Annotated in this window: 90 protein-coding genes and 2 riboswitches (2 of these 92 only partly in view); of the genes, 26 read left to right on the forward strand and 64 right to left on the reverse strand. The window is 64.0% G+C overall.

What is annotated here, in order from left to right:
- The 5 genes from DDZ17_RS07350 to DDZ17_RS07370 all read right to left on the reverse strand — a co-directional run.
- Positions 1-590: the 5' end (the start) of a xanthine dehydrogenase family protein molybdopterin-binding subunit gene (locus tag DDZ17_RS07350; protein ID WP_116365366.1), read on the reverse strand. The gene continues 1,654 nt to the left of window position 1, outside the view; 590 of the gene's 2,244 nt are visible here — the first part of the coding sequence; it begins with the start codon at positions 588-590; its stop codon lies off the left edge, out of view.
- A complete protein-coding gene (locus DDZ17_RS07355) occupies positions 587-1,048 on the reverse strand; it encodes a (2Fe-2S)-binding protein (RefSeq protein WP_116365368.1) in 462 nt (153 codons plus the stop codon). Before DDZ17_RS07355 ends, DDZ17_RS07350 begins: the two co-directional genes overlap by 4 nt.
- Positions 1,049-1,186: 138 nt before the next feature.
- Positions 1,187-3,553, reverse strand: coding sequence for a TonB-dependent receptor (locus DDZ17_RS07360; RefSeq protein ID WP_116365370.1), 2,367 nt, complete (start codon positions 3,551-3,553; stop codon positions 1,187-1,189).
- A gap of 129 nt (positions 3,554-3,682) precedes the next feature.
- Positions 3,683-4,456: an SDR family NAD(P)-dependent oxidoreductase gene (locus DDZ17_RS07365; protein WP_116365372.1), complete on the reverse strand. Its 774-nt coding sequence runs from the start codon at positions 4,454-4,456 to the stop codon at positions 3,683-3,685.
- A gap of 69 nt (positions 4,457-4,525) precedes the next feature.
- Positions 4,526-5,341 carry an enoyl-CoA hydratase/isomerase family protein gene (locus DDZ17_RS07370; protein ID WP_116365374.1) on the reverse strand — a complete coding sequence of 272 codons (816 nt, stop codon included), beginning with the start codon at positions 5,339-5,341 and terminating at the stop codon, positions 4,526-4,528.
- Positions 5,342-5,485: 144 nt separating this feature from the next.
- Here DDZ17_RS07370 and DDZ17_RS07375 point away from each other — a divergent pair, with 144 nt between their 5' ends.
- Entirely contained in the window at positions 5,486-6,253 is a 768-nt protein-coding gene (locus DDZ17_RS07375) for an SDR family NAD(P)-dependent oxidoreductase (RefSeq protein ID WP_116365376.1), read from the forward strand.
- Between the two features lie 162 nt (positions 6,254-6,415).
- Here DDZ17_RS07375 and DDZ17_RS07380 read toward each other — a convergent pair whose 3' ends face one another.
- The 4 genes from DDZ17_RS07380 to DDZ17_RS07395 are packed head-to-tail and all read right to left on the reverse strand — an operon-like array spanning position 6,416 to position 11,459.
- Positions 6,416-7,330 carry a dimethylarginine dimethylaminohydrolase family protein gene (locus DDZ17_RS07380; protein ID WP_116365378.1) on the reverse strand — a complete coding sequence of 305 codons (915 nt, stop codon included), beginning with the start codon at positions 7,328-7,330 and terminating at the stop codon, positions 6,416-6,418.
- A complete protein-coding gene (locus tag DDZ17_RS07385) occupies positions 7,327-8,574 on the reverse strand; it encodes a M20 family metallo-hydrolase (RefSeq protein ID WP_116365380.1) in 1,248 nt (415 codons plus the stop codon). The genes DDZ17_RS07380 and DDZ17_RS07385 overlap by 4 nt, the downstream gene beginning before the upstream one ends.
- Positions 8,571-9,803, reverse strand: coding sequence for a pyridoxal phosphate-dependent aminotransferase (locus DDZ17_RS07390; protein ID WP_241505814.1), 1,233 nt, complete (start codon positions 9,801-9,803; stop codon positions 8,571-8,573). The genes DDZ17_RS07385 and DDZ17_RS07390 overlap by 4 nt, the downstream gene beginning before the upstream one ends.
- Before the next feature lie 30 nt (positions 9,804-9,833).
- Positions 9,834-11,459 carry a 5-guanidino-2-oxopentanoate decarboxylase gene (locus DDZ17_RS07395; protein WP_277749303.1) on the reverse strand — a complete coding sequence of 542 codons (1,626 nt, stop codon included), beginning with the start codon at positions 11,457-11,459 and terminating at the stop codon, positions 9,834-9,836.
- Positions 11,460-11,575: 116 nt separating this feature from the next.
- On the opposite strand from DDZ17_RS07395, the gene DDZ17_RS07400 reads away from it, so the two are divergent.
- Complete coding sequence (locus DDZ17_RS07400; RefSeq protein ID WP_157976519.1) at positions 11,576-12,496, forward strand: LysR family transcriptional regulator; 921 nt, start codon at positions 11,576-11,578, stop codon at positions 12,494-12,496.
- Positions 12,493-13,527, forward strand: a complete 1,035-nt coding sequence (locus tag DDZ17_RS07405; protein ID WP_116365387.1) for an aspartyl/asparaginyl beta-hydroxylase domain-containing protein — start codon at positions 12,493-12,495, stop codon at positions 13,525-13,527. The genes DDZ17_RS07400 and DDZ17_RS07405 overlap by 4 nt, the downstream gene beginning before the upstream one ends.
- 22 nt (positions 13,528-13,549) lie before the next feature.
- Here the strand turns inward: DDZ17_RS07405 and DDZ17_RS07410 are convergent, their stop codons facing one another.
- Together DDZ17_RS07410 and DDZ17_RS07415 are read right to left on the reverse strand one after the other, a co-directional pair.
- Positions 13,550-13,942 (reverse strand): hypothetical protein, encoded by a 393-nt coding sequence (locus tag DDZ17_RS07410; protein ID WP_116365389.1) that lies wholly within the window; start codon positions 13,940-13,942, stop codon positions 13,550-13,552.
- Positions 13,943-14,062: 120 nt separating this feature from the next.
- The gene (locus DDZ17_RS07415; protein WP_116365391.1) at positions 14,063-14,860 is read right to left on the reverse strand and encodes a class II aldolase/adducin family protein; all 798 of its coding nucleotides are present in this window, start codon (positions 14,858-14,860) and stop codon (positions 14,063-14,065) included.
- Positions 14,861-14,894: 34 nt separating this feature from the next.
- Here DDZ17_RS07415 and DDZ17_RS07420 point away from each other — a divergent pair, with 34 nt between their 5' ends.
- Positions 14,895-15,506, forward strand: coding sequence for a Crp/Fnr family transcriptional regulator (locus tag DDZ17_RS07420; protein WP_157976520.1), 612 nt, complete (start codon positions 14,895-14,897; stop codon positions 15,504-15,506).
- 25 nt (positions 15,507-15,531) lie between these two features.
- Here DDZ17_RS07420 and DDZ17_RS07425 read toward each other — a convergent pair whose 3' ends face one another.
- A complete protein-coding gene (locus DDZ17_RS07425) occupies positions 15,532-16,068 on the reverse strand; it encodes a winged helix-turn-helix transcriptional regulator (RefSeq protein WP_116365395.1) in 537 nt (178 codons plus the stop codon).
- Positions 16,069-16,180: 112 nt separating this feature from the next.
- Between DDZ17_RS07425 and DDZ17_RS07430 the strand changes: the two genes are divergently transcribed.
- Positions 16,181-17,389 (forward strand): M24 family metallopeptidase, encoded by a 1,209-nt coding sequence (locus DDZ17_RS07430; protein ID WP_116365397.1) that lies wholly within the window; start codon positions 16,181-16,183, stop codon positions 17,387-17,389.
- 37 nt (positions 17,390-17,426) lie between these two features.
- Here the strand turns inward: DDZ17_RS07430 and DDZ17_RS07435 are convergent, their stop codons facing one another.
- From DDZ17_RS07435 to DDZ17_RS07450, 4 genes are all read right to left on the reverse strand, one after another.
- Entirely contained in the window at positions 17,427-19,175 is a 1,749-nt protein-coding gene (locus tag DDZ17_RS07435; protein WP_116365399.1) for an isocitrate/isopropylmalate family dehydrogenase, read from the reverse strand.
- Between the two features lie 169 nt (positions 19,176-19,344).
- A complete protein-coding gene (locus tag DDZ17_RS07440) occupies positions 19,345-21,777 on the reverse strand; it encodes a TonB-dependent receptor (RefSeq protein WP_116365401.1) in 2,433 nt (810 codons plus the stop codon).
- A 154-nt stretch (positions 21,778-21,931) separates the two neighbouring features.
- Entirely contained in the window at positions 21,932-23,470 is a 1,539-nt protein-coding gene (locus tag DDZ17_RS07445) for a M23/M56 family metallopeptidase (RefSeq protein ID WP_116365403.1), read from the reverse strand.
- 16 nt (positions 23,471-23,486) lie between these two features.
- On the reverse strand, positions 23,487-23,861 hold the full coding sequence (locus DDZ17_RS07450) for a BlaI/MecI/CopY family transcriptional regulator (protein ID WP_157976521.1): 375 nt from the start codon (positions 23,859-23,861) through the stop codon (positions 23,487-23,489).
- A gap of 273 nt (positions 23,862-24,134) precedes the next feature.
- On the opposite strand from DDZ17_RS07450, the gene DDZ17_RS07455 reads away from it, so the two are divergent.
- Positions 24,135-24,479 (forward strand): hypothetical protein, encoded by a 345-nt coding sequence (locus DDZ17_RS07455; protein WP_116365406.1) that lies wholly within the window; start codon positions 24,135-24,137, stop codon positions 24,477-24,479.
- Between the two features lie 78 nt (positions 24,480-24,557).
- Here the strand turns inward: DDZ17_RS07455 and DDZ17_RS07460 are convergent, their stop codons facing one another.
- On the reverse strand, positions 24,558-26,153 hold the full coding sequence (locus tag DDZ17_RS07460; RefSeq protein ID WP_116365408.1) for an isocitrate lyase: 1,596 nt from the start codon (positions 26,151-26,153) through the stop codon (positions 24,558-24,560).
- A 557-nt stretch (positions 26,154-26,710) separates the two neighbouring features.
- Between DDZ17_RS07460 and DDZ17_RS07465 the strand changes: the two genes are divergently transcribed.
- Positions 26,711-27,145 carry a bacteriohemerythrin gene (locus tag DDZ17_RS07465; RefSeq protein WP_157976522.1) on the forward strand — a complete coding sequence of 145 codons (435 nt, stop codon included), beginning with the start codon at positions 26,711-26,713 and terminating at the stop codon, positions 27,143-27,145.
- 137 nt (positions 27,146-27,282) lie between these two features.
- On the opposite strand, the gene DDZ17_RS07470 is transcribed toward DDZ17_RS07465, so the two are convergent.
- From DDZ17_RS07470 to DDZ17_RS07490, 5 genes are all read right to left on the reverse strand, one after another.
- Entirely contained in the window at positions 27,283-28,095 is an 813-nt protein-coding gene (locus tag DDZ17_RS07470) for a TonB-dependent receptor plug domain-containing protein (RefSeq protein WP_116365412.1), read from the reverse strand.
- A gap of 143 nt (positions 28,096-28,238) precedes the next feature.
- A complete protein-coding gene (locus DDZ17_RS07475; RefSeq protein WP_116365414.1) occupies positions 28,239-29,267 on the reverse strand; it encodes a hypothetical protein in 1,029 nt (342 codons plus the stop codon).
- The gene (locus DDZ17_RS07480; RefSeq protein ID WP_116365416.1) at positions 29,257-30,123 is read right to left on the reverse strand and encodes an ABC transporter ATP-binding protein; all 867 of its coding nucleotides are present in this window, start codon (positions 30,121-30,123) and stop codon (positions 29,257-29,259) included. Before DDZ17_RS07480 ends, DDZ17_RS07475 begins: the two co-directional genes overlap by 11 nt.
- The gene (locus tag DDZ17_RS07485) at positions 30,120-30,485 is read right to left on the reverse strand and encodes a GntR family transcriptional regulator (protein WP_116365418.1); all 366 of its coding nucleotides are present in this window, start codon (positions 30,483-30,485) and stop codon (positions 30,120-30,122) included. The genes DDZ17_RS07480 and DDZ17_RS07485 overlap by 4 nt, the downstream gene beginning before the upstream one ends.
- Before the next feature lie 76 nt (positions 30,486-30,561).
- A complete protein-coding gene (locus DDZ17_RS07490) occupies positions 30,562-31,488 on the reverse strand; it encodes a GIN domain-containing protein (protein WP_116365420.1) in 927 nt (308 codons plus the stop codon).
- Between the two features lie 170 nt (positions 31,489-31,658).
- Between DDZ17_RS07490 and DDZ17_RS07495 the strand changes: the two genes are divergently transcribed.
- The 5 genes from DDZ17_RS07495 (at position 31,659) to DDZ17_RS07515 (ending at position 38,754) form a co-directional block, all read left to right on the forward strand.
- Positions 31,659-32,657: a phosphotriesterase family protein gene (locus DDZ17_RS07495; RefSeq protein WP_116365422.1), complete on the forward strand. Its 999-nt coding sequence runs from the start codon at positions 31,659-31,661 to the stop codon at positions 32,655-32,657.
- A 54-nt stretch (positions 32,658-32,711) separates the two neighbouring features.
- Positions 32,712-34,448: an alkaline phosphatase D family protein gene (locus tag DDZ17_RS07500; RefSeq protein ID WP_116365423.1), complete on the forward strand. Its 1,737-nt coding sequence runs from the start codon at positions 32,712-32,714 to the stop codon at positions 34,446-34,448.
- A 131-nt stretch (positions 34,449-34,579) separates the two neighbouring features.
- Positions 34,580-36,073 carry a wax ester/triacylglycerol synthase family O-acyltransferase gene (locus DDZ17_RS07505; protein ID WP_116365425.1) on the forward strand — a complete coding sequence of 498 codons (1,494 nt, stop codon included), beginning with the start codon at positions 34,580-34,582 and terminating at the stop codon, positions 36,071-36,073.
- A 2-nt stretch (positions 36,074-36,075) separates the two neighbouring features.
- Positions 36,076-37,092 (forward strand): SDR family NAD(P)-dependent oxidoreductase, encoded by a 1,017-nt coding sequence (locus tag DDZ17_RS07510; protein WP_116365427.1) that lies wholly within the window; start codon positions 36,076-36,078, stop codon positions 37,090-37,092.
- 12 nt (positions 37,093-37,104) lie between these two features.
- On the forward strand, positions 37,105-38,754 hold the full coding sequence (locus tag DDZ17_RS07515) for a DUF3336 domain-containing protein (protein WP_116365429.1): 1,650 nt from the start codon (positions 37,105-37,107) through the stop codon (positions 38,752-38,754).
- Between the two features lie 60 nt (positions 38,755-38,814).
- On the opposite strand, the gene DDZ17_RS07520 is transcribed toward DDZ17_RS07515, so the two are convergent.
- The 14 genes from DDZ17_RS07520 to trmJ form a co-directional block, all read right to left on the reverse strand.
- On the reverse strand, positions 38,815-40,509 hold the full coding sequence (locus DDZ17_RS07520; protein WP_116365431.1) for an alkaline phosphatase: 1,695 nt from the start codon (positions 40,507-40,509) through the stop codon (positions 38,815-38,817).
- Between the two features lie 10 nt (positions 40,510-40,519).
- Entirely contained in the window at positions 40,520-42,103 is a 1,584-nt protein-coding gene (locus DDZ17_RS07525; protein WP_116365433.1) for an alkaline phosphatase, read from the reverse strand.
- Positions 42,104-42,297: 194 nt separating this feature from the next.
- The gene (locus DDZ17_RS07530; protein ID WP_116365435.1) at positions 42,298-42,711 is read right to left on the reverse strand and encodes a group III truncated hemoglobin; all 414 of its coding nucleotides are present in this window, start codon (positions 42,709-42,711) and stop codon (positions 42,298-42,300) included.
- Positions 42,712-42,713: 2 nt separating this feature from the next.
- A complete protein-coding gene (gene der, locus DDZ17_RS07535) occupies positions 42,714-44,120 on the reverse strand; it encodes a ribosome biogenesis GTPase Der (protein ID WP_116365437.1) in 1,407 nt (468 codons plus the stop codon).
- 22 nt (positions 44,121-44,142) lie between these two features.
- Entirely contained in the window at positions 44,143-45,330 is a 1,188-nt protein-coding gene (gene bamB, locus DDZ17_RS07540) for an outer membrane protein assembly factor BamB (protein ID WP_116365439.1), read from the reverse strand.
- Entirely contained in the window at positions 45,327-46,121 is a 795-nt protein-coding gene (locus DDZ17_RS07545) for a YfgM family protein (RefSeq protein ID WP_116365441.1), read from the reverse strand. The genes bamB and DDZ17_RS07545 overlap by 4 nt, the downstream gene beginning before the upstream one ends.
- 24 nt (positions 46,122-46,145) lie before the next feature.
- Entirely contained in the window at positions 46,146-47,417 is a 1,272-nt protein-coding gene (gene hisS / locus DDZ17_RS07550; protein WP_116365443.1) for a histidine--tRNA ligase, read from the reverse strand.
- Positions 47,418-47,443: 26 nt separating this feature from the next.
- Positions 47,444-48,574, reverse strand: coding sequence for a flavodoxin-dependent (E)-4-hydroxy-3-methylbut-2-enyl-diphosphate synthase (gene ispG, locus DDZ17_RS07555; RefSeq protein ID WP_116365445.1), 1,131 nt, complete (start codon positions 48,572-48,574; stop codon positions 47,444-47,446).
- Entirely contained in the window at positions 48,571-49,008 is a 438-nt protein-coding gene (locus DDZ17_RS07560; RefSeq protein ID WP_157976523.1) for a helix-turn-helix domain-containing protein, read from the reverse strand. The genes ispG and DDZ17_RS07560 overlap by 4 nt, the downstream gene beginning before the upstream one ends.
- A complete protein-coding gene (gene pilW / locus DDZ17_RS07565; protein ID WP_241505816.1) occupies positions 49,001-49,783 on the reverse strand; it encodes a type IV pilus biogenesis/stability protein PilW in 783 nt (260 codons plus the stop codon). The genes DDZ17_RS07560 and pilW overlap by 8 nt, the downstream gene beginning before the upstream one ends.
- 11 nt (positions 49,784-49,794) lie before the next feature.
- Positions 49,795-50,982 carry a dual-specificity RNA methyltransferase RlmN gene (gene rlmN / locus DDZ17_RS07570; protein WP_116365449.1) on the reverse strand — a complete coding sequence of 396 codons (1,188 nt, stop codon included), beginning with the start codon at positions 50,980-50,982 and terminating at the stop codon, positions 49,795-49,797.
- A 32-nt stretch (positions 50,983-51,014) separates the two neighbouring features.
- Entirely contained in the window at positions 51,015-51,443 is a 429-nt protein-coding gene (ndk, locus tag DDZ17_RS07575; protein ID WP_116365451.1) for a nucleoside-diphosphate kinase, read from the reverse strand.
- Between the two features lie 158 nt (positions 51,444-51,601).
- A complete protein-coding gene (locus DDZ17_RS07580; protein ID WP_116365453.1) occupies positions 51,602-52,753 on the reverse strand; it encodes an IscS subfamily cysteine desulfurase in 1,152 nt (383 codons plus the stop codon).
- The gene (trmJ, locus tag DDZ17_RS07585) at positions 52,753-53,526 is read right to left on the reverse strand and encodes a tRNA (cytosine(32)/uridine(32)-2'-O)-methyltransferase TrmJ (RefSeq protein WP_116365455.1); all 774 of its coding nucleotides are present in this window, start codon (positions 53,524-53,526) and stop codon (positions 52,753-52,755) included. Before trmJ ends, DDZ17_RS07580 begins: the two co-directional genes overlap by 1 nt.
- A 112-nt stretch (positions 53,527-53,638) precedes the next feature.
- Here trmJ and DDZ17_RS07590 point away from each other — a divergent pair, with 112 nt between their 5' ends.
- Positions 53,639-54,433, forward strand: coding sequence for an inositol monophosphatase family protein (locus DDZ17_RS07590; RefSeq protein ID WP_116365457.1), 795 nt, complete (start codon positions 53,639-53,641; stop codon positions 54,431-54,433).
- 152 nt (positions 54,434-54,585) lie between these two features.
- On the opposite strand, the gene secF is transcribed toward DDZ17_RS07590, so the two are convergent.
- The 5 genes from secF to purL form a co-directional block, all read right to left on the reverse strand.
- Positions 54,586-55,500 carry a protein translocase subunit SecF gene (secF, locus tag DDZ17_RS07595; protein WP_116365459.1) on the reverse strand — a complete coding sequence of 305 codons (915 nt, stop codon included), beginning with the start codon at positions 55,498-55,500 and terminating at the stop codon, positions 54,586-54,588.
- On the reverse strand, positions 55,497-57,380 hold the full coding sequence (gene secD / locus DDZ17_RS07600; RefSeq protein WP_116365461.1) for a protein translocase subunit SecD: 1,884 nt from the start codon (positions 57,378-57,380) through the stop codon (positions 55,497-55,499). The genes secF and secD overlap by 4 nt, the downstream gene beginning before the upstream one ends.
- Before the next feature lie 195 nt (positions 57,381-57,575).
- Positions 57,576-58,070: a DUF4112 domain-containing protein gene (locus DDZ17_RS07605; RefSeq protein ID WP_241505817.1), complete on the reverse strand. Its 495-nt coding sequence runs from the start codon at positions 58,068-58,070 to the stop codon at positions 57,576-57,578.
- Positions 58,071-58,081: 11 nt separating this feature from the next.
- Entirely contained in the window at positions 58,082-58,270 is a 189-nt protein-coding gene (locus DDZ17_RS07610; protein WP_479680795.1) for a YqaE/Pmp3 family membrane protein, read from the reverse strand.
- A 56-nt stretch (positions 58,271-58,326) separates the two neighbouring features.
- On the reverse strand, positions 58,327-62,217 hold the full coding sequence (gene purL / locus DDZ17_RS07615; RefSeq protein ID WP_116365463.1) for a phosphoribosylformylglycinamidine synthase: 3,891 nt from the start codon (positions 62,215-62,217) through the stop codon (positions 58,327-58,329).
- Positions 62,218-62,358: 141 nt separating this feature from the next.
- Here purL and mltF point away from each other — a divergent pair, with 141 nt between their 5' ends.
- The 3 genes from mltF to mdoH all read left to right on the forward strand — a co-directional run bounded on the left by mltF (position 62,359) and on the right by mdoH (position 67,807).
- Positions 62,359-63,795, forward strand: a complete 1,437-nt coding sequence (gene mltF / locus DDZ17_RS07620; protein ID WP_116365465.1) for a membrane-bound lytic murein transglycosylase MltF — start codon at positions 62,359-62,361, stop codon at positions 63,793-63,795.
- Between the two features lie 327 nt (positions 63,796-64,122).
- Positions 64,123-65,631 (forward strand): glucan biosynthesis protein G, encoded by a 1,509-nt coding sequence (locus tag DDZ17_RS07625; RefSeq protein WP_116365467.1) that lies wholly within the window; start codon positions 64,123-64,125, stop codon positions 65,629-65,631.
- Entirely contained in the window at positions 65,621-67,807 is a 2,187-nt protein-coding gene (gene mdoH, locus DDZ17_RS07630; RefSeq protein ID WP_116365469.1) for a glucans biosynthesis glucosyltransferase MdoH, read from the forward strand. Before DDZ17_RS07625 ends, mdoH begins: the two co-directional genes overlap by 11 nt.
- 197 nt (positions 67,808-68,004) lie before the next feature.
- Here the strand turns inward: mdoH and DDZ17_RS07635 are convergent, their stop codons facing one another.
- Both DDZ17_RS07635 and DDZ17_RS07640 read right to left on the reverse strand, forming a co-directional pair.
- Positions 68,005-69,909: a DUF3604 domain-containing protein gene (locus tag DDZ17_RS07635; RefSeq protein ID WP_116365471.1), complete on the reverse strand. Its 1,905-nt coding sequence runs from the start codon at positions 69,907-69,909 to the stop codon at positions 68,005-68,007.
- A 101-nt stretch (positions 69,910-70,010) separates the two neighbouring features.
- Positions 70,011-70,544 (reverse strand): VOC family protein, encoded by a 534-nt coding sequence (locus DDZ17_RS07640; RefSeq protein WP_157976524.1) that lies wholly within the window; start codon positions 70,542-70,544, stop codon positions 70,011-70,013.
- A 149-nt stretch (positions 70,545-70,693) separates the two neighbouring features.
- Here DDZ17_RS07640 and DDZ17_RS07645 point away from each other — a divergent pair, with 149 nt between their 5' ends.
- Complete coding sequence (locus DDZ17_RS07645) at positions 70,694-71,704, forward strand: AraC family transcriptional regulator (RefSeq protein WP_170150175.1); 1,011 nt, start codon at positions 70,694-70,696, stop codon at positions 71,702-71,704.
- A gap of 27 nt (positions 71,705-71,731) precedes the next feature.
- Here the strand turns inward: DDZ17_RS07645 and DDZ17_RS07650 are convergent, their stop codons facing one another.
- From DDZ17_RS07650 to DDZ17_RS07680, 7 genes are all read right to left on the reverse strand, one after another.
- Positions 71,732-72,601, reverse strand: a complete 870-nt coding sequence (locus tag DDZ17_RS07650; protein WP_116365476.1) for a phosphoenolpyruvate hydrolase family protein — start codon at positions 72,599-72,601, stop codon at positions 71,732-71,734.
- The gene (locus DDZ17_RS07655; protein ID WP_157976525.1) at positions 72,591-73,865 is read right to left on the reverse strand and encodes a Tm-1-like ATP-binding domain-containing protein; all 1,275 of its coding nucleotides are present in this window, start codon (positions 73,863-73,865) and stop codon (positions 72,591-72,593) included. Before DDZ17_RS07655 ends, DDZ17_RS07650 begins: the two co-directional genes overlap by 11 nt.
- On the reverse strand, positions 73,843-75,216 hold the full coding sequence (locus DDZ17_RS07660) for an oxidoreductase (RefSeq protein ID WP_116365480.1): 1,374 nt from the start codon (positions 75,214-75,216) through the stop codon (positions 73,843-73,845). Before DDZ17_RS07660 ends, DDZ17_RS07655 begins: the two co-directional genes overlap by 23 nt.
- Entirely contained in the window at positions 75,213-77,387 is a 2,175-nt protein-coding gene (locus DDZ17_RS07665) for a PQQ-dependent dehydrogenase, methanol/ethanol family (RefSeq protein ID WP_116365482.1), read from the reverse strand. Before DDZ17_RS07665 ends, DDZ17_RS07660 begins: the two co-directional genes overlap by 4 nt.
- Positions 77,388-77,831: 444 nt before the next feature.
- Complete coding sequence (locus tag DDZ17_RS07670; protein ID WP_116365484.1) at positions 77,832-79,259, reverse strand: aldehyde dehydrogenase family protein; 1,428 nt, start codon at positions 79,257-79,259, stop codon at positions 77,832-77,834.
- An 87-nt stretch (positions 79,260-79,346) separates the two neighbouring features.
- Complete coding sequence (gene ilvD / locus DDZ17_RS07675) at positions 79,347-80,993, reverse strand: dihydroxy-acid dehydratase (protein ID WP_116365486.1); 1,647 nt, start codon at positions 80,991-80,993, stop codon at positions 79,347-79,349.
- A gap of 22 nt (positions 80,994-81,015) precedes the next feature.
- Positions 81,016-81,780, reverse strand: coding sequence for an SDR family oxidoreductase (locus DDZ17_RS07680; RefSeq protein ID WP_116365488.1), 765 nt, complete (start codon positions 81,778-81,780; stop codon positions 81,016-81,018).
- 220 nt (positions 81,781-82,000) lie between these two features.
- Here DDZ17_RS07680 and DDZ17_RS07685 point away from each other — a divergent pair, with 220 nt between their 5' ends.
- On the forward strand, positions 82,001-82,717 hold the full coding sequence (locus tag DDZ17_RS07685) for a Crp/Fnr family transcriptional regulator (RefSeq protein WP_116365490.1): 717 nt from the start codon (positions 82,001-82,003) through the stop codon (positions 82,715-82,717).
- A gap of 449 nt (positions 82,718-83,166) precedes the next feature.
- On the opposite strand, the gene DDZ17_RS07690 is transcribed toward DDZ17_RS07685, so the two are convergent.
- Complete coding sequence (locus tag DDZ17_RS07690) at positions 83,167-84,462, reverse strand: metallophosphoesterase (RefSeq protein ID WP_116365492.1); 1,296 nt, start codon at positions 84,460-84,462, stop codon at positions 83,167-83,169.
- 24 nt (positions 84,463-84,486) lie between these two features.
- Positions 84,487-86,799: a TonB-dependent receptor gene (locus DDZ17_RS07695; protein WP_116365493.1), complete on the reverse strand. Its 2,313-nt coding sequence runs from the start codon at positions 86,797-86,799 to the stop codon at positions 84,487-84,489.
- Between the two features lie 89 nt (positions 86,800-86,888).
- Between DDZ17_RS07695 and DDZ17_RS07700 the strand changes: the two genes are divergently transcribed.
- Positions 86,889-87,512 (forward strand): TetR/AcrR family transcriptional regulator, encoded by a 624-nt coding sequence (locus DDZ17_RS07700; protein ID WP_116365495.1) that lies wholly within the window; start codon positions 86,889-86,891, stop codon positions 87,510-87,512.
- Here the strand turns inward: DDZ17_RS07700 and tadA are convergent.
- Positions 87,509-87,970, reverse strand: coding sequence for a tRNA adenosine(34) deaminase TadA (tadA, locus tag DDZ17_RS07705; RefSeq protein ID WP_116365497.1), 462 nt, complete (start codon positions 87,968-87,970; stop codon positions 87,509-87,511). The two genes, DDZ17_RS07700 and tadA, sit on opposite strands and share 4 nt — an antisense overlap.
- A 217-nt stretch (positions 87,971-88,187) precedes the next feature.
- On the opposite strand from tadA, the gene selD reads away from it, so the two are divergent.
- Both selD and mnmH read left to right on the forward strand, forming a co-directional pair.
- The gene (gene selD, locus DDZ17_RS07710) at positions 88,188-89,231 is read left to right on the forward strand and encodes a selenide, water dikinase SelD (protein ID WP_116365499.1); all 1,044 of its coding nucleotides are present in this window, start codon (positions 88,188-88,190) and stop codon (positions 89,229-89,231) included.
- Between the two features lie 37 nt (positions 89,232-89,268).
- On the forward strand, positions 89,269-90,375 hold the full coding sequence (mnmH, locus tag DDZ17_RS07715; RefSeq protein WP_116366170.1) for a tRNA 2-selenouridine(34) synthase MnmH: 1,107 nt from the start codon (positions 89,269-89,271) through the stop codon (positions 90,373-90,375).
- Here the strand turns inward: mnmH and DDZ17_RS07720 are convergent.
- Complete coding sequence (locus tag DDZ17_RS07720) at positions 90,342-92,837, reverse strand: AsmA family protein (RefSeq protein WP_116365501.1); 2,496 nt, start codon at positions 92,835-92,837, stop codon at positions 90,342-90,344. The two genes, mnmH and DDZ17_RS07720, sit on opposite strands and share 34 nt — an antisense overlap.
- 259 nt (positions 92,838-93,096) lie before the next feature.
- On the opposite strand from DDZ17_RS07720, the gene DDZ17_RS07725 reads away from it, so the two are divergent.
- The 3 genes from DDZ17_RS07725 to DDZ17_RS07735 are packed head-to-tail and all read left to right on the forward strand — an operon-like array spanning position 93,097 to position 95,868.
- On the forward strand, positions 93,097-94,227 hold the full coding sequence (locus tag DDZ17_RS07725) for a polysaccharide deacetylase family protein (RefSeq protein ID WP_116366173.1): 1,131 nt from the start codon (positions 93,097-93,099) through the stop codon (positions 94,225-94,227).
- A 19-nt stretch (positions 94,228-94,246) separates the two neighbouring features.
- Positions 94,247-95,428, forward strand: a complete 1,182-nt coding sequence (locus DDZ17_RS07730; protein ID WP_116365503.1) for a glucosaminidase domain-containing protein — start codon at positions 94,247-94,249, stop codon at positions 95,426-95,428.
- 17 nt (positions 95,429-95,445) lie between these two features.
- Positions 95,446-95,868, forward strand: a complete 423-nt coding sequence (locus DDZ17_RS07735; protein WP_116365505.1) for a nuclear transport factor 2 family protein — start codon at positions 95,446-95,448, stop codon at positions 95,866-95,868.
- Here DDZ17_RS07735 and DDZ17_RS07740 read toward each other — a convergent pair.
- From DDZ17_RS07740 to DDZ17_RS07760, 5 genes are all read right to left on the reverse strand, one after another.
- Positions 95,857-97,788: a DUF3604 domain-containing protein gene (locus DDZ17_RS07740; protein ID WP_116365507.1), complete on the reverse strand. Its 1,932-nt coding sequence runs from the start codon at positions 97,786-97,788 to the stop codon at positions 95,857-95,859. The two genes, DDZ17_RS07735 and DDZ17_RS07740, sit on opposite strands and share 12 nt — an antisense overlap.
- Before the next feature lie 130 nt (positions 97,789-97,918).
- The gene (locus tag DDZ17_RS07745) at positions 97,919-99,658 is read right to left on the reverse strand and encodes an amidohydrolase (RefSeq protein WP_157976526.1); all 1,740 of its coding nucleotides are present in this window, start codon (positions 99,656-99,658) and stop codon (positions 97,919-97,921) included.
- Between the two features lie 239 nt (positions 99,659-99,897).
- Positions 99,898-101,037 carry a class I SAM-dependent RNA methyltransferase gene (locus tag DDZ17_RS07750; protein ID WP_116365511.1) on the reverse strand — a complete coding sequence of 380 codons (1,140 nt, stop codon included), beginning with the start codon at positions 101,035-101,037 and terminating at the stop codon, positions 99,898-99,900.
- 1 nt (position 101,038) lies between these two features.
- Positions 101,039-101,440 carry a YchJ family protein gene (locus DDZ17_RS07755; protein ID WP_116365513.1) on the reverse strand — a complete coding sequence of 134 codons (402 nt, stop codon included), beginning with the start codon at positions 101,438-101,440 and terminating at the stop codon, positions 101,039-101,041.
- Between the two features lie 10 nt (positions 101,441-101,450).
- Positions 101,451-102,164 (reverse strand): YebC/PmpR family DNA-binding transcriptional regulator, encoded by a 714-nt coding sequence (locus DDZ17_RS07760; protein WP_116365515.1) that lies wholly within the window; start codon positions 102,162-102,164, stop codon positions 101,451-101,453.
- Positions 102,165-102,416: 252 nt separating this feature from the next.
- Between DDZ17_RS07760 and DDZ17_RS07770 the strand changes: the two genes are divergently transcribed.
- Positions 102,417-104,744 (forward strand): penicillin acylase family protein, encoded by a 2,328-nt coding sequence (locus DDZ17_RS07770; RefSeq protein WP_206613475.1) that lies wholly within the window; start codon positions 102,417-102,419, stop codon positions 104,742-104,744.
- Between the two features lie 194 nt (positions 104,745-104,938).
- On the opposite strand, the gene DDZ17_RS07775 is transcribed toward DDZ17_RS07770, so the two are convergent.
- The 5 genes from DDZ17_RS07775 to DDZ17_RS07795 form a co-directional block, all read right to left on the reverse strand.
- Positions 104,939-106,591 carry an alpha/beta hydrolase-fold protein gene (locus DDZ17_RS07775; protein WP_170150177.1) on the reverse strand — a complete coding sequence of 551 codons (1,653 nt, stop codon included), beginning with the start codon at positions 106,589-106,591 and terminating at the stop codon, positions 104,939-104,941.
- 166 nt (positions 106,592-106,757) lie between these two features.
- The gene (locus DDZ17_RS07780; RefSeq protein WP_116365522.1) at positions 106,758-107,084 is read right to left on the reverse strand and encodes a DUF2149 domain-containing protein; all 327 of its coding nucleotides are present in this window, start codon (positions 107,082-107,084) and stop codon (positions 106,758-106,760) included.
- The gene (locus DDZ17_RS07785) at positions 107,074-107,526 is read right to left on the reverse strand and encodes a MotA/TolQ/ExbB proton channel family protein (protein ID WP_116365524.1); all 453 of its coding nucleotides are present in this window, start codon (positions 107,524-107,526) and stop codon (positions 107,074-107,076) included. The genes DDZ17_RS07780 and DDZ17_RS07785 overlap by 11 nt, the downstream gene beginning before the upstream one ends.
- A gap of 18 nt (positions 107,527-107,544) precedes the next feature.
- On the reverse strand, positions 107,545-111,933 hold the full coding sequence (locus DDZ17_RS07790) for a cobaltochelatase subunit CobN (RefSeq protein ID WP_241505818.1): 4,389 nt from the start codon (positions 111,931-111,933) through the stop codon (positions 107,545-107,547).
- Positions 111,924-113,501 (reverse strand): PepSY-associated TM helix domain-containing protein, encoded by a 1,578-nt coding sequence (locus tag DDZ17_RS07795; RefSeq protein ID WP_116365526.1) that lies wholly within the window; start codon positions 113,499-113,501, stop codon positions 111,924-111,926. The genes DDZ17_RS07790 and DDZ17_RS07795 overlap by 10 nt, the downstream gene beginning before the upstream one ends.
- A gap of 303 nt (positions 113,502-113,804) precedes the next feature.
- A riboswitch (cobalamin riboswitch) is annotated at positions 113,805-114,001 on the reverse strand.
- A gap of 75 nt (positions 114,002-114,076) precedes the next feature.
- Positions 114,077-114,295, forward strand: a riboswitch (cobalamin riboswitch).
- Positions 114,296-114,430: 135 nt separating this feature from the next.
- Between DDZ17_RS07795 and DDZ17_RS07800 the strand changes: the two genes are divergently transcribed.
- Positions 114,431-115,343, forward strand: partial view of a TonB-dependent receptor plug domain-containing protein gene (locus DDZ17_RS07800; protein ID WP_170150178.1) — the beginning only. The gene runs 1,127 nt beyond the window's last position; the window shows 913 of its 2,040 coding nt (coding positions 1-913); the start codon lies at positions 114,431-114,433; its stop codon lies beyond the right edge, outside the window.

Genomic DNA, 115,343 nt, shown 5'->3' on the forward strand with positions numbered 1-115,343 from the left:
ATCGGCAAATCGCGGCCGATATAGCGGAACTGCGCCGGCGACTTGAGCATTAAGGCCGCGGGCTGCGGCACCTTCTGCCCGGCCGCCGCAACGGCCAGCTCGCCAAAGTCCAGGGTGCGGCCATCGCTGTGTATCACCTGGTGCTGCCGGGCGCTGCACTGATCCTGCGGCACGCCCCAGTGTTCGGCGGCCGCCGCCTCCAGCATGTGCCGGGCGGTGGCGCCCATGTGTCGCATGGTGGTGTAAAAGTTGCGAATGGAACGGGAACCGTCGGTGTTCTGGCTGCCGTAGGCCGCATCGCCAATGGCCTGCACCACCGTTACGCGGCGCCAGTCGGCTTCCATTTCGTCGGCCACCACCTGGGGCAGGCTGGTGCGAATACCGGTGCCCATTTCCGAGCGGTGGGCAATGATCTCCACCGTACCGTCTTCGCGCAGGCTCACAAACAGGTTCAGGCGCTGGCCGGTGGCGTCACCGCCGGCGCGGGCGGCGTTGGCAACGCCGGCAAAACCACCCAGCAACAGGCCCGAGGCAGACACCCCGGTCAGGGCCAGAAAGCGGCGGCGACTGAGATGAACCACACTGTTCATGAGGCGTCCTCCCCACGGCCGGCCACATCGCGAATGGCGGCGCGAATGCGCGGATAGGTGCCGCAGCGGCAGATATTGCCGCTCATGGCGCTGTCGATGTCATCGTCGGTGGGCTGGGCATTGCCCGCCAGCAGGGCACTGGCGGACATGATCTGGCCCGCCTGGCAAAAACCGCACTGGGGCACGTTATGGCGGCGCCAGGCCTCCTGCACCGGGTGCGAGCCGTCTGCCGACAGGCCCTCGATGGTGGTGACCTCTCCGTCCGCCACCGCCGACAGGGGCAGGCGGCAGGCCCGGGTGGGTACACCGTTGAAGTGCACCGTGCAGGCACCGCAAATGGCATCGCCACAGCCGTAGCGGGTGCCGGTGAGTTTCAGTTCGTCGCGCAGAATCCACAGCAGCGGGGTGTCGGCGTCGGCCTCTGTCTCGTACGAGCGGCCGTTGACCTTCAGTTTCATGGCAGCGTTTCCAAAGGTTAGGTGAGTCCCCTACCAGCATAGCAGGCGGGGGCCGACGGCATCCTACCCCTTAGGTGTTGTATCGGTGTTTTACCGACAGCGAAGACGGGCCCAGCCGCAGCCGGGCCCGCCGGGGGCTCAGAAGAACTTGCGCAGGGTCAGGCCCACAGTGCGCGGCTGGTTGGTGCGATAGGCCAGGCGGGCGCGGCCGCCGCGCTCGCGGTCGAAGGACAGATCCGCGTTCTCATCGGTGAGGTTGTTGGCATAAAGCACCGCCTCCCACGTATCCCACAACAGGCCCGCGGACAGGTTCACCTGCTCGTAGGCGTCCAGTTCCAGGTCGACACTGGTCACCTCGTTGCCGGTGGCGCCGCCAAAGGGCAGGCCGCTCACAAACTCGCCGGCGCCGTCCACCTGGTCACTGGGCTGGGTGTAGCGGTCGCCCACGTACTGCACCAGCGCCGACAGGTACAGCTCGTTGGCGCCAAAGGGCGCGGCCTCAAAGGTGTAGGTGGCGCCGGCGGAGAACTGCAGTTCCGGCACCGAGGCCAGGCGGTTGCCCTCTTCCACGCCTCCCACAATGTTGCCGTCGCTGTCGGTCACAGTGGAGTCAAACTCCGCCTCCACATAGCTGCCGGTCAGCGACAGCAGCAGGTTGTCCACGGGGTAGGCAGACAGCTCCCACTCGGCGCCCAGGGTGTGTGCCTCGGGCACGTTGAAGGAGATGCGCGAGGAGCAGGAGCCCGCATCCAGGGTAACCTGCAGGTCTTCGATATCAGTGTAGAAAATGGCGGCGTTGAAGCGCACTGCGGCAAACTGGCTCTTAAAGCCGAGTTCATAGTTCCACAGGCTCTCGTCGTCGTAGGCCTGGAAGCCGCCGAAGGTCTCCTCATCGGCGTCGTTGCACAGGGTGCGGTTCAGTGGGTCATTCACCCCGCCCAGGCGAAAGCCCTGGGAGGCCTGGGCGTTCACCGTCATGGCATCACTCACGTCGTAGCTGGCCATCACCCGGGGGTTGAAGCCATCGGACGAGGTGGCGTCGGTCTGGTCGTCGCCGTTGGAGAACAGCCCGCCGGTGGTGAAGCGGCGCTCTTCCTCAAAGTCGTACCAGCGCCCGCCCAGGGTCACCACCAAGCGCTCGGTCACGCTGTAGTTGGCCTCGCCAAACACCGCGGTCTGCTCTATGTCGTAGGGCAGGTCCGAGTTGTAGGGTGAATCCACCGGGTAGCCGTTGGACACCGCCGCCGCGGTGCCCTCCCCCAGGGTGGCATCGGTAAAGGCGTCGTAACCGGGGGTCGGCAAGCGCTGGGCGTACTTGCGCTCCACATCCGAGTAGAAAGCACCCACCACCCATTGCAGGTCGCCCTCGCCGGCGGAAGCCAGGCGAATTTCGTGGGTGATCTGTTCCAGGTCGGTGGTGTCGCGCAGGTTGGAGGGCAGGGTCACCGCCGCGTCGGGAAAGCCCAGGTCCACCGACACCGAGCCGGACAGGGCACTGGCGTCGCGGCTCACCAGGATGTCGCGCTCGGTGTAGCTGCCGGCGTAGGTGAGATCCACGCTGCCCAGCCCCCAGTCCACCACCAGGTCGGTGATCAGGGTTTCGTCCTCAAAGGCCTCGTCCAGCAGCAGGTACTGCTCGCGCTCATCCAGTTCAATGGCCGGGCGGGTGGTGGTGTAGGGGTTGGCGAACAGGCTGAACACTTCCTGGCGGTTGAAGCCGTCGGCCTCGATCTCCTGGTAGATCACCCGCGGCGTGATGGTGAGGTTGTCGGTGGGGGCAATGGCCAGGGCAACCCGGCCACCGTAGCGTCCGCCGCTGTTCACGTCGTCCTTGCGGGTGCCGCCCTCACCCAGGGCGTCGATGTAGCCGCCGTATTCCGTGCCGTAGCCCACTACCCGCAGGGCCATAATGTCACCCAGGGGAATGTTCAGGTGGCCCTTCAGGTGGCCGCCCTCCTCGCCGTCGGTGATGGTGTTGACGTTGGCCTCCACCGAGCCGCTGAAATCTTCAAAGTCCGGCTGGTTGGTAATAAAGCGAATGGTGCCCCCCACCGAGCCGGAGCCAAACAGGGTGCCCTGCGGCCCGCGCAGGGTTTCCACCCGGTTCAGGTCGTACAGGTCGATGTCCGGCGTGAACAGGGACAGGGAGATCACCGTCTCGTCCACATACACCCCCACCTGCTCCTTCACCCCGGGCTGGTCGCGCACCACCTGGCCGGCGGACACACCGCGAATGGCCACCTGGCTCTGGCCCGGGCCAAGGTTCTGGATGGACAGGCCGGCGACATTGCGCGACAGGTCCTCGAGGTTGACCGCCCCGCTGCGGCGGATGTCCTCCTCGGACATGGCGTTGATGGAGAAGGGCAAATCCTGGGCCGAGGCCTCGCGCTTGGTGGCGGTCACCACCACTTCCTCCAGTTGGGCCCGGGCGATGCCGGGTGCGAGGGTGGCTGCCAGGGCGGTGACAACAGCGGCGCTCAGCAGGTTTTTATTGGCATGGGACATTGCGGGCTTCCTCAGTTATGGTTTCTTATGCAACTGAGTCTAGCTCGCCCTGACGAGGCTGCAGCGCCGCTAAATGTAACTATTACACAAGATCGGTTTTGAGGGTTTCGCCGCGCCGCACAATAGTGTTCACGGCTTCCACGGCACGCCGTTGATGTGGCCGCCGCCATCCACAAACAGGGTGTTGCCGGTCATATAGCGGGCGCCTTCGCCGGCCAGAAACAGCACCACAGGCGCGATATCGCGCTCCGGGTCGCCGCTGTAACCCATGGGAATCAGCTGGTTGATCTGCTCGATCATCTGCGGCGCGCGCTCCTGCATGACTTTATAGGCGCTGGTGGCCGCGCCGGGGCACACGGCGTTTACCGTAATGCCGTCGCGGCCCCACTCCACCGCGGCGGTACGGGTGAGCGCGCGCACCGCCTCCTTGGCGCAGTTGTAATCGACGGTGCCCGCGTGGGCGTTCACCCCGTTCAGCGAGCACATATTGATGATGCGGCCCCACTGCTGGCGCGCCATGGCCGGGTAAACCGCCTGCATGGCCTCGTGCACCGCGGCAAAGCCCGCAGTGAGGGAGCGCTGCATGCGCTCACGAACGATGTCCTGGGTGGGCAGCAGGGGGCTGCCGGTGGGATAGGCGTTGTTCACCAGCACATCCACCCGCTCAAAGCGCGCCAGGGTCTGCGCCACCAGCGCCTGCACGCTGTCCAGTTGGGTGATGTCGGTGTGCACGAAGTGGCCCTCGCCCCCCAGCGCAGTCACCTCGCCGGCAACGCGCTCGCCGTCCTCGGTATTGATGTCGGCCACCATCACCACCCAGCCCTCGCGGGCAAAGGTGCGGGCAACGGCCTCGCCAATGCCGGCGGCGGCGCCGGTCACTATGGAAATCTTACGCTCGTGCATGGTTGTTTGCTCTCTTTGGCTTTGTATGGCTTTTCTCTATGTGGTTTGCCGTCAAGGCGGCTTGTGTTATCAGAGCGGCCGCCAGCGCGGCGCGCGCCCCTCAGTAAAGGCCTGCATGCTCTCTTCCATGCAACCCGAGAAATAGCCCAGTACCTGGGTGCGGTTTTCCAGTTCCATGGCATGGCGCAGGCTGGGGGCATCCAGGCCGGCGTGCAGGCCCTTCTTGGTCATCCACACGCCGTATTCGCTGTTCTGGGCGATGGCCCGGGCAGTATCGAGCGCGGCTGCCTGCAGTTCATCTGGCGCCACGGTGCGCGAGGTAAGCCCCAGCGACTGGGCCTCGGCGGCGTCGAACACGCGCCCGGTCAGCATCAGCTCGGTGGCCGCGGAAACGCCCACCAGCCGCGGCAACAGGTAGCTGCAGCCCACATCGCAGGCCGACAAGCCGGTCTTGATGAAGGCCGCACCGAACTTGGCGCTGCTGGCGCCAATGCGCACGTCGCAGGCCATGGCGATGGCGAGGCCGCCCCCCACCGCGGCCCCGCCCACGGCCGCAATCACCGGCTTGTCGCAGTCGTAGATGGCCAGCATCAGCTCGGCCAGGTACTCCTGGTACTTGTAGACAAAGCCCAGCTGAGACATGCCATCTGTACCGGGAACAGCACCAGGGCCGGCGCCCTGGGCCTTCAGGTCGGCCCCGGCGCAAAAGCCCTTGCCCGCGCCGGTGAGTATCACCACGCGCACACTGCGGTCGTGGTTCAACGCGCGAAAGCAGTCAGTCAGCTCGCCCACCAGCCCGGCATCCAGCGCGTTCAGCCGCTCGGGGCGGTTCATGGTCAGTGTGAGCACACCCGCTTCCGGGCTCTCCTTCAGTACAACAGACACGGCGTTCTCCTTTTTTTCGTGTGCAGGCTGTAGAGCTAAACCCTTACCCGGCGCGGTGCAAGTCGATGGGTTATATTTCGGTCCTGCGGCATAAGCAGTCGAACAATAACAGGCTATTCACAGCCATCAGCGGGAGCGCAGGCGATGCATGAGATCGATCTCAGCGGCAAGGTTGCCCTGGTCACCGGCGGCAGCCGGGGGCTGGGCAGAGCCATGGTCATGGGGCTGGCACAGGCCGGGGCAGATGTCATCATCGCCAGCCGCAGGCAGGAGAGCTGCCAGGCGGTTGCGGAGGCGGTGCAACGCGACACCGGCCGCCGGGCCCTGCCGGTGGCCGCCCACACTGGCCAGATGAATGACCTGGATCGGCTGATCGACACCAGCTACCAGGCCTTCGGACGGGTGGATGTGCTGATCAACAATGCCGGTATCAACCCCGCCATGGGCGAGCTGTCGGCCCTGCCGCCGGAACTGTTCCAGAAGATGTTTGACGTCAACACCAAGGGACCCTGGTACCTGGCCTCGCGGCTGGCGCCGCGCATGGCGCAGCACGGCGGCGGCTCCATCATCAATGTGTTGTCGGTGGGCGCGCTCAAGCCCTCGGCCCTGCAGGGCTTTTACGCCAGCACCAAGGCGGCGCTGCAGGCCCTGACCCGGGTGATGGCGGCGGAGTGGGCCGGCCAGGGCATACGGGTCAACGCCCTGGCCCCCGGCAGCTACCATTCCGACCTGTTCGACGGTTCCGCCGCGGCCATCCCCGGCTTTGAGGACGGCGCCAAGGCCGCCTCGCTGCAAAAGCGTGTTGCCGAGACCGAAGAGATTATCGGGCCAGTGCTCTACCTCGCCAGCGACCTGTCGGCCTACACCACCGGCCACACCCTGGTCAGCGACGGCGGCTATATGGTGCTGTAGCCAGCCAGGGCGTTGTAGCTAGCTTGGGCCGGTCCACCACGATGCGCGTGACCACCCGGCTGATGCCCAGTGAGGCGTTGCCGCTGAGTTCGTCGCACAGCCGGTTGAGCACGCGCTACCAGCTCTAAGCACCAGCCCCCGCCCCAGCAAAAAGGCCAGCCCTCAGGCCGCATCCCGCCTGAGCGGCTGGCACATGCAGTGCACCCCGCCACCGCCAGCGGTGAACAGGCTAACATCCGGGTCGATCACCGCCAGGCCGTAGGCCCGGCACTTGTCCTTCAGCTCCGTGTTGTCCCTGGGCAGCAGCACCCGGTCGTTGCCCAGCGCCACTACGTTACAGCCAAGTTCCAGCATGGCGCGGTAGGAAATATCGATCAGCTCAATGCCCTGGGCGCGCAGCCAGTCGAGAAATTCCGGCTCCAGGGCCTGGCCACACACCGCGGCCAGGCCCTCGCTGAGCATGGCCAGCTTGACATCCAGATGCAGGAAGTACGGGTCGAAGTGGTAGCTGTGGAAGGTCCAGCCCTCGGCCTCCACCCAGCTGCGCAGCTGGGCCAGGCCCTCGGCGCTGGTGCGCTCGCCGCTGCTGCCGCAGAGAATAACCCCGGGCTTTAGCACCATGAAGTCACCCCCTTCCAGGCTGCCGGCGGTAACGATGTCGTAGACCGGGATGCGCTTGCCCAGATAGAACTCCAGCACCGCCTTCCACTCGCCGCGCCGCCACGGGCTGTACATCTGGGTGATGATGGGCCCCCAGGGGGTCATGACCGAGGAATCCCGGGCGTAAAGCTGATAGGGCAGCGTCGGGTCCGGCGGCAACAGGTGGGTGGTAACGCCGGCGCCCATGTAAGCATCGAGCATTTCGTTGTACTGGATACGGGCCTGCTGCGGGTCGTAGTGGCGGCCAAGGCGCTGGGAGCGGCGCGACATGGCGTTGCCACTCTGCCAGCTGTAGTGATCCATGGGACCGATCAGCACGTCGCGCAGCACGCCGTACTCGGAGTCCATCCCCCAGTTTTCAAGTACCGGCGTACCGCCACCGGCCACACGATGGCCCAGATTCATGTGTTCGCTCATACGCTCAGCCCTGCGCTGTTGATGATGGCGTGCAGCAGCACGTCGGCGCCCTGCCCCGCCTGTGTCCGGGTAATGGATTCCGCCTCGTTGTGGCTGAGGCCGTCCTTGCAGGGAATGAAGATCATGCTGGTGGGCGCCACGGCGGCCACGTTACAGGCGTCGTGCCCGGCGCCGGACACCATGCGCCGGTGGCTATAGCCAAGGCCATCTACCGCCGCCTGCACGGCGGCAACACAGTCCGGGTGGAAGGTGACGCCGGGCGCTTCCCAGAAGCAGTTGAGGGTGTAATGCAGGCCAAGGGCGTCATTGACCGCCTTCGCAATGTCGCCAAGGGCCGCCACCATGGCCGCGTAACGGGAAGCATCCGGGTGACGCAGATCAACGGTGAACTCCAGCCGCCCGGGCACGGTATTGCTGGAGCCGGGCTGGGTGTCGATGTAACCCACAGTCACCCGGGCCTCCGGCGCATGCGCATCGGCCAGGGCATACAGCCGCGGCAGCATGCCCGCCAGGGCCTGTACCGGGTCTTTGCGGCCGCGCATTGGCGTGGGGCCGGCGTGGGCCTCCACGCCCTGCACCACCAGCCGGTGCCGGCTCATGTGCTGCACGCCCTCCACCACGCCGATGGCCAGGTTTTGCTGCTCCAATACCGGACCCTGCTCGATGTGCAGTTCAAAGGCGGCGTGCACCGGCTGCGCCCTGGCCGGTTCGCTGCCTTGGTAGCCGGTGGCGGTAAGGGCGTCTGCCACGCTGGTGCCCTCGCGGTCGCGCAGGGCCATGGCGTCGGCCAGGGCCATGCGGCCAGACCACACGGCCGAGCCCATCATGGCAGTGTCGAAGCGGCAGCCCTCCTCGTTGGTCCACACCACCACTTCCAGCGGGTGGCGGGTTGTGAGGCCGGCGTCGTTCAGGGTTTCGATCACCTCCAGCGCCGCCAGCACGCCGTAGATGCCATCGTAGTTGCCGCCGCTGGGCTGGGTATCCAGGTGGCTGCCACTGAGCACCACCGGCGCATCGGGCTTGCTGCCCTCGCGGCGCACGAACAGGTTGCCGACCTCATCCACCCGCACGCTGCAGTGCGCGGCGCGGGCCCACTCCAGAAAGCACTCGCGCCCCTGGCGGTCTTCCTCGGTCAGCGCCTGGCGGTTGACCCCGCCGGCCCCGGTGGCGCCAAAGGCCGACATGGCCTCCAGGCGCTGCCACAGGCGCTCGCGGTTAATGCGCAGTTCAGCGGTTGTACTCATACGTTGGCGCCTCCTTCGTGCACTCCTGCCTGTCCCCTTGCTTGAACAAAGCGCGCAATGCGATCAAAGGCCGGGCGCAGTATGTTGATCGGCTGGGCCAGCGACACCCGCACGTGGTTGCGGCAATTGTCGCCAAAACCGATGCCGGGCAGCACCGATACGCCCACCGCCTCCAGTAACTGTTCGGCAAAGGCGCTGCCGTCCGCGGCGATCTCACTGACGTCGATCATCACGAACATACCCGCCGGCGGTACTTCGCAGCGCAGGCCGGGAATGTCCGCCACCCGCTGGCACACGTAGTCCCGGCGCACCCGGTATTCCTCGCGCACGCCCTGAATGTATTCCTCGTCGTTGGTGAGGGCGAAGGCGGCGGCGTCCTGCACAAACTGGCAGCAGCCGAAGATGGTGGACGAGGTGAAGTCCAGCAGCCGGTCGGCCACCGCCTGGCTGCTCACCGTCCAGCCCAGGCGCCAGCCGGTCATGGCGTGTGATTTGGACAGGCCATCGATCAACACCACATTATCCAGCTGCCGCGCCGCCCGGCGCAGGCTGACGTGGGGTGCGTCGAAGGTGATCATGGAATAGACCTCGTCGCACAGCAGCCAGATGTTGCGCTCCAGGCAGAAAGCCGCCAGTTCCCTGAGGTCGTCCTCGCCGATCATGTTGCCCGCCGGGTTGCCGGGGGTGTTGATCATCACCACCCGGGTGCGTGGGGTGATGGCCGCCTTCACCGCCTGCAGGCGGAAGGCAAAGCCGGCGCCGGCGTCCAGGGCAAAGCCCACCTTGCTGATGTTAAGCGCGCGGAAGATGCCCTCGTAGCCGATGTACATGGGCTCGGCCACCACCACCTCATCGCCCGGGTCCACCAGGCAGGCCAGCACGGAATAGATGGCGTTGGTGGCGCCGGGGAAGATCACCACCTCGTCCGGGTCGCACAATTTGCCGGAGGCGCGGGATTCGATGCCGGCGATGGTTTCGCGCAGGCTGCGCTCGCCGCGCCCGGGAGCGTAGTGGGTGCGGCCCTTGTGCAGCGCGTCAATGCCGGCCTGTACCACTCTTGGCGGCGTGGCGAGGTCGGGGTCGCCCACCGACAGCAGGTAGACTTCCTCGCCGGCGTCGAAACGCTGGCAGGCGCGGTCGTGGACCGCCCAGACGTCTCCCCCCTCGCCGGCGAGGCGCTCGGTCAGGGCGCTGAAGCCGCCCGCGAATAACTGGCTGTGTGCATTCATTGTGCTGTCCATTGGCTGTGTCCAGGGCGCTCAGTGGGCGCCCGGGTTGGAAAGAAAATCGCCCTCACGCACTTCGATCAGTGTCGGCACGCGGCGCCCGGCGCACTCGCGCAGGTGTTGTTCCAGTTCCTGGTGATTGTGCGCCCGCACCGCCGCGCAGCCGTAGCCGCGGGCAATGGCGAGCAGGTCCGGTGTGTAGATGTCGCAGGCGATGGGCGCCATGCCGGCATCCTCGAAATTGCGCGCAATCATGTCGTAGCGGGCGTTGTTCCACACCAGCACGATCACGCCCAGCTCGGCCTCCACGGCGCTGGCCAGCTCGCTGATGCTGAACTGCAGGCCGCCATCGCCCACCAGTGCCACAACCGGGCGCTGCGGGCAGGCCAGTTTGGCCCCCAGGGCCGCCGGCAGGGCGTAGCCCAGGGTGCCGTAGCCGGTGGCCGCACTGGCAAAGCTGCGCGGCGCTGCCGGGTGCCACTGGGCGGCGGCGTAATAGGCCGGTTGGGTGGAATCCCCCAGCACAATGGCCTGTGGCAGCGCCGTCTCAAGCGATGCGAGAAAGCGCTGGTAGTCCGCGCTGTGATCGCCCGCCTCGGCCAGGGCGGCCATGACCTCGGCCACCCGCCGGGGGCCTTCCCGGTGGCCTTCCCGGTCGCCTTCCCTCGACACGGCCTGCAACTGCGGCAGCAGCGCCGCCAGGGCCAGGGCGCTGTCGGCGCGAATGGCCAGCGCCGGCTGCGCGTTGCGGCACAGCTGGGCGGCGTCGATATCGATGCGAATCAACTGACCACCCAGGGCAAAACCGCCGTCAAAGAAAAAGTCGTAGTCGGTTTCGCTGAGCTCGGTACCCACCGCCAGCACCACATCGGCGCCGCGGTACAGGGCGCGCACAGCCTCGAAGGAAGGGCTGCTGGCCACCAGCAGGGGGTGGTCCGCCGGCAGCAGGCCGCGAGCGTTGTGGGTGAGGGTCACCGGCGCGTCCAGCCGCTCAGCCAGCGCGCGGCACCACTGGCCGGCATCGGCGGCGCCGCCACCGAGGGCAATCACCGGGCGCCGGGCGGCGTTCAGCAATTCGGCTGCCTGCGCCAGTGCGCCGGGGTCGGCGGCCGGGCGCGAAGGCACCGGCCAGGGCTCGGGGCTGACGTGGTCGGCGTTCGATAGAATCACATCCAGCGGCAGGCTCAGGTGCACCGGGCCGGGGCGCTCGCTGTGGAAGATGGCAAAGGCCCGGGCCAGCACCCGGGGCAATTCATCGGCGCGCATCAGGGTGTGGCTCCACACGCTGCACTCGGCCATTGCCGCCTGCAGGTTGCGGGTTTCATGCAGGCGGCCCTCGCCAAGGCCCCGCTGGTGGCGACTGTTGTCGGCGGAAATTACCAGCATGGGCACCGAATCCTGCAGGGCCTGGCCCATGGCCGCGGCAATGTTCAGCGCGCCGGGGCCCGACACCGTCAGGCAGGCGGCGGGGCGGCCGGTTACCCGGGCGTAGCCATCGGCCATAAAGCCGGCGCCCTGTTCGTGCCGGGGGGTAATGTGGCGAATGCCGGCCTGGGGCAGGCCGCGGTAAAGCTCGATGGTATGGGTGCCGGGGATGCCAAAGGCCACCTCGATGCCGTGGGCTTTCAGCATATGCATCAGTCGTTCGCCGCAATTCACGCCCTGCTCTCCTTCATTCGCCGGCCAGTGCTTTATAGATAGTAGCCAAGGCGGGGGTGTCGCAATATCGCGTAATTCGGCATACTTCATGCGCAAAACTCATAAACTTGGATGCCATGCCCACGGCCCATCGACACCTGCCCTCCACCCAGGCCCTGCTGTGCTTTGAAGCCGTGGCCCACAGCGGCAGCGTGACCCGCGCCAGCGAACAGCTGAACATGACCCAGAGCGCGGTGAGCCGGCAGATCAACAACCTGGAAGAACTGCTCGGCGTGGCCCTGTTCGAACGCTCGCGCCAGCGCCTGTGGCTGAACCCGGCCGGTGCGTCGTATCTGGAGAGTGTTTGCGGGATTCTCGAAGAGCTGCGCTCGGCCACCCAGCGCACCCGGCGCGCTGCCAGCGGGCAGCTTTGCATTGGCATTGAACCGGCCCTGGCCAGCGCCTGGCTGGTGCCGCAGCTCAAGCACTTTTATCGCAGCCACCCCCATGTCAACGTGGAGTTGATGACCGACATGGACAAACTGCGCTCGGGCAAGGCGCGCTGGGATCTGGCGGTGGTGTACGGCGAGCCGGCACCGGGCGACGGCCAGTGCATAGCCCTGCTGCAGGAACTGCTGGTGGCGGTGGCAAGCGCTGACCTGCTGGCCGAGGGCCCGCCCATCAACGACTTTGCCGATGTGCTCAATTACCCTATCGTCCACCACACCGGGCCATTCTCCACCAGCGACTCCTGGCTGGGCCACGCGGGGCTCGTCCCCCGGGCCATACGCGAAGTGCCCGGCCCGCGCATGGAAACCTTCAGCCTGGTGCAGCAGTGCGCCGAACAGGGCCTGGGCATGGCCTTCCTGCCCACCTATTTTGTGGCCGAGGCGCTGGCCAGCGCGCGCCTGCAACAGGCCGGCACCCTGCGCCTTGCCACCGAGCAGCGCTACTATTTGACGGTGCCGTGCACCCGCCACAACCCGACCGTTGCCCTGTTCAGCGACTGGCTGCAGAGCCTGGCGGCGCCCCATGCCCACCACCAGGAGAGCCCATGAGCCAGGCCCTGCACATGCTGCGCGCCTTTCTGGCCCAGCCGCGCGACCCGCGCCTGGGCCTGTTTACCGGCGATGCCCTGTATGAGATGGGCGAACGCGAGGCCGCCGTGGCGGTGTGGTCCATGGCCGACGACTTCGACCCGCGCATTCGCCGATTGCGGCAGGCGGCCGACGCGCCGGCCGAGGCCATTGCCGCGTCGCGGCGAGCAGACGCCGCCTTTCGCGCCCACTTCAGCGAACTGCACCGCCGCGCCATCGACACCTTCCAGCAGCGCTGCGATGGCGACATCAGCCGGGTTTTGCAGGCCATCTGGCCAATGACCCACGATGCCCCCTTCACCTGGCAGCACCCCCTGCAGCAGCCGGCCATTTTTTACCTGCCCGGCCTGGCGGCACAGCCAGTGACACCCAACAGCGCACTGCCCTGGTCAGGGCCGGTCATGGCTGCCTGGGAGGCGATTGCCAGCGAATACCAGGCGGCCATGGCACAGGCCATTGAGCTGGCACCCTATGTGCCTGCCAGCGCCCGCGACCCGCGCTGGCAGACCCTGAGTGGCACCCTGGACTGGTCTGCCATCCACTTGTACCAGCAGGGCCAGCGCACCGCTCACGCAGCGCGCTTTCCGCGCACCCTTGAGGCGCTGGCGCAGGCGGATCTGGTGCGGGTCAACGGCGAGCCGATGGAGATTTTCTTTTCCCGCCTGCGACCCGGGGCCCACATTCCGCCCCACTTCGGCCTGACCAATACCCGACTCACCGTGCACCTGCCCATCACCGTGCCGACACCCTGCGCCATCCGGGTGGGGGAGGCAACCTGTCACTGGCGCGAAGGCGTCATCACGGCCTTTGACGACAGCTTTGAACACGAGGCATGGAACCGTTCAGACAGCGACCGGGTGGTGCTGATTTTTGAAGCTCACCACCCCGGGCTCAGTGCGGACGAGCGCGCGGCCATCGAGCAGGCCTACAGCGTGCGCCAGGCCTGGCTAGACGGGCGACGGGCCCTGCTGGAAGCGTTATTGCGCGGCTGAAGGCCGGACGGTGCGGCGGTGGCTATTCCCGCTCCAGGTCGATATCCACACCCTTGACGGTGTTGGAGAGCACCTCCAGATCGAAGTCGGCGCTGCCCATCTTCTTCTTGATCAGCACGTCCTCGCCGTCATCCCGCTCGACATGAAAGCCCTCCTTCGGCAGTTGCTCCTTGAGGGCATCTACCACCGCCTTGGCCACGGCATTTTCGCCAGTGCCATCGGTGATGGCGATGGTGGCATCCATCGGCATGCTCCCCTCAGGGGACAGGCGCAGCACGATGCTGCCATCGGAATCAGCGCCGCCGTCAAATTCCACCCGCCACTTGTTGGAGGGCCGGGCATCGGCGAAGGAGGAAACAGTGAGAAGCGCGCTGGAGAGCGCGAGGGCGAGGCTGGTTTTCAAGGGGTGGGCCATGACAGTCTTCCTGAGAGTGATGAATCCGAAGCACTAATCATAGTTGGATATGGCGGCTTTGCTATGCCAGCAGCTACACCAGCCTTCGGCAGCGGGCCCGCTGCCGAAGGCTGGTCACGCTCAGTTGGCGAGGTCGGGCTGCTCCGCCATGATTACGTCGAAGATGGGCTGGAACTGGAACCAGCCCGCCAACTTGCTGCCCACAATTTCGCGGGTGTGCAGCGCAAAGTCACGGGGGATGGACTTGGGTGACCCGGCAGCCTCGGCCAGAAGTTGCGCCTGGCAGCTGCGCTCCATGGTGATAAACCACCAGGCGGCCTCGTCCACGGTTTCACCTACGGTGAGCAGGCCGTGATTCTGCAAAATGGCCGCCTTGTGCTCGCCCAGGGCCGCGGCAATGCGCTCGCCTTCGCTGTTATCCAGCACCGGGCCGTTGAAGTCGTCGAACACAACGTGATCTTCAAAAAAGGCGCAGGCGTCCTGGGTCAGCGGATCCAGCAGGCGCCCAAGGGTCGACCAACTCTTGCCATACAGGGAGTGGGAGTGGGCCGCCGACACCACGTGCGGCAGGGCCATGTGAATCTGCGAGTGAATGGTAAAGGCGGCGCCGTTCAGCAGCCCTTTGCCTTCCACCACTTTGCCTTCGTGATCAACCCGCAGCAGATCCGACACACACATCTGCTTGAAGGAGCGACCCATGGGGTTCACCCAGAAGTGATCCAGGTGCTCAGGGTCGCGCACGGTGATGTGCCCGGCCACGCCCTCGTCAAAGCCAAAGCGGCCAAACACCCGCAGGGCGGCGGCCAGTTTCAGCTTGCGCTCGGCGCGTAATTCTTCGATGGAACCCTCTGTCACCGGCATACGGGCGTCGGTTTCTTCGGCGTTCATTATGATAGTGTTGGCAGCAGCTTCAGCCATGGCTTTCTCCTTAACATTGTTACCGTGTAGTGATATGACAACGCTTTCCACCCGCAGTGCGCATTTGCGCAACTGGCTGGTGCAACAGGGACTGACCGATACCGCGCCGCTGTCGGACTGGCTGGCCCAGGCCCGCGAGCGCAGCCTGGCGCGCGACGAATACCTGCTGCGGGCCGGCGAGCAGCACCACTTCCTGTGCTTTATCGACAGCGGCCTGCTGCGCCTGTTCTACGTGTCGCCCGAGGGCAAGGAGCGCAACAAAGCCTTCTACACCGACAACCACCTGGTGGGCCCGGTCAGCGCCGCCATCAGCGACGGCCCGGCGCCCTTCAGTATCCAGGCCCTGGAGGCCAGCAACGTGCTGCTGCTGCCCTACCAGCCGTTTGTCGCCGCCAGCGCAACGCACCCGGCGGTGGCCCAGCTCAACATTCGCCTGCTGTCCAACGCCTTTGTGCGCAACGAACAGCGCGAAGCCATGCTGCTCACCTGCAACGCCGAGCAGCGCTATCGCTGGCTGCTGGCCCAGGAGCCAGAACTGCCGGAACGCCTGCCGCAGCACCATATTGCCTCGTACCTGGGCGTGGACGCGGTGTCCCTGTCCCGCCTCAAACGCAAACTGCGGGCACAGGACGAGTATGGGCAGTGAAAGGAGCGCCGCGCCTTAACAAATGTTAAGGCAGGTCCTCGACGGAGCGGCGGATGATCTCGGGGATGGGGGGCAGGCTGGATTCTTCGTTTTCGATCTGCACCGCCAGGGCCCACAGGCCGGGGCCGATTTCGGTGGTCACCGATTCCGGGCGCAGGGGTTCGCCGCACTCGCTGCAGGCCAGCACCGGCTGGGTCTTCTTGCCGCAGCCGCGGTGGGTGTATTCCAGTGGCGGGCCCGCATCGCCGTCCATCCACTCATCGCCCCAGCGCGCCAGGCTCATCAGCACCGGGTACAGGGCCAGGCCGCGGCGCGTCAGGCGGTATTCGTAGCGCACCGGGCGATCCTGGTAGGGCACCTTCACCAGCACCCCCTGCTCCACCAGCTTGCCCAGGCGTTCCGACAGGCGGTGGCGGGTAATGCCCAGGTTGTGCTGGAACTGGTCGAAGCGGCGCGTGCCCAAAAAGGCGTCCCGCAGGATCAGCAGCGTCCAGCGCTCTCCCACTACCGACAGGGCCCGCGCCACCGAGCAAGCCTGCCTATCAATATCTGTCCAGCGCATGTTGTTTCCCTAATCCGTTCTGACAGGAGCAGCCTGACAGGGGCCAATTATTGCGCCTGATGCGCTAAAATCCACCCCGATTTCCAACTATCTTCCGATTCAGGGTATTCACATGAACAATGGCATTGGCGGCAGCAGCCCGGCGCAGGCACTGGCACGCCTCAACACAATGACCGCCGGCGTCCAGCCGATTGCAGACGCAGAGTTCGAGGCCCGCCTGGCGCGAGCCCGGCAACTGATGAAGGCCGAGGGGCTGGACGCCGTCTACCTCAATGCCGGCACCAACCTTTACTACTTCACCGGGACCCCTTTTGGCGCCAGCGAGCGCATGGTGGGGGCCATCATCACCCCCGAGGGCGCCCCCCACTACATTGCCCCGGCCTTTGAACTGGGTACCCTGCAGGGCTTTATCCGCATTCCCGGCGAGGTGCACTGCTGGGAGGAACACGAGAGCCCCTACCAGCTCACCGCCCGCCTGCTGGCCGAGCTTGGCATCAGCGGCGGCCGCATTGGCATTGATGAATCCGCGCCCTTCTTCATTTTTGACGGCCTGCGCCAGGCGGCGCCGCACTACGACTACGCCAGCGCCACCGCCGTGACGGCGGGCTGCCGCATGCAGAAGTCCCCCGCCGAGCTGGCCCTGATGCAGCGCGCCAAGGACATGACACTGGCGGTGCACAAGGCCGCCGCCAGCATACTGCGCGAGGGCATCACCACTGGGGAGGTGACCGACTTTATCGACCAGGCCCACCGCGCCGTAGGCGCCGCCAAGGGCAATTATTTCTGCATTGTGCTGTTTGGCGAAGACACCGCCTTCCCCCACGGCGTGGCCAAGCCCAAGGCGCTGGAAGCCGGCGACATGGTACTGATCGACACCGGCTGCGAACTGGAGGGATACCTGTCGGACATCACCCGCAGCTACGTATTCGGGGAGCCCAGCGAGCGCCAGCGGCAGATCTGGAACATCGAGAAGGCCGCCCAGGCCGCCGCCTTCGAGGCCGCCCGCATCGGCGCGCCCTGCGGCAGTGTGGACGACGCCGCTCGCGAGGTGCTGGTGGCCAACGGCCTGGGGCCGGACTATCAGCTACCGGGCACCCCTCACCGCACCGGCCACGGCATTGGCCTGGACATTCACGAATGGCCCTACCTGGTGCGCGGCACCGCAACACCGCTGGCCAACGGCATGTGCTTCTCCAACGAGCCGATGATCTGCGTGCCCGGGGAGTTCGGCGTGCGGCTGGAAGATCACTTCTACATAACCGACGACGGCCCGCGCTGGTTTACCGAGCCCTCCCCGGCCATCGACAAGCCCTTCGGCTGATTGGCGGCTGATCGGCGGCTGCGCCCGCCGCGGTGGCTCAGGCGGCCGCGGCGTCCAGGTTGGCGGCCACCGCATCCAGAAAGCCCTGCATATCCACAATGGTCTCTGCCGCGGGGTTGGTGGTCTTGCCCTTCAGGTCGCCGGTGATGGTGCCCTGGTCGACGGTGTCGATCAGGGCCGCTTTCAGGCGGCGGGCATAGTCCGCCAGGGCGCTGTTGCTCTCGCGTCCGGCCAGCACCTCCAGGGCATTGGCCACCGCGTAGATCAGCGCCGATGAATTGAAGTTGGCCTCCTTGCCGTTGGTTTCGGCAAAGCGCAGGTAAAGGTCGTGGGCCGTGCCGTGGGGCGCCTCGAACAGCAGGGTGCCATCGGTGCTTTCGATCACCGAGCTGGCCGTGGCTAGGCTGCCGCCCAGGGCGGCGGAAATGTCGGAAAAAATATCACCGTCCAGGTTCTGGGCCGGGTACAGGGCATTACGCGGCGGGTCGCAGATCATTTTCTTGAGCTGGGCGGAGGGCCGCATGATCATGAACGACGGCGGCCGGGTGCCGGCCTCGGCCAATTCATGGCGCACCTCCAGCAGCACGTTGGAGAACACCTCGTCGTACTCCATGTACTCCCGCTTCAGGCCGAAGTAGACCTCCTTGTCGTTGTGGGAGGCGTCGCGGAACACCTGGGTCACCCAGTCCTTGATGGCCTGGCGGTCGTTGGTCATGAACAGCAGCGGGTCGCCCTGCTGCACATCCCGGGCGTGCAGTTCCTCGCCGTCGATCACCACCTTGAGAATGCCGTCTTCCGGCAGGGCCATATTGAAGCTGCCGTACTGGTCGCCGCCGCCGGCGCTCATGCGCGACAGGGACACGTGGGATTTGCGCTCGGGAATGCCGTACTGCTTCAACTCCTCCACCAGTTTGTAGAGCTTGCGCCCGGTGGTGTTGTCCGGCACGCCCCACAGGGCGCGCTGCGGCGGGTTGGACACAATGCGCGCGGCCTGGGCGTCAATCAGTTCGTAGTGATAGGCCAGCCCCGCATCCAACAGCGCATCGCGGTAATCGCTGCGGTAGATGTCCTCGATGGCGGTGCGCATCACGCCGTCGTAGCCGGCGATCACTGTGTCTTTCAGGCCCAGGTAAACGTCGCGTTTCTCGGCCAGGGCGCGTTGGAAAAAGGCATGGGCCCAGGATTTAACGTCTTCCAGTGAGACGGTGGCCAGCAGCCAGGGGTCGCCCTTGCGCAGCACCCGGCGGTGCAACTCCACCGGGTCGCCACTGGCGCCCACAAAGACGACCTTGGCCACTCCGGTGGAGCGGGTCAGGGCGTTGGCGCTGTGCTTGATACCGCCGTGGTCCATGGTGAAGACTTCGATGTCCCGGCCAATCCACTGCGGGTGGCGCACCTGCAGGTTGCGAAAGGGAATGTCCTCCCGGGTGATATTGCCGCCGATGCCCTTGCGAATGGCGCCGTTGGGAGACTTGGTGGCGAGTTTGTCGAGCTCATGTTCCTTGAGCCGCGCGTAGGTGATCAGTAGTTCATCCAGCTGGGCGCGGTTTACCGTCATGCCGGCGTTCTTGACGCCCACACCGTGGGTTTTGAGTGCGTCGATGGCATCGCGCACCGCCTGCCCGTTGGTGGCCAGGCGGTTTTCTGCCGACAGGTCGACCTCCACCAGTTCGATATCCAGGCGGCTGGCAACAAACTGCTCCAGAATCCGCACAAAGGCCACCTGGGCCATTTCATCGCCGTGTAACACCACCAGCGGGTGTTTTACGCTGATTTTCTCGCTCATTCGCTGCTCTCCGCGTATCAGCCGTTAAGAATAACGGCTGGCGGCGGCCGCGACTAGCAGCAAGAAAGGCCGGCCCGGGCAGCCGGCGTGTGAGGTAGGCATCTGAGGCTCGCGCGCAACAACCGCACAGCGCGCGAGCCTCGACAGGGCGAGAGCCGCCGCAGGACGATCAGAACCAGGCGTAGCGCAGCCCCAGTCCGTAGGTGCGCGGCATGTTGTAGTAGGCCGTGACACCGTGGGGGTCGTCGTCGGTGTTCATGCGGTAGGCTTCGTTGCCCAGGTTTTGCCCCCAGAGGAAGAGCTCCCAGCGATCATCCTGCGACCCCAGGCCAATACGGCCACCCCACAGGGTGTAGCTGCCGGCCTTCAGCACTTCGGTGTTGTTCAGGTCTTTGTAGATTTCATCGCTGTAGTTCATGTTGACCATGGCCGACAGCAGCAGGTTATCCCCCAGCGGCCACTGGTATCGCACCATGCCGTTGTAGGTCAGCTCCGGGGCATCCGGCACGTGGTTGCCCTCGTAGAGGGCGGATTCGGCCGGGTCATCGGAGTCAAAGCGTTTGACCTCGCTGTCCAGGGCCGCCACGCCAAAGCGCACATCCAGCCCGACCATCGGCCGCCACCACAGTTCCAGTTCGCCGCCGATGATTTCCGCCTTGCCCGCGTTGCGGCGCAGGCTCTCCGAGTTGCCGCTGCCAAGCTCCACCGTCACCTCGGCCTGCATGTCGTCAAAATCGTAGTAGTACAGGGCGCCGTTCAACTGCAGGCTGGAATCCAGCAGGGTGCTTTTGAAGCCGAGTTCGGTGGCCCACAGGGTCTCGGCGCCAAAGGGCAGGGTTGCCGCCTCCTGCAGAATGGTGGAGCCGTCGAACCCCCCGCTCTTGTAGCCCTTGCTGGTGGACAAGTACACCAGCACATCGTCGTTGGGCGTCCAGTTCAGCGCCAGCTTGCCGGACACGTCGTCGTCTTCGTAGCGGTTGTCCACGTAAATCGGCAGGTCGCTGTACAGCAGCGACAGCAGCGGTGGATAGCCTTCGGCCGCGCTGACCGCCACGGTGCCACCGGTGAAGGTCTTTTCCTCCTCGGTATAGCGCAGGCCGGCGGTAATATTCCAGTTGGATGATAACTGCCATTCGTACTGGCCGAACAGGGCCCAGGATTCCCCCTCCTGCAGGTAGTCGATATCCGCCATGCCCGATACCGGCAGGCTGTAGAACTCACCATCGGTTGGCACCCCGGCCGGGAAATAGCTGTGCAGCAGCGGTGTCAGCCCGCGGGTCGTGACATCCACCAGCGATACCTGCTTGGTGAAGTCCACTTCCTCGTCCATGTAGAAGGCGCCAATAACCCAGTGATCGTCACCCCGCTCGCCCGTCAGGCGCAGCTCCTGGGTCCACTGGCTCAGGTTGTCGCTGAAGTCGGTGTTGTAGATACGCATTGCACTACCCGACTGGTAGAGCTGGTCGCGGTCGAGTTCCTCCAGCCCGGTTACCGAGGTGAGCGTGGCCCAGCCCAGGTCCCAGTCGAGTTTCAGCACGCCGCCAAACTGGCGGGCATCGACATCCGGCGCCTGGGTGACGTAAACATCATACTCGTCAGTCAGGGCGGGAATGGTGAACTCGGTGAGGGGCAGTACCGGGAACGGCAGATCGGGACTGCCGCTGAGGCTGGCATTGACCCCCTGCAACACCTGCAGCGCCACCGGGGTCGCACCGGCGGAAAAGTTGTGGTCTTCCAGCTGGGTCGGCACCCACAGTTCCGAGCGGTCGCGACTGCCGTGTACGCTGAACAGCACATCGAGCGTATCTGCCGGCTGCCAGGTAAAGCTCAGCCTGAGGGCCTGGGTGTCCACATCGCCCAGGCTGTCATCGCCGCGGAAGTCGCCCAGCGGCTCGATGCCACCGGGGATCGGCGTGTAGCCCACCGCCGCATCGGGCGTGGGCTGGGCATCCAGGTGGCCATCGGCGCGGTTGACCGAGAACGCCAGCCGCGCCCCCAGGGTATCGCTTAGGGGTCCGCCGATGCCGCCCTCCAGCTCTCGCGTGTTGTAGTTGCCATAGCGGGCCTCCACATCCGCTTCCAGCGCGTCGCCGGGCTTGCGGCTGAAGAAGTTCACCGAGCCGGCCGTGGTGTTGCGCCCGAACAGGGTGCCCTGGGGGCCTTTCAGCACCTCCACGCGCTCAATATCAAACAGCTGGAAGCCCAGGTAGCCGTTGGAGCCTAGGTACACCTCATCCACATGAACCGCCGCCGAGGGGCTGTTGTTGGTGTTGTAGTCGTTCAGCCCCACGCCCCGGATGGTAATGACGGGGTTGGAGTTGCCCACGGTGTTCTTGATATCCAGCCCGGGGGTTTGCGCGGCAAGGTCGATGGGGCGATTCACCCCCAGCTGCCCGAGCTGGTCGGCGGTAAAGGCGCTCACCGCAATGCCCACATCCTGCATGGACTGGGCGCGTTTTTGCGCGGTGACAATCACCTCCTCCAGCGCCTGGGCCCCCGCGGTGGACGGCAGGGCCAGGGCCGCGGCCAGGGCAAACAGCGCAAAGGGCGGCCGCACCGGGCGGGCAGCAAGAGAAGGACAAACAGGCAGTTGCGTTGGCATAGCGAACAATCTCCAGACTGGGCGCGGCCGAGCCTGCCGGGCAAACACCGTTGGCGTGGGCGGGGCTCGTTGCGCTAATTATTATCTCGTTAGCTACATTGTAGCTTGAGCGATTATGCGCGCCTGAGAATGTCTGTCAACAGCCATAAGCGGGCTACTCGCCCTGGAAGCGGAGCAACTGCAGGGGGTCGACCAGCACCCCCTGATAGAAGACGGCCAGGTGCAGCCGGGTGGGCGAGGCAGGAAAGCCTTCAGCGGAAAAGCTGCGCGGCGAATAGTGATCTGCCAGCAAGCGGCCGATGGGCTCGCCGCCCTGCAGCCGCTGGCCCTGCTGCAATGGGCTGTGGCCAACGTAGTGGTAGCGCACCAGGGCGCCGTTGTCGTGGCGAATGCTGACGTAGCCGCCGGTGCTCTGGGCAATGCCGTCCAGCGGCTCCATCACCACCCGCTCTACCCGCCCCGGCCCCAGGGCATAGACGGTGCTGCCCTCCGGCAGAAGGATATCAATGCCCTCGTGGAACACTTCCATCTCGCCCAGTCCCAGGGGAACGTCCAGGGGAATATCGTGGAACCCAGCCAGCACCCGGCCCCGCTCCACCGGCAGGTACAAGCGTTCAATATCCGCCGGCACCAGTTGCTGGCTGCGCTCCCGCAGGGCCCGCGCCGCCGATTCGCCACTGGCGGTGGGCATGATAAAGAGCATGGTGAAGGCCAGCGTCAGCAGCATCACCGCCCCCTCCCGCGCCCCCGGCAGGGATTGCCGCCCCAGGGCCAGCACCCGGGCACGGTAGCCATCGTGACGCAGCGACAAGCCCGGCACGCCGCCTGGCGATACTGTGTGCCGGGAACGGAAGTAACACACGATATCGAGCAGCCCCTGGGCGTATTCGCCGCGGGTCTGGCACTGGCAGCGCACTGCCAAGGTGTCGCACACAATCTCCCGCTGCTCCTCCCACAACCGCCCCACCAGGCGCTGCAATGGGAAGAAGAAAAACACACAGCGGGTCAGGCCGATCACAACGCCCCACAGGTCGTCACAGCGCTTCACATGCGCCATTTCGTGGGACAGCAGGGTCAGCAGGGCCTGCTCATCCAGCGTTGCGAGCATCGGCGCGGGCACAAAAATCACCGGCCGCAGCGTGCCCATGGTAAAGGGCGACTCCGCCCCCTCACCGGCCAGGAGCCGCACCCGCCGGGCCACCCGGCAACGCAGCTGCACCTGGGCCAGCAGGCGCGCCGCGCTGCCACTGGTCACCAGGGCGGCGCGCTGCACCACCCGGCGGTAAAACCGGCGCCGGTACAGCAGGTGGCACACCGAACACACACTCACCAACCCCCACAGGGCCACCAGCGACACCGCCAGCGACACCTGGGTGTAGCCGGGCCACAGTGGCCGACTCAGCAAGTTCACCAAATCGAGCTGCGTTAGGTGGAAGTTGGCCGACAGCAACTCCAGCCGCGGGTAGAGGTCATCCAGCAATTGGCGCAGGGTAAAGCCGACTTGCCAGTCGCCGGGAATAAAGGGGCGCAGCGCCACCAGCCCCCACAGCGCCAGTTGCAGGCGGGGGTGGCGCGCCTGCAGCAGCAAGCATGTGGCAAACACCAATGCGAACAGAATCAGCGTATGCAGCAACTGGCCGCTGACCAGCATGATCAGCAGGTTGCAGAGGTAGTTGAGGTATTGCGGCTCCATGCGACAGGGCCGGGCCTCAGTCTTCGTCCTTCAGGCGGGCGCTGAGTTTTTCCAGCTCGGCCAGCTCTTCGTCGCTGATGTTTTCACTTTTGCCAAACATGGACACCACCGCTCGGGTATCCATGCCCAGTACATGGTCGGCAAAAAAGCGCACCCAGCGGGCCAGGCCCACCGGCCGGGTAATGGCGGGGCGATACACATTCATCCCGTGCAGGTTGCGCCGGTGCAACAACCCCTTGCGATGCATGCGCTCGATATTGGTTTTGGTGGTGGACAACGCCCAGTCGCTGTCGAGGGTTTCGTGGACCTCGCGGATACTGAACTCGCCCTCCCCCCACATCACATTGAGGATTTTGTACTCCGCCTTGGTGAGTTCCGGTAATTCGCTCATGGCCGTCGCCCGTGACATGGTCATCTGATGGGCCACAATGTAGCATGGGGCCTGGCGATGACAAAAGCTGGGCTATTTTCAAGACGAGGGTCAGGGCTGTACTCATACAACGCTGGGCCGGAAGCGGTATGCGCGCCTGAAAGCCTACCTGTTCCATTTAGGCTGGTTCGCCTCCACCTGCGCTTCGGCATCGAGGATATCTGCGACCCTGATTGACCCCGCCCACGCGCGGGCGGCTCGTCTGTGAAATCACTACGCTTTCTGGAGGGGGTAATGTCCATGAATCCACAACGGCAAAGCGCCCTGATCATGGCCGTTCTCGCAACGTGCTTGTCGCTTGCTGGCTATTGGGGCCTGCCAGCATTTGGCGCGTTAGTGACGCTTTCATTCATCGCTGTGCCGCTGGGTGCTTACTGCGCGCTAAACGGTGCACCGAAAACAGCGGCTGTTGCTGTTTACTTTGGTGTGGCGACATGGCTGCCGTTCCTCGTATCGCGGGACAGTACGTTTTTCTTTGGGAAGGGCTATTTCGCTCTGCTGCCAGGCGGCCTTGTGTTGTGCCTGTTGCTGGTGATTCTGCACCTGCGCAGTGCCGGGCGCGCAAAGCGTTCAGGCTAAAAAACCGGGGAGACCGCACAGCAGCCTCCCCGGTAACGGGATGGAACGGAGCCCCGGGCAACGCCCCGGGGCGCGGCATCAGCCGAACTGGTTCATGGTGTTGTCTTTACCCGCCGCCTTCAGCGCGGCCTCACCGGCAAAGTACTCTTTGTGGTCGTCGCCCATGTCGGAGCCGGCCATGTTCTGGTGCTTGACGCAGGCAATACCCTGGCGGATTTCCTTGCGCTGCACACCGGCCACGTAACCCAGCATGCCCTGGTCGCCGAAGTACTCCTTGGCCAGGTTGTCGGTGGACAGGGCCGCGGTGTGGTAGGTCGGCAGGGTGATGAGGTGGTGGAAGATGCCGGCTTCGCGGGAGGCATCGGCCTGGAAGGTGCGGATCTTCTCGTCGGCGACTACGGCCAGCTCGCTGCTGTCGTACTCTTCGCTCATCAGCTTGTCGCGATCGTAGGCGGATACATCCTTGCCCTCTTCGCTCCAGGCATCGAACACCTGCTGGCGGAAGTTGAGGGTCCAGTTGAAGGACGGGCTGTTGTTGTACACCAGCTTGGCATTGGGCACGGTTTCGCGGATGCGGTTGACCATGGCGGCAATCTGGCCGACGTGGGGTTTTTCGGTCTCGATCCACAGCAGGTCGGCACCGTTTTGCAGGGAGGTGATGCAGTCCAGCACCACGCGGTCTTCACCGCTGCCCTTGCGGAACTGGAACAGGTTGGACGGCAGGCGCTTGGGACGCAGCAGTTTGCCATCGCGGCTGATCAGTACTTCGCCGTTGCCGATGCTGGCGGCATCAACTTCGTCGCAGTCCAGGAAGCTGTTGTACTGGTCGCCCAAATCGCCCGGCTCGTGGGTCACGGCGATCTGCTTGGTCAGGCCGGCGCCGAGGGAGTCGGTCCGGGCAACAATCACACCGTTTTCAACGCCCAGTTCCAGGAAGGCGTAACGCACGGCGCGGATTTTGGCCAGGAAGTCCTCGTGGGGCACGGTGACCTTGCCGTCCTGGTGGCCACACTGCTTCTCGTCGGACACCTGGTTCTCGATCTGGATGGCGCAGGCGCCCGCCTCGATCATCTTCTTGGCCAGCAGGTAGGTGGCCTCGGCGTTGCCAAAGCCAGCATCGATGTCGGCGATGATCGGCACAACGTGGGTCTGGAAGTTGTCGATCTGGTTCTGCAGGTCTTTGGCCTTCACTTCGTCGCCGGCTTCGCGGGCGTCGTCCAGCGCGCGGAACAGGCCACCCATTTCACGGGCGTCGGCCTGGCGCAGGAAGGTGTACAGCTCTTCGATCAGGCCGGGCACGGAGGTTTTCTCGTGCATGCTCTGGTCGGGCAGCGGGCCAAACTCGGAACGCAGGGCCGCAATCATCCAGCCAGACAGGTAGAGGTAGCGCTTGTTGGTGGTGCCCAGGTGCTTCTTGATGGCGATCAACTTCTGCTGGCCAATGAAGCCGTGCCAGCAGCCCAGCGACTGGGTGTAGCTCGCGGTGTCGGCGTCGTAGTCGGCCATGTCTTTACGCATGATATCGGCGGTGTAGCGGGCAATGTCCAGGCCAGTGCGGAAGCGGTTCTGCAGGGCCATGCGCGCGGCGTATTCGGGGTTGATGGCATCCCAGGTGCTGCCCTGTGCGTCGCACAGTTTGGCAAAGGAATCGGTAGTCTGCTGGTAAGTGGCCATGGGAAGGTCCTCATGCATCGTAGGGCGGAAACAAACGCTGTCGCGTTCATCGTTCAGGTGCCCGGTATCTTAGTCAGGCCTCGCACATAACTGAAATAAATGGAAAGGATTTTTGCTATTCATAGCGAAAATGTTGATTAATCTCCCCGGTGGGGATATCGGAGCGCTTCGACCAGCAGGGAGAAGGCTGTCTGTGTGAGTCCACGTAATTCGTTCAGTTTCAAGTAGCTAAACGTTCAACTTCCACGCAAAACGGTCAAATAGATTCCGCAGGTTGCGGGGCCAGCAAATCCCTATGGGTCAGCCCAAGAGTTGCGATTCACATTGAGCCATTCCTGGGCTACACAACCTTGAAGCGACAGGCATTGGGTCGACCATAGCAGTACCCGGTTTAGCAAAAATAACTACAGCATGAAACTGCCTGCGCCTCATCGCGTGCAAACAGCAGTAGCCGCTACACTTGGGTGAAGCAAGGCATTAATAAAGGGCGGCTTCATTCGATCTGTCCGGCAAGGTGAGGACATTTTAGTCAGCCTCATTCGAACGAGGTGTTCGTGATGGCAAATAGGCCAACGCATTCATCAGCTAGGCACGTAAGCGACGAGCCCACCGTCGGATCGTTCAACTGCCGCAAGACCAGCGATGTCATCTGGCAGGACAGCCAGCACCGCGCGCTGTTTGAGACACTGGATCTAATCGCTCGCCCGGATAGCGGGCCGGAGGTGTTGCAACGCCTGCGTGACTACGTGGATTCCCACTTCGCGCTGGAAGAGGAGTACATGGCTCGCCTGGAATACCCAGGCCTGGAAGCACATGTACGTGCGCACCGCCGTTTCCAGCAGGAGGTCAACGGTCTTTTCCATAGCGGCGATCCCGATACGCCCGAGTTTCTGGCCGCGGCTTCACTTTTTCTTACTGAATGGCTTACTCGTCATGTGATGGGCATAGACAAGGAGTTGGAAGCGTTTCTTCTTCAATCAGACACCCACTGACTCCCTCCTAATCGCCTTTGAGCAGCACTTGCGATAGCGTTGGTAGACGGGTTTAGATGCCCTTTTAAATATTCCACCTAAAAGTCGTTAACTGGACGTCCGATACACTAGCTCCACCCCAATGCAGGCCCTCGCCGCTAGTGAGATCGAGTCGCCACGGCGTCCAGCAACTGGTAGCCGTCGAAATCGTGCTGCGCCAGGCCGCCATCGAAATCCCGGTCCAGCAGCATCGAGTACTGCAGGCGACCGCGCAGGGCGCTGGCGAAGGTGCCTTCTGCATAGACGTTGACGCGGTCCGGGGCAATCGGGTCGCCGTTGGCATCGTAGAACAGGTCCTGCACCTGGTAGGTGGCGCCAAGAATAAAATCCGTGCTCTGGAAGGATTTGCCCACCAGGCCACTGGCCTTGTAATGGAAGCCGTCGCTCTCAAAGCTGTCGGAGGCCAGTTCCACACTGGCCCTGCGCAGCCAGTCGCCGCTGTCGGGCGCCTCGGTGGTCACGTAGTTGATGACCCCGCCGGTGGCGCCAACCCCCTGGATGGCATTGGCGCCGTAGATCACTTCCACCCGGTCGATAAAGGCCGGGTCGATGGTGAAGGCGCTGCGCTGGCCGTTGCGCAGCGGTGTGGACTGGGGAATGCCATCGGTCATGTACAGCGGATTGCGGCCGCGCAGGGTGACACCGTTGCTGCTCATTTTCTGGTGTGCCGGGGTCAGCGCGGGCACGGCAAAACTGAGCCCGTCCAGCAGGCTGCTGCTCACCGCAAGCTGGTTGTCCAGCGCTTCGCGGTCGATGACCTTCACCGTGTTGGGAATGGCCTTGATGGACTTGTTGACCCGGCTGGCGGTGACCGTCAGTTCCTCAAGGACCGGTGCCTCGGCCAGGGCGAGTACCGGTGTGATGGCCGCCAGGGCCAGTGCGGTATGGGCCCGTCGATGATAGCGCTGCATGTAAAAACCCCCTTTGATTGTAGTGCGCGCCGGGCAGGCCACGGCGCAAAAAGGGGCGAAACGTATTTCAAATGGGAATGAATATCAATTCCATCTAAGACAATGCCACTGGCGGTGGCATTACCAATGGGCGGTATGGCTACTCAAATCTCCCACCGGTGTCGCCGCAGCCACACCGCCCCCGCCACCAGGACGGCGGTGCACACCAGCCCCAGCAGCAAGCTGGTGAGGTCTGCGGGAATGGGCAGGCTGCCGCTGACGGTTGGGTCTGGCAGGTGGCGGGTAATGGCGCTGCGCAGGTAGTCGCTGCCAAACACCAGTTCCTCGGCAAGCACGATGGCCACCAGCGGCAGTGCGGCGGTCATGAAGGGCGAGCGGCGGGCCGCGGCGCTGGCCAGCAGCAGCCAGGCGTAGAACGGGGCAATCCACAGGGCGGTGAACAACCAGCCGCTCACCTGCTGCAGCAGCAACTGGCCGAAGTGAACATTGCCGAGGATCTGCTCGCCCGGGTCCATGTCCATGCGCCACATCAGCACCATGGACAACCCGGTACACACCAGCTGGGCGACCAGGGCGGCGCCGATGAAGATGGCCGGCGCGACAACAAGGGCCACGGCCAGTTTGGTGAGCACCACCTCCCACTCCGATACGGGCATGGATTTCCAGAACAGGATGGAGCGGTCGCGCCGGTCATCGAACAAACACCCCAGCAGGTAGTTCACCACCACAATCAACAACAGCAGGGTCATCAGTACGCTGATGACGCCAAGCACAGCATTGAAGGGGTAAGCGGCGCCGCTAGACACCACCTCGCTGTCAGCCGGCGCGGCGTTGCCGGCGCGCGGCTGGAAGGTCCATTTGCGGGAGAAGTTCCACTCTTCTTCACTGGCAGCGCCCTCCGCGCGCTCGATGCGATAGGCTAGGCTCCCGCCATCTTCGTCGTCGTCGATCTGGATGCTGATGTTCATCCCGGAGATCTGCTCTTCCTGGGTAATGACAGCCACAAAGCCCTGCCCCACGGCGGCAATGCGGTTGGCCAGCAGCACGCTGGAAAGCACCAGCACGCAGATGGCCAGCGCCGCCAGCAGCGGCGTCCACAACAGCGAAACCCGGTATTCCTGCAATTCGCGCTGCACCAGGGTGAACCAGCGCGAGGATGAGTTACTGGCCATGGTTTGCCTCTCCCCCGATTTTGGCGACAAACAGATCCGACACCGAGGGCGTTCGCACCTGCCCCAGCGGCGCCAGCAGGGCGCGATCGACGCCCTCGTAGATGATGGCGCGGCCGCCCAGTATGGGGCGCGAACCAATGTGCGGTATGGCTTCGGCCCGTGTTGTGGCTTCGCCCACCACGTGTACTTCGCTGAAGGTCTCATCGAAGCTCGCCATGTCCTTGTGCAGGATGCTGCGGCCACGGTGCATGAACACCACTTCGGTGAGGATGTTCTGCACCTCCTCCACCTGATGGGTGGAGATAATGATGGTGCGCTCGTCGTCGAAGTAGTCGTTCAGCAACTGCTCGTAAAAGCGCTTGCGGAACAGGATGTCCAGGCCCAGGGTGGGCTCGTCGAGTATCAGCACCCGGGCGTCGATGGCCATCACCAGCGCCAGGTGCAGCTGCACCGTCATGCCCTTGGACAGCTCCGCCACCTTGCGCTTCATGCCCACTTCGGTATTGGCCAGGAAGTGCTCAGCCTGGGCGCGGTCGAAGCGCGGGTGAATGCCCGACACATAATCCAGCAGTTGCAGCACGCTCATCCAGCGCGGCAGCACGGCGGTGTCGGCAATAAAGCAGACCTGCTCCATCAGGCGGGCGTGCTCGCGCCGCGGGTCCAGCCCCAGCACTTGCACTTCGCCGTCGCAGTCGGTGAGCCCCAGCAGGGCCCTCAGCAGCGTGGTTTTGCCGGCGCCGTTGGGGCCAATCAGGCCCAGCACGGTGCCGGCGTTCAGGCCCAGGTCCACACCGTCCACGGCCTGCACTTGTGCAAAACGGCGACTCAGACCCCGCGCCTCGATTACCCGGCTCATGCCTTACCCCCGGCCGCCTTCAGGCGGCGTAGTACGTCGTCCATGTCCAATCCCAGTCGTTGTACCCGCCCGGCAAACGCCGGCAGTTCTTCATTCAGAAAACGCGCCTGTTCGTCGCTGGTGAGCATGCCGCGGGCGCCACTGGTGACAAACATGCCCAGGCCCCGGCGCTTCTCCAGCAGGCCCATGTCCACCAGTTCCTGATAGGCCTTGCCCACGGTCAGGTGGTTGATCTGGTAGTCCGCCGATACCTGACGCACCGAGGGAATGGCTTCACCCTCGGGAAAACTGCCGTCCATGATGCGTTCCACCACCTGGTCCCGCAGTTGCCGGTAGATTGGCTGGCTGTCGTTCCACTCCATCTGCGCTGCTCTCCGCGCTGTTTTGTGCGCTGCTCTGTACGCGCTACGTTCCGCGCAATGCTGGCCTGGCGCTGGATCAGCGCTCGCGGCGCAGATCGCCCGAACCAATCAACACATCCTGGTCAATCGTCGGGTTGCCGCGATACACCAGGTCGCCACTGCCGAGAATGTTGACCTCCAGCACGTCGATCTCGCCAATGTGCGCGTCACCGGAACCGACGATATTCACCTCGGCGCGCTTGCTGTCCATGCGCCGAAAATCCACATCGCCGGAACCGACGATGCTGAGTTCCATGTTGTCGGCGGGCTGTGCGGATTCCAGGCTGATATCGCCCGAGCCCCGCACGCTCACCGACACGCCCTGGGCGCTGACCTCCCCCAGCTGGATATCACCCGAGCCCGACAGCGCCACGTTCAATTCGCGGCTTTGCAGCTTGGCCAGTTGAATGCGCCCGGTGCCGCTGAGTTGCAGGGTGGTGTTGCCGGCATTCACCTCGAACAGGCGCACACTGCCGGTGCCGGCGGCGGAGACGAACAGGTCATCGCTGGTGACAGGCTGCACGTACACATCGCCGGAACCTTTCACCTCCAAGTGTTCAAGGGTCGGCGTGGTAAGGCGAAACTTCACGCCGCTGAAATCGGCGCGGCGGTCTCCCCGGCTGCCGCCCAACAGCAGCGTGGAGCCATCCACCAGAAAAGGCTGCAGGTTGAGTTCCTCCGGGTCGCCGCGCAGCAGCAGTTCCACCGTGTCGCCCTGGCTGATTTCCACCTCGACATCGCCGTACACCAGCACCGCATCAAAGGCCAGCCCCTCCACGCGGCGCGTTTCGGCGCCACTTGCGCTGCTGTAGGCGCTGCTCTGTGAATGGCTGTCACTCGTCTGGGCCCAGGCTGCCGATTGCAGCAGCGCACTGGCCACTGCCGCAGCCAGGAAGGCCAGGCTGCCCTTGAGCATGGGGCCGCCTTTCCAGCGCGGCGCTAAGTGGTCACAATAGCGGGGCATGGTCGCCACCTCGTCATGTTGGTGTTATAGGCTACTATAGCACCCAAAAAACGGGGCACAACGCCCCGCCCTGCAGTTCGTCCCGGCACCGGCTCGCTTGGTCGCTGGCTGCGGGAAACCACGAGGAACGGCCGGCACAGCGACCATCGATAAGAACAAGGAGGTTACCGATGTCCAACACCGTCAATACCGTTACCGGCCCGCTGAGCGTTGATCAACTGGGCGTTACCCTGATGCACGAGCACCTGCTGATCGGCTATCCCGGCTGGGAGGCAGACACCCTGCGCCCCGGCCCCAGCCGCGAGCAGATGGTGGCCACCTGCGTGGGCAAGATCGAATCCATGCAGGCCATCGGCGTGCAGTCCATGCTGGACCCCTGCCCCAACGACTTAGGCCGCGACGTGACCCTGGCGCGCGAAGTGGCCGAGCGCACCGGCTTTAACATTGTCTGCGCCACCGGGCTGTACAAGCAGGATGAGGGCGGCTTTGCCCACTGGCACTTCCGCCGGGAAACCGGCAGCGCGGTGGCCCAGATGGCAGAGCTGTTCATCCACGAACTGACCCACGGCATTGGCGATACCGGCGTGAAGGCCGGCATCATCAAGGTGGCCACCGGCGTCGGCGAGATCACCGACTACGAATACTGCGTGCTGGAAGCCGCCGCCCTGGCCGCCACCGAAACCGGCGCCCCCATCACCACGCACACCGACGAGGGCACCATGGGCGATGCCCAGCAGCGCTTTTTGACCGAGCGCGGGGTGCCCGCCCACCGCATTATCATCGGCCACAGCTGTGGCAGCGCCGACCACGACTACCACATGGGCATCCTCGACGGGGGCTCCTACCTCGGCTTCGACCGCTTTGGCCTGGACATCCTGGTGCCAGACAGCCAGCGCGTGGACGCACTGGTCAAACTGCTGAAGAAAAACCGCGAACACCAGATTGTGGTGTCGCACGATGGCGTGTGGTGTACCCGCGGCGAGCCCTTTCCGGCGGAGCTGGTGGCCAGCATGGACCCGGATGTGCTGTTCGACCCCACTCACTTCCACCGCAACATCGTGCCGCAGCTGCTGGCGGCGGGCGTCAGCCAGCGGCAGATCGACACCCTGCTGGTGGACAACCCCCGGCGCTTCTTCGCCGGCGAGGTGCCGCCGGCGGTGGGTTCATAATCCGGCAACACTCGCCGCCCACACTATGCGGTTTGTCACTCAGCGAGAGCGCCCATGACCAAACCACCCCAGTTCCGCCGTCGCACCCTGCTCAAGGGCCTAGGCGCAAGCGCGCTGTTGCCGCTGCTGTCGGCCAACCTGATTGGCTGCTCCGACAGCAGCGATGCGCCCCCCACACCCAATCCGCCAGAGAGTGTTCCGGCCACCTTTGAGCACGGCGTGGCCTCTGGCGACCCGCTGGCCGACCGGGTCATCCTGTGGACCCGGGTGACCCCGGAGCGCGAAGGCGATGTGGTTGTCACCTGGGAACTGGCCAGCGACGAAGGCTTTGCAAACATCATCGCCAGCGGCAGTGGCACCACCACCGCGGCGGTGGACTACACAGTAAAAGTGGACGCCACCGGCCTGGACGCCGGCACCGGCTACTTCTACCGCTTTCGCACCGGCGAGCGGACATCGCCAGTGGGGCGCACCCGCAGCGCGCCCAGCGGTGCCCTGGCCGCCGCCAGCTTTGCCGTGGTGTCCTGTTCCAACTACCCGGCCGGGCTGTTCCACGTGTACCGCGAAATCGCCGGGCGCGAGGTGGACGCCGTGCTGCACCTGGGCGATTACATCTACGAATACGCCGCCGACGGCTATGCCAGCGACAACGCCGAAGCGCTGGGCCGCGTGTCCGAGCCGGCCGGGGAAATCCTGTCGCTGGCGGACTACCGCACCCGCTACGCCCAGTACCGCGGCGACAGCGACCTGCAGGCCTGCCACGCGCGCCACCCCTTTGTGGTGGTGTGGGATGACCACGAAGTCGCCAACGACGCCTGGCGCGACGGCGCCGAAAACCACAGCCCCGACAGCGAAGGCAGCTTCAGCGAACGCCGGGCCGCAGCCATCCAGGCCTGGTTTGAGTGGCTGCCGGTGCGCCCGCCCGGCGAGGCGAGCGACATCATCTACCGGCAGTTTCGCTACGGCGACCTGCTGGACCTCATCATGCTTGATACCCGCAACGCCGGCCGCGACCGGCAGGTGGACTACGCCGACTACCTCAACGGCGAGCAGATCGACAGCGCCGCAGTGCTCGCCGCCACCGGCGACAGCAACCGCAGCCTGCTCGGCAGCGCGCAGCTGGCCTGGGTAAAAGACGCCCTGACCAGCAGCACCGCGCGCTGGCAGGTGCTGGGCCAGCAGGTGTTGATGGCGCGCCAGCCCCTGCCGGAACCGGCGGTGCGCGCCCTCACCCCGGCCACCGCCGGCGAAGATGCCCTGCAGCAGGCCACCGCCGCCGTGCTGGGGGCGGTGCAGGCCAAGGGCAAGCCCGCCGGCGAGCGCAGCGCCGAGGAACAGGCCCTGCTCGATTCCGCCATTCCCTTCAATGCCGACGCCTGGGACGGCTACACCTTCGAACGCGAAGACCTGCTCAACCACGCCCGGCAGCTGCAGTCGCGCCTGGTGGTGCTGGCCGGGGATACCCACAACGCCTGGGCCTCGCAGCTAACCACCGCCGATGGCACCGTGGTGGGTGCCGAGCTGGCCTGCCCCAGCGTGACCTCCCCCGGCGCCGAAGCGGTGATCGGCACCGATGCCGCCACCCTGTTTGGCCCGCTGGCCGTGCAATTAATGGACGACCTGCGCTACGCCAATCTGGTACAGCGCGGCTTTCTGCAACTGGCCGTTGGCGCCGATGCGCTACAGGCCGACTGGGTGTTCATCGACAGCATTGATAGCCCCACCTACGCCATTGACGCGCAGAGTGCCCACCGCCTCAGCGTGGATCGCACCAGCCTGTTACTCGCCTGATTCCACCCTTTGGCAGGCCCACCGGTACACCAAAGCAAACCCATGAGCGCCCTTTGAACTGATCGGTGACTTCCACCGAAGGGCAATCTGGGCGTATGGTTGGGGGAAACGACCCGAGCGGAGGTGTGCCCATGCAGCAACTCAGCGGCCAGGATGCCATGTTCATCCACACGGAGATGAAGGGTCTGCCACAGCATATCGGTGGCATTTCCATCTACACGCCCGCCACCGCCCCCGGTGGCAAAGTGCGCTTTAAAGACATCCTGGCGATGCTTGAATCGCGCCTGCACCTGTCCCCCATCTTCCGTCGCAAGCTGGTGCCCGTTCCCTTGGGCCTGGGGCAGCCCTACTGGGCGGAAGACCCCAATTTCGACCTGGAATACCACGTGCGCCACATTGCCCTGCCCGCCCCCGGCGACTGGCGCCAGCTGTGCATCCAGGCGGCGCGCATCCACGCCATACCGCTGGACCGCGAAAAGCCCTTGTGGGAGATCTACATCATCGAGGGGCTCGACAAGGTCGAGGGCCTGCCCGCCGGCTGTTTCGCCATGCTGCTGAAGGTCCATCATTCCGCCATGGACGGGGTGACCGGCGCCCACTTTATGACCCTGATGCACGACCTCGGCCCGGAAGTGACCGTGCCAGACCCGGCCCCCGGCCCGCAGGCCATGCCGGTGTCCTACCCCACCATGCTGGCCCGGGCCTACGTTGATGCCTGGCGCATGCCCTTCAAGGCGCTGGGGATGATGAAGGACGCGCTGCCCACTTACCTGCGCCTGCGCCGGGGCTTTGCCGAGCACCAGTTCGAGCACCTTGGCGAAATTCCCCGCAGCCGCTTCCAGGGGCGGGTATCACCGCACCGGGTGGTGGATGCGCGGGTGTTTGACTTTGCCACCATCCGCGCCATGAAGCAGGCCGTGCCCAACGCCACCATCAACGACGCCATGCTCAATATCGTGGCGGGCGCGCTGCGGCGCTATCTGCTGGAAGCGGACGAGTTGCCAACCCAGTCGCTGGTCACCGGCTGCCCCGTGGATGTGCGCAGCGGTGACGGCAACGCCGGCAACATGGTGGGGTTCATGGCCCTGGCGCTGTGCACCGATATTGCCGACCCGCGCGAGCGGCTGGCAGCCATTCACCGCAAATCCAGCGAGGCCAAGGCCTATGCCCAGGCCCTGGGGCCAAAAATCGCCATGGAGATCACCGACCTGATCCCCGGCAGCGTGCTGTCGCTGGCCATTCGCACCGCCGCCGTGACCGGATTGACCGAATCCAGTGTCATCATGAACACTGTGGTCACCAATGTGCCTGGCCCCTCGTGGGATCAGTACTTCTGCGGCGCACAGATGCTGAGCGGCTTCAGCCTGGGCCCGCTGTTGCCCAATGTCGGCCTGTTCCACGTGATTTACTCCACCGTCCACAACAAGCGGGGCACCATCACCCTGTCCTTCACCGCCTGCCGGCGCATGCTGCCAGACCCGGAGCGCTACGCGCACTGCCTGCAGGCGTCCCACGACGAGATTGCCGCCGCCCTGCTAGCGGACGACAAACCGGCGGCGCGCCGGGCCGCTGGAGCCAAAGGGGCCAGAGGGTCCAAACGGGCAACACGCCGGCGGAGCGCCTGAGCATGCACGTGCTGGTAACCGGCGGCACCGGGTTTGTGGGCTATCACACTGCGCGCGCACTGCTCAGTGCCGGGCACGACGTCACCCTGCTGGTGCGCAGCCTCGACAAAGCACACCAGTTGTTTGGCAGCGACCAACTGCAGCGGGTGGTGCGCGGCGACATCAACGACGCCGACAGCGTACGTCGGGCGCTTCGCGGCTGCGACGCCCTGGTGCACAGCGCGGCGGTGGTTTCCACCTCGCGAAAAGATGCCGGGCAGGTCTTCGAGCGCAACACCAACGGCACGCGCACGGTGATCCAGGCCGGGCTCGACGCCAATCTGCAGGCGCTGATCTATGTCTCCAGTGTCACCGCCCTGTTCGACGAACATGCCCGCACCCTGAACGAGCACTCGCCGCCGGGGCCGGAATCCCACCGCGGCGCCTACGGGCGCTCCAAGGTGGCCGGAGAGATTTACGCCCGATCAATGCAGGATGACGGAGCACCGGTGTACATCACTTACCCGGGATCGGTCGTTGGCCCGGAAGATCCGGGGCTTACCGAGCCGCACAAGGGGTTGATTGGCCTGATGTACGGCATCGCCCCCCAGATGCCCTCCGGCAACCAGTACATCGACGTGCGTGATCTGGCCGAGGCTCACCTGCGTATCCTTGAACAACTGCCATCTGGCAAGCGCTTTCCCATGGGCGGCACCTTCCTACCCTGGCGCGACCACGGCAAGCTGCTGGCCACCCTCACCGGCCGTCGCTTCCTGCCGCTGCCGGTGCTGCCCGGGGTGCCCCTGTTGGCCGGCGCGCTGCTGGATCGCCTGAGCCAGGTACTGACGCTGGAATTGCCCATCACCGAAGAGGGCATGCGCTACGCCACCCGCTGGGTACAATTGGACGATAGCCACACCTTGAAAACACTTGACCTGCAGTACCGCCCACTGGCAGAAACCTTCGAAGCCGCACTGCTGTCACTTCACGCTACTGGCCATCTTAGCCAGCGGCAACTGGGCCGACTGGCTCAACACTGACGGAATCACCACATGAAGAGCACGCTAAGGCACCACCAGGCCCGCAAGTCCGCCCCGGAAGAGTCCCTTGAAACGGCCATGGCACAAGCCACCAGCTTCGATGAATGGCTGGCACTGGCAGCCAAGTTGGACGGCCTCACTGGCGCAGACCGCTGGCGCCAGCAGGCGGAATCCCAACGCTACAATCACGCCAGCATTCGGCGGCGCCTCGACCGCCTGCAAAAACTGCGCAGAGACGGCAACGATGCCGGGCTGCTCTTCGCACTCAACGAAGGCATTCACGGCAACATGGCCGGCATCGGCAATGCCAACCTGTATTCCCGGGCACGCTGCGGCACCAAGCACCTGATCGAGGACTATGTCGACGCCATCAACGACGCCCTGTTGCACCTGGCCAGCGACCACACGGCGCTGCCCCTGTCCCAGCGCCTGGAATTTTTCCGCCGCGCCAGCCACTGCTACGGGCGCTCTGCCCTGATGCTGAGCGGCGGCGGCACACTGGGTTATTTTCACTTCGGCGTTCTGAAAGCACTGATCGAACAGGCCTTGTGCCCGGTGGTTATCTCCGGCGCCAGCGCCGGGGCCTTTGTGGCAGCCATCGTGGGCACCCGCACCGACAGCGAGTACCTGGCGCTGTTCGAGGATGACTTTCTGGTGCGCGCCATGACCCAGAACCGCGGCAACCTGAAGATCGGGCTGCGCATGAATGAAGAAACCGACATGCCGGCGGTGCGCAAGGAAATGGCGCGCCTGATTCCGGACATGACCTTCCAGGAGGCCTACGAAAAAACCGGGCGCGCCATCAACATCGCCATTTCGCCATCGGAACCCAAGCAGGAATCCCGCCTGCTCAACCATATCGCCTCGCCCAATGTCACCATCCGCTCCGCGGTGATGGCAAGTTCTGCCCTGCCCGGCGTATTCCCGCCAGCCATGCTGGAGGCGCGAGACGACAACGGCGACATCTGCCCTTACCTGCCCAACCTGCGCTGGATTGACGGGTCCTTCTCGCAAGACCTGCCCGCCAAGCGCCTGGCGCGCCTGTACGGCGTCAACCATTTCATTGTCAGCCAGGTGATGCCCGTGCTTGGCCGCCGGGACGTGCGCCGGCCAGGCCTCTACCACATCGTGTCCGACGCCTGGAGCGCGGCCACCAAGCAGTTTGTGCGCGGCAGCCTGAACGCCGCCCAGCGCTACACCCGCGTTGGCCCGCGCACCGGCAGCGTTCTCAGTGCGGTCAACGGCCTGATCGACCAGCAGTTCAGCGGTGATATCAATATCTTCCCGCACTATGGCCTTTCCAGCCTGGGCAAGCTGCTGAAAATCCTGTCAGAAGAGGAGATGCGCGACATCCTGCTGGCGGGCGAGCGCGGCACCTGGCCGGTCATACCGGCCATCGGCACCACCACGCGAATAGGCCGCACCCTGGATACCATCCTGCATCAGTTTGAACTGAACGAAGCCCACTGGCTGGCCAGCGCACCGAAGACCGAGGCCTTCCGCAGCAGCGCCAAAAGCACCAGGGCCGGCGCCGGGCGCAAGAAAGCATCGGCGCCTTCCACTAAAGCCTGTGCTAAAACCCGCACCAAAGCCCGCGCGAAACCCGGTGCCAAAGCCCGCAAAAGCGCCACCGCTAATAGCCGCGCGAGCGCCAGCGGCTGAATTTCGGGCACAAAAAAGGGGGCCGAAGCCCCCAAGAAACACAGTGCCAATGTCTGTTAATTAGATGGCTGCGTCAGCCTTGCTGATAAGGTCCGTGGCGTAATCCATCACGTGGAAGATCACGCTCTGCTCCTGCGTGCCGGTCACCAGGTGCGCGCCGGGGCCGGTAGCGTAGATACCCACATCTTCGCCCGCGTGAGTCTCACCACTTGCCATCGGCACCAGGGCTTCCTGGTGGTAACCGGATGCCTCGGTATCCACACTGCTGATATCAGCGCGACCGCTGACCGGCGCAAGCGCATACACCGCATCGGAATCGGTTTCGTCACCCAGGTCCTGGAAGCCATGCCCGTTGGCGTAGGTCAGGGTGGTATAGGGCAAACCATCCGATGCCAGGGCCGGGCCGTTTTCCCCGACGTTCACTACTTTGCCAAGGATGGGGTTACCACGCTTGGGATAACCGCCGATGGTCATCACATGGCTGTGATCCGCCGTCACAATGATCAGGGTGTCCTCGGCATTGGTGGCCGCTACCGCGGCTTCCACGGCCTTGGCCATCTCGATGGTGTCGGTCAGGGCACCATAGGCGTTGCCAGCGTGGTGGGCGTGGTCGATACGACCCGACTCCACCATCAGGAAGAAGCCCTGCTCGTTCTGGCCCAGCACTTCAATGGCTTTGCGCGTCATGTCGGTGAGGGTAGGCTCCCCGCTGATGTCGTTGCCGCGGTCTGCCTCGTACTGCATGTGCGACTCATTGAACAGGCCGAACACCTTGCTGGTGCTGCTGTCGATGGCGTTGAATCCGGCGGCGTCAAACACATAGGCGCCCTGCGGGTACAACGCTTGCCACTCGCTGACCAGGTTGCGACCGTCGTTGCGATCGCCCTCGGTGCCACTGACGGCATCGGGGCTGTTGGCCGCCGGGTCATTCGGCAGGAAGTGCCGACGGCCGCCGCCCATCACTACATCAATACCGTCCACATCGGCACCCGGGATGCGCGCCTCCAGGTTGGCCTCAAAGTTCACCAACTGGCTGGCGATGTCCTCGCAGCCCGCGTCCACAGCAGCGGCGGGCATGTCGGAAACATCTTCCCAGTTGCGGTCGGCCGCCTTGGCGTAGGTTGCCGCGGGGGTGGCGTGGGTAATACGGGCGGTGGAGACGATACCCGTGGAAAGGCCGGCAATCTCAGCCAGTTCCAGGTAGGTCACCACTTCGTTACCGGCTACTGTGGCGCAATCACCGCGCACTACGTCCTCGTCCACGCCAATCACGCCAACGTCGGTTTTCAGGCCGCTCATCATGGCCGTCATGGTGCCGGCGGAATCCGGCGTCTGGGCGTCCACGTTATAGGTTTTGGACAGGCCCGCGAAGGGGAACTCGCCAAAGCTCAGGTAGCCTTCCTCGCCCGGCTGACCCTGCAATTGCCCGGCGCGAATGCGCGCGGCGGTCACCGTGGAGATACCCATGCCATCGCCAACAAACAGGATGACGTTCTTGGCGCTGCCGCGGGCTTTTTCCAGGGCTGCGAGGTCGCGAGCCGCCAGGCGTCCGGCGGCATCGCGGTACCAGGTGTTTTCGGTATTACTGGCGATGTCCGAGGGAGACAGTTCGGTCACCGGATCTTCGACCTCTGGCTCGGTCGGCGGCACAGTGGGGTCCGGGTCGACGGCCATGCGCGAATCGCTGCCGTCTTCACAGGCGCCCACGGCCAACAACAGGGCGGACAGGCCGAGTGCTTTTGCAAAATTGTTCATCATCTACCCCTTACTCGGCCACCAGCCGGCGCGCGTTATTCATAATGTGGAAAACCATGTTCTGCTCGACCACGCCGGCGGCATAGGGCGAACCGGGGCCTCGGGCGTGCAGGCTGATGTCTTCACCGGCGTGGGTTTCGCCACTGGCCATCGGCACCAGGGCTTCCTGGTGGTAACCTGGGGCCTCGGTGTCTATCGCAGAGATATCCGCGCGGCCGCTTACCGGCTCCAGACCGTAAACCACTTCGGAATCGGTCTCGTCGTGCAGATCGTGGAAACCCAGGCCATTGGCATAGGACAGTGTGGTATAGGGCAGATCGTCAGAGGCCAGCGCCGGCTCCGTTGCACCAACGTTCACCACTTTGCCGAGGATCGGGTTGCCGCGCTTGGGATAGCCGGCGATGGTGAACACATGGCTGTGATCCGCCGTTACCAGAATCAGGGTCTCCTCGGGGTTGGTGGCCGCAACCGTCGCCTCTACCGCACGCGCCAGTTCAATGGTGTCGGCCAGTGCGTTGTGGGCGTTGCCAGCGTGGTGGGCATGGTCGATACGGCCTGACTCCACCATCAGGAAAAAGCCCTCATCGTTTTTGCCCAGCACTTCAATGGCCTTGCTGGTCATTTCGGTGAGCGACGGTTCGCCGGCAATATCGTTGCCGCGATCCGCCTCATACTGCATGTGCGATTCGTTGAACAGACCAAACAGTTTGCTGGTTGTGCTGCTATCCACCGCATTGAAGCCGGCGCTGTCGAACACGTAGGCCCCCTCCGGATACAACTCCTGCCATTCCGCGGTCAGGTCGCGGCCATCGTTGCGATCCCCTTCGGTACCACTGGCGGCGTCCGGGCTGTTAAAGGCAGGGTCGTTGGGCAGAAAGTGGCGACGGCCGCCGCCCATAATCACATCGACGCCATCCACATCCACGCCGTCGTAGCGCGCTTCCAGATTGGCTTCCAGGCCAACCAGTTGGCTGGCAATGTCTTCACAACCGGCGGAAACCGCCTCTTCAGGCATGTCGGATACGTCTTCCCAGTTGCGATCGGCGGACTTGGCATAGGTAGCGGCAGGGGTTGCGTGGGTAATCCGCGCGGTGGAAATGATCCCGGTGGACATACCGGCGATCTCCGCCAGTTCCAGGTAGGTGGCCACTTCGTTGCCTGCCACCGTGCTGCAATCACCGCGCACAATGTCTTCGTCCACGCCGATCACGCCCACGTCGGTTTTCAGGCCGCTCATCATCGCCGTCATGGTGCCGGCGGAATCCGGTGTCTGGGCATCGACGTTATAGGTTTTTACCAGCGCTGTGTGGGGGAACTGCTCAAAGCTCAGCAGCCCCTCTTCGCCGGGCTTCCCCTGCAGTTGGCCGGCCCGGATGCGCGCCGCCGTCAGGGTGGAAACGCCCATGCCGTCACCCACAAACAGGATCACATTCTTCGCGCCCGTCGCAGCCGCGCCGCGATCCGCCTGCAGCGATTGCTGGCCCTGGACAAACCAGGCGTTGTTGCGCTGCTCCGCAGGCAAAACCTGGGCCGTCGCTGCACCGGCCAGCAGGCATGAGCCTGCCGCCAGCAGTTGTTTGCAATAGAGTTTCATAAACCCCCTCTTTATGGAGTTGTGCTGTCAGGTCTCAGAGAAAACAAGGACTTTCGCCGGCGAGGACGTTCTGTTCAGCGAAAGCAATTGCCCGGGTACAGCAGCTTGCCGCGAACGTGTGACGCTTTCGTAACGGAGGGATGAAAGAAGTGTAAAAGATTTATGACAGACCGGGCGGCCTGCATCGGGTGGCGCTAGCCCAGGCTCTTTTCCATGTTGGCGGCGATGGTGGCGGCGATGCGCTTGGCGCGCTCGGTGTGCTCACCGGCAAAGTGAAAATCCGCAGTGGTGGTAAAGAATTCCAGCCAGCGCGCAAAGTCGCTGCTGTGCAGGGTGCGCCGGGCGTTCAGGCGGCGGTGGATGTTCATGGTATGGCGCTGGTAGTGCTGCTCACCGAGCAGCAGCTTGCACCAGTAGTTGACGATATGCGGCAGGTGAACGTCGAGGTCGATTTCGGCCACGTGCACAAAGATGGGCGCCAGCACTTCGTCCCGCAGCATGCGAGCGTAAAAGCGCTGCACAAAGTCCTCGATGTGCGCGCGGCTGTCGAGATCGGGTTTGCCGGGGCTGGCGCTGCCCTCGGCGGGCTTCCACTCGGCCACGGACATAGTCAGCGCTTTTTCTTACTGTTCTTCTTCACGTGAGCCATCATGCGGCGCTTGCGCTGTACCTGGCGCTGGGTCAGCTTGTTGCGCTTGTCGGCATAGGGGTTGTCGCCAGTGCGAAACTCTATGCGCACCGGCGTGCCGGTAAGGTCGAGCTTGCGGCGGAAGATTTTTTCCAGGTAACGCTGGTAGCTGGCCGGCACCTTGCCGGTCTGGTTGCCGTGGATCACGATCAAGGGCGGGTTCTGGCCGCCGGCATGGGCATAGCGCAGCTTGATGCGCCGGCCATTGACCAGCGGCGGCGGGTGGTCGAACACGGCGCCTTCAAGAATGCGAGTCAGCGCGTTGGTGCTCAGCTTGCGGGTGGCGCTGTCGTGGGCGGCGTTGATGGATTTGTACAGGTGGCCCACACCGGTGCCGTGCAGGGCGGAGATAAAATGGGTGTCGGCGTAGTCCGCAAACTGCAGGCGGCGCTGCAGTTCGGTCTTCATCCAGTCGCGCTGGTGGGGCTCGATGCCATCCCACTTGTTCACCACCAGCACCAGGCCGCGCCCGGCCTCGATGCAGTGGCCCAGCAGGTGCATGTCCTGCTCCACCAGGCCCTCGTGGGCATCCATCAACAGCAGCACCACGTGGGCGTCGTCGATGGCCTTGAGGGTTTTGACAATGGAGAACTTCTCCACCGTGAGCTTGACGTTCTTGCGCTTGCGCACACCCGCGGTGTCGATCAGGGTGTACTTCTGCTCGTCGCGCTCGTAGTCGATATAAATGCTGTCGCGGGTGGTGCCGGGCATGTCGAACACCACAACCCGCTCTTCCCCCAGCAGGCGGTTGACCAGGGTGGACTTGCCGACGTTGGGCCGCCCCACCACCGCCACGCGGATGCTGTCGTAGAGTTTTTCGTCGCTGAAGGCCTCCGGCTCCGGGAAGCTGGCCAGCACCTGCTCGATCATGCTGGATACGCCGCGGCCGTGGCTGGCGGCAATGGCGAAGAGGTTTTCCACCCCCAGGGCGTAGAAGTCGCTGGTGGCGACATCGGCGTCGATGCCGTCGATCTTGTTCACCACCAGGTAAAACGCCTTGTTGCGCTGGCGCAGGTGCCGGGCCAGGGCTTCGTCGGCGGCATTCAGGCCCTCGCGGCCATCCACCATGAACAGCACCGCGTCGGCTTCTTCGATGGCCGCCAGTGACTGGCCGGCCATCTGCGAGTCGATGCCGTCCTCGTCGCCGCTGATGCCGCCGGTGTCGATCACCACGTAGGGGCGCGACCCGAGGCGGGCCTCGCCGTACTTGCGATCCCGGGTCAGCCCGGCAAAGTCTGCCACCAACGCATCCCGCGAGCGGGTGAGCTGGTTAAACAGGGTGGACTTACCCACATTGGGGCGGCCCACAAGGGCAATTACCGGGATCAATTCAGTCTCCTGCGCTCGCGCGCTAGTCGTCGAGCGGGGTGATTTCGAAGGCCGACAGGGTGCCGCCGTTGTCGTAGACATACAGCACCTTGCCATCGGCCACCATGTCGGCACGGGCGCCGTCGCTGTCCACTTCAACGCGGCCGGCAAAGCTGCCATCCACCTGCGAAATCAGGTGTACCACGCCTTCGTAGTCGGCCACGGCCACATAACTGTTGACCGGAGTGGGTCGTGACAGTTCGCGATAGCCCAGGTCGCCCTGGGTCCAGCGCACGCCCTGGCCGCCACGCAGGTAGGCGGTGAGCGTGCCGTCGGCATCGGCCACGTACACGTTGCCAAAGCCGGTGGACACGCCGGAGAAGGAGGAGACATTCTGCTGCCACAGCTTGCGCCCGCTGCCCACCTCGATGGCGGCAATGCGCCCCTGGTAGCTGGCGGCGTACAGTTCGTTGCCGGTCAGCTCCATGGTGCCGTCGATATCCACAATGCGCTCGATCTCGGAGCGGCCCTGGGAGATGGCCACGCGCACTTCCCAGGCGATGTCGCCGCTGTCGGCCTCAAAGGCCAGCACGCGACCATTGGCGAAGGCCGCGTACACCCGCCCGCCGTTCAGAATCGGCGTGCTGGTGCCGCGCAGGGTCAGCACCGGCACGTTGCTGTCGTAGGTCCACTTTTTCTCGCCGCTCTCAAAATCCAGGCCAAACAGCTTGCCGTCGTAGGTCTGGGCCACCACATGGCGGCCGTCGCCCTGGGGCGGCGCCAGCACTTCGCCGGTCACCTTGGTCTTCCACAGCTGGCTGCCGTCGGCGGTGGACAGGCGCAGCACCGAGCCGTCGCTGCCACCCACGAACAGGCTGTCCTCAAACACACTCACGCCGCCAGACAGGCGGGTATCGAGCTCCACATCCCACAGGGTTTTGCCGGTTTTGCTGTTCAGGGCCACCACCTCGCCGTCGGCGGAGGCGGCGTAGATGCGATCACCCGCCAGCGCCGGGCGAATGTGATACAGGCCCTCGCCCTGGCCGTCGCCCACGCCCTCGGACCACAGGCGCTTGATTTTCACCGTGGGGGTGATGTCCTGCAGTTCCACCGGCTGGGTGGGGTCTTCGTCGTCGTCAATTTCAAACCAGCCCTTCACGGTGGAGCAGGCCCCGAGGCTCAGCGCCAGGGACATCACCGCAAAGGTGCGCAGTGCGGGGTGCAGGCTCATGGCGTTTCCTCCTCGGCGGCGGCCGGTGCGGGCTCGGCTTGTACTTTGGCATCGCCTTCTGCACTCGCGTCTGCACTGTCTTGTGAACCGACCAGCGCCGGGCCGGCAACCGCTGCGGCATCAATCGCCCGCGGCTCGGCGGGGTTCAGGCTGGCGATTTTCTGCTCCAGCGCTGCGAGCGGCGGCATCTGGGGGCTCTCACTGGCCACCTGGCGAGCCAGCTCGTAGGCTGCCAGCGCTTCGTCCTTGCGCCCGGCGCCCAGCAGAATGTCGCCGCGCGCCATCGCGTAGCTCGCCGGGTAGCGGTTTTCGCCCTTCACCTCGAGCAGGGCCAGCGCTCCTTCGGTATCGCCCTTGGACGCCAGCACCCGGGCCAGCCGCTGCTGTGCCACCAGGGCGGTATCGCTGCCGCTGTCGGCCTCGGCCAGCACCCAGCGCAGCTCGCTCTCGGCGCTGTCCAGGTCGTCGTCCTGCACCGCCAGGCGCGCGCCCTGCAGCGCGGCAAAGCTGGCGTAGGCGGAGCCGCTGTAGTCGGTCTTGATCTCGGCAATCAGGCGCTCGGCCACGCCCTGCTGGGCCGGGTCCTGCTCGGCACCGGCCATCGCTTCCAGCAGCGCCTGGTACCGGTCGGAGGCGGCTTCGTTCTGGCCCTCGCGGTACTCCTGCCAGCCCTGCCAGCCAAAGGCACCCACCAGGGCCAGGGCAATGCCGGCCAGGGTGGAGCGGCCGTTCTCGTCCCACCAGCGCTTGAGGGCTTCTACCTGTTCGTCTTCGCTACGATAGTCTTCCACGTCGTTTCCTTATTGCTTTGTTCGTTACACCAGCGCTGCGCGCAGGTAATCGGGCAAATCCTGCACTGCCACGGTCTGTTGAGCGCCTTCCTCGCGCAGGTTCTTCACCGCGCAGGTGCCGCCGGCAACCTCGTCCTCGCCCCAGATCAGGGCCAGGCGGGCGCCGCTCTTGTCGGCCTTTTTCATCTGGCTTTTAAAGCTGCCACCGCCGGTGTGCAGCACAATGCGCCGCTCGGGCAAGGCATCGCGCAGGGCCTCGGCGCGGGCCAGCGCCTCCAGCTCGGCGGCCTCGCCCACCGACACCACGTAGAGGTCCGCGTCCTGAGCCACCGGCTGCGCCGCCCCCATTTCAGACAGCAGCAGCACCAGACGTTCCACGCCCATGGCAAATCCAATGCCCGGGGTGGCTTTGCCGCCGAGCTGTGCCACCAGGCCGTCGTAGCGGCCGCCGGCGCACACGGTGCCCTGGGCGCCGAGGCGGTCGGTGACCCACTCGAACACGGTCTTGTTGTAGTAGTCCAGCCCGCGCACCAGCCGCGGGTTGATGCGATAGGACAGCCCCGCCGCATCCAGCAGGGCGCACAGGCGGGCAAAGTCGGCCCGGGATTCATCGTCCAGGTAATCCGCCAGCGAGGGCGCCCCGTCCAGCAAGGCCTGGGTGTCGGGGTTCTTGGAATCGAGAATGCGCAGGGGGTTGCTATCCAGGCGCCGCTGGCTGTCTTCGTCCAGCTGTTCGCGGCGTGCCTGCAGGTAATCCACCAGTGCGGCGCGGTAGGCGGCGCGGGCGGTGGAGCTGCCAATGGAGTTGAGCTCCAGAGTGACGGCATCGCTGATGCCGAGCTGGCGCCACAGGCGGGCCGACAGCAGGATCAGCTCGGCGTCGATGTCCGGGGTGGCAATGCCAAAGGCCTCGACGCCCACCTGGTGAAACTGGCGCTGGCGACCCTTCTGCGGGCGCTCGTAACGGAACATGGGGCCTGCATACCACAGGCGCTGGGGGGTGCTGAGCAGGCCCTGCTGGATCACCGCGCGCACGCAGCCGGCGGTGCCTTCCGGGCGCAGGGTCAGGCTTTCGTCGTTGCGGTCGTTGAAGGTGTACATTTCCTTCTCGACGATGTCGGTCACCTCGCCGATGGAACGCTTGAACAGTTCGGTGTGTTCAACGATGGGCAGGCGAATCTCGCCATAGCCGTAGCTGTGCAACAGGGCGCGCACCGTCCCTTCCAGGGACTGCCAATAGGGGGTTTCCTCCGGGAGAATGTCATTCATGCCCCGGATGGCGCGTAGTTTGGTCACCGTGTCTCCAGATCGATGGCAGCGCCTCAGGCGCTGGACTTGAGAATGAGTTGTGCCTCCTGCCGGGCGCGCTCCGCTTCGAGGTCGGCGGCGCGCTGGCGGATCACCTGTTCCAGGTGATCGATAAAGGACTCGTTGCTGACCTTGTGGTCGGGCTCGCCGTTCACGTAGATCAGGTTGCTGGGGGTGGCGCCGGTCAGGCCCACGTCGGCCTCCCGGGCTTCGCCGGGGCCGTTGACGATGCAGCCGATCACGGCCACATCCATCGGTGTGCGAATGTCTTCCAGGCGCTGCTCCAGCGTGTTCATGGTGCCGATCACGTCAAAGTTCTGGCGCGAGCAGGAGGGGCAGGCGATGAAGTTGATGCCGTTGGCGCGCAGCTTGAGGCTCTTTAGGATCTCAAAGCCCACCTTCACCTCCTCCACCGGGTCTGCCGCCAGGGAGATGCGGATGGTGTCGCCGATGCCATCCATCAGCAGCATGCCAAGGCCCACCGCGGACTTCACCGTTCCGCCGCGCAGGCCACCGGCCTCGGTGATGCCCAGGTGCAGGGGCTGCTCGATCTGTTTCGCCAGCAGGCGGTAGGCCTCCACCGCCATGAACACTTCCGAGGCCTTCACACTGACCTTGAAGTCGTAGTAGTTGTGCTTGTCGAGGATGTCCACATGGCGCATGGCGGACTCCACCAGCGCCTCGGCGGTGGGTTCGCCGTACTTGCGCTGCAGGTCTTTGCCGAGGGAGCCGGCGTTGACGCCAATACGGATCGGGATGCCCTTGTCGCGGGCCGAGTGAATCACCTCGCGCACCTTGTCGTCGCGGCCGATGTTGCCGGGGTTGATGCGCAGGCAGTCCACCCCGTATTCCGCCACTTTGAGGGCAATGCGGTGGTCGAAGTGGATGTCTGCCACCAGCGGCACGTCCACCTGGGCGCGAATGGCGCGAAAGGCCTCGGCGGCCTCCATGCTCGGCACCGACACGCGCACGATATCCGCGCCGGCATCGGCAATGGCCTGCACCTGGGCCACGGTGGCCGCCACGTCGCAGGTTTCCGTGTTGGTCATGCTCTGCACGCTGATGGGCGCGTCGCCGCCCACGGCCACCTTGCCCACGTGGATCTGTCGGCTCACCCGGCGTTTGATCGGGGATGCTGTTTTCATACCTTCACCGTATTTACCCAGTCCAGGGCCACAACGGACTGCGTTGCGCTGCCCCGCCACCACCACAAGCCGGCCACCAGCATTGCCAGCAGCACAATGCCCACGGCGATCTGCAGCAGTTGAGTGTGCCGCGCACTGCGCGCGGGTGCCACCCGGCGCACCGGGCCCGGCCCCGCCAGTTCGCCGGCCACCTCATCAAAGGCCGCCATCAAGGGGCCCTCGGGCACCTCCAGCAGCTTGCCATAGGCGCGCACGTAGCCGCGGGCAAAGGTCGGCCGGCGCAGGGCGGCGTAGTCGTCGCGCTCGATAATGCCCACGTAACAGGGCAGCCAGTTCATGCGCCGCGTGACCTCTTCCGGGCTCAGCTTGCGGGCTTCCCGGGCACGCCGCAACATGGCGCCAGGCGACGCCACTGCCGTATCGACCTCAGCCACCGCCCTGGGTCCGCTGGTAGGCCTTGAATTCCGGCGATTGGGGATACAGGTTGCGCAGGGCCATGGAGTAGCTGCCCTCAGCGTTCAGGTCGCCCCGGGCCTGGGCCAGCCGCACACCCAGCCACAGGCCGCGCGCGGATTGCTGCCTCACCGCGGCGCGATAGATGCCGTAGTGGGTTTCGGCGGCGTCGATGTCGCCGTCGCGAAAGCGCAGCTCCGCCAGTTCCAGGCGGGCCACGCGGTTGGCGCCGTCCATGGTCAGCGCCCGCTCAAAGGCCTCGCCGGCGCCGGCGCTGTCATCCAGCTGCAAACGGCACAAGCCCAGGTTCACAAAGGCCTTGGGGCGGGCGTTGTAGAGGGAATCCTTGACCACCACTTCAAGCTGGTCCTCCGCCTCCTGGTAGCGCTGCTGGCCATAGAGGAAGGCGGCGTAATTGTTGCGGGCGCGGGAGAACTTGCGATCAATGCGGATCGCCTTCTCGAAGTTTTCCTCGGCCAGGTCGGTCTCGCCGGTGCTCTGGTAGACCAGGGCAAAGGCCTCGTAGACCTCGGCGTTGTTCGGGTCAATCTTGGACGCCTGCTTGAGGTTGCGCTTGGCGTTGTCCCAGTCGCCCTCGCCAATGTACTGGCGCGCCAGCTCCACCCGCTGCTTCAGGGCCTTTTCGGGGGCGGGCGGGTCGGTAAACACCGTCTCGGACTGGGTGACACAGCCGGCCAGCGCCAGCAGCAGCGCCACGCTGCCCAACAGCGTGCCAGCCCGGAAATTAATGGACACCGCCAAATCAGTTACCCCGCCTCTGTCACCTGGTTCTGCTCCGCCGCGTTGCGATAGCGCTCGCTGCGACGGGTGCGATCCACCACCTGGCCCACCAACTGGCCGCAGGCAGCGTCGATGTCGTCGCCCCGGGTGGTGCGAACGGTGACAATATATCCCGCATCCACCAGCACTTGCCAGAACCGCGACACCGCGTTGCCGCTGGGGCGCCGGTAGGGGGACTGGGGGAAGGGGTTGAAGGGGATCAGGTTGATCTTGCAGGGGAAGTCCGCCAGCAGCGCCGCCAGTTCGCGGGCGTGTTCGGGCTGGTCGTTGACCCCGGCAATCAGGGTGTACTCCACCGTCACCACGCGCTTGGTATCGCGCTGGGCGTCGATGTAGTTGCGGCTGCTTTCAAGCAGGCGCGCAATGGGGTACTTGCGGTTGATCGGCACCAGTTCGTTGCGCAGGGCATCGTTGGGTGCGTGCAGGGAGATGGCGAGGGAGGCCTCGCTCACCTCGGCCAGTTTGTCCAGGGCCGGCACCACGCCAGAGGTGCTCAGGGTCACCCGGCGCTTGGAAATGCCGTAGGCGAGGTCCTCCATCATCAGGTTCATGGCGGACACCACATTGTCGAAGTTGAGCAGGGGCTCGCCCATGCCCATCATCACCACGTTGGTCACCACCCGCCCCTTGCCGGACTGGAAGGCGTCGTAGGACTGGATGGCCAGCCACACCTGGCCGATGATTTCCGCCGCGCTCAGGTCTTTCATAAAGCCCTGCTTGCCGGTGGAGCAGAAGGAACAGTCCAGGCTGCAACCCACCTGGGAAGACACACAGAGGGTTGCGCGCTCGCGATCCGGGATCAGCACCGCCTCCACCAGGCCGCCGCCGTCCACGCGAATGGCCCACTTGCGGGTGCCGTCGGCGGAGTCGTGCTGGCTGACAATTTCTGGCGGGCGCACTTCGGCGATGCGCGCGAGCTTCTCGCGCAGGGCCTTGCCGAGATTGGACATCTCGGCAATATCAATCACACCGGCATGGTGAATCCACTTCAGCACCTGCTGGGCGCGGAACTTCTTCTCCCCGATATCGAGGAAAAACTGCTCCATCTGCGCCCGGGTCATGCCGAGCAGGTTAACCTTCTCGGGCGTGGCGCTGGTGGCGATAGTGGTGCTGGTGACGATAGTGGTGCTGGCGGCGATAGTGGCTGTGTTCATGCCGGTGGCCCTGTCGTTGATCTGGCGCGGGATCAGCCGCGCTCGCAGATCTCGCTGGCAGCGAAGAAGTAGGCAATTTCGCGCTCGGCGGAGGCCGGGGAGTCAGAGCCGTGTACTGCGTTGGCGTCGATGGACTGGGCAAAATCGGCGCGGATGGTGCCGGCCTCGGCTTCCTGGGGGTTGGTGGCGCCCATCAGCTCGCGGTTTTTGGCGATGGCGTTCTCGCCTTCCAGCACCTGCACCACAACCGGGCCGGAGGTCATAAAGCCCACCAGGTCGGCAAAGAAGGGGCGCTCGCGGTGCTCGGCGTAGAAACCGCCGGCCACATCGTCAGACAGACGCAGCATTTTGGCGGCCACAATCTTGAGGCCGGCCTCTTCAAAGCGGGAATAGATTTTGCCAATGACGTTCTTGCCCACGGCGTCGGGTTTAACGATGGAAAGGGTGCGTTCTACGGCCATGAAACTGTCTCCAGATCGGTTGTGCGGGGATAGGTTGAAAAAGCGCGCGCAATTATACGGATTTTGGCCCCGCATTTCATCCGCCGGGCCAGCGCGAAGACGGTTTATTTTGCCGCCAAATCAGCAGCTTAGGCGCGGCTCCTGGAAAAGCGGAAATTTCACGTCCCGCGCAGGCGCGAAACCGCCGCCACCACCTCGGCGGCGGCCTGCTGTGCCTCCTCACTGGTGGTGAAGCGGCCAAAGCTGAAACGCAGGGAAGCGTGGGCAAGCGACTCCGGCAAACCCAGGGCCCGCAGCACATAGGACGGCTCCACACTGGCGGAAGTGCAGGCGCTGCCGCTGGATACCGCAAGGCCCGTGAGGGCCATCAGCAGCGACTCCCCCTCCACCCCGTCGAAGGCCAGGTTGAGGGCGCCGGGCAGGCCCGTGGCCGGGTCGCCATTCACGCTCACCCCCGGCAGTGCCTGCACCGCCGCCAGAAAGCCGTCGCGCAGCCCCACCAGGCGGCGGGCCTCGTCGGGCATTGCCTGGCGGGCAAGCCTGGCAGCCTCGCCCATGCCCACAATCTGGTGGGTGGCCAGGGTGCCCGAGCGCATGCCGCGCTCGTGGCCGCCGCCGTGAATCTGGGCTTCCAGGCGCAGTGGCGGATGGCGCCGCACATACAGCGCCCCCATGCCCTTGGGGCCGTAGAATTTGTGGGCCGACAGGGACATCAGATCCACCTGCATGGCCTGCACATCGATGGGCAGCTTGCCGGCGCTCTGGGCGGCATCGACGTGCAGCAGCACCCCCGCCTCCCGGCACAGGGCGCCAATGGCAGCAATGTCGTTCACCGCCCCGACCTCGTTGTTGGCGTGCATCAGGCTGACCAGCACGGTATCGGCGCGCAGGGCCGCCGCCACCGCGGCGGGCTCGATGATGCCGGTAGCGGTTGGCGCAAGATAGGTGACCTCCCAGCCCTCGCCCTCCAGGTAGGCGCAAGTATCCAGCACCGCCTTGTGCTCGATGGCGGAGGTGACAATATGCCGGCCGCGCTCGCGGTAAAAACGCGCCGCGCCCTTGATGGCGAGGTTATCCGCCTCGGTGGCGCCGGAGGTCCACACAATCTCGCGCGGGTCGGCGCCGAGCAGGTCCGCCACTTCCCGGCGGGCCTCCTCCACTGCGGCCTCGGCGCGCCAGCCAATCCGGTGGGAGCGCGAGGCCGGGTTGCCGTAGTTGCCCTCCATGGTCAGGCATTCGCCCATTTTTTGCGCCACGCGCGGGTCCACCGGGGTGGTGGCGAGGTAGTCCAGGTAAATCGGCGCGGCCATCACACCACCTCCCCGTCACCGCGCCCGGCGGCGGGCCGGCCATCGCGGGGCAGGAATTTCTGGGTTTCGGTAAGAATACCGCGCAGGATGTTCAGCTCCATCTCGTCCAGGCGCACCCGGCTGTACAGCCGGCGCAGGCGGGTCATCAGCTGGCGCGGGGCCGCCGGGTCCAGAAAGCCCAACGCCATCAGTGTTTCCTCCAGGTGCGCGTAAAAGCGCTCCATGTTCTCGCGGGTGGCAAAGGGTGTATCCCATTCGGCATCCTGGCTGGATGGCAGGCGGTCGGCGTCCAGCAGCATGCGCAGTTCGTAGCACACCACCTGCACCGCCATGGCCAGGTTCAGGGAACTGTAATCCGCCGAGGTGGGAATGTTCAGGTGCAGGTTGCAGCGGCGCAGTTCGTCGTTGGTCAGCCCGCGGTCTTCGCGGCCAAACAGCACTGCCACCTGCTCGCTGGCGGAGGCATCAAGCATGCGCGCTGCGCAGGCCCGTGGGTCCAGCAGCGGCCAGGGAATGTTGCGGCTGCGGGCACTGGTGCCCACCACAAACTGGCAGTCGGCAATAGCCTCGTCAAGGGTCGCGGTTACCACCGCGCGCTCCAGCACATCGCCGGCGGTGGCGGCCCGCCAGGTGGCCTGCTCGTCGGGGTACTGCCGTGGCTCCACCAGGTAGAGCCGCGACAGGCCCATGTTTTTCATCGCCCGGGCCACGCCGCCGATGTTGCCAGGGTGGGAGGTGTTGACCAGAACGATGCGGATATTGTCGAGATTCATGGGATTTCAGGGGCGCCAAATAGCCCACCAGTGTAGCAGATTTACCCTGTAATCAGGCAGCGGTTGGCTGCTATAATCCGCGCCCCACAAACCTCACCCGGATACTCACACTATGGAACCGATGGTCAACATCGCGCTGCGTGCCGCCCGCAAAGCCGGCGAACAGATTGTGCGCGCCTCCGATGATCTCGATCGCATCGAGGTGGCGACGAAGGGTCGCAATGATTTCGTGTCCGAGGTGGACCGCGCCGCCGAGCGCGAAATTGTCTACCAGCTGAAAAAAGCCTATCCCGACCACGCCTTTCTGGGCGAGGAAGGCGGCCTGCAGGGTGACGAGAACGCCGAGTACCGCTGGGTGATTGACCCGCTGGACGGCACCACCAACTTCCTCCGCGGCATTCCGCACTACGCGGTATCCATCGCCTGCCTTTACAAGGGCAAGGTGGAACACGCGGTGATTGTCGACCCGGTGCGCCGCGAAGAATTCACCGCCTCCCGCGGGCGCGGCGCGGCCCTGAACGGCCGCCGCATCCGGGTCAGCGAACGCCACACCCTGGATGGCGCCCTGTTGGGCACCGGCATTCCCTTTCGCAACCACTGCGACGACGTTCTAACGCCCTACGCCAAATCCATCGAAGTGCTGGCCGGCCAGTGCGCCGGCATCCGCCGCGCTGGCGCCGCGTCGCTGGACCTGGCCTATGTGGCCGCCGGGCGCCTGGATGCCTTCTGGGAAAAGGGCCTGTCCATCTGGGATATCGCCGCCGGCGCCCTGCTGGTGCGCGAGGCGGGCGGCCTGATCTCCGACTTCAGCGGCGCCGACAAGCACCTGGAGAACGGCGACGTGGTGTGCGGCAACCCGAAGTGCTTCAAGGCCGTGCTGCAGGCCACCCGGCCGCTGCTGGGCTGATTGCGAACTCACCCCGCAAAGCAGCGGGGTTGGGCATAAAAAGCTGGACACAAAAAAGCCAGACACAAAAAAAGCGCCACAACGGCGCTTTTTTTGTGCTTTCTTCAGGGTGCCTTGCTACCGGCACACTGGCACCAACACCAGGCAGCCCCTCAGGGCGTGAGATCCTCCTGCTCGGCGCCTTCCTTCACTGGAATCATCAGGTCTTCCTTGCTCACCCCCAGCGTTACCAGCAGGTTGGAGGCAACAAAGATGGATGAGTAGGTACCGATGCCAATACCCACAATCAGGGCAATGGCGAAGGCGTTGATCATCTCGCCGCCAAACAGGGCCAGCGCGATCAGCACCAGCAAGGTGGTAAAGGAGGTCACCAGGGTGCGGCCCAGGGTTTCGGTGAGGGAGATGTTGATGATCTCAACCGAATCCGAGCGGCGCAGTTTGCGGAAGTTCTCGCGGATGCGGTCGAACACCACGATGGTGTCGTTGAGGGAGTAACCGATCACCGCCAGCAGTGCCGCCAGCACGGTGAGGTCGAACTCCATGCCGCTGATGGAGAAGAAGCCCAGGGTAATCACCACGTCGTGCATCAGGGCCAGCACGGCCCCGGCGGCAAACTTGAACTGGAAGCGGAAGGCGATGTAGAGCATCACCAACCCCAGGGCCAGCAGCATGGCCAGGCCGCCCTGCTCGCGCAATTCGTCGCCCACCTGGGGCCCGACAAACTCGGTGCGGCGCAGCTCCACCGCACCTTCGTAGTTGTCCTGCAGCAGCTGGACTACGGCGTTGCCCTCGTCATCGCCATGCCCCTGGGGCAGGCGAATCAGCACGTCCCGGTCGGTGCCGAAACTCACCACCACGGCGCCGGCGTAGCCGTTGCTCTCCAGCGTGCTGCGCACGGCGTTGAGGTCGGCGGTGTCGGAGTACACCACCTCCACCAGGGTGCCGCCGGTAAAGTCCAGGCCCCAGTTGAGCTGGCGCGTGAACAGGGAGGCGATGGCCGCAATCAGCAGCAGCGCCGAGAACACAATGGCCAGCTTGCGCAGGCCCATGAAGTTAACGATTTTCATGCTTCTTTTACTCCCCCAATGGACAGGGTTTTCACCTTGCGGCCACCGTAGAACAGGTTCGCCAGGGTGCGGGTGCCCATGATGGCGGTGAACATGGAGGTCAGGATGCCGACGCTCAGGGTTACCGCAAAGCCTTTCACCGGCCCGGTGCCCACGGCGTAGAGGATCAGCGCAACAATCAAGGTGGTGATGTTGGCATCCAGAATGGTGGACAGGGCGGCGTCATAACCCGAGTGGATGGCCATCTGTGGCGATCGCCCGTTGCGCAACTCCTCGCGTATGCGCGAGAAGATCAGCACGTTGGCGTCCACCGCCATACCCACGGTGAGCACGATACCGGCAATGCCCGGCAGGGTGAGGGTGGCACCCAGGATGGACATGCAGGCCACCAGCAGGATCAGGTTCACCGACAGGGCCACCACGGCGAAAATGCCGAACACCCGGTAGTACAGCAGCATGAACAGCACCACCAGGGCCAGGCCGTACTGAACGGACTTCATGCCAAGGCGGATATTCTCGGCCCCCAGGGAGGGACCCACGGTGCGCTCTTCCACAAAGTTGATGGGCGCCGCCAGGGCACCGGCGCGCAGCATCAGCGCCAACTCGGAAGATTCCAGCGGGCTGTCCAGGCCGGTGATCTGGAACTGGGCGCCAAGGGCGGACTGGATCACCGGCGCGGTGAGCAGCTTCTTCTCGTCGTAGGGAATCTGGATGGCCACCTCTTCCCCGGCCTCGTTCATCTCGTAGCGGGTGCGGTACTTGCGCTCGATGAACAGCACCCCCATGCGGCGCTTGATGTTATGCCGGGTGGCCCGGGACATGAGGCTGCCGCCCTCGCTGTCCAGGCTGATCTGCACGTTGGGGCGGCCGTTCTGGTCGAAGCTGGCGGCGGCGTTGGACACGTGCTCGCCGGTGATGATCACATCCCGCTCCAGCCACTCGCTCATGCCTGCGCGGTCGGCGCTGCGGTATTCAAAGCGCTGCTTGTCGGCCTCCGGCGCATCCATGTTGGCCACCAGGCGAAACTCCAGGTTGGCCACCTTGCCCAGAATCCGCTTGGCTTCGGCGGTGTCCTGAATGCCGGGCAGTTCCACCACGATGCGGTTTTTACCCTGGCGCTGCACCAGCGGCTCGGACACGCCCAGCTCGTTGACCCGGTTGCGGATGGTGGTGAGGTTCTGGCTCACCGCGTAATCGGCGATTTCCTTGCGGGTCTGCTCGCTCATGCTGGCGATGATGCGGAAGCTGTCACCTTCGTCCACCCGGTCCAGGGCCAGCTCGGGGTGGTTGTCGGCAATCAGGCCCCGGGCCTGCTCGCGCAACGCTTCACTGCGGAACTGGGCCTCTACGTTGCCCTGCTCATCCAGGCTGACAAAACCCCGCACCCGCGCTTCGCGCAGCGCCTTTTTAATGGCGTTCAGGTAGTACTCCTGGCGGCGCTCGGTGGCGGCGTCGATGTCCACCTCCAGCTTGAAGTGCACCCCGCCGGACAAATCCAGCCCCAGCTTCATGGGCTGGGCGCCAACGGCGGTGAGCCAGTCCGGGGTGGTGGGCGCCAGGTTGAGGGCAATGATGAACCCGTCACCCAGCGCGCGCTGCACCCGCGCCTGGGCGGTGAGCTGCTGCTCGGCGCTGCGCAAACGCACAAGGGCGTTGCGGCCACCTTCGTCGATGGTCTCGCCGAAGTGCTCGATACCGGCCTCCTCCAGGGCGCCGGTCACCCGCTTGAGGGTGGCCTCGTCGATCACCTGGGCGCTGTTCTCGCCCGTAATTTGCAGGGCCGGGTCCGGCGCGTAGAGGTTGGGCGCTGCGTAGAGAAACCCGATGGCAGCCACAAGGGCCACCAGCAGGTACTTCCACAGTGGATATTTGTTCAGCATAGAGTCGCTCTGGCAGGAATCAGGAGGGGTCTTGCAAACACGGCCGTCGAACCTGGTATACCCGGTCGGCGCCAAGAAAACGCGTCATTTTACAGCACTTGCCTGTAAAGGCCAGAGGGCGCCAGCCCGTCCTCGCCTGTGCTGGCCCAGCCCCTAAAGTCCAGACTCTAAAACCCAGCCCCTAAAGCCCAGGCCCTAGCCCATTGCCCCAGCCAGTAACTGAACCAACGCGATAACGGCCCAGAACATCAGCCCCAGCAGCAGCACCGCGGCGGCGAGCACCAGCAACAGTAGCCAGCGCAGGGAGCGGCCACCCTCGCCATCAACGGGCGCCGTATTGAGGTGTCCTTCCAGCAGCGCCACATTGCGTCGGTTGGCCTTGAACGCAAAATCGAATAGATCACCCAGTACAGGCACCAGGCCACACAGGGATTCGAGGGCCACATTACCCAGCATTCGCAATAGTAGCCCCGGCCCGGCCCCCAGGCGTGCAGCTCGCGCCACGATATACAAGGACATCATTGCACCCGCGGCGTCTCCAACTCCGGGGATCAGGCCAATCAGGCCGTCCAGCCCGATACGGTAGGACGTGAAGGGCACCCGTATGGCGTCATCAAGCAACCAGGCCAGGCGCCCCAGCTCACGCGCCGAATCGCCACGGTTATCGGGCACCCGCTTTGCGTCCGCCACGCCCCGCTCCCTTAACGCCTGGCGATAATCCAGACCGCGTGTACGATGCCTGGCACGTAACCACACAATGTAAGCAGAATGTTCAGCCAGAATTGGCCGCCAATACCGACTTGTAGGAATACCCCCAGAGGCGGCAGAAGAATCGACAACAACACCCGAATTAAATCCACAACCCATCCTCGCGTTTTTAAAATGCCCATTGGATTACCAGCGTGAAGCCCATGGCCCCGCGCTGTCAATCCCCCTGGCGCAAGGCTCAGCCCAGCCAGTGGCGCGCGTTGCGGAACAGGCGCAGCCAGCCGGCATCCTCGCCCCACTCATCCGGCGCCCAGGAGCACTGCACGGCGCGGAACACCCGCTCGGGGTGGGGCATCATGATGGTGGCGCGGCCGTCCTCGCTGGTAAGGCCGGTAATGCCCAGTGGCGAGCCGTTGGGGTTGGCCGGGTAGCGCTCGGCCACGCTCAGGTCGTTCTCCAGGTAGCGCAGGGCCACGGTGCCCGACTGATCGCAGGCGTCGCGGGCGGCGTCGCTGGCAAATTCCGCCTGCCCCTCGCCGTGGGCCACGGCAATCGGCAGGTGGGAGCCGGCCATGCCGGACAGCAGCACCGAGGGGCTCTGCTCTACCCGCACCAGGGCGTAGCGGGCCTCGAACTGCTCCGAGCGGTTGCGCACAAAGCGCGGCCAGTGATCGGCCCCGGGAATCAGTTCTTTCAGGGTGGACACCATCTGGCAGCCGTTGCACACGCCCAGGGTAAAGGTGTCCTCACGGGTGAAGAAGCGGCTGAACGCCTCGCGCACGGCGGGGTTGAACAGCACGCTCTTGGCCCAGCCCTCCCCGGCACCCAGCACGTCGCCATAGGAGAAGCCGCCGCAGGCCACCAGGCCTTTGAAGCCGTCCAGGTCGCGCCGGCCGGCAAGAATATCGCTCATGTGCACATCCACCGGGGCAAAGCCGGCGCGGTGGAAGGCGGCGGCCATCTCCACGTGGCCATTCACACCCTGCTCGCGCAGGATGGCCACCTCGGGACGCACCCCGGTGTTGATGAAGGGCGCGGCAATGTCCTCGGCCGGGTCATAGGCCAGCTGGACTGACAGGCCCGGGTCGTCGGCGGTAATGCGCTCGAACTCCTCCCGGGCGCAATCGGGGTTGTCGCGCAGGGACTGGATTTCAAAACTGGTGCGCGTCCACAGGGACTGCAGGCGGGCGCGGCTGTCATCCAGCAGCACGGCCTCGCCTTCACGCAGGATAATGCCCTCGCCCTCAACGGCGCGCCCGAGGCCGTACAGGCAGTCGCCAAGGCCCAGCTGGCCGGCGCGCTCGGTGAGGGCGGGCAGGTCGGCATTGGCCACCTGCAGCACCGCGCCCACTTCCTCGGCAAACAGCTTGGCCAGGGCCTCACCCGGCAGCGCGGCCAGGTCCAGGTCCAGCCCGCAGTGGCCGGCAAAGGCCATTTCCAGCAGGGTGGCCAGCAGGCCGCCGTCGGAGCGGTCGTGGTAGGCCAGCAGGGTGCCAGCGGCCAGTTGCTCCTGCACCAGGGTGAACAGGGCCTTCAGGTCGCTGGCGCTGTCCAAATCGGCCACGGTGTCGCCCAGTTGGCCGTACACCTGGGCCAGGGCGGAGCCGCCCAGGCGGTTGGCGCCGCGGCCGAGGTCCACCAGCACCAGGCTGGCGTCGTCGCGCACCGCCAGTTGCGGGGTCACCACCCTGCGCACATCGGTGACCGGCGCAAAGGCGGAAATAACCAGCGACATGGGCGCGGTGACAGACTTGTCCTCGCCCCGCTCCTGCCAGGTGGTGCGCATGGACATGGAGTCCTTGCCCACCGGAATGGTGATGCCCAGTTCCGGGCACAGCTCCATGCCCACCGCGCGCACGGTGTCGTACAGCACTTCGTCCTCGCGGCCGTGGCCGGCGGCGCACATCCAGTTGGCCGACAGTTTAATGTCGTTCAGCGCGGCAATCGGCGCGGCGCAGATGTTGGTGATGGCCTCGGCAATCGCCATGCGACCAGAGGCCGGGCCGCTCACCAAAGCCAGCGGGGTGCGCTCGCCCATGGCCATGGCTTCGCCGGCCACGCTGTCGTAGGCCACGGTGGTCACCGCGCAATCGGCCACCGGCACCTGCCAGGGGCCCACCATCTGGTCGCGGGCCACCATGCCGGTCACGGTGCGATCGCCGATGGTGATCAAAAAGTGCTTGGCTGCCACCGCCGGCAACTGCAGCACCCGCTCGGTGGCCTCGCCCACGCTGGCGCTGATGGACAGGGCCGGCTGCTGCACGTGCTGGCGGGTCACTTCCCGGTGCATCCGCGGCGGTTTGCCGAACAGGATGGACATGGGCAAATCCACCGGCTTGTTGCCGAAGTGGGCGTCGCCCAGTTCCAGCAGCTGCTCTTCAGTGGCCTCGCCCACCACGGCGAAGGGGCAGCGCTCGCGCTCGCAGATGGCCTCGAAGCGGGCCAGGTTGGCGGGTTCCACCGCCATTACGTAGCGCTCCTGGGATTCGTTGCACCAGATTTCCAGCGGCGACATGCCGGGCTCGTCGTTGGGCACATTGCGCAGCTCAAAGCGGGCGCCTCGGCCGCCGTCCTTGGCCAGTTCCGGCAGGGCGTTGGACAGGCCGCCGGCGCCCACGTCGTGAATAAAGGCAATGGGGTTATCGTCGCCCAGCTGCCAGCAGCGGTCGATGACCTCCTGGCAGCGGCGCTCCATTTCCGGGTTCTGGCGCTGCACCGAGGCAAAGTCGAGGTCTTCGGCGCTGGCGCCGCTGGCCATGGACGACGCGGCGCCACCACCCAGGCCAATCAGCATGGCCGGGCCGCCCAGCACAATCAGCTTGGCGCCGGCGGCAAATTCGCCCTTCTCCACATGCGCTTCGCGGATGTTGCCGTAGCCGCCGGCGATCATGATGGGTTTGTGATAGCCGCGCACTTCCAGCCCGTCCACGCCGTTCACCCGGCATTCATAGGAACGGAAGTAACCGCACAGGTTGGGGCGGCCAAACTCGTTGTTAAAGGCGGCGCCGCCGATGGGGCCCTCGATCATGATGTCCAGGGCCGAGACAATGCGCCCCGGCTTGCCGTAGGGCTGCTCCCAGGGCTGGCCGTAGTTGGGGATGTTGAGGTTGGACACCGAGAAGCCGGTCAGGCCCACTTTGGGCTTGGAGCCCCGGCCCACCGCGCCTTCGTCGCGAATCTCGCCGCCGGAGCCGGTGCCGGCACCGGGGAAGGGGGCAATGGCCGTGGGGTGGTTGTGGGTTTCCACCTTCATTAACAGGTGGATGTTCTCCTGGCTGAAACGGTAGTGGCAGCTATCCGGATCCGGGTAGAAGCGGCCGGCCTTGTGCCCCACCACCACCGCGGCGTTGTCGGAATAGGCCGAGAGCACGTTCTCGCCACCGCAGCGGTAGGTGTTGCGGATCATGGCGAACAGGCTGTGCTCCTGCGCTTCGCCGTCAATGCTCCAGCTGGCGTTGAAGATTTTGTGGCGGCAGTGTTCGGAGTTGGCCTGGGCGAACATCATCAGCTCCACGTCCGAGGGGTTGCGCCCAAGGCCCTTGAAGCTGTCCACCAGGTAGTCGATTTCGTCGTCTGCCAGGGCCAGGCCCAGGTTGCGGTCCGCCGTTACCAGCGCCTCGCGGCCGCCGGCCAGTACGTCCACGCTGCCAAAGGGCGCCGGCTCCGCCTCGCGAAACAGCAGTTGGGCCGCTTCCAGCGAATCCAGCACCGCCTCGGTCATGCGGTCGTGCAGCAGGTCGTTCACTGCGCGCAGGGCCGCATCGTCCAGCCCCGCCGGCTGCGACAGGTAGTAGGCCACCCCGCGCTCCAGCCGGCGCACTTCCGACAGGCCGCAGTTGCGGGCAATGTCGGTGGCCTTGCTGGACCAGGGCGAGATGGTGCCCAGGCGCGGCACTGCCAGCACCAGCCGCGCCGCAGGCGGCGGCTCGGCCGCCTCGGCCACCGGGCCGTATTCCAGCAACTTGGCCAGCACCGCCTCGCGCTCGGCGCCCAGCGGCTGCGCCAGGTGGGCGAAGTGCAGGTATTCGCTGTGCAGGAGTTGCAGGTCGGGGTGGATGGCAGAAAGTCTGGCCGCCAGCTTGTCGCGCCGAAAAGCGGACAGGGCCGGGGCACCACGCAGGATCAGCATGCTGGGGACGGCTCCAATGGAGGGATTCGGAAAAGGGCGCCATTGTACTGTATTGGCCCCGCCCCGTTAACCGATAATCCCCGCCATGGCCACGGTAATAGTCACTGGCCCGGCCGCCGGCGGCGCCGCTAGAATGGGCCGATGCGCGCCCTGAAAGTCCTCCTTCTCTGTGCCCTGTGCAGCCTGCCCCTGTTGCTGGCCGGCTGCGCCGACGACGACCGCCTGGCCGCCATTGAAGGCCGGGGGGAGCTGCTGGTGGTCAGCCGCAACAGCCCCACCACCTATTACCTGGACAAGAACGGCGCGGCGGGCTTTGAGTACGACCTGGCGGAACGCTTTGCCGAGCACCTGGGCGTGGCGCTGAAAATGCAGCCGGCCTTCAGCCTGGATGCCCTGTTCACCCGCCTGCGACGGGGCGAGGCGGACATCGCCGCCGCCGGCCTCAGCCTCACCGCCCTGCGCGGCGACGAATTCAGCCACTCCCTGCCCTACGCCAGCCTTACCCCCATTGTGATCTACAAAACCGGCAGCCACCGCCCGGCCGACCTGGCCGAGCTTGGCCCAGCCCCGGTGCTGGTGCTGCGCGACAGCAGCCACGCCGAAACCCTGCGCGCCCTGAAGGTCAGCGGCTTTCCCGAACTCACCTGGCAGGAGATTGAAGAAGCGGACTCCATGGAACTGCTGGAGCGGGTGGACAGCGGCGAGGCGCCCTTCGCGGTGGTGGATTCCAACGAGTTTCGGGTGCAGCAGAGCCTGTACCCGCGCCTGGCCACCGCCTTTGACCTGGGCAACGAGCAGGAGATGGTGTGGTACCTGCCCGCCGGCAGCGGCAGCGACCGGCTGCGCGAGGCGGTGGATACCTTCATCACGGCCCTCAAGGACAGCGGCGAGCTGGCGCGCATGCGCGAGCGCCACTTTGGCCACGCGGCGGTGCTGACGCGGATTGGCTCCCACACCTTCGCCCGCAACATGCAAAGCACCCTGCCCCGCTACGAAGACATGATTCGCGCCGTGGCCGAGGAATACCAGCTGGACTGGCATCTGCTGGCGGCCATCGCCTACCAGGAATCCCACTGGGACCCCAAGGCCACCTCGCCCACCGGGGTGCGGGGCATGATGATGCTGACCCGACCCACCGCCCGGGAAATGGGAGTAAAGGACCGCACCGACCCGGTGCAGAGCCTGCGTGGCGGCGCCCGCTACCTGAAGGACATCCGCCGCCGCCTGCCCGAAGACATCACCGAGCCGGACCGCACCTGGCTGGCGCTGGCGGCCTACAACATCGGCATGGCCCACCTGGAGGACGCCCGGGTGCTCACCGAACGCCAGGGCGGCGATCCCCATCTGTGGAGCGACGTAATGGAACGCCTGCCCCTGCTGCAGAAGCGCCAGTACTACCGCACCACCCGCTACGGCTACGCCCGCGGGCGCGAGGCGGTGAGCTACGTGCAGAACATCCGCCACTACTACAGCATCCTGCAGTGGCAGGCGAGCCCGGTGGACCAACTGTCGCCGCCCCAGCAGGCCGCCAACTACCTGCCACCGGCCCTGCGCGGTGCCATTCTCAAATCCCTCTAGCGGTAAATCTTTCCAAACTCAGATCGCAGTCGCGCCGGCGCCGGGCACAGGCCGCGGGGAATCTTTCCGGCCCTGTGCAGTCGAAGCTGTTCCGGCGCACACTCGGTGTGATCTGGTCATGCTGAAGCGGCGCCCCACGTGTTTCACAACCGGGAAGACATTTTGGCAGCTTGCCCTACCCTCCGTTTTACCACCGATGCGGCGCCCCGCGCCCTTCACGGCTCACCCGCCCAGCGGCGTCCATCCAGCCCAATCGCCCCTGTTGCCCCCAGCCGCCGGCACCGCCCGGACGGCGCAGGCCCGCCGCCTTATCCGCCGCTTTACCGGATGCTGGGCCTGGCGCTTTTGCTGGGGCTGCTCTTGCTGCTGGTGCCGGGCGGCCCGGCCCGGGCTGAAGACAGCGGCAGCGCCGCGCGGCCCTTTACCCACCAGAGCGTGATAGACCTGGCGCAGACCCTGGCGCAATCGCCCTTCCAGCGCCTGCCGCGCGCACCGGAAGCACTGACCAGCCTCGACTACGCCACCTACCGGCAGATCAACTACCAGAGCGATGCCGCGGTGTGGGGCCAGTCGCCCACCCCGTTTTCGGTGCAGTTGTTTGCCCCCGGCTTTCTCTACGACAAGCTGGTGGATATCGACATTGTGGAGAACGGCCAGGCCCAGCCATTGGCAGTGGGGCCCGACTCTTTCCGGGTGCCGGACCCGGCGCTGGCCACCCTGCTGGCGCAGGTGGGCAAGTACGCCGGCATGCGCCTGCACTACCCCCTCAACCGGCCCGACTACGACGACGAATTTCTGGTGTTCCAGGGGGCAAGCTTCTTTCGCGGTGTATCCCGCGGCCAGCTGTACGGCCTGTCGGCCCGCGGCCTGGCCATTGACGTGGCCGAACCCGGCGGCGAAGAACACCCGGTGTTCCGGCGCTTCTGGATAGAGCGCCCCGCCACTGACCAGCAGGCCATGGTGGTGCACGCGCTGCTGGACAGCGAGCGCGTTACCGGGGCCTACCGCTTTGGCATCTACCCCGGCCAACCCCTGCGCATGGAGGTAGAGGCCACCCTGTTCCCGCGCCAGTACCTGCCCCATGTGGGCCTGGCGCCGCTCACCTCCATGTTCATGCACGGCCCGGCAGACCCTGCCGACCAGCCGGACTACCGCCCCGCCGTGCACGATTCCGAGGGCCTTGCCATCCAGCGCAGCAACGGCGAGCGCCTGTGGCGGCCGCTCACCAACCCGCGCACCCTGCAGGCCAGCGCCTTTCTGGACGACAACCCGGCGGGCTTTGGCCTCATCCAGCGCAGCCGCGAACTCGGCGCCTACCAGGACCTGGAGGCCAAATACCACCGCCGCCCCTCGGCCTGGGTGGAGCCGCTGGGCGACTGGGGCAAAGGCCAGGTGCAACTGGTGGAGATTCCCTCGGACTCCGAGGCCAACGACAACATGGTGGCCTACTGGCGCCCCGAAAACGGACTGAAAGCGGGCGAGCCCTTCCATTTTGCCTATCGCCTGACCTGGCCCGACGACGCCCCACGGGCCCCCGGCCAGGCGCGCATTGTGCGCTCGGCCGGCGGCAACAAGCTGTTCTCGGGGCAGCGGGAAATCATGATCGACTGGGCCGGCAGCGAAGACTGCGCCCAGCTTGCGGTGGATGCCGGTATCAGCGAGGGGCGCATCATCGAAACCACCCTGCAGCCCCACCCCGGCATTGCCGGCTGCCGCGCCTTTATCGCCTTCGACCCCGGCGAGGCCCAGGCGGCGGAGCTGCGGGTGATGCTACTGCGCGGCGACGGCAGCCCGGCGGGCGAAACCTGGCTGTACCGGTGGCTGAATGAGGCCTGACTTCACCCGGCCCGCGGGCCTGGCAGCGCACACAGGCGGGCCGGCCCTGCCGCCAGAGGCGCCGCTGACCATGCCCCGCCACCCGGTGCACGAAAAGGCCGCCGCCAGCATTGGCCCGGTGCCGGCCTGGCCAGCCCTGAAAACCGCCCTGGCCCGGGTCTTTGTGGCGTTGGTCACGGTGCTGCTGGGCACCTATGGCATCCGCGAAATGTACGCCGTGCTCAGCACCACCAGCATCACCCCCCTGCAATGGGCCTTCCTGGTGGTGTTTGCCATCAACTTCTGCTGGATTGCCTTCGCCTTTGCCCAGGCGCTGCTGGGCTTTTTAACCAGCCTGCTGCCACGGCTGCAGCGCCCGCCGGAGGTGTCTGGCGAGCTGCCCTTTCGCACCGCCATACTGCTGCCGGTGTACAACGAGTCGCCCCGGCGTATTGCCGCCGCCATTGCCGTAATGCGCGACGGCCTGCTGGCCAAGGCCCCCGGCCGCTATGCGTTTTTCATCCTGAGCGACAGCAACCGCGCCGACACCTGGCTGGACGAAGAAGCGGTGTTCAGCGCCCTGTGCCAGGCCTCGCCGCCGGACTGCCCCGTCTACTACCGCCACCGCAGCGACAACACCGAACGCAAGGCCGGCAACATCGCCGACTGGGTACAGCGCTGGGGCGGGGCCTACGAGGCCATGATTGTGCTGGATGCCGACAGCGTAGTGAGCGCCGATGCGCTGGTCACCCTCACCCGCCGCCTGGCGGCGGACCCGGGCCTGGGGCTGATCCAGACCCTGCCCTACATTGTGCGCGCCCAGAGCCTGTACGGCCGCCTGCAGCAGTTTGCCAACCAGTGCTATGGCCCGGTGTACGCCCGCGGGCTGGCCGCCTGGCACGGCCGCTCGTCCAACTTCTGGGGCCACAACGCCATCATCCGCACCCGGGCCTTCGCCGAGGCCGCCGGCCTGCCACTGCTGCCCGGCAAGCCCCCCTTTGGTGGCCATGTGCTGAGCCACGACTTTATTGAAGCGGCCCTGCTGCGCCGCGCTGGCTGGGGCGTGCGCTTTGACAGCGACATTGCCCAGTCCTACGAGGAGGCGCCGCCCTCGCTGGTGGATGTACTGGTGCGCGACCGGCGCTGGTGCCAGGGCAACCTGCAGCACAGCCGCTTCCTGCTGGCCCGGGGCCTGAGCGCCGCCAGCCGGGTGCACCTGCTGACCGGCATCATGTCCTACTTAAGTGCCGTGTTCTGGCTGACCCTGGTGCTGCTGGGCCTGGCCATCGCCCTGCAGGCCAGCCTGGTGCGGCCAGAATACTTTGCCCAGCCTGCGCTGTTTCCCACCTGGCCGGTGTTCGACGCCGAGCGCGCGCGCTGGCTGTTTGGCGTGTCGATGGCGGTCATTCTGGCGCCCAAATGGTTCGGTGGCGTGCTGGCGCTGCTGCACCCCCGGCGCCTGCTGGGTTTTGGCGGCCCGTTGCTGCTGCCCCTGAGCCTGCTGCTGGAAACCCTGCTGTCGGCCCTGTATGCGCCCATCCTCATGCTGGCCCAGAGCCGCGTGGTGTGGTCCGTGCTGCGCGGCCAGGACGCCGGCTGGCAACCCCAGAGCCGCGACGACGGCGCGCTGGGCATCGGCACCGCGCTGCGCGCCCACTGGGCCCACACCCTGTTTGGCGCCACCCTGGCGGCCATCGCCTGGTTCATTCATCCGCAGCTGTTCTTGTGGCTGCTGCCGATCACCGCCGGCCTGATACTGTCGGTGCCCCTGTCCTGGCTGAGCGGCGGCGCCACCCGGGGCCGCCTGTTCGACATCCTGGGCCTGCTGCGCGCACCGGGCGAACGCCGCAGCCCCGCCGTGCTCAGCGCATTGCGCGACGCCCTGGCCGGGCAAACCCAGCCGGCCACCGGGCACACCGCCCCCCTCACCCGACTGCAGCAAGATGCGCCCCTGCGCCACTGGCACCTGGCGCAGTTGCAGCCGGCTCAACACCTATCGGATCAGGATCAGCAAAAAAAGCAGCACCAGGCGCACTTTCACGCCCCGGCGGTGACCGCCGCCTGGAAAGCCGAGCGCGCGCCAAACCTGCAAGCACTGGAAACCTGGCTCACCGCCGACGAACAGCGAGCCCTGCTGGCTGACGGCGCCCTGCTGGCTCGCCTGTTTCAGCGCGAGAGCAGCAGCACTGGTAGCTAGCGCGCCGGGGCGGCGCAACACGTGCCAAAAAGGCAATAAAAAAACAGCCAACTGCGTTCCGGGGTTGGTTCGCAGAATCGATAAGGGTTGGCTTGATATCCGTTTGGCGCGAGACAGGATTGGCGCACAACTACTTCATTAGCACCGCCACTATTGGCTGTGGCGGTATTGATCAGCCTTCGGCTAGCGCGACATGGTTAGGGTGTGTACCAAATCGGTGAGGTGTAGGCTCTCTCCTGTTGAGATTGGACAGCCCTCTCGAGTACCTGGGAGTTATAATGCTTGCGATCGTAGGCGACCCAACTTGGTGTCGGGATTTCCAGAACGCGGATATAGTAAAAGGCTTGCTGCCCTGCATCGAAATCTGGATCCTTCCAGAACGCCTGAAGATAGGGTGAACCGATACTGTTGGTATAGGTGGCCGCTTTTGTGTCCACCGTGTTGCCAACGGCGGGCAATAGCCCTTGCGCGGTCAGTTGGCGATCACCCGCCCACACCACATCGTAAATTTTTTCTTGCGCCTCGCCAGATATCGTCGTCCACCCCTTGATCACCTGCACTCGATCGAGATTCGCGCCATCGGGATCACGCACCGCCCTGACGAGGAAGGTCGGCGCCGCGCCTGGAGGGGCGTTCACCAGGTCACCTCCCATCGGAACACCATTATTGTACCCATGGGCTGCAAAATCTGAACGGACGAGGTCACTCTCCTGGAAATTCCAGCCGGCAAACACACGCACACGAAGACGTGTACCGGTGGTAGCAAAAGTTTCTCTGCGCTTCATCGCATCCCACAATGCCTCGCGAGTGTTTTCCCTAGACCAGACGGCGGCAAGACCGGATGCGGTACTGACACCGGCTATCTGATCGTCACTGCTATCATCAGGCGTAAAGCGCCCTGTAATCTTTTCTTCGTAGCGAGCAGGATCCCCGGTTGGCTCCACCAAGGTGACCTTTCCGAAAAAGTTGTCTTCCTGAGTGGTCGAGAGACCGGTGTGGGCGTCGGATGAACCAACCATCCCGAACTTGAACGGGTTACTACCCAAGCGGGATTCATATTGAATACCACGCTTGAGCACGGGACGAGCGTATTCCCTCGGCAGCATGTCTGGGGTTTTAGGCTCAGGACCGTAGCTCCCCTTGTCCCAGGTGTAATAGTCAGCAAACTCGTCGTTGGGCGACAGTAGCGGGTGCGCTTCCGCATCACCCTTGATCTGGGTTACCTCGTACAACGGCTCCCACCGCTGCCGGCGCTCGGCATACGCGGCCGTTAGGGCCTCCCCGGAAAGCGTGACATCATCGAACATCCGGCCGTTCGATAAATTGCCGTTGTGTGGGATGGCTAGCACCTGGCCTCCGGTCTTCTTCTCGTACTCGTCCATCCAATCCCAGAGTTTTTCCGGGTCTTCACTGTCATAGGCCGAGAAGGGAATGACCTGGTCGGCACGCTGTTTGCCATCCCTGAAGATGATGTTGCGATGTAGATTCGCGCCCTCCGGGCCCGAGGTCCATTCATAGCCGATAAAGGCGGTGAAACTGCCGGGGTCGTTGTGTCGCTCCGCTGCCTCGGTGACCCGCTCCCACATCGTTTCGTTGAGGCCAGAACCTTTCATAGGGTCAGAGCCTCCGGGCGTATTCACTGCACCAAACCACTGCAAGTAGCTTTCACTTCGCGCGTCGATGGTGCGAGGCGCATAGATCTCGGCTAGCGTCTTGCCCCATTCGTTGCCCAGCAGCAGAGGGTTGTTTTCCTCCAGCGCCACCGCAATACCCAGATTCTCGGCATGATCGGCCACCACAAGGAAATCCAGCGGCCGTTGCAATCGGGCAGGAATGCCCTGGGACGATGTCACAACCTCACCTTTGGCAAAGCGGTACGCGTCATCCGGTGTGAGAATGCACATGGCTAGCCCAGCGTCTGCTGAGAAAGCGGTATGCAGGTGAGTGTCACCAAAAAAGACCTGATTGGGAAAGTCCTGGCCCGGATAGGGCGAATACGTCACCTGTTTGTCAGTTGGCGGAGGCACATCCTGAGCCACGCCCAGCAATGGAAGGAGAGAAGCGGCACATGCCAAAGTTATATTTTTAATGTGGTGTAGCATTCCCGTGCTCCAGGCTTTCGGCGAGAAAGTCCAGCAAGATGGTGAAGAATTCAGTGAGAGGTTCAATTCTGAGATGGGCAGAGCATTCAATCGGCGGATGATCAGCCCATGAGGGTCTCCATCGAGCGCCACGCGTCCTTGCCATCCCAATGACTGCAAATTTCTGCTATAGCACCGAACAACACTTCTGCGACAGGGGTAAACTCGATGATTTCCAGCATATAACCAGTCATGGACCGGGTATCTAGATAGACGACCCGCGCTCCCCCAACACTGCCTTCCTGGACAGTTTCGTAGCCCAGGGCATTGAAATAGGCAACGTCGCCAGCGAAGTCCTTGCTGGCAATGCACATATGGTGAAGCGCAGTCTGACCAGGCTCGACAGTTTCGCGATACGCTGAAGGCTCATCAGTCAATGGCTGAATCAGTTCGATCTGAACGGCACCGGCCTGAGCGATTGCCACCTTAAATCTGCATGGGGTGGCCCGCCCACGATACTTCGAGTTAGCGAACTCCTGCTCCATGAAAAAGAATGGACCGACCCCCATATCCTCGGCCCACCTGTGTGCCAGTGATTCAATATCATCTGACACCCAGGCATTTTGCATAACAGACCTACCAAGCACTCGATCCACCGCCATCTCCCAGGAAGAGCAATCCATTTTTCATCGAGCAGGGGCTCGAATTCATGCTCCCAATCTACCAATGGATCCTTGCTAGATTTTGCTTCATTACGCAAAATATTTGCTTATTGGTGCCAAATCATCTCGGGCGAGAGGACCGCATGAAACGAGCCACAGCTCTCATCAGAGCTTCGTCCCTGGTGGGGTTTGAAGATATGGTCAAACATTACGATAAGGATCCAGAGCGCCTTATGGCGCTTGCCGGCCTCTCGACCACCTATCTGCGCGAGCCTGATCTGTATTTTCCGTTGCAGCGCTACATCAAGCTGCTGGAAATCGGCGCCGAGGAAACGAGCAATCCCTTGTTTGGCGCAGAACTGGGTTTTCAACAGAGTATCAAGGCCTTCGGCACCTTCAGCTATGCCATTGCTTCCAGTGCAACGGTTGGTACTGCGCTGGACACCATACTTGATAGCTACCGGATGCACACGACGGGTATCTTGCTCGTCATCGAACACTTCAACAACAAAGTGATTTTGTCCGCCAGTATCATCGTTCCCACCCCGCTGGGCTCACAGCAGATGATGGGGCACCTTGCCGCCACTGGGACGGAGATACTTCGCACTTTCCTGGGTAAGCAGTGGCATGCAGACGAAATACATTTCGCTCACAAAGTCGCATATCACGACAGAAAACGATATCGGCAGCTATTCGGCGAAAACCTGATCTTTAATGCCGAAAAAACCGCCTTAATTTTCGATGCCGACATTCTGAATGCGCCCTTACCAAGCGCCGATGCGCATCTTCACGAACTCATCAAACGGCAGGTTTACTCCGAGAACATCCTGGCGCCGGACGATCTCATCCTGCAAGTCGAGGCCAATATCCGTCGCGGCATGCCGCACGGTGATATCGGGCTGGAGAGCATTGCAAAGTCGGTGGCTATGAGTCAAAGAAGCCTGCAACGGAACCTCAGCGATCAGGGAACGAGCTTTCAGGAATTGCTCGATGCCATCCGGAAGCAGACGGCGGAACACTATCTGGTCAACTCGAGCCTGCAACTGACTCAGATAGCGATCCTGTTGGGTTTCAAGACGCAGGCCAACCTGTCCCACGCCTTCAGGCGCTGGAATGGCGTCAGTCCCAGGGAGTGGAGGAAAACCCATCGATGATCGGGCAGCGCCTTGCGTCAATGCAACTCAACCGCCACGTACCTGATGACGCTTGAAGGCGCGGCAGGTGTCGACAACCGCGCGCTCGATGGGAATACGCTCAACTGCTGATGCCGCAATAAAACCTTCGGCCTCCGTTTCCCGGTAAATCACCTCGGTGGATTCCGGATCATAGAAAGGGCCGCCATGGATCACGAAGAACACCTCGGGGTTGATCTCCCGCACGACCCGATGCATCTCCTGGAAGTGCGCCATCATCATGTCGGAGGCGCTCTCGCTGTTCCAGCCGGCAAGTCCACCGCGACTCGGCCCTGCGTGTGCACAAATCATGTCGGCACCCGCCTCGGCCATGCTCCTTGCGTCGTCGATAGACACACAGTAGGTCATGGTGAAAATGTCTTTGCGGCGTAGCAGGCGAATCATCTCGACCTCGCGCTGCCAACCCCAGGAGTCCTGACCGTAGCCCTTGGCGAGTGCCGCGCGACTCTTGCGTTCAGCCATATCATCACCACCCCATATGTTCTCGGTCAGTCCCACTGTTGGAAAGTTGATGGCACCACTGAAGCCCTTGTCGATAAATCGCTGTATGGATTCGTCCTGATCGAGGCAGTAGATATCGTTCGCCTCGATACCGGCGATTAGGGGCGTATCACGCACGACGTTGCGTAGTTCGTCGATCATGCCCAGGGTCATTTCATTGGACACCACGTTAATCATGGTGGTGGGGAGTCCCATCATGCGAGTTTTGCCGGTGCTGTAGACTATGATTAGGTCGGCGCCGCCAGCCTCGGCGCATTTTGCGATCAGGCCGTTGCTGCAGCCCGCTCCGAGGATTGCCCTGTTTTCGGTAGTTTGTACCCGCAGGCGACGGATGATTTCCTGTCGTTCAATTCGCATCGTTCTGGTCTCCCTTGAGAACGGTGTTGAATACCTCGATCACCGCGTCAGCAAATTGCGCATCATTGATGTTGCAATCCAAGATGTGTAACGCGGACGCACTATTAGCTTGCTGCCTGAGAAGGTCGATGAAGACCTGATCGGTATGTGGCGCATACAACGAGGTACCTTCACGACTCGCGTCGGAGAATCCAGCGGTGGGGATCACGGCGGCGACCCGACCGGGAGCCTGATTTAAACGCCGGGCAATGTCCGTCGCGACGGCTTTCATCTCTTCTGCACTGGTCCTGACAAGCATGATATCCGGGCCATGCTTGGCCGACGGGCGTCCCTGCAGCGGCGCGGGAATCATGTCCTTGCTCTGAACACCCGGTAGTATGTGAATATCCAGGCCCCCGGGTGCGATAACCAGGGGAATCCCTCTTTGCTCCGCCGAGGTCAGGCGGGTACGGTCAACCTCGGTGGTACCGGTGGCTGCCTGAAGCTGCTCGTCGCTATAACAGAGCTTCAGGATGCTCTCAAAGGTGGTCAGATCAATGACGGCATTGATCACTCCCCCAGCAATCAGGCGGTCGAGCTTTTCCGTCGTGGCATGAAAGACGGCGGTATCAAATCCCTGCGACTCAAGGCGGCTGATAACGTGTTGGACCGCCGGTGTGGTTACACCAAGGGCTGTAATACCCACCAGTTTCTTTTTCGATGCAGTCGGCACCGTTTGCTCGACCATGCCAGCCAGCGCCCCTGCGGCATTAGCCAATGCGCGCGAAACGATCGCGTTGAGCCCGATAAGATCGGTGGGAGTCTGCATGACGACGATGTCTTCCTCGCCAATTGGTGCCAGGCGAGTGAAGGTGGTCAATAAAATCTTCGGCAGACCAATGGGCAGCCCATTCATCACCGCGGCGCCAGCGGCGGCCGCCGTGGAACCGCCCAGCCCCATCACCCCGTCCAGCTTGTCCTGGGCCGCCAGCTCGGCCACGATTCTCTTCGCTCCCTTGATCATTATCCGTGTGCCGGCATCGCGATCGGCGCCCGACCTGGCGGCCGCTACCAACTCGTCCAGCGAGCTTCCCCCAGCCTCGGCCACCTGTTGGCGGGGATAGTCACCCTCGCCGGCCATGGGCTCGCCTAGTATTCCCATGTCGATGGTGCTCACGCGGTGACCGCGCGCTTGCAAAAGCGTACGGACGAAGGCCACTTCATCGCCGCGGGTATCCAGAGTACCCAGTATCACCAAGCGCTTACCCTTCATACTGTCGTTCATCATTGTTCCTCGGGGACGTCTTAGTTGGCCGGATTTCGTTAGCACAGCTCTGCCACCCGGCGTTGACCGGCCGGCTTACCAGGTCAGTTCCTTGCTCCGCACGTAGCATGAGGGCTTTCTCGGCCCTCACTCTTGGGTTGTAGCAATCAGCGGGCATGGCGCCGGCTCGGGCAAAACAACCTTGGCAAAAATCACACTGAGGTCCGCGTACGCCGGCCTTCAAGTGGTTGAACAGGTGGGGATCCGCGATTACCGGGCGCGCCGCCGCCACCAAATCGCAGCCGCCGGATTCCAGGGCCTCGTCAATCAACGCTACCTCGGCAAAGCCACCAACACAGATCACCGGAATATCCAGCGCTTGCTTGAATGCCTGGGCGTAAGACAGGTTAAATGCCGGCCGGAATCCGGAGATTCGGTTATAGAACCAGGACAGCAGAGGCGAGAGCAGACGGATTACTGCGCGGTGCGAAGCTGGCCAATCCTTGGCGGCACCGTAAGTGACCATGGTGCGAAAGAAACCCTTCCAGTTGCCCCGATCGGAGGTGATTCCGGACTCGTAGTGCCCGCACGACACCTCGACGCCATCGATGCCTTCCTTTTGCATGCGCAGGGCGATCCGCACGCAGTCCTCGGTATTGAGCCCCTTGCGCAGAGGTAGGTCGTCGTGGCCGTTGAGTTTGATGACGATGGGAAAGTCCCGGCCGACCTGTTCGCGCATGGCCCGATAGACTTCGACCAGGAACCGCAGCCGGTTCTCGAACGACCCGCCATACTGGTCGGTTCGGCGATTGGTGTGCGGCGTCAGAAAGGAACTGATCAGGTAACCGTGAGCGGCGTGCAACTCGATTCCGTCAAAACCAGCCTGCTTGGCCCGTGCTGCCGCCAGACCGAACTGGTAGACGCAGTCATGGATTTCCTCAATCGTCATGGCGCGCGGCATACAGCCAACGGTGAACTCATACCTGGCCGATGGTGCCTGGGCGTCGGTTCTACCCACATTACCCGGAGCAGCCTGGCGGCCAACGTGGTAGAGCTGCACGAAGATCTTTGAGCCGTACTGCTGCACCGTTCGGGTCAGGCGCTGCAGACCGGGAATCTTGTCGTCGTGGTCCAGTGCCAGGCCACGCTTCATCGCTTGTGAGTATTTGTTGAAATAGGTCGCGCCGGTAATCAGCAGCGGCGTGCCTCCGCGAGCCAGTTCTTCGTAGTGCTGGATCAATTGATCGGTGACGAAGCCATCTTCTGTACACATGGTCTCCGTGTAGGCGGCCTTGACGAAGCGTCCTGCAATCTCCACGCCGCCGATACGGATCGGTTGGGTCAGGAGTCGCTGCTTCTGCACGCCGTTCATTTTCGCTCCCCCCGGGATGACAGATCATCCTTGGCCGTAGGCGTATTGGCGCGGTGGATCAGGAAACTGCGCAGTGCTTCGGTTTCACCCACCGAGAGCTTGTCCTTGAAACTCGACATGCCCTTGTTCGCCAACGCGCCATCCAGGACGACAGCGTCAAAACTGGCCTGACTGTGGATGAACGGGCTGTGGCGCAAATCGGGGAAGTTGGGACCAGCAACAGCACCCTCGCCGTGACAGACGACGCAGTATGTGTAGTAGTGCTTCTCACCTTCGGCCACCGATTCGTCGGAGCCGACAGGTTCTGGCGCAGGGAACTGTGCCGGGACCGGATCGGGGAAAACAGTCGCCGAGGCCGTGCCACCCAGTTTGAACACCAGAAGTTGCCCGGCCCTGGGTTTTCCCTTGGCCGGAATGGTGCCGCCCAACGCGTTGGAGAATGCGCCGCCCCAGCCGGTCATGATAGCCACGTACTGCTCGTCACCGACGCTGTAGGTTATGGGTGCGGCGACTGTGCTGCTTTGCGTGGGGAAGGACCACAACCGTTTGCCTGAGTCAGCGGCGTAGGCCACGAACTCAGCGTTGGACGTACCCTGAAACACCAGGTTCCCCGCGGTGGAGAGCAGGCCGCCATTCCACGGATGGTCGTAGTCCACCGACCAGGCCGCCTGTTGCCTGATCGGATCCCAGGCAACAAGCTCACCCCGATGCTCCTTGCGAACTGCCTCGACGGTCTGGGCATCATCCGGGATCTTTAACAGCAGGTGATCAAAGCCCGAAGTGTACACTTGGCGATCCGTCTCCTCTGGCGTCACGGCTAGCTGCGGGATGCCATAGTGCATCGTCGGGATGTAAGCTAGACCGGTAGCCTGGCTGTAGGACATCGACTGCCAGTCGTGTGCCCCCTGAACGCCGGGCGTGATGAATACCGGCTCGTCCGAGTCGTACCAGCGAGCCCAAGGAGTTTCCACCGGCCTGCCGGTGGTTTGATCAATGTGTGTTGCCCAGTTTACCGGTGCATAGTTGTTGGCCGAGATGAACTCACCCGTTTCTCGGTCAATTACATAGAAAAATCCGTTCTTCGGTGCTTGGATGATTGTTTTGCGCAGCTTGCCGTCAATTTCGAGATCGACCAGGCTCATTTGCTGGGTTGCCGTGTAGTCCCAGGTTTCAGCAGGGGTCTGCTGGAAGTGCCACACATAGGTGCCGTCATCGGGCTTCAACGCGACGATTGACGCCAGGAACAGGTTATCTCCTCCTCCTGGGCTGCGAATTTTCGCGTTGTTCGGCCCCCCGTTTCCCACGCCGAGGTAAAGCAGATCCAGTTCCGGATCGTAGGCCATATTGTCCCAGACGTTACCGCCACCCCCATGCTTCCACCATTCGCCAGTCCAGGTGGTGGCTGCCATTTTCATAGCCTCACTGTCATAGCCGTCGGCCGGATTGCCTGGCACTGTATAAAAGCGCCATATTTGCTTCCCGCTTTCAGCATCGTAGGCAGTGACGTAGCCCCGCGCGCGATACTCAGCCCCACCGTTGCCAACGATAATCATGCCCTTCACCACGCGCGGCGCCGCCGTGATGGTGTAACCGTCCTTCATCTCGGCAGTTTGCACCGACCAGACCTTTTCGCCGCTGCGACGATTGACTGCAATAAGTTGGCCGTCAATGGTAGCGATGTAGATGTTGTCGCCCCAGGCCGCCAGGCCACGCGTGATCAAGCCGCAACAGGCAACCCGCCCGTAAGTAAGATCCAGTTCCGGGGTGAACTCCCACAGCCGCCTGCCGGTTTTCGCATCCAGCGCCCAAACCACGTTGCGCGGTAACGCTGCATACATCACACCATCGATCACCAGCGGTGTTGCCTCGTTAGCATATTGCGAATTGATATCCTGCGACCAAGCAAGGCCCAACTTGGAAACGCTTTCGTCGTTTATCTGGTCCAGCCGACTGTAGCGCGTGTCGCTGTAGTCCTTGCCGTAGGACATCCAGTTCGCATCGTCGTGGATGGCGCTAATCAGCCGCTGATCGGTTACCGGCGCATAGCTGCCTGGTGTGATGACAGCCGGTCGGTCGCCACGGGGTTGTCCGGCGACAACACCATCCGTAGCAAACAGAGCGGACAGCACGAACAGTGCGGAGACAAGATTGGTACCAGGATAAGCTCGCATGTTCCTACCTCTTGTTGTTCGATGTATTCGAGTGGGTGCCCATCGTTTTTCCAGACCATGAGGTATCTGGAACCGCTTCGCGGGATCAGCGTCAAACTGAGCAGTGAATGTACTCCGACGGCAGGATGCCAATTTGTGGAAATATGCCCATTACTTGTATTTAGGCGCCAGTTCAATCTGGCAGTAACGGTGGCCGTGGCAAAAATGTCGGGGAAATCTGCAGGCGCTTACGGAATGTCCCTACGCGGTTGCCGCGCAAGGACAACTTGTAAAATTCACAAGGCAATAACAGTACCGCCAACCTTGTATCCAAGGTTGGCGGTACGGCCGCGCTGAATGGCTCTAAAGCCGATCCAACAGCATGAAGACAGCAGCGGCAACTTGCGACTGATCGATTACAGCGGTGAAGCCAATCGCCTTGCTGACAAAGGCACGCTCAAACTGTCAGGTACTCATCAGATGGCGGACAAACTCGACAGTCTGTTCCCGATGAGGTGTCAGCAATGGCTCAATTCGGGCGTCATCGGCCAATTCCAGGTATGCACGGGGATTAGAGAATTCGCGGAAGCCCTCAATACCGTGATGACGCCCGGTGCCACTGTGCCCAACGCCGCCGAAACCCAGGTTTGCTTGGGCGCCGTGTAGTGCCACGCAGTTAACAGTGAAGCCGCCGGAAGAGGTACGGCTGCGTACATACTCAATGTCTTCTCGATTGTTGGAAAACATGTAGATACCCAAGGGCCGTTCCCGGCGGTGGATGCCATTGATCACTTCATCCAGCGTATCAAAGGTGTGGATTGGCAGAATCGGGCCGAACATCTCCGTGGTCGATACGCCGATCTCGGGTGCTGGATCACATACAACGGTGAAGGGCATGCGACAACCATTCTCAGTGCTGGCCGGTGAACCCAGTTCCACAAGACTTGTGGGGTTACTCTCCCGGGCCTCTTCAACCAAATTCTGCAGGCGACTCCACTGGCGCTGGTTCAGGATATTGCAGACTTCGTCGCTAAGCGTGAAGTCGTCGAACCAGGCAGCAATCTGCTTCCGGAGCAGGTCCAGGAAAAGGTCCCGTTTGGATCGGGGCACATAGACATGGTCCACGTTGATGCATATCTGGCCGTTCTTGGTTATCTTCGTCGCGAGAATCCGTTCGACATTGTTTGGCGTGACGGCGTCCTCTGTCAGGATGACAGGATTTTTGCCGCCCAGTTCCAGGGTCACGGGGACCAGGTTCTGAGCTGCCTTGAGCGCGACCTCACGACCAACACGGGTATTGCCGGTATAGACCAGATGATCCCAGTGGAGTGTGCTGAAGTGGCGAGCCAGATCGAGTCCTCCGGTCACCACCGCCACCTCATCAGCAGCAAAAGTATCGCCAATCATTTCACGCATCACTTCACCACAGGCAGGAACTTGCTCAGAGGGCTTGATGATCACCCTGTTGCCCGCTGCGAGCATATCGATCATTGGACCAAATGAAATATCGAACGGGAAGTTCCAGGCCGAAAGATTGCCTATTACCCCCTTGGGTTGATGGCGGATGTAGGCGACTGAGCTGCCGTACAACGCCTGAGCCAAGGGTCGTTCTTCGCGTTGCATCCACTGTTCGATATTGTCCAAAGCGTGCTGGTTGCGCTCCAGAATGTTGAGAAAATCGAACAGAGTGGCGGTGAGTGCCGGGTGGTTTTTGTAATCACTCTGCAGGGCGTCAACCACCTGCGCATGGCGACTGGCGAGCATCTCTGGAATGCGCTGCAATAGCTCGATTCTCCGGGGCATCTCCGGTTCGGGATTGTGAGAGAAAGCGGCGCGTTGCGCGTCGAATATCTGGTGCAGTTCCGCAATGGCGTTGGCGTCATTGTTTGACATGGCGTTTTTCCTCTGCAAGAAAGTTATAAAAAGTCAGCACAGTCTGCGCGCTCGCACTTTTCTTTTGGTGCTGAACGCTGGCCGGGTTCAGTCGAGGATCGCACCTTCACTAGCGGAGCGGACGTGTCGGCGATAGCGGTCCATAAAACCAAAACCCACGTCCTTTACCAAGGGGTTCCACTGTTCCCGCCGCTTGGCGATTTCCTCGTCCGACACATCGGCATGGATACGACCCTCGAGCATATCGATCTCGATCATGTCACCGTTTTCAATCAGGGCGATAAGACCACCATCGGCAGCCTCGGGGCAGATATGACCGACACAGGGGCCACTGGTCGCGCCGGAGAACCGGCCGTCCGTCACCAGCGCCGTGTCTGCCAACCCGGCTGACTTCAGCGCCAATGTGAAACCCAGCATTTCCGGCATGCCCGGGCCACCCTTTGGTCCCTGATAACGCAGTACCACGATATCACCGGCTTTTATTTTTCCTTCGTTTAGCCCAGCCAGAGCATCGTCCTCCGAATCGAAACAGACAGCAGTTCCTTTACACTTGAGCATGTTCTCCTTAACCCCTGCGCGCTTGACCACTGACCCGTCTGCGGCAAGATTTCCGCGCAGTACCGCAATGCCGCCGGTGGGTCGATGGGGATTGTCTCGCGCAGGAATGACCCTGGAGTTGAGCACCGTTGCTGTATCGACTACTTCCTGCAATGTCCTTCCATCAACGGTTGGGGTAGATGTGTTGATATCGTTCTGCATCACTTTGAGTACAGCCGGCATGCCACCAGCGGCCCACAAATCCTGAACTCCCCAGGGGCCATTGGGGCTAATCGCCAACAAGGTGGGCATCTCCTGTGTGGCACGTTCAAAGTGCTCCAGAGTCAGTTTTGCGCCTGCCGATTCAGCAATGGCAGGAAGGTGCAAAATACCGTTGGTGGAACCACCAATGGCCATGAGCATCTTCGCGGCGTTCTCAAGTGATTGCTGGGTGAGGAACTGACGTGCATTCAGCCCTTCATGGAACATCTGTACCGCACGCTGACCCGTGGCCCGTGCCGCTTTCAACTTATCCGAGTGCCAGCCGGGTATATTGCCGCTGCCTGGCAGGCAGATACCCAGTACTTCAGCCAGGCACTGGAAGGTATTAGCGGTGCCCATAATTTCGCAGGCGCCACAGGTACTGCAGTGCATGGTTTCATACGTCGCCTCGGAGTCGCCTTTATAATCAAAGTGATCGATTGAAGAAGTAAACGATGGGGCGTTGCGAATATTCATCTGTCCGGTGCCGGCGGAAAGGTAAATGCTCGGCAGGTCCAGGCGGCCCATGGCCATCATCATGCCCGGGTTGATTTTGTCGCAACCGGCGATAAAGACCACTGCATCAAACGCCTGCGAACGCACGTGGGTTTCGACAATATCAGCGATGAGATCACGCTGCGCCAGGACATAGCGCATACCGTCGTGGGCCATGGCAATGCCGTCGCAGGGCGCAGGCACGTTGAATTCCGCGTATTCTCCACCCTCGACCAGAATTCCCTCTTTGACCTTGTTACCCAACCTGTCCAGATGATTGTGGCCGGCGGTCATTTCGGTGAAGGAGTTGGCAATGGCGATCAGCGGCTTTTTCTTTAGTTCGTTCGTGTCGTAGCCGGCCCCCTTCATAAGGCCATTGCGAAACTGGTTCATCAGGCTATTGCCACTGGAATGAATGATGTCGCTGTTCTTCGTGGGCATACTGTAATCTCCTATGAGGAATTTAGTTGCCAACAGACCGAGCCAAGGTATACCAACGGTTATTCGAGGGGCTGATAACAAGGTCATTGATACAGGCTCGCACCGGTAACTGAGCGACAAATGCAATGGTTTCACCTACATCTTCCGGTTGCAGTGCAATGTCGAGCGCGCCTTCGGCCGCAGCACCTCCTACCCGTTGTTTGGCGAAAGGTGTCGCGACCTCTGCCGGGCTGATGGCTGTTGCCCGAATACCATGATGACCTTCTTCCATATTGAGGGTATCTGTCAGTGTGCGCAGCGCCGCTTTGGACGTGCTATAGGCCGCGCCAGACAGGTAGGTGTTGTGAACAGCAGCCCAGGAGGCAATGTTGATAACCAGGCCGTCACTGTTTTTACGCATGGTCGGCAATACCGCCTGGGTGCAGTGATAGATACCGTTGATGTTGGTATTGATAACATGCTCAAAATCGCCATCTTGCATGGAATGCCAGTGGCGAGTGGGAAGGTTGGTTGCCGCGTTATTGACCAAAATGTCGACCTGGCCGTGACGCTCCATGATGCGTTCGGCCGCCCGATAACATTGCTGTTTTTCTGCAAGATCCATTAGCTCGAAATCGGCGGATCCTGCCGCAGTATTGATCAGCGCCACGGTTTGCACCAATGGCTCCTGGCGACGACCACTGACAATGACCGTGGCCCCGGCATTGGCCAACTCAATTGCGGTCGCTCGTCCAATGCCTGATCCACCGCCGGTCACCCAGGCGACTAAACCCTTGATATTTCTCATGCGGACACCCCTGCGACGTTGCCGATCAGCCAGTTGGGTGGCTACTGTGGCAGCTTTCTCTCAGAGATTTCGTAACAATTCTCACAATCACTTACTATTCTCTACGGCAAGCAACCGGGGCTTCAGTGCATACCACCGTGAGCTTCAGCGCGCTTCGAGCACTCTAATTTAATTAGCACTTATTAACTTTGGACCTATTTGGTCCCGGGCATCCAAGAGCATGAAAAAGATCCGCGCCCTACATAGCTGGATAGACAATCTCCCACCGGACATCCGTGAGGCTGTGGTACAGCGTATGCGAACGCGTCACTATGGTGATGGTGAAGCCGTATACATGCTGGGAGAAGAAGGTCACGAACTCTACATGGTGGCGTCCGGGAAGATACGTTCAAGCAACTACACACTGAGAGGTAAAGAAATTCAGTATGCAGTCCTTCAGGCGGGAGATTGCTTTGGCGAACTGAGCCTGATAGATGGGCTTTGTCGCGTACACAGTACCTACGCGCAAGGGCCCGCAGATCTCCTGGTCCTGCACAAGCGTGATTTCGACGAGCTATACACCACGTATCCCGAGATACCTGTGCAGATCAATAAACTACTATCCTGCCGCCTGCGTATTGCCCATACAACCGTCGATGAGGCCACCGCTCTGTCAATGAACGATCGCCTCGCGCGCCTGTTGGGGCGCTTGGCTTACAGTGTCGGCGTAGAGGACGAACATGGAGCGACTGTGCTTGAGGGTTTTACTCACCAAAATCTTGCTCGAATGCTGGGATCTAACCGGGAGGGCATCAGTCGCGAGTTGAAGAAGCTGGAAGAGGCGGGACTGCTTCGACGCAGTTACGGCAGGGTCGAAATTCCCGATATTAACTCCCTAATAGGTAGTTGTGATGGCCTTGTCGGAGGAGAGCAACTCGTTCCCGATTATCATTCATAGCAGGGCTTTTTTGGCAGGGCGAACTCACCGCTCAACGGTGAATCGAAGTAGAAGTTGCAATGGTGACAGCGGGGCAGCCCGGAGTGAGTTGCGTGCAATGGGGCGCCTGCGACATGAGCAATTCGAACAGATAACCCGAGGGGTTGATCCGCAGGCGTTCAGCAAAACTACACAGTACATTGAAATGTTAGATCAAAGCGTCTCGCCTCCCGACTGGATGTCGAACGCTTAGCGTGTAAAAAAGTCTTAATTGTTTCTGGAGGCCATGCGGAGATGCGCTAGTCAAGCCGCGAAAAAAGACTATGGCCCTCCGGTGCCCGGGCCTGAAATCGTTCATTGGATCGATGCTCTGATAACTTTTCCGTTCGGCTACCCCGACAGAAAACAATGCCCAACCAGAAGGGAAGAGGCGAGAACCGCCAAGTCTGGCGGCTCCCGCTGCAGGCACGTCAGGGCGTGATTCGGGCGCCGCTGAAGCGCTGGTGGAAGCCGTCGAGGGAGATGACAAAGTCGTCCCCGGCCAGGTACTGCTCCACGGACTCCTTGGGCTTTTCTTTCTCCCGGTACCAGTCGGCGTACTCGGCAAGGTCGCTGCTCTGGGCATCGTAATGGGTGGAGTAGGTGCGCACGTGTACGCTGGGCTGGTCGCCGCCCATGTCAAATTCCATAAAGCGCAGCCAGCCATCGCCAATGCCCACGGGGAACTGGCCAAACTCATAGTTCACATCCACCAGGGTCTGGTGGCGGTCCTGGTAGTCCGACAGCAGCTGCCACACGGGGTTGCCGGCGGCGTTGCTGTCCACCCGCTGGGCCTGGGCGTGCTGGTGGCCACACAGCACCAGGAAGATCTGGTCGTGCTGGCTGATGAACTTCTGCCACACCATTTCCGGGTTGTTGTGGATTGGGTCCACCCGCTGGCCGTCGATCAGCGCGTTGGCTTTGCGCTCGCCCTCGGTGTTCATGTAATCGTGGGTGGAGACGATGGTGGGCAGCCCCGGGTAGCGTTTTACGATCTCCGCCGCCCAGGCCAGGCTTTCGTTGGGCGCGTCGAACTGCAGGCCAATGTGCAGGAAGCGATACCCACCGGCGGTGAAGATCTGCGCGCTGTCGGCGCCGCCATCGTGAGAGGCCACATACCAGGGCTTGTCTTTGAAGAAGGCGGTTTCTGCACCAAACACAGAGCGGAAGTTATCCAGGCCACCCGGGTGCAAAACCCCGAGGCTGGACCAGTCGGTGGGGTCGAACTCGGCCGCCGGCGGGTGTTTGGAATCGGTCCACATGGCGTCGTAGTCGTGGTTGCCCGGCACTACAGAGAAAGGCACTTTGCCGGCGATCAGCGAGAACCCCTCGTGGGCCTTGGGCATTTCCACGGTGCGGGTTTTTTCAGTGGGCTGGAAGTGGCCGTCGAACAACGGGTTGGGGGCAGTCTTGAACCCGCGCGCCTTGTGCTCTTCGTCCATGGCCAGGGTCTGGTGCTGCCACACGTCCCCGAGGGAGGTGACAAAGGCGATTTCGCCGCCGGCGCTTTCCAGGTTGTCGGCGATGTAGCGCATCTGCTCGATGAACATGACGTTGGCGTCGAAGGGAAAGCCCTCGGCGGTCTGGTGGGTGTAGTCCAGGTAGTTCTGGGTATCGGGGATTACGGCGATGGTGAAGGTATCGTCACCGGCGCCGGCCACGGGGGCCAGGCCGCTAAGCAGGCAGGCCACCGCCACCGCGCGGCACAGGGGTTTGATGGATGTCATGCGATTCACTCCTTGCAGGCTTTATTAGAAATCGAAACTGAATTCGGCGCGCACGTTGCGACGGCTGCCACCGATAAAGGTCGGGATGCCAAAGTAGTCACCGGTATTGCCGGCATCCACCAGGTATTTCTCGTCGGTCAGGTTGCCGCCCACCAGGGCCAGCGACCAGTTGCCGCTGCCGCCGTAGTAGGACAGGCGCGCACTGAGCAGGCCAAAGCTGTCCTGGTATTCGTCCACCTTGGTGTCGGAAAAGGCGGCGGGCACGCGCTGTTGCAGTTCGGGCTTGTCGTTATCGTCGAAGAAGAACATTTCAGACTGCCAGCTGTACACCGGTGAAAACTCCAGGGACCCGCCAAACAGTGGCAGGGCCAGGTTGGCGCCCAGTGAAAATTTATGGTCAGGGCTGTTGCGGAACTGGTTGCCGTCGTAGGCACCGGAACGCAGGCGCGCCTTATTGTAGCCGTAGCTGGCGAAGAGGTTGATTGCCTCGGAGGCAAGATAATTGAACTGTGTCTCGAAACCGGTGGCGTCCGCCTCGCCGGCGTTCACCGCGGTAAAGCGGCCATCGATCACCGCCTGGGTCTGGAAGTTCTCGTATTCGTAGTAGTAGATGGAGGTGTCGCCCACCAGGCGGTTGTCCAGCAGCTGGAACTTGAGCCCGGTTTCCACCGATGCCAGCTCTTCCGTGGGAATAACCTCGGAGCTGCCGTCGGCGCCCACGTTGAGCACTTCCGGGCGCTTGCCGATGCCGTACACGGCGTACCAGTTGAGGCTGTCGCTGAAGCTGTAGCGTACACCGGCGCGGCCGGTGGTGGTGGTGGAGCTGTTGTCGTCGCTGACGGTATCGCCATTGGGCGTGGGGTTGAACAGGATGCCGCCGCCGGTCAGGTTGCTGGGGCCAAAGGGCGTGGTGCCGCGCAAGTACACGGTTTTGTCATCCCAGGTGACCCGGGCGCCGGCAAACACTTCCCACTGCTCGCTGAGGTGCCAGGTGGCATCGGCAAACAGGTCGTAGGTGCGCACATCGGCGTTGGTTTCAGTGCGATCCAGGTGGAAGGGCTTGAGCACATCCGCCGTGGGGCCCAGCAGGGCGTTGATCTCGTCGTTGGTCAGCCCGCGCGGGGCCAGCGGCTGCAGCACGCCGCCCAGCAGTAGGGCCATGGCGCGCTCGTCGTAGCCCAGATCCATGCTCATGTAGTTGCTGGCGTCGAACACACTGGCGCCCACAAAGCCGTCGAAATTGCCAAGGCCGGTGAAGTTCAGGCGAATTTCTTCCGAGAGCTGCTCGCCGCCGTTGCACTGGTGGCCGGCAATCATGTTGGTGGAGGTGCCGTCGCTGTCGAAGGACTCACAGGCGTCAAACCAGCGGTAGCCGGTGATGGCGGTCAGGCTCAGGCGCTCGTCGATGTCGTACTCGGCAATGCCGCTGGCCCCGCGAATTTCGCGCTGGAAGTACGGGTCGGGAATGGCGCCGAAAGTATCCAGGTGCAGGGGCGACCAGAAATCCAGGTCGCCAACCACGTCGCCGGTTGCCTGGTCCAGCGGCAGGAAGGTGCCGGACTTGAAGGGCACGGTGCTGTTGGTGTCGTCTTCATCCAGGGTGGCCACCAGGTTGAAGCTGAAGCGATCGGTAGGCTCCCAGCGGGCGCTGAAGCGGTAGGCCCGGGCGTCGATGTCGTTGTAGGTGTTGTCGCTGCCGATGTCTTCCACGTAGCCGTCGCGCTGGCGCATCAAGGCGCCGATGCGCACCGCCAGGGTGTCGGTGACCGGTACATTGGCCACCCCCTGCAGGTGGCGATAGTCGTAGTCGCCCATGCCGCCCTGTACTTCAAAACCCAGCTCATCTTCGGGGGTTTTGTGGAAGATGGAAACGCCGCCGTTCAGCGCCGAGCGGCCGTGCAGGGTGGACTGGGGGCCCTTCTCCACTTCGATGCGGTCGATATCAAACAGCTCGCCGTAGGACGATGCCGCCTGGGTTACCGCCACACCGTCCTGGAACACCGCCACCCGCAACTCGCTCTGGGGGCTGAAGTCGTTGGAGGTGATGCCGCGAATGGAAAAACCAGGCGCAAACTTGTCCTGCAGCTGGATGACAAAGCCGGGGGTGATGGCGGCAATACGGTCCAGTTCGGTGCCGCCGATCTGCTCCAGGAACTCGCCATCGTAGGCGCTCATGGACATTGGTACATCGGTAATGCGCTGCTCGCGCTTCTGGGCGGTCACGGTGATGACTTCCAGCGCAGTGCCGGCAGACCGCACCGGCTCGGCCGCGGCCAGGGCCGGCACACTCGCCAGCAGCGCGGCGCTACAATAAACAGACAGGGGTTGTTGAGCCATTCCTCTTACCTCGCAAGGGCTTGCAATTAATTAAGGAACGGCACAGTATCGTAATTAAATGACAGAAAAATGACGCACCAGGCAAATTCGTGAGCGAGCAAAATAACCGCGGCCGCCCCCGCAACCGCAAGATAGACAGCGCCCTGCTGCAGGCGGGCTGGGAGTCCCTGGCCGCCATGGGGTTTGATGGCATGACGATTGACGATGTGCTGGCCCGGGCGGGCTGCGGCCGCAACTCCTTCTATCGCCGCTTTGACGGCAAGCTGGCGCTGATCCGGCACATGCTGGCCCAGGCCTACGAACAGCTCGGTGAACTCCCCGACCCGGGCCTGCCACCGCGAGATCAGTTGATTGCCTGGATTGACAGCATGGGGGCGGCCCTCACCGGCCTGCGCGGGCGCGCCATGCTCAGTATTCTGGAGGCCCTGCCACGGCACCCGGAGCTGCGCTCTACCCGCTCCAGCATGCGCGATTCACCGGGCAGCCCCCTGCGCTCGCTGATCCGCGACTGTTGCAGTGCGGTGCCCAGCGACGATGCCCTGGCCTTCGCCGAGGACACCCTGGCGGGCGCCCAGCACTACCACATCACCACCCGCCAGCGGGCCTGGACGCGGCGCGACTCGGTGCGCATGGTGGATGCGCTGATCGGCATGCTGGAAAACGAACTGGCCCCGCATCGCCAGGGCGGCGGCGCGGGCCGCTCGCGCCGTTAACGCCGGGCGCGGAAGAAGGCCTTCAAGCGCTGGCTGCTGTCTTCGGCAAGCACCCCTTCCTGCCAGCTTACCCGGTGGTTGTAGCGCGGCTCGTCCAGCAAACAGCAGGTGCTGCAGGCCACCCCGGCGCGGGGCTCCCGGGCGCCAAACACCACCCGGTCAATGCGGGCGTGAATCATCGCCCCGGCGCACATAGTGCAGGGCTCCAGGGTGACGTACACGGTGGCGCCAGGCAGGCGGTAATTGCCCACCGCCCGGGCGGCATCGCGCAGGGCCACAATCTCGGCATGGGCGGTGGGGTCCGCGTAGCTGATCACCGAGTTCCAGCCCTCTCCCAGCAGGGCGCCCTCGCGCACCACCACCGCGCCAATGGGCACCTCGCCCTCGTTCTCGGCGCGGTCGGCCAGGGTCAGGGCGCGGCGCATCCAGTGTTCGTCTTCCGCCAGGTTGATGGCCATGTGTAAACGCTCTTAAAAAAAGCGCAGTGTACTGAATCGGGGCGCTTGCCGGTACAAATCGCCGGCACAACGTGAAAGCGCAATGCAACGCTACCGTCCGCAAGAGCAAAACACCGCCACAACTGGGCCGCGCCGCGGTGGTGGCGTATGATTTTGGCCAAGCCGGCACCAGGCGCAACCACGGTGCCCACCGACTACCCAACCCACGGAGCCCGGCATGAGCACAGCGCCCATTCGCCTTACCGAATACAGCCACGGCGCCGGTTGCGGCTGCAAGATTGCGCCGGCGGTGCTGGATACCATCCTCGCCTCGCAGCTGCAGTTACCCGACTCGCCCCGGTTGCTGGTGGGCAACCACAGCCGCGACGACGCGGCCGCCTACGACCTGGGCAATGGCCAGGTGGTGCTGAGCACCACGGACTTCTTCATGCCCATTGCCGACGACCCATTTGACTTTGGGCGCATCGCCGCCACCAACGCCATCAGCGATATTTACGCCATGGGTGGACGCCCCCTGATGGCCATTGCCATTCTCGGCTGGCCGGTGAACACCCTGCCCGCACACGTGGCGGCACAGGTGGTGGACGGCGGGCGCCAGGCCTGCGCGGATGCCGGCATCAGCCTGGCCGGCGGCCACAGTATCGATTCGCCGGAGCCGATCTTCGGCCTGGCGGTAACCGGGCTGGTGGCCAAAGCACAGCTCAAGCAGAACAACCGGGCCAGTGCCGGCAGCCGGCTCTACCTCAGCAAGCCCCTGGGTGTGGGTATTCTCACCACCGCCCAGAAGCAGAAAAAACTGCGCCCGGAACACCAGCACCTGGCCCGCGACGTGATGTGCACCCTCAACAGCATTGGCACTGAGCTGGCCGCCATCGACGGGGTAGAGGCCATGACCGACGTTACCGGCTTTGGCCTGATGGGCCATCTGCTGGAAGTGTGCGAGGGCAGCGGCGTTAACGCCGTGATCCGCGCATCCGCTGTGCCCCTGCTGCCAGCCGTGCAGGACTACCTGGCCGCCGGCTGCCTGCCCGGTGGCACCGGGCGTAACTTCGACTCCTACGGCGCACGCCTTGGCCCCCTGAACGACGAACAAAGGGCCCTGTTCTGCGACCCGCAAACCAGCGGCGGCCTGCTGCTGGCGGTGCGCCCCGAGGCCTGCGACGCCGTTGAGGCCCTGCTGCGCGCCGCCGGCGCCTGCTGCCACAGCATCGGCGAACTGCGCCCGCAAAATAGCGGCCCGCGGATTGAGGTGCAGCCGTGAGCGCGGGGAAACAGCCTTGAGCGATTCGGAAACAGCCGTGAGCCGCCCCGATACCCAGGACTACGCCGCGCTGTTCTTGCGCGACACGCCCCTGTTCGACACCCGGGCGCCCCTGGAATACCGCAAGGGCTCCTTCCCCCACACCGCCAGCCTGCCCCTGATGACCGATGCCGAGCGGGCGCAGGTGGGCACCTGCTACAAGCGCGAGGGCCAGCAGGCCGCCATCACCTTGGGGCACCGGCTGGTCAGTGGCGAGGTAAAAGAACAGCGCCTGCAGCAGTGGCTGGCCTTTGCCCGCGCCCACCCCGGAGGCTACCTGTTCTGCTGGCGCGGTGGCCTGCGCAGCCAGACCGTGCAGCAGTGGATGCGTGAGGCCGGGGTAAACTACCCACGGGTGATTGGCGGCTACAAGGCCATGCGCCGGTATCTGCTGGACACCACAGAAGAGGTGCTGGCGCGGTGCCCGCTGATCGTAGTGGCCGGGCGCACCGGCTGCGCCAAAACCGACCTGCTGCACCAGCTGCCGCGCAGCATCGACCTGGAGGAGCTGGCCCACCATCGCGGCAGCAGTTTTGGTAAGCGCCCCGGCGGGCAGCCGGCGCAGATCGATTTTGAAAACCGCATCGCCATCGCCCTGCTGCGCGCCGACCACGCCGCCCCCGGGCAGCCGTTACTGGTGGAGGATGAAAGCCTGCTGATTGGCCGCTGCGCCCTGCCGCTGGCGCTGCGCACCCGCATGGAATCCGCCACCACCGTGGTGGTGGAAAGCCCGCTGGAAGCGCGGGTGGAGCACAGCTACCGCCACTACATTCTTGACAAGCTCGCCGAGTGGCAGCAAGCGCTGGGCGAGGCAGAGGGCTTTGATGCCTTCGCCAATGACCTGCACACGGCGCTGGCCAAGTTGCAGCGCCGGCTGGGCGGCAGCCGCCACGCGGCGCTCAAGGCCCAGCTTCAGCAGGCCCTCACCGAGCAGCAGCACGGCGACAGCAGCGGCCACCGCCTGTGGATTCGCACCCTGCTCAGGGACTACTACGACCCGATGTACGACTACCAGCTTGCCCGCACGGCGCGTCCGGTTGCCCTGCGAGGCAGCGCCGCCGAGGTCAGGGACTACCTGCTCTCGCGCGCCGGCAGCGGCGCGTGAGTGTACTTGGCAAAGGTGCCCTCGCAGTGATCCACCGTGCCGGTGGCGCGGTCCATCAGCCCCTTCCACAAAATTGACATACCGCCGGTGGCCACCGCCGCCCCAGCGGTGAGCAGGGTGCCCTTTTCATCCAGCCCGATGCGCGGTGCAGCCAGGGTGCCCTCCAGCGACACAAAGGGCGTGACGAACATATCGGCGCTCACCCCCACGCCCTTGCGCGGTTTGGTGTTGAACACGATGTTGATGGCCTCGTCAGTCAAGTCCACCTCGCCGCTGGCTACCACCTGCAGTTTCTCTGTCTGTATCGCCACCGGCTCGATACTTACCTGGCCGGCGTCGATCTCCATGGCCACCACACCGCACTGGAAGGCCATGTGCGCCTGGGTTTTGGCGAACGGATTCAGGGCCGACACCAGCTGCGCCAGGAGGTCGCCGGAGAAGGTCTCCATAATGCTGTTGGTCAAAAGCCCCGGGCCCATGGTCAGCATGGCCTTGCCATCGCTGCCGGCAGCCAGCGCCCGGGGGCTGGCCCCGCTGGCGGCCAGTTCCAGGCTGAGGCTGAGGGGCGGAATGTCCTCGGCCTTTTCCACCTCGCCTGAGGCCAGGTTGATCCGGAAGTCCCGCAGCTGGCTGTTGAGGCTCAATTGCGGCTGCTCGCCACGGTTGTCGAGCACCAGGCGGTTGCGCCCTTCGCCGCCATCGGCGCCGGTTACATCGGCGCTGATGTCGAGCCGGCCGTCCTGCAACACGGCCTTCACGGCCACGTCTTCCAGCACCAGCAGGCGGGTGTGCAGCGCCGCTATCTGCCACTGCACATCGATACGGTTGTCCTGCAGGGCGGCCAGCGGCAGCGCCGCCTCGCCAAACACATAGCGCGCCGGCTCACTTGCCGAGCGGGTGCTGGCTGCGGTCGGCTCTCTTTTGGCGGGATCTTTTATAGCGGATTCATTTGCGGTTGACGCCTTTGTGCTCGCATCGCTTGCGGCTGGCTCCTGTGGCTCGCCCTGCCACTGCACCAGGTCGATGCGGCTGGAGGTGAGCGCCGCCACCAGCACGGGGCTCTTTTTACTGCCTTCACTGCTGTGACTTTCATCGCCGCTGTCGGCGGCCGTCAGGGACAGCTCCCCGGCAAGGTCGCTGTTGCCAAGCTGCACCTGCAGCGGCGCCACCACAAGACCAGCGGCAGACCAGTCGATGGTGGCGGCAAGCTGGAAGGGCAGCTCGGGCAACTGCGCCATCAACTCCGAGGCCAGCTCGCCCTTTGCCTCAAGTTCAAAGTGGCCCGCCCCGTCTTCACCGGCCAAGCTGCCCTGCCCCTCCAACTGTGCATCGCCAAGGCCCAGGCGGAGGTCGCTGACAGTCAAGCCCGCATCCAGGCCCTGCTCCGCCGGCGCCAGGTTGACGGCAAAGCTCAGCGGCAATCCGGGCAGGCCCTGCACGGCAAATACCGATGCCAGCGCCTTGAGGGTATCGATACGCCCTTCGACGGCCAGGCGATCCGGCGTGGCATCCAGCTGCGCCTTGAGCGCCACCTCACCCAGCGAGCCGGTGAGGCTTCCTGATACCTGCTCCTGGCGGTCACGCAGCTCGGCAAGCAGGTGGGCGCTGTCGCCGGTAGCCAGCGGAATGTCCAGGGCGTCCAGCAGGGCCTGCAGCCCGCTTGCCTGCACTTCCACTTGCAGTTGGCCGTCTTCGCCAGCCGCATCAGGCACTAGGCGCTGGCCCTGCAGGGTGAATTCGGCATCGGCCAGTTGCGCGGCCAGGTGACACCGCAGGCTGCCCCCGGCAGCCAACGCCACGCGGCGCCCGATTTGCCCGGACAGGCGCAGCGGCAGCGTGCGCACCCGGCCCTCACCCTGCAGTTGCAGATCGTCGTTGTCGTCTGCCTCCACTTTAAGGGTTGTCAGCTCATAGACCTGATCGGTGTTGTTGCCGTTCTCTTCACTACGCTGGCGCAGGCGCAGGTTCTGCAGCCGGGCCGCTTCCAGCATGATGCCGATACCCGTGCCCTCACCCGTAAACGCGGTGTCAGACGCCGCCGCGCCTTCCCCGGTGGACGCCAGCGGCAGGTTGCTCTGCCCATCGGGGCCATGCTCCAGCAGCAGGTCGATATCGCTGGCCTGCACCAGTTGGATGTCTACCGGGCCCTGCTGCCACAGCGAGGCCGTGCGCAGGGCCACCTCCACCTGGCCGGCGCTGGCCATGTCCGGCTCGCTGCCCCAATCGGCGTTGGCCAGTGCCAGCTGGCTGGCAGACAGGTGCAACTGTGGCCACAGGCTCAGGCCGATTTCCCCTTCCAGCCGCACCTCCCTGCCGATGGAACGGCTGGCCAGTGAGGCGATCCAGCCGCGGTGGGCGGTGAGGTCGGCATAGTGCAGCCAGGCCAGTAGAGCGCCCAGCACCAACAACAGGGCAAGCAGCAGGGCGAGCAGAATGGAGAGCAGGGTTTTGAAAGCAGTCATAGGCAAGGGCGCGAGCAATAGACAACAGTAGATGACCGTGCGGCCTGGGGCGCTTCGCCGCGGCGAAACCCGGTGTGTTGTGCAGTGTAGCCCTGCCTGCGGCGCTTGCCACTCTCGTAGCACCCGCAGCCTTCGCAGCCTCCGCAGCCCTCACAGCCCTCACAGAAGGAGCGCCGCCACTGCCTCCCATTGCCCGCCATGACAGATGGCCAGGGCCGCCTATACTTGCTGCACCCTCACAACCAATGCAGATGCTGCCATGGCCAAGCCTGTACCTGCCCTTTCTCTCAAGCACCGCACGCCCGACACGCACTGGCGCCCTTTCGCCCGTGGGGCGCTGGCCCTGTTTGTGTCGGCACTGGCGGTGCTGGCGCTGCTGCTTTCGCGCCAGGCAGGCGCCGCTGTCATCCTGCAGTACCACCACATCAGCGACAGCACGCCCGCCAGTACGTCCACCTCGCCGGCGCGTTTTGCATTACACCTGGCATTGCTTGAGCAGCAGGGCTTTCGTGTTGTGCCGCTGCAAGCGCTGGTGGACGCCCACGCACGCGGCGAAGCCCTGCCTGATCGCACCGCCGCCATCACCTTTGACGATGGCTACCGCTCCATCGCCGAGACCGCACTGCCCCTGCTGCAAGCGCGCAACTGGCCGTTCACCGTGTTTATCAACAGCGACCCCCACGACGAGGGCAACCCCCTGTACATGAGCTGGGATCAGCTGCGCGAACTGACCCGCCACGGCGGCACCGTCGCCAACCACAGCGCCAGCCACCCCTACCTGCTTGAGCGCCAGGGCGACGAAAGCGACAGCGCCTGGCGTGAGCGCATCCAGGGGGAGATCAACCGCGCGCAGCAGCGCATCGGCGACGAAATCGGCCAGGCACCCAGGTTGTTTGCCCATCCCTACGGCGAGTACGACAGCGCCGTGCTCGAGATACTCTCAGCGCTGGGCTTCGCCGGCTTTGGCCAGCAGTCCGGACCGCTGGCACCCTACAGCGACGCCCGCGCCCTTCCGCGCTTTCCCTTTGGCGGCAGCTACGGTGACCGGCGGGATTTTTTGACCAAAATCAACAGCCTGCCCATGCCGCTGTCTGCCAAGGGCATGCAGCTTGCAAGCGAGCGCGGCGAGCTACAGGCGGATGGCGTGATCAGCCCAGGCGCCCGGCCGGTTTTGACCCTGCATTTTCAGCACATTCCCGAGGGGTTACACTGTTTTATCTCCGGGCAGGGTGCGGTGGAGCCGCAGGCCGCCAGCGGTGCACTGAACGTGCAGGCACCGCAACCGCTGGGCCCGGGCCGTTCCCGGTACAACTGTACCGCACCCGCCGGGGACGGACGTTTTTACTGGCTGTCGCAGGTATGGATTGCGCGCCAGCCACCCGCACACTAAACACAACGGAGCACCCTTTATGGCAACTACCCGTCCGCTCTGCGCCACCGCACTCGGGCTCATTCTCACCCTCGGCCTGGCTGGCTGTAGCAAGCAGGACGAAGCCGGGGCTGGTACAGCTGAACCCGGCACGGTGCAGGACGGCGCTGTACAGGCAGGCGCCGGAGACAAAGGCACAGCGGATCAGGCCAAGCCCGCCGCCAAAGCCGGCGGCCAGGCGGCAACGGCCGCCGCTGGCAGCGACGTGGAAGTGATTGTTACCAGCTCGCTGGAGAGCATGGTTGCCCTGCTGGAAAAGGAAAACTGGTGGGGCGTGCCCAGCGCGGACGAGCCACTGAACGTGCCTCACCTGCTGATTGCCGCCATCCATCCCACCTGGCAGGAGGCCTCGCGCAACATGCCGGTGCAGCAGAAAAAGGCCCTGTTCTACCGCCTGATGCTGCCGCTGGTGATGCATGCCAACCAGATGGTAATGCACTTTCGCAACGGCCTTGAACAGGCCCGGGGCGAGCTGGCAGACACCGGCAAGGTCAGCCCCGAAAGCCTGGCCATGCTGAAGCGCCTGGCGCTGTTGCTGCCCGGCGAAACCCAGGCGTACGTGGATGCCCTGCAGGACAACACGCCGGAACTGGCCACCATGATCGACGCCCTGCTGTACCGGGTGGACGTGGTGCCCCCCGGCCTCGCCCTTGGCCAGGCGGCCTACGAAAGCGGCTATGGCACCTCCCGCTTTGCCGTGGAGGGCAATTCCCTGTTCGGCCAGTGGACCTACAAAAACGACGGCATCAAGCCCCGGGAGCAGCGCAAGAGCAAGGGCAACCACCAGATCAAGGCCTTTGAGTGGCCCTTCGACAGCGTGCGTGGCTACTTCATCAACCTGATGTCGCACCCGGCCTACGAGGACTTCCGGCGCCTGCGCGCCGAGGTGCGCGCCGCCGGCAAGCCGATGGATTCGCTGGTGCTGGCCGATGGCTTGCTGAGCTACTCCGAACGCGGCCAGGCCTACGTGGATTCCCTCAAGGGCATGATTCGCCACAACCACCTGGACATTGCCGACGATGCGGTACTGCGCGATGAGCCAGTGCGCTTTTTGCTGAACGAAGATGGCGCCGACAAGGCCGCCGCGCTGCGCAACGACATTGAAGCCATGCGCAGCAGCGGCGAGCTGCAGGACATCATCGAGCGCATGCAGCTGGACTGACAGGAGCCACCACAGCGATGACTATTGCCGCGAACCGCCGCCTGATTGAAACCTACTTTGACCTTGTGCTGGGGCGGCGCGGCGATATAGCCCTGGACACCCTGTTCAGCGAGGATGTGAGCTGGCAGGTGCCGGCGTCCAACCCGCACATCCAGCCCAACCCCCGCCACGGCCGCGCCGCGGTGATGGACCTGCTGACCAGCGGCGTGGGCGTCTACCAGGCCGGCAGCCTGTCCATCGACCTGCAGCGGCTGGTCGTGGATGAACAGCACGCGGTGGCCCAGTTCACCCTGCGGGCCAAACTCGCCGACGGCCGCCCCTACCGCAACAACTACTGTTTTGTGTTCGCCCTGCGGGCGGGGCTTATCTGCGGCGTGTGGGAATACCTGGACACCCTGGCCCAGGCGCAACAAGGCACCTGGGATGCACTAGCGCCCTGATGCGGGCCGGTACCAGATGGGCGAGCTGTAGGCCCGCTCCTGCTGCACCACCTCGGTGCCCTCCGCCAGACTCACCCCCAGGCGCGCCTGGTCGTACAGCGTCCAGCGCGGGGTGGGAATTTCCAGGACCCGCACGTAATACACCGCCCCCTGCTCAGGGTTGAAATCCGGGTCCTGCCACAGGGTGGACAGTTCCGCACTGCCAATGCTGTTGCGGTAGCGGCCGCTGGCGCGGTCCACCGTATCCCCCACTGGCGGCAGCTTGCCCTCGGCATCCAGCGTGCGCGCTCCGTCTCCATCGCCCTCTCCATCGCCCTCGCCTGCCCCGGACCAGGCCACGTTGTAGATGGTCTCGTGGGCGGTGCCGGCATCGTCCACCCAGCCCTTGACGATCTGCACCCGGTCGAGATTGGCGCCCTCCGGGTCCTTGAGGGCGTGCACCATAAAGCGCGGCGCGCGCTGGCCGTTGCCCGCAGGCGGCAGGTAGGCCCCCATCGGCACGCCTTTCTCGTAGCCGATCAGGGCCGGGTTGGGGCCGGCCATATCGTCTTCGGTGTACTCCCACCCGCCAAAAAAGCGCAGGCGAATGCGCGGGCCGGTGGTGGCGTACACCTCGCGGCGTTGCATGGCGTCAAACAGGGCCTCGCGCGTGTTTTCGGTGGCCCACACTGCAGCGTAACCCGATGCCAGCTGCAGGGTGTTGGACATGCCCGCCTCGGGAATGCCCCAGATACTCTGGCTGCGCCGGGGGCCCGGTTCATCCCCCGCCTTCTTGCCCCAGAAATTGTCTTCCTCCACCGCCGCCAGGGCGGTATGGGAATCGGTGCTGCCGATCATGCCGAAATCGTAGGGGTTGACGCCGGTTTGCTGCGCCAGTTGCAGCCCCACCTGCAGGGCGGGCCGGGCGTACTGGTAGCGCTGCATGGCCGGGGTCTGGGGCGTATTCATGGCAATGTTGTACTGGTCCCAGGTGCCGTAGTCGGCAAATTCGTCATTCGGCGAAAGGGCGGGATGGGCCTCGCTGTCACCCTTGATCTGGGTCACTTCCATCAGTGGTTCCCAGCGCCGACGTTCGCGGGCATAGGCCGCATCCACCGGCCGGCCGTCCAGGGCGGTTTCGGCAAACATGCGTCCGCCGCTCAGGTTGCTGTTGTGGGAGATGGCCAGCACCCGGCCGCCGGTTTGACGCTGGTAATCCGCCAGCCAGCGCCAGAGGTCTTCCGGGTCGTCGCTGTCAAACGCCGAGAAAGGCGCCACCTGGTCGGCGTGCTCGGCGCCATCGCCAAACACTACAATGCGGTGCAGGTTGTCACCACCGGGCATGGCAGACCATTCATAACCGATGAACGCGGTGAATACGCCGGGCTCGTTCGCTGCATCGGCGGCCTGGTTGTTGGCTTTCCAGGGCGAGGGCACTCCCTGCGGCAGGGTCAGCAGGGGCTCGCCGTCCTCGTAGGAATTGCCAATATCGAGCATCAGCCGCCCAAAGGCGGAGGGGTCGCCCTCGGCCACAATGCGCTGCCAGTCCCGGGCGGTGGCGTTCTGCATGAGTATGGGGTCGCCGCCACGAATCAGGGGCATCACCCCGAGATATTCCGAGTGGTCCGCCACCACCAGAAAATCCAGCGGCCGGCTCAGTCTGGCGGGCATGCCGTTGGCGGCGGTCACCGTGTCACCCCGGGCAAAGCGGTAGGCATCTTCGGGGCCAAGACCGGTCACGCCGAACAGGTTGGCGTCCATGGAAACGGCGGTGTGCAGGTGCGTGTCGCCCCAGTACACCTCGCGCGGGTAGTCCTTCCCGGCCCAGGGTGAATAGTCCAGGCGCGGGTCGCGCTGGGCCTCTGCCGGTTCGGCATTGGCCAGCGCCGGCAGCAATGCGGCGGCCAGTATCACGGCAAGACGGTGTCTCGGCGACGGCATACAGTACCCCTTCTGATTATTATCGCTGTGGTGTACTGCCAGTATAGGCAGGCCCGCGAAGGGCCTGCCATCCCCGCCACCGGGCGTGGCGGAGACTTAGTTCAGTATGGCGAACTGATCGCCGGTCGCATCAGCGGCCGGCGCTGTTCTGGTAGATGGTTTTGCCGTGGGCGATGGTTTCCAGCACCGGAATGTCCTTGATGGTGGCCGGGTCCGCCTGCAATGGGTCCTCACCCAGGATGACCAGATCCGCCTGCTTGCCCACGGTCAGCGAGCCCTTGGTGTCCTCTTCAAAGTACTGGTAGGCACCGGCCTGGGTCATGGCGTACAGGGCATCATAGGGCGAGAGCCGTTCATCGGCGCCCAGGGTCACGCCGTGGCGGGTTTCGCGGTTCACCGCAATCCACATCAGGCGCATCATGTCGGGGGGCACCACCGGGGTGTCGTTGTGGATGGTGAAGTGCACGCCCTTTTTCAGGGCCGATGCCGCCGGGCTGATGTGGAAGGCGCGCTCATCACCAAAGCTCTGGCGATGCCAGTCGCCCCAGAAGAAGGAGTGTGCGGAGTAGAACGAGGGCACCATGGCCAGCGCCTTGGCGCGGTCCACCTGGTCGGGCCGCATGACCTGGGCGTGGATGATCACCGAGCGGTGATCCGGCAGGGTTTCGCCGTCAAAGGCTGCGTCTACGGCATCCATCGCCAGGTCGATGGCGGCATCGCCATTGCCGTGCATGTAAATGGGCACACCCAGGTGCAGCAGTTCATCGGCCTGGGCTTTGAAGTCCACCGGCTTCACCGTGGGATAGGCAGTGTAGGGGCCTTCCACGCCTTCGGGGTTTTCTTCGTAAGGCTCGGTGGTCCAGGCGGTGCGCCCCTGGGGCGAGCCGTCCAGCACAAATTTCACGCCGCCAATCCGCACGCCGTTCTGGTAGCCCTCGGCCCTGAGCCTGGCCACTTCGGCAAAGTCGAGGTCGCGCGCCACCGGCACCATGACAATGTCGGCCTTGATGTCGCCGCTGGCGGCCATTTCCCGCAGCACTGCCACGTCACCCATGTTGGCGGCGCCATCCTGGATGGTGGTGATGCCAAAGCTGGCGAAGTAGTCGATGGCCTTTTTCATCTGCGCTTTGAATTTTTCGGTATCGCCGCTGCTGGCGAGGTACTGGGACATCATCAACGCGTGGGTGGCGGATTCCTCCACCACACCGTTGGGGATGTTGGTGCCGGCGATGCGGCGGAACACTCCGCCCTCTGGGTCCGGCGTGTTTTCGTCGACGCCGGCGGCTTCCAGCGCCGCGGAGTTAGCGGTGCCGAGATGGCCGGACACGTGCATCATGAAAATAGGCACATCGGCGGAGACTTTATCCAGGTCGGCCCGGGTGGGGTGGCGGTTTTCCGCCAGCAGGGAGTCATCGTAGCCATAGGCCAGCAGCCACTGGCCCGACGCTGGCGGGTTGGTGGCCAGGCGTTCCCGCAGCAGCTGCTGAATGTCCTGGATATTCTCCACCGGGCCCACCGGTGGCGACGAGGCGTTCACGTAATCGATCAGGCGCGCCTGCATGGTAATATGACCGTGGCTGTCGATCAGCCCGGGGATGAGTGCCCGCTCGCCCAGCTCAACCACTGCTGTCTCATCGCCCACATACTCCCCCACCGCGCTGCGCTCGCCCACGTAGACAATTTTGTCATCGCGGATGGCTACGGCCTGGGCGCTGGGGCGATCCGGGTCCATGGTGATGATGTGCTCGCCGTAAAAAACCCGGTCGGCCGGCAAAGCGGCCATGGCGGTGGTGGACGATAGAACGGTGGAGGATAAGGCGGTAACGGTAGTAAGTGTGGCCAGACCCAGTGGCGCAAGCGTTCGCTTCATGGTGACTCCCTGTACGGTGGTGTTGCTGGTTAGTGCACCGGCTCGCCGCCAGCGCCTGTCAAAACCTGACATCAGATCACGTCATGGATCATCATGGAAACGGCATTTGCCAGCAAGGTACAGGACCAGATAGGGCAGAAGGATGGGACCAGGGCCGGGTGGCCGGTATCACGGGCCGCTACCGCAGGCCGCTATCGCAGGCCAGAGCGCACCGCAACGGTGCGCCCGAGCCGGCCAGGCTAACGCGAGAAATGCGCGAGCAGTTCGACGTGGGGCGTTTGCGGGAACAGGTCGAGGGGCTGCACGGTAAGGGCCTTGAAACCGGTATCCAGCAATACGCGGCTGTCGCGGCAGAAGGTGGCCAGATCGCAGGAAATGTACAGCACGTCGCTGAGCTGGTTAGGCGTGCCGAACAGTTCATCCGCCGCCTGCAGGCCATCCCGGGGCGGGTCCAGCACCAGCACGCGGGCCTCACGGTGGGCACGCAGCAGCGCCGGATAGGCGCCAGGGGCATACAGGTTGTGGGTCAGCACGCGCACCCCGGGCAGTGCCCTGGCCGCCAGCGCCCGGGTGGCCGCCTCTACCGCCTCCACCGCCACAATGTCGGCAAAGCCCGCCTCGGCCAGCACCTGGGTAAAGTTGCCGGAGCCAGCAAACAGCTCCAGCACCTGCGCATCACGCGCCAGGGTGGCAAGGCGCTCGGCCAGCCATTGCTGCATGCGCAGGTTCTGCCGGTCGTTGCCCTGCCTGAAGGGCAGGCGCTGGCCCAGGCTGCTGCCGAATTCCGCGTCGATATCCAAGGTGGTCCAGGTGCCCCGGCGGCGCCCCCGCCATTGGGGCTGCGGCAGCTTCGCGCGCAAGTCCGCCAGCAGGGCAGCGGCCGGCGGGTTCAACACCGGGCAGTGGGGCACGTCCATCAGCTCCCGTCCTCCCGCCGACAAAAAGCCCAGTCGGCGCCCGTCGGTGCGCAACTGGGCGCGGTTGCGATAGCCCAGCTCCTGCGGGCTCTCCAGCAGCGCAGCAATACGCTCGGGCGCAATGCCCAGGCGGCCCAGTTCCGCCACCACCCGGCGCTGCTTGGCCGCGCACTGGGCCGGGTAGCTGACAAACTGCCAGGGGCAGCCACCACAGTGCCTTGCCCCCTGCCCGTGCAATGCGCAGGGTGCGCTGCGGCGTTGTGGCGCGGCGGCATCCACCGCCACCAGTTCGGCCCGGGCAAAGCGGCTTTTAACCTCGGTCACCCGCACGGTGACGGCCTCCCCCGGCCAGGCCCCGGGCACAAACACCACCCGGCCGCTGGGGTGCTCCAGCACGGCGTGGCCGTTGGCGCCCAGGTCGCGGACGGTGGCGGAAAAGGTGTCGCCCTTGGCAAGGGCCATGCTAGCGGTGGTCGCCGTCGCGGTAGTACCAGCGCCCGTCGATCTTCTCGAAGCGGCTGAGTTCCTGCAGCCGATGGCCGCGCCCGCCCTCTTTGAAACGAGCGACAAATTCAACGGTGCCGCTGTCGTCGGCCTCGCCGCCGGCCTGGGTTGCCACAATGCGCAGGCCAATCCAGCGGTGGCCGGCATCCAGGCGCACCCGGGACGGGCGCGTGGCGGGGTGCCAGGTGGCCAGCAGGTAGTCCGCCTTGCCAAGCGCAAAGGCGCTGTAGCGCGAGCGCATCAGCTGCTCGGCGGTGACGGCGGCCTCGCCGCCATCCACAAAGCGGCCGCAGCACGCGGCATAGTCGCCACTGCTGCCGCAGGGGCAGGCGCTGGCATCGTCAGGGCTTTTGCGCGACATGGCCGATCGCCTAGCCGACGTTGTGGTAGACCTTCTGCACATCCTCAACGTCGTTCAGCATGTCCAGGAATTTCTCGAACATGGCTTCGTCGTCGGCGGGGATGGGCGCGGTCTCCTTGGGCACAAACTGGATCTCTTCCACTTCGAAATCAATCTCGCCAAGGGCTTCGTTCAGGGCCGTGCGCGCCTTGGCAAACTCCGTGGGCGGGGCAAATACGGTGATTCTGCCGTCCTCGGACTCAATGTCCTCCACTTCCACATCGGCCAGCATCAAGGCTTCCAGCACGGCTTCTTCGTCGTCACCGGCGAACACAAAAATAGCGCAGTGATCAAAGGAGTGGCTGACACTGCCGGGGGTTCCCAGCTTGCTTTTGGTTTTGGTGAAGCACTGGCGCACGTCGCCAATGGTGCGGTTGGGGTTATCTGTCAGGCAGTCCACAATCACCATGCAGCCGCCGGGGCCAAAGCCTTCGTAACGGGCCGCGGCAAAGTCTTCGCCGGCGCCGCCCTTGGCCTTGTCGATGGCCTTGTCGATAACGTGGGTGGGTACCTGGTCCTTCTTGGCCCGTTCGATGGCGCTGCGCAGGGCCAGGTTGCCGTCGGGGTCCAGGCCGCCCTGTTTGGCGGTCACGTAAATAACCCGCGCGTGCTTGCTGTAGACCCGGGCCTTCTGGTCCGAGGTCTTGGCCATTGATTCCTTGCGGTTCTGGTAGGCTCTGCCCATGGTTCTGATCCGTAAAAGCGCGGATTTTACCGCAAATCGCCCGCTTGGCCAGCGTACCTCGCCCGCACATGCATCGCCCGCACATGCATCGCCTGCGCGTACCCCATCGGCGCGATGGCTGGCCCGCCCATCGCCTGCCGCCTATCAAAGTTGATAATAGTTCTCATTTTTATTTGAAAACCGCGCGGTGGCCACTTACTCTGTCCAGGCAACCCCAACGCCTCACCGACCACCCGACAACGGGAGACCGCCGTGCTTTCCATACCCCTCCCTGCCCGACTGGCAGCCCTGCTGCCAGCCATTACCCTCAGCGCCTGTACCACAATGTCGGCGCCGGAAAGCGCCGGTGTTCACATCCGCTGGACGGCGCACGATATGCCCCACATCCAGGCTGACAATTACCAGGGCCTGGGCTTTGGCTATGGCTATGTGCTGGCCCGCGACCGGCTTTGCGAAGCCGCCGGGCGCACCATTGCCCTGCGCGGCGAGCGCTCGCGCTACTACGGGCCAGACGGCCTCGCCACGGTGGGCTTTCTGAAAACCACCAACCTCAATTCCGACCTTGCCATCAAACTGCGCCTGCCGGACGACTGGGTGCAATCCGAACTGCGCGGGCTGCAGCCCAACACCCGTGAGTATATCCGCGGTGTTACCGCCGGCATGAACCACTACGTTGCGCAGTTGCCTGCGGATGAACGCCAGGGCGCCTGTGGCGAAGAGCCTGTTCCCGAATTCCGGGACACCGACATTGTGCGCTCGGCCATGCGCTTTGGGGTGATGAAGGAACTGGTGGATGTGGGCCCGGCCCTTGTTGCCTCCGCTTCGCTCTGGACGCCAGTGCCGCTGGCCGCCAGCAGCGTGCATGCCAGGCCGGTGCGGGTGGAAGGCGGCTTTGGCAGCAATGCCTGGGTCTATGGCGGCGATGTGGTGGCCGGCGAAGGCGCCCTCATGCTCGCCAACCCCCACTCCGCCTGGGAGCGACGCCCGCACATGCAACGCATTTACATGCACCAGGCCCACCTGACCATTCCGGGCGAGTTGGACGTGGCCGGTGCCACCTTCCTCGGCATACCCCTGCCCCTGTCGGGCTACAACGCCGACGTGGCCTGGACCATTCTGGATGCCGCCACCGTATCGCCCTTTGTGTTGCAAGCGATGGACGTACAGACATCGGGCACTGCCCCCACTTACCGCATGGACGGTGAAACCCGGGCGCTGGAACGACGGCCGGTAACGGTGGCGGTGCGGCAGGCGGACGGCCAGGTGGTGCCACGCACCTTTGAGTTCGCCCACTCCGAACTCGGCGTGCTGTACAAGTTGCCCGAGGCCCCGGGCCGACCGGCGGGCTGGTACGCCATCACCAACGCCGGTGAACGAAACGCCAGCGGGCTGGACCAGTTCCTGGCGGTCGCTCGCGCCGCATCCACCCGCGATGCGATGGCCGCCGTGGCCGCCCACCGCGGCATCCTGTCGCAACTGCTGGTTGCTGACCGGCACGGCGACGTGGGCTATGTGGTGGCCGGCAACGTGCTGCCGGTGGATGACAGCGCCATGCGCGCCTGTCACCTGGCAAGCGATGCGAACAGAAGCTTCAAAACCGTGGACGGTTCGCGCAGCGCGTGTGCCTTCAGGGACAGCGACGGCCAACCCCTGCTGGCCCCGCCCGACTTCTATCCCGACCTGGTATCGCGCAGCATCATTCACAACACCAACAACAGCTATAAATACTCCGAGTACGGCAAAACCCAGGCAGCGTATCCGGCGGTGTTTGGCCTCCACTTCGCAAAAAGCACAGCAGGGCAGACACTGGCCGCGGGGCTGCGCTACGACCCGCGCCTGGTCATGTCCGCCCGGCGCATGGGGGAAGTCAGCGCAGACGGCGTGGTCACACCGGATGAGGCAAGCCAGGTGGTCTTTGACAACCGCAACTATGCCGCCGAGACCTTTCTGGATGACATACTCGCCCTATGCACACCCACAGACCCGGCGGCCCTGAAAACCGGCTGCACCACCCTCGCCAATTGGGACCGCAGGAACAATCGCAACAGCCGGGGCGCCCTGCTATTCCACCAGTTCTGGAACCGCGTGGTGCGCCAGGGCGGCTTCCTGCCCGCCAACCCCACGGGCAACCCCGAGGTGCGCGAGCGACTGCTGATAAGTCCGGACAACGCGCCGCAGCTCACCGCGGCCCTGACCGACGCCGTGCAGGAACTGCACGCACTGGGCTTTGCGGCAGATGAACCCTGGGGCAATGTGTTGTATGCCACCGCCGACGGAACCCGCATTGCGCTGCACGGCGGCTCGTACCAGGAAGGCGTGCTGAACGGCGAGATGCCCATGCCACTCACCCGCGAGGGCTTTCCGTTCATTCTGTTTGGCACGGTATACCTGCAACGCATCCAGTGGCCCGGCGGCGAACTGGTTGCCGACGTGTTGCTGAGCCACGGCCAGCGCGAGGACGTTGACTCCCCCGGGCGCAGCGCACAGCTAAAGCTGTTCTCCAACAAACAGTTGTACCGGCCCCCCTTCAGCCCGCAAAGCCTGACTTCAGCCGAGATCATTGAAAGCCGCAGGTTCTGAGTACCGGTATGCTCCTGCCTTTGCGGCCAATCGTCGGCCGCCTGTCGCACGGAGTGACCGGCCCATGCAGCTTGCACGCCCCCTGCCGATGACCCTGCTCAGCCCGCTGTTTTGATTACCGGCGAGCGCGACGACACCGCCAGGCCACGCAATTCCATCCGGCTGGCGGAACTGGCACCCCAGGCCAGCGCCGGCTAGTCCGCCGGGGGAAACAGAACCCGCAGGCCGTCGGCCAGGGCCACCTGCCAGGCAAAGTAGTCGTGGCCGGCGGCATACTGCCTGAATGTCACCGGCACCTTGCGGGCCAGCAATACATCGCGCAGGTGGCGCGAGGTGTCCAGTATTCCCTCGCCAAAAACCGGGTGGGCCCGCTCGAACAATCCCGCACTCAGGAAAAACGCCAGCGGCAATTGCGGCTGCACCGCCGCCTGTGATGCCACAAAGTTGGGTGTGTCTGCCGGCGCCTCTGGCGGGTGCCACCAGAACGAGCCGGACATCGACAGCACCTTGCCAAACACCGCCGGATGGCGCATGGCAATGGTGGTTGCGGCAAGGCCGCCGTAGGATGACCCCGCCAGGGCAACACGCTCGGCTGTAAACGTGGCACCGAGTTTGCGGGACACCGCCGGCAGTAATTCGCCAGCCATGAAGTCGGCAAACGCCGGGTTGCCCGGCAGTTCGCGGGCGCGGCTTTGCGGGTCCGGGTTGGCCACAAACACGGCGGTCACCGGGGCGATCTCGCCGCGCTGTATCAGGCGGTCGAGCATGGCGGGTGTCGGCACCTTCTCCTGGTAGGCCCGGGCATCGAACACCACCAGCAGATTGCCGCCCTGCGCTGCAACCCCCGGGGGCTGGTACAGCGTAATTTCCCGGCGATTGCCCAGGGTGTGGCTCTCGATCTGAAAGCGGGTGAAACGCCCGCCAGGTTGTGGGTCTTCCCCCTGCTCTACCACCAGCGGCGGCGCGCCCGGCAAGGCAACCGTCGACCACTGCTGGAAGCGGTCTGCCGCACCGGGCGGCCAGGGCGACTGGTTGAAGGGGTCGCGCTGGGCCGTGGCCAGAATCGCCATGCGCTGCTCGCGGGGCGTGCCTTGAACGGCGGGAATGTCCTTGGCTATCTGGTAGGACAGCCGGGTACCAGGTGGCACCGCGAAGCTGGCATACCAGACATCCGTGCCGACCAGGCGTTCCAGCCAGGTATGGTCCGCGCCGGGCCCGCCCAGCAATCGGGCATTGTGCTGCGCGCCCCGGGCCAGGAAGGTCATCACCGCGCCCTGTTCGGTGGCCTCCACCAGAGGGGCGCCGCTGGCTTGTACCTGACGCCAGAAGGCTGCCACATCGCCACCGCCAGCCAGCGCGGCAATGGTGGGGCTTAGGTATTCAGGTGGCGCCTGGGATGGCGCCCGGGATGGGGCCTGGGCGACGACCGGACTGCCAAGCGCCAGCGAAAACGCCGTGGGCGTCGCGGCGGAAACCCGCAGATGGGTCTGCTCCTCAACGGCCAGAAAATGAAAGGTGCGCCTGCCGCTGCCGCGATCCACCAGTAACCGCACCGGTTCACCCGCTGCATCCACCTGCGCCAGGCTGAGCGCCGCGTCACTGGCCTCGATGGCACCAGTCAGGTATTCCCCCTGCCGCGTTGCCAGTGTGAAATGCTGGGCCCTGTCACCACCGCCCAGCGTGCCGCTGACGCTGCCCCCAAGCGCCAGCGTTTGGCCACCGGCCGGCGCCGCGCTGCCAACCGGCGCCGTTGCGCCGCTCAGCGCCAGTAAGAGCAGACAACAGCCCCAGTGAATGAAATGCCGGCATCCTTTGCCCGGTTTATTTATACCACATGGACTTTTCATACTATTGATAATCATTTGCAACAAGACTGGCATTCTATGCGCTGCGTACTCGCCATGACAATGCCCGCGCCCTTTCCATGGCAGCAACCCATGGCAGCAACCCGTGCCCGTCAGCCTGCGGGTGGGTGGGGACAACCGTTTGAATGGCCCGCTCCGGGTGGCCCAGTCAGCCTGAGCCGCCCTCAATCAGAATAAGCCTGCCGGTCTTGGGGTCTCGGTACACCCGGCCCAGCGACTCCATGCCCTCGCCGTCGCCCTCAAGCTGCTCCTTGAGCGACTCAGGCGGTTCCGCCAGTTCCTGTCCCTGGCGAATGTCCACCGCCTGCTCCAGCTGGAAGTGCTGGCGCAGCTCCCGGCTCTGGGCGATCAGCGCAATCAGCAGGCCGAGGGCGAATACCAGCATCACATCCATGATGTTAGCGAAGCCGGCCAGCGGATCAGTATCCGCCTCGCTGAAATGGCCTTGCTGCCAGGGTGGCCGCTTATTCGCCATTGGCAGTGACCGCCATTGCCCGCCAGGTGTCCTCGTACCAGCGCCGCCGCACCCGCCCGATCAGGTAGGCGAGCAGGCCGACCAGCAGGCCGATAACGGTGGTATCGAAGGCCACCGTCAGGGCGGTGGCGAGGATGTCGAGATTGCCCGAGCCCAAGGCCGACAGGCCCGGCCCCAGGGGTATCAGGGTGCCCATCAGGCCGAGGATCGGGCCGCTGCGCGCCAGCAGATCGGCCCGCTCCAGGCGGCGCTGGGCGTAGCGTTCAAAGTGGTCGACCTCGCCGCGCCGCAGCAACACCAGGGTCAGGCTGCGCTCTGCAATGGCCATGCCCAGTTCCCACAAGGTGAGCAACAGGGCCAGCCCCAGCCCGGCAATCACCGGGTAGAGGAGCCAGCCCACCACCTGGTGCAGAATGCCGAGGGTAAAACCGTGGATGATCATGTCGGTGCTTCCCCTTCTTTAACTGGATTTCGGGCTGGCATGGCGCAGGGCGCGGTAGAAGCCCGCGGCAACAACCAGCAGCAGCGCCGCCAGCAATAGCCAGCGCCAGCTCGGCGACTCTGTTGCCTGGCTGGTTTCGCTGGGCACCGGGTCGGTCGCGGCCCGCTCATCGGCCGGCTCCGCCTTTTCCAGTTCGATTTCCGTCAGGCGATGGATCTCCTGCGCCGCTTCCGGGTCGGCCTTGGCGCGCTCAACGACTTGCTCCAGGGCCTGCCAATCCTCGGCACTCAGGTGCTGCTTCAACCAGGGCAGCATGGGGTGATCCGGCGTAGTGTGGCCGCTGCCCGGCAAACCGTTGGCGCTGACCAGTGCGGCAAATTCCCCGGCCAGTTGCGCGGTGGTGGCCGCGTCCGCCTGCCAGAAGCCCTTGTGAATGGCCACCAGCATGATGGCCAGCATGTTGCTCTTCACATGGACGTTGTGGCCCTTTTCCAGGAAGGTGTCGAGTTGCAGATCGTAGCGGTCATCCACGTAAACCTCCTTCACCTCCTGCCAGGCCCAGTCGCCCACCAGGGTCGGATTGGTCACCTGCCAGCCCCACAGGTATTCCAGGAATTCGCTGCCCATGGTGCGCGCGCCGGCGTAGCCGTGCTCCATCAGGCCCTGCAGCCACTCGGGGTTGAGGAAGCGGCCGCGCAGTTCCTGGCGGAGGGCCACCGCCAGCGGTTCGGCGGACACTCGCTCCGGGTTGGCGTGGTTGAGCACAAAGTTATTGGGCGCGTTGCCGGTGAGGGTTTCCACCGCCAGACTGAGGCCGCCGAGGTAATCGAAGGCGTCGTTGTTGTCGATCAGGCCGTAGAGGTTGCTGGAACGGCCGAACCAGGTGTTCTCTACGTCTGCCAGCACGCTGCGGAAAGCGGCCTGGGCCGGCGCGCCGAAGACGCTACCGCCCTCTTTACCACGGCCATCTCCGCCACGGCCATAGCTGTGGCCCAGGCGACGCATATAGACATCCGCCAGTTCCGCCCGTTGCTCCCAGGCGCCGGAGCGCTCCACCAGGCGGTTAACCCCGGCCCCGTAACTGCCCGGCGCATCACCGAACACCCGCAGGCTGGCCAGCGCGCCTGCATCCGCTTCCGAGTGACCGGCGGCCAGCAGGACCCGGGCCTGCTTCACCCAGTGGGCCGCCACCTGGTTCTGTTCCAGACTTTCGCTGCCGCCCATCGCGGCACCGCTGCCCTCCTCGCTTTGCAATGGCTGCAGCGCCTGGGCCAGGGCCAGCGTCAGGGCTGGATAATCTCTGCGAATCGTGTCGGCACTGGCGTCCAGAGCCATCAGCACGGCCTCATCCAACAATGCCATCTGCAGGCTGTAAAGATCGCGGAACAGGCCGGAGGTAGTAAACACCATGTCGCGGCGCACCTCGCCCTCAGCGAGTTCGCGACGCTGCAGTCCCTTCACCAGGCCGCGGCTGTTCCACACTGGCGCCAGGCCCAGCATGTCCAGGCCAAAGGCAATCATTACCCCCTCGTCGCGCACCACGTCCGAGGCCCACAGCACCATCGCCTCGCGTTTTTCGGGGTTCATGGCAGTATCGGCCCGCGCATTCACCGCCATCTCCCGCCCCAGCTCCCAGGCCACCGGGCTGGGAATCAGGCTGTTGTCCAGGGCGAAGAAATTGCGACCAGTGGGCAGGCTTTCGGGGCTGCGAATCGGGTCGTTGCCCGGTCCCGGCGCGATGAAGCCACCGTCGAGACCACGCAGCAGGGCATCGATTTCCACATCCGGCGAGGCCTGCAATAACTGCTGCCAGGCGCTGCGCTCGCTGTCACTTTCCGGCGCCATGGAGTCGAGCATCATGCCGATGGCATCGCTGCTCCAGTCCCGTCCCAGTACATGCAGGCCAAGCGGCATGAAACGCTCCTGCAGGTCAGTCAGGTAGTGGCCCACCTCGTGCACCAGCATGTCGTCGTCAACCTCATCGAAGCTGATGCCCATCACTGCCAACTCGGCCGACATGGCCTCGGCCAGTTCGTCCTTGAGTTCCAGCGCGTCCACCTTGTCGCGAATCTGCTTCACCAGGCGATTTTCCAGTGCGACATTATCGGTGCCGTGGCTGGCCTCGAAGCTCTCGATCAGCTGGCGCAGTTGCAGCAGGTCGTCGTAGAGGGGGGTGTGCTCCAGCGGCGGTGTGAGGTGATCCACCATCACCGCCAGCCCGCGGCGCTTGGCCTGGATGCCCTCGCCCACCCCGTCGACGATGTAGGGGTAGATGCCCGGGACATCGCTGGCGATGATGCGCGAGTAGTCGTCTTCCGCCAGGCCCACCGAGCGCCGGGGCAGGAATTCATAGGTGGAATGGCGGCCAAGGTGGACGAAGGCGTCCGCCCGGAAGGTATCGCGCAGGTAGTGATAGAAGGCCAGGTACTGGTGGGGCGGCGGGAAGGCGAGGTTAGCGTGCAGCAATTCCTCGTTGATTTCCCAGCCCCGTGGCGGCTGCGGGCCGATGAACACATTGCCGAATTGAATACCGGGCAGCAACAGCTCACCCTGGTAGGTCATCACCTTGCCCGGCGCCTCGCCCCAGCCACCCAGGCCTTCGATGCCGGTGTTCTGCAGCGCATCGATCCGGGTCAGCGCCTGCTCCCAGCAGGGGGCGGCGGTCTTTTCGATGGTCTGGTCGTAGCAGTGTTCAAGTTGCTCCAGCAATGCCACTGCCCGGTCGCGGGCCGGATGGTCCACGCCTTCCAACAGGTGGTGCATCTCCTCAACGGTGTGGTGCAGGGCATCTTCCGCCAGCCCTGTTTCGCCCGCCTCCACCGCTGAGCGCAACTGCTCGTGCAGCAGACCGAAGGGGCCGCTGACCATCTCGCGCTGCACACTGGCAGGCAGGCCGGCGAACCACTGGCGATAATCCTCGGCGGACATGTGCTGGATGCGCGGGCTCATGCTTTCCAGGGCAGCGGCATCATTGGGCAGGTTGACGCCGCGCTCCTGCATCATGTCCAGCAGGGCCTCCTGCGAAGCCGGCAACTCACCGGTATCGTAACCCTCGGCCTTGAGCCGATTGAGTATCTGCCACAGCGAAGCCGGTACATCCAGGTTATCGGCGCCGATATTGTGACGCCCGGGCGGGTGGTTGTAGTAGACGATGGCGATACGTTTCTCATTGTTCGGCAGGGCCTGCAGGCGCTGCCAGCGCGCCACACGAGACAGCAGCGTGGTCACGCCCTCCGCTACGCCGGTCACCGGCTGAATGCGAATCCCGGTGAGCGGGTCATCGGTCTCGTCCCCGGCCGCAGCGATCACCAGCGGTTGGCTGGCGCCCTGCAGCTCCGGCATGGCCACCTGGTAGTACACTTTGTCGTGGGCCAGGCCGTCCGAGGACAGTTGGCGCTGCAGTGGCGTGCGATCGCGTAGCTTGATGGCCTTGAGCACCGGCACATTCAGAGACTCGAAGGCAGCGCTCACCTGCTCACGTCCCTCGCCGCCCCCGATCACAAAGTCCTGCAACATCACTACCGCACTGAGCTGGGCTTTGAGCGGTTTGAGCGCGTCAACCGCTGCGACGCCCGCCTCGCCCCAGTAGGCCAACCCGATCAGGCAGTGTTGCTGGATATGCGACTCGGCCCGCTGGCACAGATCGCGCAGCAGAGCATTGTCGGCCGGGCGATCGCCGCCGGCGTGATCCAGTACAACCAGCAGGGGCTTGTCAGGGGGGATATTGGGCATATCCGTACTAAACTCCCCTCGATACTGCCAGCGCAGACGTGGCACGGGCATTGGCTGCGGCGCGTCGATATCCGCACCGAGAAAACTGAAACCCCAGGCAAACAGTCCAGCCATGTTGGCGCTGCCGCCGGCCTGCCAGTAGCGGCGAGCGCTGAGCCATTCCACCTGGGCCGGGTAACGCTGCTGTAACTGCGCCAGTTCGGCATTGAAGTCGGCGCTGTGGTCCATGGCCGAGAGCTCCCGCAGTAGTTCATCACTGTCGAACACCGGGTTTGAACGCACCTGGCTGAGGCGAATCAGGCGATGGTCGCTGTTGAACAGCAGACGCGGCGTAGAACTCGCAAGAAAACGGGGTTCCAACTCGGCAACACTGGCGCCGAACAGCCCCGCACCCAACAACAGATCGCTGTCGTCTATCAACGCCTGCTGCTGCAACGGAGTCATTTCCCACAACTGCACATCACTGCGCGCCACAATACGATAGCCGGGGTACTTCGCGTTGAATTGGCGCGCCGCCTCAGCAATGGTTTCAGCGTTGCGCTGGGAGGTCAGCATGAGCAGCTGCAGGGCATCGGCGGGCGCTGCCGCCTGTACAGCCGCCAGGGGCGTAATCATCAGTACCCACAGGCTCACCAGCCAGGCCGGTAGACGGGGGATGGAAGGAGTCATTGCCATGACGGTTTCTCCTGGCGAACGGTCAGTGTCGGGTGGGTGGCGCGGGTGGAGTTGGCAGGCAAACGGGCGCTGCCACCGGCACGGCGCGGGTTCCTGCGCTTTGGCTTTGGCTTCAGCCGCCGCCAGGCGATAATCACCGAGGTCAGCGACAGCACCAGGCCGGCGATGCTGAGGGTGATAACCACCACATCCCACAATGGCCTGCGATTGATGAGGAACTGAAAATCGAGGCTGTGCAGGCCATTGTAGATCCAGCGCTCCAGCCGCCCGGTAGCGGTCAAGCGATTGAGCAGTTCACCGGTGGCGAGGTCGATGTGAAACCAGCTTTGCGCCGGATCGTCAAAGCGCGCCCGCAACACGGGCAAGGGGCGCCAGTCGTCGTGGTGGGCGTAGTAGTAGCTGTCATAGCGCGCAAGGGTATCGATGGCGCTGACCGCATGGCCGGCCATCGCCTGCTGGATTTGCGCCAGGGCCGGGCCAGCCCAGTCCGCGGGCGCAGTGACGGCCGCGCGATGAACGTCGCCTGATACGGTATACAGGTGCGGCTGCCCCGCCAGCCAGTGCCATACCACCTCGCGGCTGTCTGGTCGGGCGGCGATCACCCGGCGCAAAGCCGCCACGTCGGTGCTGCCATCCAATGCCGTTGCCGGCGGCGGAACCTGCCGGTAAAGCGCGCGCTGCTCGCCATAGGGCAGGTCGTCGTCGAAGATACCCCAAGGGCCCATCGACATGAGGCCGCTGAACAGAAAGGTGGTGAGCGGCAGGAGAAAACACAAGCCCATCAGGTGGTGCAGCTTCAGTGCACCGCGGTAGGGGGTGACATCGCGCCCCCGATAGCGCTTGCGCAATCGCAGGCGCATCACACCAACAACGGCACCGGTGATGATCGACACCAGCCCGGCCAGCGAAACCACTACCACCAACCAGTACCAGAGACTCCCGTGGCGGCGCAGTTGCAGGGGGTACAGCCAGTGCAGGTTGGCGCCCAACCAGTTCCAGGCTCGCTCGCTGGCACTGGTGTCGCGCACGACCTCACCTGTGCGGGAGGAAACGTAAAGCTCGGTACCGGCGGCGTCGTGCAGTGCAACCCTGTGCAGGGGGCGGTGGCGATGCAGTTCGCTGGACACGGACCACTGGTCCACATCAATCCGGTCGCGATAGTCCGGGCCGCCCTCACCGGCAAGGCCAAGGGTATCTGCATACACGGCGGCGGCGCGCAGTGCATCCGCTTCACCAAACGCGGCAAAGCGCTCTCCGGTATCGGCAAACAAGCCAAACGTCACGCGTTCTGCCGTCTGCAGCAGGTAGGCCGGGCGCCCGGTAACGCTACTCAGGCGAAGGCCGTCGATACGCGCAGTATCATCAAGCTGCGCCAACAGGGCCTGAGGGCCAAAACGCAGGGACTGTGCCTGCAGTGCCGGCAAAGCCGCCAGTCGCTCGTCGACACCCAGCCGAGGGAAGCCGACATACATCATCACCACGCCGGAAAAAAACCACATGGCAAACAGCAGGCACATGCCCACGCCAAACCAGCGGTGCAACAGGTACAACCAGCGGCGCCAGCTCATCGCGCAAGATCAACCGGTGTGCCAATACTGGCGGCTTGCAGCCTGTGTGGCTGCTGATAGAAAACCATGGTCGCTCCTCGAACACGCCTGTTGGCAGCGGGCAGAGGAGTAAGAACAGGCAGGCATTGGCCGGCGCTGGAAACAGCCGGCAAGAGTGAGCCACCTGCGCAAGGAAGCCCTCCGCTTCATCACTGCAGATCAAGATTGCGACGTAGGGGAGGCATCAGGAAACCCGCCACGGGGTGGCCCGGCAGGTGTACCAGCGTGAAGCCCTCCGCTTCATCGTCACAGTCACTGCACGTGTGGCGAAAACGCCAGCAGGCCGGTTTCGGGCTTGGGATACCGTGTATCCACTTACCGTTGCGGGGGCAGCGGTGGTTTTGTCAGCGACGGCCTGTGGGCCAATGCCCTTGCCGTGACGCACCACACTTCCCGTTTACCCTGCTCCAGCTGTTCCCGGCGAGGAACAACGAGCAGGCACCTGATGCAGGCGGGCGATTGTACTGGCGCGTAGGAAGAGGCGTCAATGCGAACACACTGCAACTGCGAGTGCTGGACGGCAACAGGGCGTTCCGATATTCTCCCGCGCTGCTGGTGGCGCGGCTGGTCATGTTTTTTCCAGTCGCCTGAAAAGGGAACCCGGTGCAATTCCGGGACTGACGCGCAGCGGTAATGGGGAACGAGATCGGCACCAAAGGCACTGTTCGCACGAACGGGAAGCCGCCGGTCGAGGCAGGTAACTTCGGTTTACCAGGCCCCTGAGTCCGAAGACCTGCCAGCAGACACGGCTTATGTCCTCGCGAATCAGGATACCAGCACCGGTTTTGTACAACCCGCTTCTGCGCTCGCAGAGACCGGGTGTTGTGCGCATTTCCGAGTGTGGCGTTTCGCGGGGGCTGCCCCAACGCGAACCCCTGAAGGAGAGTGTCATGACACCCCGCCCACTGTGCTTTTTTTTCGACTTTGTTCTCGCCGCTGCCGGCCTGGCTGCCTTACCCGCCTTTGGCGACACGCCAGCGAACACCCCGACAAACACCCGCCTGGAAGAACTGTTGGTGGTCGGCCTGAGGCTTGAAGAATCCCTTCCACTGACCCTTGAGCGCTACGGCAACCAGGTGGAGGTGATCACCGCCGACACCCTGCGCAAACACAACTTTGTCGATGTGACCGACGCCCTGAAAACCCTGGTGCCGGGCCTGCATCTATCCCCCAAGAACGGGCCGTTTGATTACTTCTCGGCCTCGCTGCAGGGCGCCCGCAGTCAGGATATTCTGTGGCTGGTGGACGGTGTGCGCATCAACAACCGCCTGTACAACGGCACCAGCCCGCTGGACACCATTCCCTCGCACATGATCGAACGGGTAGAAGTGCTCAAAGGCGGACAGGGCATCTTCTACGGCACCCAGTCGGTCAGCGGCGTGATCAACATCGTGACTCGTGCATTCAGCGACGCGTACGACGGTGCAATCGGCGCGGGCGTCAACAGCAACAGCGGCTACGACTTGAGCGCCTACGCACGCGGCGCGCTGGGCAATCACCAGTTCGTCGCCTACGCCTCCCAGGACTATGCCGATGGCTATACGCCCTTTGACGAGACTGCCATTCAACCCAGCGCCACCGATACCGAGCGCACCTACGACGTAATATCCGCCGGCCTGAAATATGCCTACAACCTGAGCGACAGCACCCGCCTGTCGGCCATGTACCAGTACACCGATGCAGACCTGGACTACGCCCGCCCCAACCTGAACAGGAAAACCATCAACCACCGTGAAGAAACCCTGGCCACCCTCAAGCTGGACACTCGCCTGAGCGACTACGCCCAGCTCTACATCAAGGGCT

It is taken from the genome of Parahaliea mediterranea, assembly GCF_003402235.1.
In the GTDB taxonomy this organism is placed as follows: Bacteria; Pseudomonadota; Gammaproteobacteria; order Pseudomonadales; family Halieaceae; genus Parahaliea; species Parahaliea mediterranea.

Excerpts from the sequence above, each read along its gene's own strand:
- DDZ17_RS07355 (WP_116365368.1), bottom strand. The coding sequence starts at position 1,048 with ATGAAACTGAAGGTCAACGGCCGCTCGTACGAGACAGAGGCCGACGCC.
- DDZ17_RS07360 (WP_116365370.1), bottom strand. The coding sequence starts at position 3,553 with ATGTCCCATGCCAATAAAAACCTGCTGAGCGCCGCTGTTGTCACCGCC.
- DDZ17_RS07365 (WP_116365372.1), bottom strand. The coding sequence starts at position 4,456 with ATGCACGAGCGTAAGATTTCCATAGTGACCGGCGCCGCCGCCGGCATT.
- DDZ17_RS07375 (WP_116365376.1), top strand. The coding sequence starts at position 5,486 with ATGCATGAGATCGATCTCAGCGGCAAGGTTGCCCTGGTCACCGGCGGC.
- DDZ17_RS07380 (WP_116365378.1), bottom strand. The coding sequence starts at position 7,330 with ATGAGCGAACACATGAATCTGGGCCATCGTGTGGCCGGTGGCGGTACG.
- DDZ17_RS07385 (WP_116365380.1), bottom strand. The coding sequence starts at position 8,574 with ATGAGTACAACCGCTGAACTGCGCATTAACCGCGAGCGCCTGTGGCAG.
- DDZ17_RS07390 (WP_241505814.1), bottom strand. The coding sequence starts at position 9,803 with ATGAATGCACACAGCCAGTTATTCGCGGGCGGCTTCAGCGCCCTGACC.
- DDZ17_RS07400 (WP_157976519.1), top strand. The coding sequence starts at position 11,576 with ATGCCCACGGCCCATCGACACCTGCCCTCCACCCAGGCCCTGCTGTGC.
- DDZ17_RS07405 (WP_116365387.1), top strand. The coding sequence starts at position 12,493 with ATGAGCCAGGCCCTGCACATGCTGCGCGCCTTTCTGGCCCAGCCGCGC.
- DDZ17_RS07410 (WP_116365389.1), bottom strand. The coding sequence starts at position 13,942 with ATGGCCCACCCCTTGAAAACCAGCCTCGCCCTCGCGCTCTCCAGCGCG.
- DDZ17_RS07415 (WP_116365391.1), bottom strand. The coding sequence starts at position 14,860 with ATGGCTGAAGCTGCTGCCAACACTATCATAATGAACGCCGAAGAAACC.
- DDZ17_RS07420 (WP_157976520.1), top strand. The coding sequence starts at position 14,895 with ATGACAACGCTTTCCACCCGCAGTGCGCATTTGCGCAACTGGCTGGTG.
- DDZ17_RS07425 (WP_116365395.1), bottom strand. The coding sequence starts at position 16,068 with ATGCGCTGGACAGATATTGATAGGCAGGCTTGCTCGGTGGCGCGGGCC.
- DDZ17_RS07430 (WP_116365397.1), top strand. The coding sequence starts at position 16,181 with ATGAACAATGGCATTGGCGGCAGCAGCCCGGCGCAGGCACTGGCACGC.
- DDZ17_RS07435 (WP_116365399.1), bottom strand. The coding sequence starts at position 19,175 with ATGAGCGAGAAAATCAGCGTAAAACACCCGCTGGTGGTGTTACACGGC.
- DDZ17_RS07440 (WP_116365401.1), bottom strand. The coding sequence starts at position 21,777 with ATGCCAACGCAACTGCCTGTTTGTCCTTCTCTTGCTGCCCGCCCGGTG.
- DDZ17_RS07445 (WP_116365403.1), bottom strand. The coding sequence starts at position 23,470 with ATGGAGCCGCAATACCTCAACTACCTCTGCAACCTGCTGATCATGCTG.
- DDZ17_RS07450 (WP_157976521.1), bottom strand. The coding sequence starts at position 23,861 with ATGAGCGAATTACCGGAACTCACCAAGGCGGAGTACAAAATCCTCAAT.
- DDZ17_RS07455 (WP_116365406.1), top strand. The coding sequence starts at position 24,135 with ATGTCCATGAATCCACAACGGCAAAGCGCCCTGATCATGGCCGTTCTC.
- DDZ17_RS07460 (WP_116365408.1), bottom strand. The coding sequence starts at position 26,153 with ATGGCCACTTACCAGCAGACTACCGATTCCTTTGCCAAACTGTGCGAC.
- DDZ17_RS07465 (WP_157976522.1), top strand. The coding sequence starts at position 26,711 with ATGGCAAATAGGCCAACGCATTCATCAGCTAGGCACGTAAGCGACGAG.
- DDZ17_RS07470 (WP_116365412.1), bottom strand. The coding sequence starts at position 28,095 with ATGCAGCGCTATCATCGACGGGCCCATACCGCACTGGCCCTGGCGGCC.
- DDZ17_RS07475 (WP_116365414.1), bottom strand. The coding sequence starts at position 29,267 with ATGGCCAGTAACTCATCCTCGCGCTGGTTCACCCTGGTGCAGCGCGAA.
- DDZ17_RS07480 (WP_116365416.1), bottom strand. The coding sequence starts at position 30,123 with ATGAGCCGGGTAATCGAGGCGCGGGGTCTGAGTCGCCGTTTTGCACAA.
- DDZ17_RS07485 (WP_116365418.1), bottom strand. The coding sequence starts at position 30,485 with ATGGAGTGGAACGACAGCCAGCCAATCTACCGGCAACTGCGGGACCAG.
- DDZ17_RS07490 (WP_116365420.1), bottom strand. The coding sequence starts at position 31,488 with ATGCCCCGCTATTGTGACCACTTAGCGCCGCGCTGGAAAGGCGGCCCC.
- DDZ17_RS07495 (WP_116365422.1), top strand. The coding sequence starts at position 31,659 with ATGTCCAACACCGTCAATACCGTTACCGGCCCGCTGAGCGTTGATCAA.
- DDZ17_RS07500 (WP_116365423.1), top strand. The coding sequence starts at position 32,712 with ATGACCAAACCACCCCAGTTCCGCCGTCGCACCCTGCTCAAGGGCCTA.
- DDZ17_RS07505 (WP_116365425.1), top strand. The coding sequence starts at position 34,580 with ATGCAGCAACTCAGCGGCCAGGATGCCATGTTCATCCACACGGAGATG.
- DDZ17_RS07510 (WP_116365427.1), top strand. The coding sequence starts at position 36,076 with ATGCACGTGCTGGTAACCGGCGGCACCGGGTTTGTGGGCTATCACACT.
- DDZ17_RS07515 (WP_116365429.1), top strand. The coding sequence starts at position 37,105 with ATGAAGAGCACGCTAAGGCACCACCAGGCCCGCAAGTCCGCCCCGGAA.
- DDZ17_RS07520 (WP_116365431.1), bottom strand. The coding sequence starts at position 40,509 with ATGAACAATTTTGCAAAAGCACTCGGCCTGTCCGCCCTGTTGTTGGCC.
- DDZ17_RS07525 (WP_116365433.1), bottom strand. The coding sequence starts at position 42,103 with ATGAAACTCTATTGCAAACAACTGCTGGCGGCAGGCTCATGCCTGCTG.
- DDZ17_RS07530 (WP_116365435.1), bottom strand. The coding sequence starts at position 42,711 with ATGTCCGTGGCCGAGTGGAAGCCCGCCGAGGGCAGCGCCAGCCCCGGC.
- bamB (WP_116365439.1), bottom strand. The coding sequence starts at position 45,330 with ATGAGCCTGCACCCCGCACTGCGCACCTTTGCGGTGATGTCCCTGGCG.
- ispG (WP_116365445.1), bottom strand. The coding sequence starts at position 48,574 with ATGAAAACAGCATCCCCGATCAAACGCCGGGTGAGCCGACAGATCCAC.
- rlmN (WP_116365449.1), bottom strand. The coding sequence starts at position 50,982 with ATGAACACAGCCACTATCGCCGCCAGCACCACTATCGTCACCAGCACC.
- ndk (WP_116365451.1), bottom strand. The coding sequence starts at position 51,443 with ATGGCCGTAGAACGCACCCTTTCCATCGTTAAACCCGACGCCGTGGGC.
- DDZ17_RS07580 (WP_116365453.1), bottom strand. The coding sequence starts at position 52,753 with ATGGCCGCGCCGATTTACCTGGACTACCTCGCCACCACCCCGGTGGAC.
- trmJ (WP_116365455.1), bottom strand. The coding sequence starts at position 53,526 with ATGAATCTCGACAATATCCGCATCGTTCTGGTCAACACCTCCCACCCT.
- DDZ17_RS07590 (WP_116365457.1), top strand. The coding sequence starts at position 53,639 with ATGGAACCGATGGTCAACATCGCGCTGCGTGCCGCCCGCAAAGCCGGC.
- secF (WP_116365459.1), bottom strand. The coding sequence starts at position 55,500 with ATGAAAATCGTTAACTTCATGGGCCTGCGCAAGCTGGCCATTGTGTTC.
- secD (WP_116365461.1), bottom strand. The coding sequence starts at position 57,380 with ATGCTGAACAAATATCCACTGTGGAAGTACCTGCTGGTGGCCCTTGTG.
- DDZ17_RS07610 (WP_479680795.1), bottom strand. The coding sequence starts at position 58,270 with ATGGGCATTTTAAAAACGCGAGGATGGGTTGTGGATTTAATTCGGGTG.
- purL (WP_116365463.1), bottom strand. The coding sequence starts at position 62,217 with ATGCTGATCCTGCGTGGTGCCCCGGCCCTGTCCGCTTTTCGGCGCGAC.
- mltF (WP_116365465.1), top strand. The coding sequence starts at position 62,359 with ATGCGCGCCCTGAAAGTCCTCCTTCTCTGTGCCCTGTGCAGCCTGCCC.
- DDZ17_RS07625 (WP_116365467.1), top strand. The coding sequence starts at position 64,123 with ATGCTGGGCCTGGCGCTTTTGCTGGGGCTGCTCTTGCTGCTGGTGCCG.
- mdoH (WP_116365469.1), top strand. The coding sequence starts at position 65,621 with ATGAGGCCTGACTTCACCCGGCCCGCGGGCCTGGCAGCGCACACAGGC.
- DDZ17_RS07635 (WP_116365471.1), bottom strand. The coding sequence starts at position 69,909 with ATGCTACACCACATTAAAAATATAACTTTGGCATGTGCCGCTTCTCTC.
- DDZ17_RS07645 (WP_170150175.1), top strand. The coding sequence starts at position 70,694 with ATGAAACGAGCCACAGCTCTCATCAGAGCTTCGTCCCTGGTGGGGTTT.
- DDZ17_RS07650 (WP_116365476.1), bottom strand. The coding sequence starts at position 72,601 with ATGCGAATTGAACGACAGGAAATCATCCGTCGCCTGCGGGTACAAACT.
- DDZ17_RS07655 (WP_157976525.1), bottom strand. The coding sequence starts at position 73,865 with ATGAACGACAGTATGAAGGGTAAGCGCTTGGTGATACTGGGTACTCTG.
- DDZ17_RS07660 (WP_116365480.1), bottom strand. The coding sequence starts at position 75,216 with ATGAACGGCGTGCAGAAGCAGCGACTCCTGACCCAACCGATCCGTATC.
- DDZ17_RS07665 (WP_116365482.1), bottom strand. The coding sequence starts at position 77,387 with ATGCGAGCTTATCCTGGTACCAATCTTGTCTCCGCACTGTTCGTGCTG.
- DDZ17_RS07670 (WP_116365484.1), bottom strand. The coding sequence starts at position 79,259 with ATGTCAAACAATGACGCCAACGCCATTGCGGAACTGCACCAGATATTC.
- ilvD (WP_116365486.1), bottom strand. The coding sequence starts at position 80,993 with ATGCCCACGAAGAACAGCGACATCATTCATTCCAGTGGCAATAGCCTG.
- DDZ17_RS07680 (WP_116365488.1), bottom strand. The coding sequence starts at position 81,780 with ATGAGAAATATCAAGGGTTTAGTCGCCTGGGTGACCGGCGGTGGATCA.
- DDZ17_RS07685 (WP_116365490.1), top strand. The coding sequence starts at position 82,001 with ATGAAAAAGATCCGCGCCCTACATAGCTGGATAGACAATCTCCCACCG.
- DDZ17_RS07690 (WP_116365492.1), bottom strand. The coding sequence starts at position 84,462 with ATGACATCCATCAAACCCCTGTGCCGCGCGGTGGCGGTGGCCTGCCTG.
- DDZ17_RS07695 (WP_116365493.1), bottom strand. The coding sequence starts at position 86,799 with ATGGCTCAACAACCCCTGTCTGTTTATTGTAGCGCCGCGCTGCTGGCG.
- tadA (WP_116365497.1), bottom strand. The coding sequence starts at position 87,970 with ATGGCCATCAACCTGGCGGAAGACGAACACTGGATGCGCCGCGCCCTG.
- selD (WP_116365499.1), top strand. The coding sequence starts at position 88,188 with ATGAGCACAGCGCCCATTCGCCTTACCGAATACAGCCACGGCGCCGGT.
- DDZ17_RS07720 (WP_116365501.1), bottom strand. The coding sequence starts at position 92,837 with ATGACTGCTTTCAAAACCCTGCTCTCCATTCTGCTCGCCCTGCTGCTT.
- DDZ17_RS07725 (WP_116366173.1), top strand. The coding sequence starts at position 93,097 with ATGGCCAAGCCTGTACCTGCCCTTTCTCTCAAGCACCGCACGCCCGAC.
- DDZ17_RS07730 (WP_116365503.1), top strand. The coding sequence starts at position 94,247 with ATGGCAACTACCCGTCCGCTCTGCGCCACCGCACTCGGGCTCATTCTC.
- DDZ17_RS07735 (WP_116365505.1), top strand. The coding sequence starts at position 95,446 with ATGACTATTGCCGCGAACCGCCGCCTGATTGAAACCTACTTTGACCTT.
- DDZ17_RS07740 (WP_116365507.1), bottom strand. The coding sequence starts at position 97,788 with ATGCCGTCGCCGAGACACCGTCTTGCCGTGATACTGGCCGCCGCATTG.
- DDZ17_RS07745 (WP_157976526.1), bottom strand. The coding sequence starts at position 99,658 with ATGAAGCGAACGCTTGCGCCACTGGGTCTGGCCACACTTACTACCGTT.
- DDZ17_RS07750 (WP_116365511.1), bottom strand. The coding sequence starts at position 101,037 with ATGGCCCTTGCCAAGGGCGACACCTTTTCCGCCACCGTCCGCGACCTG.
- DDZ17_RS07755 (WP_116365513.1), bottom strand. The coding sequence starts at position 101,440 with ATGTCGCGCAAAAGCCCTGACGATGCCAGCGCCTGCCCCTGCGGCAGC.
- DDZ17_RS07760 (WP_116365515.1), bottom strand. The coding sequence starts at position 102,164 with ATGGGCAGAGCCTACCAGAACCGCAAGGAATCAATGGCCAAGACCTCG.
- DDZ17_RS07775 (WP_170150177.1), bottom strand. The coding sequence starts at position 106,591 with ATGAAAAGTCCATGTGGTATAAATAAACCGGGCAAAGGATGCCGGCAT.
- DDZ17_RS07780 (WP_116365522.1), bottom strand. The coding sequence starts at position 107,084 with ATGGCGAATAAGCGGCCACCCTGGCAGCAAGGCCATTTCAGCGAGGCG.
- DDZ17_RS07785 (WP_116365524.1), bottom strand. The coding sequence starts at position 107,526 with ATGATCATCCACGGTTTTACCCTCGGCATTCTGCACCAGGTGGTGGGC.
- DDZ17_RS07790 (WP_241505818.1), bottom strand. The coding sequence starts at position 111,933 with ATGGCAATGACTCCTTCCATCCCCCGTCTACCGGCCTGGCTGGTGAGC.
- DDZ17_RS07795 (WP_116365526.1), bottom strand. The coding sequence starts at position 113,501 with ATGAGCTGGCGCCGCTGGTTGTACCTGTTGCACCGCTGGTTTGGCGTG.